The sequence below is a fragment of the Rhodococcus sp. 21391 genome, from assembly GCF_016772255.1.
Lineage (GTDB): Bacteria > Actinomycetota > Actinomycetes > Mycobacteriales > Mycobacteriaceae > Rhodococcus_F > Rhodococcus_F opacus.
Map to the genome: position 1 here is coordinate 4647621 of NZ_CP063781.1, position 113477 is coordinate 4761097.

Annotated in this window: 112 protein-coding genes (2 of these 112 cut by a window edge); 52 read left to right on the forward strand and 60 right to left on the reverse strand. The window is 68.2% G+C overall.

What is annotated here, in order from left to right:
* Positions 1-385 carry the 5' portion of a molybdotransferase-like divisome protein Glp gene (gene glp / locus GO592_RS21580; RefSeq protein WP_005238688.1) on the reverse strand. 875 nt of this gene lie to the left of the window's left edge, so only the first 385 of its 1260 coding nucleotides appear in the window; its start codon is at positions 383-385; its stop codon lies beyond the left edge, outside the window.
* A 21-nt stretch (positions 386-406) separates the two neighbouring features.
* Entirely contained in the window at positions 407-1327 is a 921-nt protein-coding gene (locus tag GO592_RS21585; RefSeq protein WP_005255376.1) for a UTP--glucose-1-phosphate uridylyltransferase, read from the reverse strand.
* A 105-nt stretch (positions 1328-1432) separates the two neighbouring features.
* On the opposite strand from GO592_RS21585, the gene GO592_RS21590 reads away from it, so the two are divergent.
* The 4 genes from GO592_RS21590 to mscL all read left to right on the forward strand — a co-directional run bounded on the left by GO592_RS21590 (position 1433) and on the right by mscL (position 3784).
* Positions 1433-2011 (forward strand): 5-formyltetrahydrofolate cyclo-ligase, encoded by a 579-nt coding sequence (locus GO592_RS21590; protein WP_172650219.1) that lies wholly within the window; start codon positions 1433-1435, stop codon positions 2009-2011.
* Positions 2012-2114: 103 nt separating this feature from the next.
* Positions 2115-2423: an FmdB family zinc ribbon protein gene (locus GO592_RS21595; RefSeq protein WP_005238679.1), complete on the forward strand. Its 309-nt coding sequence runs from the start codon at positions 2115-2117 to the stop codon at positions 2421-2423.
* Positions 2424-2520: 97 nt separating this feature from the next.
* Positions 2521-3234, forward strand: a complete 714-nt coding sequence (locus GO592_RS21600; protein ID WP_202714956.1) for an SAF domain-containing protein — start codon at positions 2521-2523, stop codon at positions 3232-3234.
* Between the two features lie 82 nt (positions 3235-3316).
* On the forward strand, positions 3317-3784 hold the full coding sequence (mscL, locus tag GO592_RS21605; protein ID WP_009478887.1) for a large conductance mechanosensitive channel protein MscL: 468 nt from the start codon (positions 3317-3319) through the stop codon (positions 3782-3784).
* Between the two features lie 68 nt (positions 3785-3852).
* Here mscL and GO592_RS21610 read toward each other — a convergent pair whose 3' ends face one another.
* From GO592_RS21610 to mrf, 12 genes are all read right to left on the reverse strand, one after another.
* A complete protein-coding gene (locus tag GO592_RS21610; RefSeq protein ID WP_202714957.1) occupies positions 3853-4530 on the reverse strand; it encodes an MspA family porin in 678 nt (225 codons plus the stop codon).
* Between the two features lie 72 nt (positions 4531-4602).
* Positions 4603-5286 (reverse strand): MspA family porin, encoded by a 684-nt coding sequence (locus tag GO592_RS21615; RefSeq protein ID WP_202714958.1) that lies wholly within the window; start codon positions 5284-5286, stop codon positions 4603-4605.
* 244 nt (positions 5287-5530) lie between these two features.
* On the reverse strand, positions 5531-6196 hold the full coding sequence (locus GO592_RS21620) for an MspA family porin (RefSeq protein WP_202714959.1): 666 nt from the start codon (positions 6194-6196) through the stop codon (positions 5531-5533).
* 72 nt (positions 6197-6268) lie between these two features.
* Positions 6269-6952 (reverse strand): MspA family porin, encoded by a 684-nt coding sequence (locus tag GO592_RS21625; RefSeq protein WP_202714958.1) that lies wholly within the window; start codon positions 6950-6952, stop codon positions 6269-6271.
* A gap of 664 nt (positions 6953-7616) precedes the next feature.
* On the reverse strand, positions 7617-8177 hold the full coding sequence (locus tag GO592_RS21630) for a MogA/MoaB family molybdenum cofactor biosynthesis protein (protein ID WP_005259905.1): 561 nt from the start codon (positions 8175-8177) through the stop codon (positions 7617-7619).
* Positions 8177-9661, reverse strand: a complete 1485-nt coding sequence (locus GO592_RS21635) for a trypsin-like peptidase domain-containing protein (RefSeq protein ID WP_007301196.1) — start codon at positions 9659-9661, stop codon at positions 8177-8179. Before GO592_RS21635 ends, GO592_RS21630 begins: the two co-directional genes overlap by 1 nt.
* Before the next feature lie 122 nt (positions 9662-9783).
* Positions 9784-11262 (reverse strand): sensor histidine kinase, encoded by a 1479-nt coding sequence (locus tag GO592_RS21640; protein ID WP_007301195.1) that lies wholly within the window; start codon positions 11260-11262, stop codon positions 9784-9786.
* The gene (locus GO592_RS21645) at positions 11262-11948 is read right to left on the reverse strand and encodes a response regulator transcription factor (RefSeq protein ID WP_005238656.1); all 687 of its coding nucleotides are present in this window, start codon (positions 11946-11948) and stop codon (positions 11262-11264) included. The genes GO592_RS21640 and GO592_RS21645 overlap by 1 nt, the downstream gene beginning before the upstream one ends.
* Positions 11949-12016: 68 nt before the next feature.
* Complete coding sequence (locus GO592_RS21650) at positions 12017-12625, reverse strand: trimeric intracellular cation channel family protein (protein WP_005238652.1); 609 nt, start codon at positions 12623-12625, stop codon at positions 12017-12019.
* 24 nt (positions 12626-12649) lie between these two features.
* On the reverse strand, positions 12650-12823 hold the full coding sequence (rpmF, locus tag GO592_RS21655; RefSeq protein WP_007301194.1) for a 50S ribosomal protein L32: 174 nt from the start codon (positions 12821-12823) through the stop codon (positions 12650-12652).
* A gap of 64 nt (positions 12824-12887) precedes the next feature.
* Positions 12888-13142, reverse strand: coding sequence for a type B 50S ribosomal protein L31 (locus GO592_RS21660; protein ID WP_007301193.1), 255 nt, complete (start codon positions 13140-13142; stop codon positions 12888-12890).
* The gene (gene mrf, locus GO592_RS21665; protein ID WP_050998713.1) at positions 13139-14404 is read right to left on the reverse strand and encodes a ribosome hibernation factor-recruiting GTPase MRF; all 1266 of its coding nucleotides are present in this window, start codon (positions 14402-14404) and stop codon (positions 13139-13141) included. The genes GO592_RS21660 and mrf overlap by 4 nt, the downstream gene beginning before the upstream one ends.
* Before the next feature lie 87 nt (positions 14405-14491).
* On the opposite strand from mrf, the gene rpmB reads away from it, so the two are divergent.
* From rpmB to rpsR, 4 genes are read left to right on the forward strand one after another with little or no spacing between them, the layout of a single operon-like run.
* Positions 14492-14728 (forward strand): 50S ribosomal protein L28, encoded by a 237-nt coding sequence (gene rpmB, locus GO592_RS21670; protein WP_007301191.1) that lies wholly within the window; start codon positions 14492-14494, stop codon positions 14726-14728.
* Positions 14728-14895: a 50S ribosomal protein L33 gene (gene rpmG / locus GO592_RS21675; RefSeq protein WP_005238642.1), complete on the forward strand. Its 168-nt coding sequence runs from the start codon at positions 14728-14730 to the stop codon at positions 14893-14895. The genes rpmB and rpmG overlap by 1 nt, the downstream gene beginning before the upstream one ends.
* Before the next feature lie 12 nt (positions 14896-14907).
* On the forward strand, positions 14908-15213 hold the full coding sequence (gene rpsN / locus GO592_RS21680) for a 30S ribosomal protein S14 (RefSeq protein ID WP_007301190.1): 306 nt from the start codon (positions 14908-14910) through the stop codon (positions 15211-15213).
* A gap of 9 nt (positions 15214-15222) precedes the next feature.
* Positions 15223-15477: a 30S ribosomal protein S18 gene (rpsR, locus tag GO592_RS21685; RefSeq protein WP_005238639.1), complete on the forward strand. Its 255-nt coding sequence runs from the start codon at positions 15223-15225 to the stop codon at positions 15475-15477.
* Positions 15478-15539: 62 nt separating this feature from the next.
* Here rpsR and GO592_RS21690 read toward each other — a convergent pair whose 3' ends face one another.
* The 3 genes from GO592_RS21690 to GO592_RS21700 all read right to left on the reverse strand — a co-directional run bounded on the left by GO592_RS21690 (position 15540) and on the right by GO592_RS21700 (position 17726).
* Positions 15540-16133, reverse strand: a complete 594-nt coding sequence (locus tag GO592_RS21690) for a DUF305 domain-containing protein (RefSeq protein ID WP_007301189.1) — start codon at positions 16131-16133, stop codon at positions 15540-15542.
* 70 nt (positions 16134-16203) lie between these two features.
* Positions 16204-16593 (reverse strand): DUF6153 family protein, encoded by a 390-nt coding sequence (locus GO592_RS21695; protein WP_237720637.1) that lies wholly within the window; start codon positions 16591-16593, stop codon positions 16204-16206.
* Between the two features lie 80 nt (positions 16594-16673).
* Complete coding sequence (locus GO592_RS21700) at positions 16674-17726, reverse strand: serine hydrolase domain-containing protein (RefSeq protein WP_007301187.1); 1053 nt, start codon at positions 17724-17726, stop codon at positions 16674-16676.
* A 141-nt stretch (positions 17727-17867) separates the two neighbouring features.
* Between GO592_RS21700 and GO592_RS21705 the strand changes: the two genes are divergently transcribed.
* The 4 genes from GO592_RS21705 to GO592_RS21720 all read left to right on the forward strand — a co-directional run bounded on the left by GO592_RS21705 (position 17868) and on the right by GO592_RS21720 (position 24123).
* Positions 17868-18797, forward strand: a complete 930-nt coding sequence (locus GO592_RS21705; RefSeq protein WP_039952986.1) for an AEC family transporter — start codon at positions 17868-17870, stop codon at positions 18795-18797.
* 14 nt (positions 18798-18811) lie between these two features.
* On the forward strand, positions 18812-19276 hold the full coding sequence (locus GO592_RS21710; protein ID WP_007301185.1) for a hypothetical protein: 465 nt from the start codon (positions 18812-18814) through the stop codon (positions 19274-19276).
* Positions 19277-19527: 251 nt separating this feature from the next.
* Positions 19528-22710: an NAD-glutamate dehydrogenase domain-containing protein gene (locus GO592_RS21715; RefSeq protein WP_007301184.1), complete on the forward strand. Its 3183-nt coding sequence runs from the start codon at positions 19528-19530 to the stop codon at positions 22708-22710.
* A gap of 51 nt (positions 22711-22761) precedes the next feature.
* On the forward strand, positions 22762-24123 hold the full coding sequence (locus GO592_RS21720) for a flavin monoamine oxidase family protein (RefSeq protein WP_005563635.1): 1362 nt from the start codon (positions 22762-22764) through the stop codon (positions 24121-24123).
* A 24-nt stretch (positions 24124-24147) separates the two neighbouring features.
* Here the strand turns inward: GO592_RS21720 and GO592_RS21725 are convergent, their stop codons facing one another.
* A complete protein-coding gene (locus tag GO592_RS21725; protein ID WP_007301183.1) occupies positions 24148-25674 on the reverse strand; it encodes a PucR family transcriptional regulator in 1527 nt (508 codons plus the stop codon).
* 287 nt (positions 25675-25961) lie between these two features.
* Here GO592_RS21725 and GO592_RS21730 point away from each other — a divergent pair, with 287 nt between their 5' ends.
* Both GO592_RS21730 and GO592_RS21735 read left to right on the forward strand, forming a co-directional pair.
* Positions 25962-27200: an MFS transporter gene (locus tag GO592_RS21730; protein WP_007301182.1), complete on the forward strand. Its 1239-nt coding sequence runs from the start codon at positions 25962-25964 to the stop codon at positions 27198-27200.
* 17 nt (positions 27201-27217) lie between these two features.
* Positions 27218-28867 carry an amidohydrolase gene (locus GO592_RS21735; protein WP_007301181.1) on the forward strand — a complete coding sequence of 550 codons (1650 nt, stop codon included), beginning with the start codon at positions 27218-27220 and terminating at the stop codon, positions 28865-28867.
* An 18-nt stretch (positions 28868-28885) separates the two neighbouring features.
* Here GO592_RS21735 and GO592_RS21740 read toward each other — a convergent pair whose 3' ends face one another.
* The gene (locus GO592_RS21740; RefSeq protein ID WP_172650201.1) at positions 28886-29509 is read right to left on the reverse strand and encodes a TetR/AcrR family transcriptional regulator; all 624 of its coding nucleotides are present in this window, start codon (positions 29507-29509) and stop codon (positions 28886-28888) included.
* A 102-nt stretch (positions 29510-29611) separates the two neighbouring features.
* Between GO592_RS21740 and GO592_RS21745 the strand changes: the two genes are divergently transcribed.
* From GO592_RS21745 to GO592_RS21780, 8 genes are all read left to right on the forward strand, one after another.
* The gene (locus tag GO592_RS21745; protein WP_007301179.1) at positions 29612-31042 is read left to right on the forward strand and encodes an APC family permease; all 1431 of its coding nucleotides are present in this window, start codon (positions 29612-29614) and stop codon (positions 31040-31042) included.
* Complete coding sequence (locus GO592_RS21750) at positions 31042-32712, forward strand: amidohydrolase (protein ID WP_007301178.1); 1671 nt, start codon at positions 31042-31044, stop codon at positions 32710-32712. Before GO592_RS21745 ends, GO592_RS21750 begins: the two co-directional genes overlap by 1 nt.
* 185 nt (positions 32713-32897) lie before the next feature.
* Positions 32898-34328 (forward strand): gamma-aminobutyraldehyde dehydrogenase, encoded by a 1431-nt coding sequence (locus GO592_RS21755; protein WP_007301177.1) that lies wholly within the window; start codon positions 32898-32900, stop codon positions 34326-34328.
* A 51-nt stretch (positions 34329-34379) separates the two neighbouring features.
* Positions 34380-35720, forward strand: a complete 1341-nt coding sequence (gene gabT / locus GO592_RS21760) for a 4-aminobutyrate--2-oxoglutarate transaminase (protein WP_005238605.1) — start codon at positions 34380-34382, stop codon at positions 35718-35720.
* A gap of 81 nt (positions 35721-35801) precedes the next feature.
* A complete protein-coding gene (locus tag GO592_RS21765; RefSeq protein WP_007301176.1) occupies positions 35802-37763 on the forward strand; it encodes a primary-amine oxidase in 1962 nt (653 codons plus the stop codon).
* Positions 37756-39210, forward strand: coding sequence for an NAD-dependent succinate-semialdehyde dehydrogenase (locus GO592_RS21770; RefSeq protein WP_005259940.1), 1455 nt, complete (start codon positions 37756-37758; stop codon positions 39208-39210). Before GO592_RS21765 ends, GO592_RS21770 begins: the two co-directional genes overlap by 8 nt.
* Positions 39211-39244: 34 nt before the next feature.
* A complete protein-coding gene (locus GO592_RS21775; RefSeq protein WP_007301175.1) occupies positions 39245-40135 on the forward strand; it encodes a universal stress protein in 891 nt (296 codons plus the stop codon).
* Between the two features lie 55 nt (positions 40136-40190).
* On the forward strand, positions 40191-41771 hold the full coding sequence (locus GO592_RS21780; RefSeq protein WP_007301174.1) for an APC family permease: 1581 nt from the start codon (positions 40191-40193) through the stop codon (positions 41769-41771).
* Here GO592_RS21780 and GO592_RS21785 read toward each other — a convergent pair.
* On the reverse strand, positions 41731-42342 hold the full coding sequence (locus GO592_RS21785; RefSeq protein WP_007301173.1) for a TetR/AcrR family transcriptional regulator: 612 nt from the start codon (positions 42340-42342) through the stop codon (positions 41731-41733). The genes GO592_RS21780 and GO592_RS21785 overlap by 41 nt on opposite strands.
* A gap of 162 nt (positions 42343-42504) precedes the next feature.
* Here GO592_RS21785 and GO592_RS21790 point away from each other — a divergent pair, with 162 nt between their 5' ends.
* Both GO592_RS21790 and GO592_RS21795 read left to right on the forward strand, forming a co-directional pair.
* The gene (locus tag GO592_RS21790) at positions 42505-43485 is read left to right on the forward strand and encodes a nitrilase-related carbon-nitrogen hydrolase (RefSeq protein ID WP_007301172.1); all 981 of its coding nucleotides are present in this window, start codon (positions 42505-42507) and stop codon (positions 43483-43485) included.
* On the forward strand, positions 43485-44507 hold the full coding sequence (locus GO592_RS21795) for an agmatine deiminase family protein (RefSeq protein WP_007301171.1): 1023 nt from the start codon (positions 43485-43487) through the stop codon (positions 44505-44507). The genes GO592_RS21790 and GO592_RS21795 overlap by 1 nt, the downstream gene beginning before the upstream one ends.
* A gap of 64 nt (positions 44508-44571) precedes the next feature.
* On the opposite strand, the gene GO592_RS21800 is transcribed toward GO592_RS21795, so the two are convergent.
* The 4 genes from GO592_RS21800 to GO592_RS21815 form a co-directional block, all read right to left on the reverse strand.
* Positions 44572-46545, reverse strand: a complete 1974-nt coding sequence (locus tag GO592_RS21800; protein ID WP_007301170.1) for a vWA domain-containing protein — start codon at positions 46543-46545, stop codon at positions 44572-44574.
* On the reverse strand, positions 46545-47930 hold the full coding sequence (locus GO592_RS21805) for a sigma 54-interacting transcriptional regulator (RefSeq protein WP_005238585.1): 1386 nt from the start codon (positions 47928-47930) through the stop codon (positions 46545-46547). The genes GO592_RS21800 and GO592_RS21805 overlap by 1 nt, the downstream gene beginning before the upstream one ends.
* Before the next feature lie 63 nt (positions 47931-47993).
* Positions 47994-48410, reverse strand: a complete 417-nt coding sequence (locus tag GO592_RS21810) for a DoxX family protein (RefSeq protein WP_007301169.1) — start codon at positions 48408-48410, stop codon at positions 47994-47996.
* Positions 48407-48820 carry a VOC family protein gene (locus tag GO592_RS21815; RefSeq protein WP_007301168.1) on the reverse strand — a complete coding sequence of 138 codons (414 nt, stop codon included), beginning with the start codon at positions 48818-48820 and terminating at the stop codon, positions 48407-48409. Before GO592_RS21815 ends, GO592_RS21810 begins: the two co-directional genes overlap by 4 nt.
* Positions 48821-48956: 136 nt before the next feature.
* Here GO592_RS21815 and GO592_RS21820 point away from each other — a divergent pair, with 136 nt between their 5' ends.
* The gene (locus GO592_RS21820; RefSeq protein WP_007301167.1) at positions 48957-49601 is read left to right on the forward strand and encodes a winged helix-turn-helix transcriptional regulator; all 645 of its coding nucleotides are present in this window, start codon (positions 48957-48959) and stop codon (positions 49599-49601) included.
* An 8-nt stretch (positions 49602-49609) separates the two neighbouring features.
* Here GO592_RS21820 and GO592_RS21825 read toward each other — a convergent pair whose 3' ends face one another.
* Positions 49610-49921, reverse strand: coding sequence for a hypothetical protein (locus tag GO592_RS21825; protein WP_007301166.1), 312 nt, complete (start codon positions 49919-49921; stop codon positions 49610-49612).
* 164 nt (positions 49922-50085) lie between these two features.
* On the opposite strand from GO592_RS21825, the gene GO592_RS21835 reads away from it, so the two are divergent.
* Positions 50086-50658, forward strand: a complete 573-nt coding sequence (locus GO592_RS21835) for a DUF4126 domain-containing protein (RefSeq protein WP_007301165.1) — start codon at positions 50086-50088, stop codon at positions 50656-50658.
* 17 nt (positions 50659-50675) lie between these two features.
* Positions 50676-51641 carry an alpha/beta hydrolase family protein gene (locus GO592_RS21840; protein WP_007301164.1) on the forward strand — a complete coding sequence of 322 codons (966 nt, stop codon included), beginning with the start codon at positions 50676-50678 and terminating at the stop codon, positions 51639-51641.
* Here GO592_RS21840 and GO592_RS21845 read toward each other — a convergent pair whose 3' ends face one another.
* Complete coding sequence (locus GO592_RS21845; protein ID WP_007301163.1) at positions 51642-52736, reverse strand: N-acetylmuramoyl-L-alanine amidase; 1095 nt, start codon at positions 52734-52736, stop codon at positions 51642-51644.
* Positions 52737-53282: 546 nt separating this feature from the next.
* Here GO592_RS21845 and GO592_RS21850 point away from each other — a divergent pair.
* The gene (locus GO592_RS21850; RefSeq protein ID WP_005259967.1) at positions 53283-53516 is read left to right on the forward strand and encodes a hypothetical protein; all 234 of its coding nucleotides are present in this window, start codon (positions 53283-53285) and stop codon (positions 53514-53516) included.
* A gap of 55 nt (positions 53517-53571) precedes the next feature.
* On the opposite strand, the gene purH is transcribed toward GO592_RS21850, so the two are convergent.
* The 4 genes from purH to GO592_RS21870 form a co-directional block, all read right to left on the reverse strand.
* Positions 53572-55128 (reverse strand): bifunctional phosphoribosylaminoimidazolecarboxamide formyltransferase/IMP cyclohydrolase, encoded by a 1557-nt coding sequence (purH, locus tag GO592_RS21855; protein WP_007301162.1) that lies wholly within the window; start codon positions 55126-55128, stop codon positions 53572-53574.
* On the reverse strand, positions 55121-55786 hold the full coding sequence (gene purN, locus GO592_RS21860) for a phosphoribosylglycinamide formyltransferase (RefSeq protein ID WP_007301161.1): 666 nt from the start codon (positions 55784-55786) through the stop codon (positions 55121-55123). The genes purH and purN overlap by 8 nt, the downstream gene beginning before the upstream one ends.
* Positions 55787-55855: 69 nt before the next feature.
* Positions 55856-57379: a cell division protein PerM gene (locus tag GO592_RS21865; RefSeq protein WP_039952981.1), complete on the reverse strand. Its 1524-nt coding sequence runs from the start codon at positions 57377-57379 to the stop codon at positions 55856-55858.
* Positions 57380-57490: 111 nt separating this feature from the next.
* Complete coding sequence (locus GO592_RS21870) at positions 57491-58567, reverse strand: DUF5336 domain-containing protein (RefSeq protein WP_007301159.1); 1077 nt, start codon at positions 58565-58567, stop codon at positions 57491-57493.
* A gap of 126 nt (positions 58568-58693) precedes the next feature.
* On the opposite strand from GO592_RS21870, the gene GO592_RS21875 reads away from it, so the two are divergent.
* Entirely contained in the window at positions 58694-59320 is a 627-nt protein-coding gene (locus GO592_RS21875; protein WP_005259975.1) for an IMPACT family protein, read from the forward strand.
* A gap of 60 nt (positions 59321-59380) precedes the next feature.
* On the opposite strand, the gene sucD is transcribed toward GO592_RS21875, so the two are convergent.
* The 3 genes from sucD to GO592_RS21890 form a co-directional block, all read right to left on the reverse strand.
* The gene (gene sucD, locus GO592_RS21880; RefSeq protein WP_005238543.1) at positions 59381-60283 is read right to left on the reverse strand and encodes a succinate--CoA ligase subunit alpha; all 903 of its coding nucleotides are present in this window, start codon (positions 60281-60283) and stop codon (positions 59381-59383) included.
* 15 nt (positions 60284-60298) lie between these two features.
* Positions 60299-61468 (reverse strand): ADP-forming succinate--CoA ligase subunit beta, encoded by a 1170-nt coding sequence (gene sucC / locus GO592_RS21885; RefSeq protein ID WP_005238541.1) that lies wholly within the window; start codon positions 61466-61468, stop codon positions 60299-60301.
* 265 nt (positions 61469-61733) lie between these two features.
* Complete coding sequence (locus tag GO592_RS21890; protein ID WP_039952979.1) at positions 61734-63686, reverse strand: hypothetical protein; 1953 nt, start codon at positions 63684-63686, stop codon at positions 61734-61736.
* Positions 63687-63917: 231 nt separating this feature from the next.
* Here GO592_RS21890 and GO592_RS21895 point away from each other — a divergent pair, with 231 nt between their 5' ends.
* On the forward strand, positions 63918-64979 hold the full coding sequence (locus GO592_RS21895) for a M23 family metallopeptidase (RefSeq protein ID WP_007301157.1): 1062 nt from the start codon (positions 63918-63920) through the stop codon (positions 64977-64979).
* A gap of 75 nt (positions 64980-65054) precedes the next feature.
* On the opposite strand, the gene pcrA is transcribed toward GO592_RS21895, so the two are convergent.
* The gene (gene pcrA, locus GO592_RS21900; protein ID WP_039952977.1) at positions 65055-67541 is read right to left on the reverse strand and encodes a DNA helicase PcrA; all 2487 of its coding nucleotides are present in this window, start codon (positions 67539-67541) and stop codon (positions 65055-65057) included.
* 273 nt (positions 67542-67814) lie between these two features.
* On the opposite strand from pcrA, the gene GO592_RS21905 reads away from it, so the two are divergent.
* A complete protein-coding gene (locus tag GO592_RS21905) occupies positions 67815-68111 on the forward strand; it encodes a chorismate mutase (RefSeq protein ID WP_005238528.1) in 297 nt (98 codons plus the stop codon).
* A gap of 38 nt (positions 68112-68149) precedes the next feature.
* Here GO592_RS21905 and GO592_RS21910 read toward each other — a convergent pair whose 3' ends face one another.
* Positions 68150-69604 carry an NAD-dependent succinate-semialdehyde dehydrogenase gene (locus tag GO592_RS21910; RefSeq protein WP_005259983.1) on the reverse strand — a complete coding sequence of 485 codons (1455 nt, stop codon included), beginning with the start codon at positions 69602-69604 and terminating at the stop codon, positions 68150-68152.
* Positions 69605-69673: 69 nt separating this feature from the next.
* Between GO592_RS21910 and pgi the strand changes: the two genes are divergently transcribed.
* A complete protein-coding gene (pgi, locus tag GO592_RS21915; RefSeq protein WP_007301155.1) occupies positions 69674-71326 on the forward strand; it encodes a glucose-6-phosphate isomerase in 1653 nt (550 codons plus the stop codon).
* Position 71327: 1 nt separating this feature from the next.
* Here pgi and GO592_RS21920 read toward each other — a convergent pair whose 3' ends face one another.
* Complete coding sequence (locus tag GO592_RS21920; RefSeq protein ID WP_039952975.1) at positions 71328-72107, reverse strand: FAD:protein FMN transferase; 780 nt, start codon at positions 72105-72107, stop codon at positions 71328-71330.
* 104 nt (positions 72108-72211) lie between these two features.
* On the opposite strand from GO592_RS21920, the gene GO592_RS21925 reads away from it, so the two are divergent.
* Positions 72212-73471 carry a hypothetical protein gene (locus tag GO592_RS21925; RefSeq protein ID WP_007301153.1) on the forward strand — a complete coding sequence of 420 codons (1260 nt, stop codon included), beginning with the start codon at positions 72212-72214 and terminating at the stop codon, positions 73469-73471.
* A gap of 2 nt (positions 73472-73473) precedes the next feature.
* On the opposite strand, the gene GO592_RS21930 is transcribed toward GO592_RS21925, so the two are convergent.
* Together GO592_RS21930 and GO592_RS21935 are read right to left on the reverse strand one after the other, a co-directional pair.
* Positions 73474-74838, reverse strand: a complete 1365-nt coding sequence (locus tag GO592_RS21930) for an NAD(P)/FAD-dependent oxidoreductase (protein WP_007301152.1) — start codon at positions 74836-74838, stop codon at positions 73474-73476.
* A 9-nt stretch (positions 74839-74847) separates the two neighbouring features.
* Complete coding sequence (locus tag GO592_RS21935) at positions 74848-75600, reverse strand: SDR family oxidoreductase (protein WP_007301151.1); 753 nt, start codon at positions 75598-75600, stop codon at positions 74848-74850.
* Between the two features lie 88 nt (positions 75601-75688).
* On the opposite strand from GO592_RS21935, the gene GO592_RS21940 reads away from it, so the two are divergent.
* The 5 genes from GO592_RS21940 to GO592_RS21960 all read left to right on the forward strand — a co-directional run bounded on the left by GO592_RS21940 (position 75689) and on the right by GO592_RS21960 (position 82815).
* On the forward strand, positions 75689-77122 hold the full coding sequence (locus GO592_RS21940) for a dihydrolipoyl dehydrogenase family protein (RefSeq protein WP_007301150.1): 1434 nt from the start codon (positions 75689-75691) through the stop codon (positions 77120-77122).
* 181 nt (positions 77123-77303) lie between these two features.
* On the forward strand, positions 77304-78755 hold the full coding sequence (locus GO592_RS21945; RefSeq protein ID WP_237737149.1) for an NF041680 family putative transposase: 1452 nt from the start codon (positions 77304-77306) through the stop codon (positions 78753-78755).
* A 36-nt stretch (positions 78756-78791) separates the two neighbouring features.
* Entirely contained in the window at positions 78792-80321 is a 1530-nt protein-coding gene (locus GO592_RS21950) for a carboxylesterase/lipase family protein (protein ID WP_202714961.1), read from the forward strand.
* The gene (locus tag GO592_RS21955) at positions 80318-81787 is read left to right on the forward strand and encodes a carboxylesterase/lipase family protein (RefSeq protein WP_202714962.1); all 1470 of its coding nucleotides are present in this window, start codon (positions 80318-80320) and stop codon (positions 81785-81787) included. Before GO592_RS21950 ends, GO592_RS21955 begins: the two co-directional genes overlap by 4 nt.
* Before the next feature lie 122 nt (positions 81788-81909).
* Positions 81910-82815: an SDR family NAD(P)-dependent oxidoreductase gene (locus GO592_RS21960; RefSeq protein WP_172650186.1), complete on the forward strand. Its 906-nt coding sequence runs from the start codon at positions 81910-81912 to the stop codon at positions 82813-82815.
* A 6-nt stretch (positions 82816-82821) separates the two neighbouring features.
* Here the strand turns inward: GO592_RS21960 and GO592_RS21965 are convergent, their stop codons facing one another.
* On the reverse strand, positions 82822-83199 hold the full coding sequence (locus GO592_RS21965; RefSeq protein WP_005260002.1) for a VOC family protein: 378 nt from the start codon (positions 83197-83199) through the stop codon (positions 82822-82824).
* 145 nt (positions 83200-83344) lie between these two features.
* On the opposite strand from GO592_RS21965, the gene GO592_RS21970 reads away from it, so the two are divergent.
* Positions 83345-84442 (forward strand): CaiB/BaiF CoA transferase family protein, encoded by a 1098-nt coding sequence (locus tag GO592_RS21970; protein WP_172650185.1) that lies wholly within the window; start codon positions 83345-83347, stop codon positions 84440-84442.
* A 51-nt stretch (positions 84443-84493) separates the two neighbouring features.
* On the opposite strand, the gene yczR is transcribed toward GO592_RS21970, so the two are convergent.
* A complete protein-coding gene (yczR, locus tag GO592_RS21975; RefSeq protein WP_172650184.1) occupies positions 84494-85978 on the reverse strand; it encodes a MocR-like transcription factor YczR in 1485 nt (494 codons plus the stop codon).
* A gap of 62 nt (positions 85979-86040) precedes the next feature.
* Here yczR and GO592_RS21980 point away from each other — a divergent pair, with 62 nt between their 5' ends.
* Positions 86041-86253: a hypothetical protein gene (locus tag GO592_RS21980; RefSeq protein ID WP_237737150.1), complete on the forward strand. Its 213-nt coding sequence runs from the start codon at positions 86041-86043 to the stop codon at positions 86251-86253.
* Here GO592_RS21980 and GO592_RS21985 read toward each other — a convergent pair.
* Complete coding sequence (locus tag GO592_RS21985; protein ID WP_202714963.1) at positions 86226-87764, reverse strand: alkaline phosphatase D family protein; 1539 nt, start codon at positions 87762-87764, stop codon at positions 86226-86228. The genes GO592_RS21980 and GO592_RS21985 overlap by 28 nt on opposite strands.
* Positions 87765-87796: 32 nt before the next feature.
* Here GO592_RS21985 and GO592_RS21990 point away from each other — a divergent pair, with 32 nt between their 5' ends.
* Positions 87797-88390 carry a methylated-DNA--[protein]-cysteine S-methyltransferase gene (locus GO592_RS21990; protein WP_443218433.1) on the forward strand — a complete coding sequence of 198 codons (594 nt, stop codon included), beginning with the start codon at positions 87797-87799 and terminating at the stop codon, positions 88388-88390.
* Here the strand turns inward: GO592_RS21990 and GO592_RS21995 are convergent.
* Together GO592_RS21995 and GO592_RS22000 are read right to left on the reverse strand one after the other, a co-directional pair.
* Entirely contained in the window at positions 88326-88757 is a 432-nt protein-coding gene (locus GO592_RS21995; protein WP_237737151.1) for a racemase, read from the reverse strand. The two genes, GO592_RS21990 and GO592_RS21995, sit on opposite strands and share 65 nt — an antisense overlap.
* Positions 88758-88842: 85 nt before the next feature.
* Complete coding sequence (locus GO592_RS22000; protein ID WP_202714966.1) at positions 88843-90132, reverse strand: adenylosuccinate synthase; 1290 nt, start codon at positions 90130-90132, stop codon at positions 88843-88845.
* 218 nt (positions 90133-90350) lie between these two features.
* Here GO592_RS22000 and GO592_RS22005 point away from each other — a divergent pair, with 218 nt between their 5' ends.
* On the forward strand, positions 90351-91004 hold the full coding sequence (locus tag GO592_RS22005; RefSeq protein WP_005574912.1) for a hypothetical protein: 654 nt from the start codon (positions 90351-90353) through the stop codon (positions 91002-91004).
* Positions 91001-91774: a site-2 protease family protein gene (locus GO592_RS22010; RefSeq protein ID WP_172650179.1), complete on the forward strand. Its 774-nt coding sequence runs from the start codon at positions 91001-91003 to the stop codon at positions 91772-91774. Before GO592_RS22005 ends, GO592_RS22010 begins: the two co-directional genes overlap by 4 nt.
* A 39-nt stretch (positions 91775-91813) precedes the next feature.
* Here GO592_RS22010 and GO592_RS22015 read toward each other — a convergent pair whose 3' ends face one another.
* Genes GO592_RS22015 through GO592_RS22030 form a run of 4 tightly spaced genes read right to left on the reverse strand, consistent with a single transcriptional unit; the run spans position 91814 to position 94001 of the window.
* Positions 91814-92311, reverse strand: coding sequence for a winged helix-turn-helix transcriptional regulator (locus tag GO592_RS22015; RefSeq protein ID WP_005238462.1), 498 nt, complete (start codon positions 92309-92311; stop codon positions 91814-91816).
* Positions 92312-92352: 41 nt separating this feature from the next.
* Complete coding sequence (locus tag GO592_RS22020) at positions 92353-92625, reverse strand: DUF6510 family protein (RefSeq protein ID WP_005260018.1); 273 nt, start codon at positions 92623-92625, stop codon at positions 92353-92355.
* Positions 92626-92644: 19 nt separating this feature from the next.
* Positions 92645-93412, reverse strand: a complete 768-nt coding sequence (locus tag GO592_RS22025; RefSeq protein ID WP_172650178.1) for a ferredoxin reductase — start codon at positions 93410-93412, stop codon at positions 92645-92647.
* On the reverse strand, positions 93402-94001 hold the full coding sequence (locus GO592_RS22030) for a sulfite oxidase-like oxidoreductase (RefSeq protein ID WP_202714967.1): 600 nt from the start codon (positions 93999-94001) through the stop codon (positions 93402-93404). Before GO592_RS22030 ends, GO592_RS22025 begins: the two co-directional genes overlap by 11 nt.
* 106 nt (positions 94002-94107) lie before the next feature.
* On the opposite strand from GO592_RS22030, the gene GO592_RS22035 reads away from it, so the two are divergent.
* Both GO592_RS22035 and GO592_RS22040 read left to right on the forward strand, forming a co-directional pair.
* Positions 94108-95514 carry an MFS transporter gene (locus tag GO592_RS22035; protein ID WP_202715216.1) on the forward strand — a complete coding sequence of 469 codons (1407 nt, stop codon included), beginning with the start codon at positions 94108-94110 and terminating at the stop codon, positions 95512-95514.
* A 30-nt stretch (positions 95515-95544) separates the two neighbouring features.
* A complete protein-coding gene (locus GO592_RS22040) occupies positions 95545-96714 on the forward strand; it encodes a thiolase family protein (RefSeq protein WP_172650175.1) in 1170 nt (389 codons plus the stop codon).
* A gap of 17 nt (positions 96715-96731) precedes the next feature.
* On the opposite strand, the gene GO592_RS22045 is transcribed toward GO592_RS22040, so the two are convergent.
* Positions 96732-97688 (reverse strand): helix-turn-helix transcriptional regulator, encoded by a 957-nt coding sequence (locus GO592_RS22045; protein WP_172650174.1) that lies wholly within the window; start codon positions 97686-97688, stop codon positions 96732-96734.
* A 63-nt stretch (positions 97689-97751) separates the two neighbouring features.
* On the opposite strand from GO592_RS22045, the gene GO592_RS22050 reads away from it, so the two are divergent.
* Positions 97752-98213 (forward strand): pyridoxamine 5'-phosphate oxidase family protein, encoded by a 462-nt coding sequence (locus GO592_RS22050; RefSeq protein ID WP_202714968.1) that lies wholly within the window; start codon positions 97752-97754, stop codon positions 98211-98213.
* Positions 98214-98216: 3 nt separating this feature from the next.
* On the opposite strand, the gene GO592_RS22055 is transcribed toward GO592_RS22050, so the two are convergent.
* From GO592_RS22055 to GO592_RS22070, 4 genes are all read right to left on the reverse strand, one after another.
* Positions 98217-98621, reverse strand: coding sequence for a hypothetical protein (locus GO592_RS22055; protein ID WP_172650172.1), 405 nt, complete (start codon positions 98619-98621; stop codon positions 98217-98219).
* Positions 98622-98690: 69 nt separating this feature from the next.
* Positions 98691-99617 carry a cation diffusion facilitator family transporter gene (locus GO592_RS22060; protein WP_037204807.1) on the reverse strand — a complete coding sequence of 309 codons (927 nt, stop codon included), beginning with the start codon at positions 99615-99617 and terminating at the stop codon, positions 98691-98693.
* Between the two features lie 72 nt (positions 99618-99689).
* Positions 99690-100757 (reverse strand): FUSC family protein, encoded by a 1068-nt coding sequence (locus tag GO592_RS22065; protein ID WP_172650171.1) that lies wholly within the window; start codon positions 100755-100757, stop codon positions 99690-99692.
* A gap of 64 nt (positions 100758-100821) precedes the next feature.
* Positions 100822-101238, reverse strand: a complete 417-nt coding sequence (locus GO592_RS22070) for a DUF3151 domain-containing protein (RefSeq protein WP_005260038.1) — start codon at positions 101236-101238, stop codon at positions 100822-100824.
* Between the two features lie 138 nt (positions 101239-101376).
* On the opposite strand from GO592_RS22070, the gene GO592_RS22075 reads away from it, so the two are divergent.
* Complete coding sequence (locus GO592_RS22075) at positions 101377-102537, forward strand: Rv0361 family membrane protein (RefSeq protein ID WP_202714969.1); 1161 nt, start codon at positions 101377-101379, stop codon at positions 102535-102537.
* Between the two features lie 59 nt (positions 102538-102596).
* On the opposite strand, the gene fbaA is transcribed toward GO592_RS22075, so the two are convergent.
* Entirely contained in the window at positions 102597-103631 is a 1035-nt protein-coding gene (gene fbaA / locus GO592_RS22080; RefSeq protein WP_005260044.1) for a class II fructose-bisphosphate aldolase, read from the reverse strand.
* A 204-nt stretch (positions 103632-103835) separates the two neighbouring features.
* On the opposite strand from fbaA, the gene GO592_RS22085 reads away from it, so the two are divergent.
* Positions 103836-104567 (forward strand): VTT domain-containing protein, encoded by a 732-nt coding sequence (locus GO592_RS22085; protein WP_337952677.1) that lies wholly within the window; start codon positions 103836-103838, stop codon positions 104565-104567.
* Between the two features lie 24 nt (positions 104568-104591).
* The gene (locus GO592_RS22090) at positions 104592-105257 is read left to right on the forward strand and encodes a DedA family protein (RefSeq protein WP_005260048.1); all 666 of its coding nucleotides are present in this window, start codon (positions 104592-104594) and stop codon (positions 105255-105257) included.
* Here the strand turns inward: GO592_RS22090 and GO592_RS22095 are convergent.
* The 5 genes from GO592_RS22095 to GO592_RS22115 all read right to left on the reverse strand — a co-directional run bounded on the left by GO592_RS22095 (position 105254) and on the right by GO592_RS22115 (position 110335).
* A complete protein-coding gene (locus GO592_RS22095; protein WP_202714971.1) occupies positions 105254-106390 on the reverse strand; it encodes a GTP-binding protein in 1137 nt (378 codons plus the stop codon). The genes GO592_RS22090 and GO592_RS22095 overlap by 4 nt on opposite strands.
* Before the next feature lie 69 nt (positions 106391-106459).
* On the reverse strand, positions 106460-107815 hold the full coding sequence (locus GO592_RS22100) for an LLM class flavin-dependent oxidoreductase (protein WP_202714972.1): 1356 nt from the start codon (positions 107813-107815) through the stop codon (positions 106460-106462).
* Between the two features lie 67 nt (positions 107816-107882).
* Complete coding sequence (locus GO592_RS22105; RefSeq protein WP_005238422.1) at positions 107883-109001, reverse strand: glycoside hydrolase family 76 protein; 1119 nt, start codon at positions 108999-109001, stop codon at positions 107883-107885.
* A gap of 34 nt (positions 109002-109035) precedes the next feature.
* The gene (locus GO592_RS22110; protein WP_202714973.1) at positions 109036-109725 is read right to left on the reverse strand and encodes a TrmH family RNA methyltransferase; all 690 of its coding nucleotides are present in this window, start codon (positions 109723-109725) and stop codon (positions 109036-109038) included.
* Position 109726: 1 nt separating this feature from the next.
* Positions 109727-110335 carry a hypothetical protein gene (locus tag GO592_RS22115; RefSeq protein WP_202714974.1) on the reverse strand — a complete coding sequence of 203 codons (609 nt, stop codon included), beginning with the start codon at positions 110333-110335 and terminating at the stop codon, positions 109727-109729.
* A gap of 114 nt (positions 110336-110449) precedes the next feature.
* Here GO592_RS22115 and GO592_RS22120 point away from each other — a divergent pair, with 114 nt between their 5' ends.
* Positions 110450-110896 carry a hypothetical protein gene (locus GO592_RS22120; protein WP_005238418.1) on the forward strand — a complete coding sequence of 149 codons (447 nt, stop codon included), beginning with the start codon at positions 110450-110452 and terminating at the stop codon, positions 110894-110896.
* On the opposite strand, the gene GO592_RS22125 is transcribed toward GO592_RS22120, so the two are convergent.
* The gene (locus tag GO592_RS22125) at positions 110880-111608 is read right to left on the reverse strand and encodes a lysoplasmalogenase family protein (RefSeq protein ID WP_172650166.1); all 729 of its coding nucleotides are present in this window, start codon (positions 111606-111608) and stop codon (positions 110880-110882) included. The two genes, GO592_RS22120 and GO592_RS22125, sit on opposite strands and share 17 nt — an antisense overlap.
* 102 nt (positions 111609-111710) lie before the next feature.
* Between GO592_RS22125 and GO592_RS22130 the strand changes: the two genes are divergently transcribed.
* Positions 111711-112352 (forward strand): ScbR family autoregulator-binding transcription factor, encoded by a 642-nt coding sequence (locus tag GO592_RS22130; protein WP_037204817.1) that lies wholly within the window; start codon positions 111711-111713, stop codon positions 112350-112352.
* Positions 112353-112356: 4 nt separating this feature from the next.
* Here GO592_RS22130 and GO592_RS22135 read toward each other — a convergent pair whose 3' ends face one another.
* Positions 112357-112650: a hypothetical protein gene (locus tag GO592_RS22135; protein WP_172650165.1), complete on the reverse strand. Its 294-nt coding sequence runs from the start codon at positions 112648-112650 to the stop codon at positions 112357-112359.
* A 246-nt stretch (positions 112651-112896) separates the two neighbouring features.
* Between GO592_RS22135 and GO592_RS22140 the strand changes: the two genes are divergently transcribed.
* Positions 112897-113477, forward strand: the start of a protein-coding gene (locus GO592_RS22140) for a benzoate/H(+) symporter BenE family transporter (protein ID WP_172650164.1). 688 nt of this gene lie beyond the right edge of the window; only the first 581 of its 1269 coding nucleotides appear in the window; it begins with the start codon at positions 112897-112899; its stop codon lies off the right edge, out of view.

Genomic DNA, 113477 nt, shown 5'->3' on the forward strand with positions numbered 1-113477 from the left:
GGGCCCGGCCGCCATCCGTGCGGTCGAGCGGAAGAACGGCGTCGGCGAGCGTCGGGAGCGGAGCGCCCGTGTCGACCTTGACGGCCTGACGCGGTTGCAGCCGGATCGGCTGCCGCGAACCTGCCGTGACCTCACCGACCACGGGGAGCGACAGTTCGACGGGCGCACCGTCGTCGTCCCGGATGTCGGTTCCGGCGGCCTGGACGTCGACGCTACGGACGGCGTAGCCGTCGATCGCAGCCTGGTCGAAACCGGGAAGCGGACGCTCGGTGACCACCTCTTCGGCACACAGCAGCCCCTGGGCTTCGGAGATCGCCACACGGACCGGCCGCGGCGCCACCGCGGCCGCGGTCACGATCGTCTGTTGCTCCTCGACCGACCGCAAGTTCTTGCCTCCCGAGCTTCTCTAGGAATCCGTCCGCTTCAATCGGTCGATCAGCCATTCGCGCAACGACGGGCCGTACTCCTCCATGTCCAACGCAAAGTCAACCGCAGCACGGAGGTAGCCGCCGGGATTTCCGAGATCGTGTCTCGTGCCTCGGTGCACGACGACGTGAACGGGGTGGCCTTCCTTGATGAGGAGGGCGATGGCGTCGGTGAGCTGGAGCTCGCCGCCGGCGCCGGGTTCGATTCGCCGCAGCGCATCGAAGATCGCCCGGTCGAGGAGGTAGCGACCTGCGGCGGCGAACGTGGACGGCGCATCCTCGATGGCCGGTTTCTCGACCATGCCGATGACCTTGAGGACGTCCGGGTTGGTGGCGTCGGGAACCGTCTCGACCTCGAAGACGCCGTACGCGCTCACCTGGTCCTTGGGTACGTCGATGGCGCAGAGGACGGTGCCACCACGCTTGCGGCGGACCCGCGACATCGTCTCGAGCACTCCGCGCGGCATCACCAGGTCGTCCGGGAGGAGCACGGCGATAGCGTCCTCGTCGTCGTCGAGGACCGATTCCGCGCAGCCGACCGCGTGGCCCAGGCCGAGAGGCTCGTCCTGGACTACGGATTCCACCTCGAGCAGGCCGGGAGCCTTGCGCACCTTCTCGAGCAGGTGATACTTGCCGCTGGCCTCGAGCTTGCTCTCGAGCACGAGATCCTCGACGAAGTGGGCGACCACCCCGTCCTTACCCGGCGATGTCACGATCACGAGTCGGCCGGCGCCCGAATCCGCGGCCTCTCCGGCCACCAGTTCGATACCCGGGGTATCCACGACCGGGAGCAGCTCTTTCGGCACGGTCTTGGTCGCGGGGAGGAATCGCGTACCCATTCCCGCTGCGGGCACTACAGCCGTGCGAAAGGCGCTGGCGGTGTGCGGTGCGGCGTCTGTCATGACCACACCATAACCGTGCGGACCTACTCGACAGTCACCAAGTTCCTGTCAGTAACCTCCCTGAACCCGTCGGGGACGCTCACCGGCCGGCTCTAAGGTTGGGGCATGCACGCACGAACGAAGGACGAGTGGCGGCAACTGGTGCTCTCCGGGCGGCGCGCGCTGACCCCCGAACTCCGCATCGCCGAGGACCGGGCGCTTGTCGCGCTCGCCACACAGGGAATCGCCGGTGGATCAACCGTGTGCGCCTACGTTCCCACTGCGCTGGAGCCCGGGTCGCTGGACTTTCTCGACGCCCTCCGACGGGTCGCCGGACGCGTCCTCGTGCCCGTCACCCGCGATCCGGGTCCGCTCCACTGGTCCGAGTTCACGGGCGCGGATGGTCTCGCCGACGCGAGTTACGGCCTCCGCGAGCCGACCGGGCCGGTGTGGGAACCCGACGAGATCCGTTCGGCCGGGACCATTTTCGTTCCCGCCCTGGCCGTCGACCGGCGGGGGGTGCGACTCGGCCGCGGCGCGGGCTTCTACGACCGGACTCTCGGCCTCGCCGCCTCCGACGCGCGGCTGATCACGGTGGTCCGCGACGAGGAACTAGTGTCCGAGCTGCCCGAGGACCCCCATGACGTACGTATGGGATGGGCGCTCACCCCAGGCTCGGGCCTCGTCCCGCTCGGCGACCGCTGAGGACGTTTCCCGCCCGGAATAGTTCTCTGATTAGCGTTGTTGGCACTGTCGACTGTAGAGTGCTAACACCTGCGGTTTGACTACACAGTGCGGAGGAACCCCGGTGCCCACTTATTCATATGCGTGCACGGCATGCGACAACCGTTTCGACATCGTCCAGTCGTTCAGTGATGACTCCCTGACCGTCTGCCCCGCGTGCTCGGGCAAGCTTCGCAAACTGTTCAACTCCGTCGGCATCGTCTTCAAGGGCAGTGGTTTCTACCGCACCGACAGCCGCGGCACGTCCGGCGCAGCAAGCGAGCCGGCCAAGACCGATTCTGCTCCCGCCGCGAAGTCGGAAAGTTCGTCGACGGCCTCGTCCAGCTCGTCGAGCACCGCGACCGCCGCACCGGCCAAGGCTGCTGCCAGCTAGTTCTCGCGTCTCCGCGAGTTATCCACAACTTCTCGTCCATCCACAGGCGGGCCCTTTCGGCGTACCCACGGGCCGGCCGGTCTCCTAGCGTCGAACCATGTCGTTCGATCCTGTCCAGACCGGTCGCCGCCGGTCGAACCGAGCACACCGAAGCCTGAGCCCGTCGTGGGCCGACCGGCTGTCGGATCTCGCCCATCCCGGATGGGCCCGCACCCTCGTCGCCAGACGCGTCCTGGCCGCCGCGCTGGTCTGCCTCGCACTGGCGCTCCTCGCCCGCGGAGACCCCGACTCTGCCCGCTCCACAGTCGTGGTGGCCGCCCGGGATCTGCAACCGGGCGTCGTTCTCACGGACGCCGACGTGGAACTGGTGGAACTCGAGGCAGGGACCCTCCCCGACGGGGCCGTCACCGCATTGGCGGACGTCGCCGGGCGCACCCTCGCCGGACCGACCCGCGCCGGAGAAGCCCTCACCGACGTCCGGGTACTGGGACCCCGTCTGGCCGCGGCAGCAGCGGGCATGGACGACGCCCGGATCGTCCCCGTCCGGCTCGCCGACCCCGCTGTCACGGAACTTCTACGTGAGGGCGATCGCGTCGATGTACTCACGGTCGATCCCGACACACCAGCGAATCCGGACCGGCGGTCCGGCGCCACCGTGCTGGCGTCCCGCGCCGTCGTGGTGTTGGTGACACCGTCCGAGAACGGACGCGACCAGCGCGAACGCGTGGTGATGCTGGCTCTTCCGGCATCCGAGGCCATGACGGTGGCCGCGGCATCCCTCACGAGCGCGATCACCGTGACCTTCCAGTGACCCGTCACGCGGAGCCGCGCTGATCTAGGCTTTTCTGCGAACAGTGCTGGATGACATGCCACCCACTCGAGGAGACGTCGACATGCTCAAGGGATTCAAGGACTTCCTGCTCCGGGGGAACGTCCTCGACCTCGCCGTCGCGGTCGTAGTCGGAGCCGCGTTCACCGCCATCGTCACAGCGTTCACCAATAACGTGATCAATCCGTTGATCGCCGTTGCGGGCGGCGCCAACGATCTGGGCTGGGGTTACCAGATTCTCTCCGACAACCCGGCCACCTTCATCAACATCGGCGCCGTCATCACGGCCGTGATCAACTTCGTGATCATCGCCGCAGTCGTGTACTTCATTCTCATCGTCCCGGCCAATGCCGCGAAGAAGCGGTTCATCACCGAGCCCGCAGACAAGAAGGCCAGTGAGGCCGATCTACTGATCCAGATCCGGGACATCCTCGAATCGAGCCTCGAAACCAACGGCGCGACAGCGAGTCCCGACGGAGCGCACGCGATGACCGCGGACAAGGCCGCGAACCTCGAGCAGACCCGCGAATAGCTTCAGACGACTCCGGGCCCGTGCAGCAGCTGCATGCACGGGCCCGGAGCCATGGGTGGAACGAATTATCAGCCGAGGCTGAAGGGCTGTCCCCACAGGGTGACGGTGCTGCTCACGTTGTCCGTCTCGACAGACACGTTCACGTACGACCGCGCTTGGGCGTAGCCGGCGCAACCGCTCACGCCGAGGGTCGAGTCGGCCCAGGTAATGGAACCGTCGGTGCCCTCGAAGCTGTTGTATGCCGAGTGTGACTCTCCGCCGTAGGCGTCGGCCGATTCGAGGTCGAGGATGTCGACGCTGACAGCCTCACCTGGACCGAGGGTGATGCCGGCGCTCGTGCCGCCGTCGACAGGAACCGAGACGGTACCGTCAGCATTCATCACCGGAGTTGAGCCTGCTTCACCGCCTGCCTCCGCACCGAAGTCGACCTGGCAGGCCACGACGTAGCCGGGCTGGATGTCTGCGCCGGTCGCTCCGGCGCCTTCCAGATGGACGGCGGCCTTGCCGGACACCCAGACGTTGCGGTGCAACGGAGTCGCACCCATCGACGGCGAGATGTTCGCACTCTCATCCGTCAGGTTCACCGTCACCACGGTGCCGTCAGCCAGCGTCTGCGTGATCGAACCACCGGGCAGCGGAACGAACGTATCGGCGTTCGCCGCACCGACGGAGAAGAAGCCCATGGTCGCGGCAGCAGCGGCACCGACCGCCGCCAGACGCACACCGTTCTTACGGTTGATGATCATTGTTCCCTCTCAGGGATAGAAACCTCGCACACGCGAGAAGGTGGGTGGGAAGAACTGCGAAAGAGACCGAAATCAGCCGATGCTGAACGGCGCACCGTACAGAACGGTCTTCGAGTAGTCGTTACCCACGATCTCCACGACCGAGTACGACCGAGCCTGCGCGAAACCACCGCACTTCTGCACCTGCAACTCCGCATCCTGGTACTGCAGCGCGTACACGCCGTCCTTCTTGATGTCCTTCGAAGCAACCGGCACGTACTTGATCTCACCCGAGTTCAACGGCACCGTCAGGCCCAGACCAGTGGCCGTCGTGCTCATGTCCATGCTGAACGACGGCTTCGCCGACAGACCGGTGATGTCCACCTGGCAACCCACGATGTACCCGGTCGTCACACGCGAAACACCATGCGTCGTCGACGCATTCGTACCGTTGTAGGTACCCGCATTGTTCGTCGTGCTGTTCGCCTCCGGAACCTCGGTGACCTCCTTGATGCCCTTGACATCAGCAGTCACAGTTCCCGACACCCACGCCACACGACCGGCGCCATTGGCAGCCAACGACGGCGACGACAGAGCGCTCTCCGCAGTACGCGTCAACGTCGCATTCGGACCGGCCTTCGAACCATCAGGCAGCGGGATGAAAGTATCCGCGCTCGCCGCACCAGTGGACATCAAACCGAGTGCAACAGCCGCAGCAGCACCCAGGCCTGCAATACGGGCGCCACGGCGCAGGCCGGACTTGCGGTTCTCGCTCATTCGTTCCCCTCATCAGGCGTGGTTGCTCCGACCTTCGGAGAAAGCCCTACCACCTAGCGAGGTCCAAAGTTAGAGCATTCGAGTCTGAAACGTAATATCCGGAAAGGCACATTTACGTAAGCGTTACCCGCCATAAAGGCGCGTTATTTGCGCGTAATAGTCAATTTCAAACGCCAGAAATCGGGGCGCGGGATATTCCCACGCCCCGATTCCGGGTAATTTCTGCCTATTTATGGAGAGAGCATCAGCCGATGCTGAAGGGCTGTCCCCACAGGGTGACGTTGCTGCTCACGTTGTCGGTGCTGACAGCAACCTTGACGTAGCTGCGTGCCTGGGCGTACCCGGCGCAGCCGCTGACGCCGAGGGTCGAGTCGGCCCAGGTGACCGAACCGGTCTTGCCCGTGAACTTGTTGCCGCCGGTGTGCGACTCGGCTCCGTAGGCGTCCTTCTTCTCGAGGTCGAGAATGGTGACGTTCTTGGCCTGGCCGGGGCCAAGGGTCACGTTGCCACTGACGCTCGGGGTAATCGTTCCCGTACCGTCAGCCTTGGTCGAGCTCTTCATGTCGCCGCCTGTACCAGCGCCGAAGTCGATCTGGCATGCCAGAACGTAGCCGGGGGTGATGGTGGCACCCTTCGCCCCGGCGCCCTCCAAGTCCACCTGGGCCCGGCCGTTGACCCAGACGTTGCGGTGCAACGGAGTCGCACCCATCGACGGCGAGATGTTCGCACTCTCATCCGTCAGGTTCACCGTCACCACGGTGCCGTCAGCCAGCGTCTGCGTGATCGAACCACCGGGCAGCGGAACGAACGTATCGGCGTTCGCCGCACCGACGGAGAAGAAGCCCATGGTCGCGGCAGCAGCGGCACCGACCGCCGCCAGACGCACACCGTTCTTACGGTTGATGATCATTGTTCCCTCTCAGGGATAGAAACCTCGCACACGCGAGAAGGTGGGTGGGAAGAACTGCGAAAGAGACCGAAATCAGCCGATGCTGAACGGCGCACCGTACAGAACGGTCTTCGAGTAGTCGTTACCCACGATCTCCACGACCGAGTACGACCGAGCCTGCGCGAAACCACCGCACTTCTGCACCTGCAACTCCGCATCCTGGTACTGCAGCGCGTACACGCCGTCCTTCTTGATGTCCTTCGAAGCAACCGGCACGTACTTGATCTCACCCGAGTTCAACGGCACCGTCAGGCCCAGACCAGTGGCCGTCGTGCTCATGTCCATGCTGAACGACGGCTTCGCCGACAGACCGGTGATGTCCACCTGGCAACCCACGATGTACCCGGTCGTCACACGCGAAACACCATGCGTCGTCGACGCATTCGTACCGTTGTAGGTACCCGCATTGTTCGTCGTGCTGTTCGCCTCCGGAACCTCGGTGACCTCCTTGATGCCCTTGACATCAGCAGTCACAGTTCCCGACACCCACGCCACACGACCGGCGCCATTGGCAGCCAACGACGGCGACGACAGAGCGCTCTCCGCAGTACGCGTCAACGTCGCATTCGGACCGGCCTTCGAACCATCAGGCAGCGGGATGAAAGTATCCGCGCTCGCCGCACCAGTGGACATCAAACCGAGTGCAACAGCCGCAGCAGCACCCAGGCCTGCAATACGGGCGCCACGGCGCAGGCCGGACTTGCGGTTCTCGCTCATTCGTTCCCCTCATCAGGATTCGTGCAGGTTCCCAGCCCCGACGATCGAAGCTGAGGAGTGGTCCATTTCGGGCCCAGCGCAGTATTCGCAGCAAAGGTGTCCGCAGCGTGAACTGCGGACGACCAGTTGCCGGAATTTCGACACTAGAGACAAACCTCACAAGGAGGCTCGTCCGGGCGACGACGTGGCACCACGCCCCGCCCTCCATCTTCGTACTGACTCGTCAGGGACATTAACCCGAGCTAAGAACCTGGGCAACGTGATCAGCTCGTGACGCAATTGTGATGTGCCTCACAAAGTTGAAAACGAAACGTTACCTACGGGTAGCCCCGCTTTTGGGTCGCGTGAACGAAAGCGGCCGTACCAGTGGTTTTCCGGGCGCGATTTTTTCCGTTACTTTCGACAACACTTAGATTCATCCAGATTTCAATCACGCGTCTACCCGTGATGAGGGGGAACCTGACGCCGAATCCACTCCTCGGACTCGTTGCGTTTGTCCACATACTGAGACGCCTCGTCCTGTCCGCGTTCGTCCGCGGTGGTGTCGGGGAAGACGTCCCCGAAGATGCGTTCGAGCCGGGCCTTGTCGATCGGGGCCCGGCTCGGAACTGCCTGCTCGTCGGTCTCGCTTGGCGAGTCCGGCTCGTCGGAACGAGAAATCGTCTCAGCCTTCCAGACCGGACAATTCGGAAATCACGTGCGCCGCGAGCGGCGTCAGGGTGGCCATGCCGTCCCGGACCGCGGCGCGGGAGGAAGCGAGGTTTACCACGAGCGTGCTGCCGGACACTCCGGCGAGCCCGCGGGAAAGGCCCGCGTCCAGCGAACCGGCGGCGAGACCCGAAGACCGGAGGGCCTCCGAGATTCCCGGAATCTCGCGGTCGAGGACCTCGGCCGTGACGTCGGGGGCGACGTCGCGCGGCGACACGCCGGTACCGCCGACCGAGACGACGAGGTCGACGCCGCCGATGACGGCGGTGTTGAGCGCGTTGCGGATCTCCACCTCGTCGGCCGCCACCGCCACGATGGCGTCGACGATGAAGCCGGCCTCGTTCAGCAGTTCTGTCACCAGGGGCCCGATGGAGTCCTTGCCGTCACCGTGAGCGGTGCGGTCGTCGACGATTACCACCAGCGCGCGGCCGGCCAGCGAGGCTTCGATATCCATGGTCCCTACCGTAGTGGCCCCGTTCAGAACGGACTCGACCTGCCCGAGAATGCCCGCGTTCATCAGCGGCCACCCTGTTCGGCGGTTCCGAGCGTGACGTCGACGGTCTTGGAATTGGATCCGTTCCCGTCGGTGTAGGTGATGGACACATTGTCTCCCGGTGCGTGTGAGCGGATGGCGGCGATGAGCGCGTCGCCACTGGTGATGACGCGGTCGTCGACCTTGGTGATCACCGACCCCTTCGGAATTCCCGCCTTCTCCGCCGGGCTGCCCGACGTGACCTCGACGACGGTGGCACCGTTGGCGGCGTCTTGCGACGGGACCTGGATCCCGATGACGGCCTGGGTGGCCTTGCCTGTCTTGACCAGCTCGTCCGCGATGCGCCGGGCCTGGTCGACCGGGATCGCGAAGCCGAGTCCGATGGATCCGCTCTGCTCGCCCGCACCCGAACCGCCGATACTCGCGATGGCGGTGTTGATGCCGATCAGCTGGCCGTCCATGTTGACGAGGGCGCCGCCCGAGTTGCCCGGGTTGATCGCCGCATCCGTCTGGAGGGCGTCGATGACGGTGTTCTGGTTGCCGGACTCACCACTGGTGGACACCGGGCGATTGAGCGCCGAGATGATGCCCTCGGTGACGGTCCCGGCCAGGCCGAGGGGCGACCCGATCGCAACGACCTGTTGCCCGACCTGGACGTTGCCGGACGTTCCCAGCTCGATCGGAGTGAGATCGGTCTTGCCGTCCACCTTGATGACCGCGAGATCGGACACCGGGTCGGCGCCGACCAGCTTGGCGTCCGCCGTGCTGCCGTCCGAGAAGGCGACGGTCAGCTTGCCGCCCTTCGCGGCCGCGCCTGCCACGTGATTGTTGGTGAGGATCATGCCGTCGGACGAGATGACGATGCCGGATCCTTCTCCACCCGAACCGCCTGCCGTCGCCACCTCGATCTGGACGACGCTCGGGACCACCTTGTTCGCGACCGCCTGCACCGAACCTGCCGGTGCGTTCGCGGCCGGGGTCGCGGTGTTGTTCTTGGGGGCGTCGAGGGAGTTGGTCACCGCGGCGCCGCTGCCGTTCCGTTCGGTTGCCAGGGAGCCCACGACGCCACCGATACCGCCGCTCACGAGAGCGAGCGCCACAGCGCCCACCACGATGGCGGTGCGGGCGGGACGCTTGGTCGCGGTCGCCGTCGACCCCTCCCCGGCCTGCCCGGGGCCCTGAAGGCCGGGGAACGGGCCCTGAGGCGCCCCGTGCTGCCCGGCCGCGTGCTGGGCACCCGGGTGTCCCGGAGCGCCGTGCTGAGGCTGCCCGAACTGCTGTGTGGGCTGGTGCGGCACACCGTACGGGTTGCCCTGGGGGTACCCGGCGCCGTAAGCCTGCTGACCCATCGGACCGCCCGTGGGGTGCTGCGGTACGGCCGGAAACTGCTCGGTCGGGTGGTGACCCGGCGCCGCCTGCGGGTGGGCAGGCTGATCGGGGCGCGCGCCCTGGTCACCACCCGCATTGTCGCGGCTGTTGCCGTCGTGGCTGTTTCGATCTTCGGTCATCGCATCACTTCCATCTCCCGCGACCGCCCGCAGGGGCAGTCGCACCGTCTCTGTCTACGAGAGTGCCCGGTGGGACTGAGAAGGTCCTGAGACCGGCCTTTGAGTAAGCCGAGACCCTGAGACTATTCCGCTCCGGGTTCACCCGGAAGGACGATCCGGATGAGCGCACCGCCCCGTTCGGAAACGTCGACGGCGATCGTGCCGCCGTGCTTGACCACCACCTGCCTGACGATCGCCAGACCCAGCCCGGAGCCGGGCATCGAGCGCGACGCCGTCGACCGGTAGAAGCGGTCGAACACCAGCTCCCGATCCTCCTCCGGAATGCCCGGGCCCGCGTCGTCGACCGTCAGCTCGAGAAGTCCTTCGCCTGCCGGCTTCATCGCCACACGCACCTGCTCACCGGTGGGACTCCACTTGGCCGCGTTGTCGAGCACGTTGAGCACCGCCCGCGACAGTCCCGCGTGGTCGCCGTAGACGAACCAGGGAACGGTGACGGCGGTGAAGTCGATCTCGTTGCGCCGGCGGCGTGCCCGCTCGAGACTGCGATCCACCACTTCGCTGAGATCGACTCTCTCGAAAACGGTCTCCGGTGCGTCCTCGCGGGCGAGATCGACGAGGTCGCCCACCAGCTGCGAGAGTTCCTCGATCTGCGCCACCACGTCGGTGCGCAGTTCGGCCATGTCCTCGTCCGGAATGTGCGGTGCGCCAGGACGACTCGACGCGATCAGCAACTCCATGTTGGTGCGCAACGACGTGAGCGGCGTCCGCAGTTCGTGTCCGGCGTCGGCGACGAGCCGACTCTGCCGCTCCCGCGATTCCGCGAGCGCCCTCAGCATCGTGTTGAAACTCTCGGTGAGCCGGGCGAGTTCGTCGTTGCCCGTCACCGGCATGGGCGTCAGGTCGTCGGTCCGAGCCACCCGTTCCGTGGCGGCAGTGAGCCGGGCGATCGGACGCAGACCGGTGCGCCCCACCGTCGTTCCGGCGGCGGCCGCGAGGACCACTCCGCACCCGCCGACGATGAACAGCACCCAGGCGAGCCGGTCGAGCACGGCGCCCGTCGGCGCCAGGCGCTGCGCGATCACCAGGGTGCTGCCGTCCTGGGTGCGCTCGGCCAGCACCCGCTGATTGTCCGCCGTACGCAACGACGTGTCGCGCTCGCCGCGGGCCACGGACAGTTCGGGTTCACCGATGGGGACACTCGACCCCGGCGGAGTGTACGTGTCGAGGTCCGGGAAGATCAGCGCCACACTGATGTCCGTCGTGTACAGCGTCGCGCCCGCGATGTAGCGCGGATCGAACGTCACGAGATTGCTGTCGATGAGCGCCGACGCGCGGGTGCGCAACTGGTTGTCGACATCCGCGTACAGCGCCCGCGAGACCACGGCGTACGCCGCGATCGCCATGACGGCCACCGCGATGGCCACCACGGACGCGGCGAGCAACGTCACCCGCCACCGCAACGACACCGACCGCGTCAACGGCATCGGAGGTCGCATCTCGGGCGGTAACGGGATCGGGCCAGTGGGGTGCCGGGAAACGTGGTGCGAGTCGTGCTTCGCCGACCCCGACTTGTCGGCGGTCTTGTGGAACGGAACTGCCATCACGGAGGAGTCTCCCGCAGCACGTAGCCGACTCCGCGGACAGTGTGCAGCAGGCGGGTCTCGCCGTCCGCCTCCGTCTTGCGGCGCAGATACCCGACGTAGACCTCCAGCGCGTTGCCGGACGTCGGGAAGTCGTAACCCCACACCTCCTCGAGGATGCGGCCGCGGGTCAGCACCCGGCGCGGGTTGGCCATCAGCATCTCGAGGAGCGAGAACTCGGTGCGGGTGAGGCTGATGGACCGCTCGCCACGCGTCACCTCGCGGGTGACCGGGTCGAGCGTGAGGTCCTCGAACGTCATCTTCTCCGAGTCGATGCCCGGCTCCGGCGCGGCGCGGCGCAGCAGTGCGCGCAGCCGGGCCAGCAACTCCTCCAGGGCGAAGGGTTTCGGCAGGTAGTCGTCGGCTCCGGCGTCCAGTCCCGACACCCGCTCCGACACGGAGTCGCGCGCCGTGAGGACGAGAATCGGCAGGTCGTCGCCGGTACTCCGCAGCCGTCGGCACACCTCGAGACCGTCCAGGCGCGGCATCATCACATCGAGCACGAGCGCGTCGGGGCGCGCGTTCGCCACTTTCTCGAGAGCATCGATACCGTCGACGGCCAGTTCCACCGAGTACCCGTTGAAGCTGAGGGACCGCCGTAAGGACTCCCTCACGGCGCGATCGTCGTCGACCACCAAAATGCGCATACTCGACAGTTTGGCCCGATCAACTGAGATATGTCTGAGAAGGGATCATCGAAGTGCCCTGGCGGCGGTCACTCGAGGACCCGTGGACCCGGCAGACCCCAGTTCCGCCACAGCGCCAGCACCCGGAGCGCCGACGCGAACACGGTTCCCACCACCAGCGCCACGTCGGTGCCCGAACCCCACTCGCTCACCACGACCACCAGCGCCGAACCGAGCAGCGCCGGAACCGCGTAGAAGTCCCGCTGCAGCAGCAACGGGACCTCGTTCACCAGCACGTCGCGCAGGATCCCGCCGCCGATCGCCGCCGTCCCGCCGATGAGACACGACGCGAGTGGGCTCGCCCCGTGGTCGAGCGCGATCACCGCGCCCGTGCTCGCGAACAGGCCCATGCCCAGAGCGTCGAGCACCAGGATCTCCCGGCGGAGTCGCCCGACAGTCGAGTGCAGGAAGAACACCAGCAACGACATGCCGAACGACGTGCCGAGGTTCGGCCAGCTACCCAGCGACGTCGGCGGATGGATGCCCAGCAGGACGTCGCGGACGATGCCGCCACCGAGAGCGGTGAAGACACCGACCACGCACACACCGAAGATGTCGAGGCGCTTCGTCACCCCCACCAGGGCGCCCGAGGCCGCGAACACCGCGATGCCCACCAGTTCCAGGATGTACAGCAGCACCCGCCAAGGTTCGCACGGGGAGCGTCACTTCCCGGCCGGGTCCACCAATCCCAGCCTCACGGCCTTCACCAGCCGGCGCGGCACGCGATGCGTCGCGCTGCCCACTGTCACCTCGACGAGGTCGGGTGCCTGGGCCTTCCACTGCGATCTGCGGCTGCGCGTATTGGACCGCGACATTCTGCGTTTCGGTACTGCCATGGTGTGTCTCCTCCTTCGTCGTCGACCCGTGAGTACTTGTTAACCGCCCGCGGTTAACAAGTACTCACGGGCGGTTGCGCACTCCGTAGCGGCGTTCGAACTTCTCGACGCGGCCCGCGGTGTCCATCACGCGCTGCGCGCCGGTCCAGAACGGGTGCGACTTGCTGGTCACGTCCACGACCACCAGCGGATAGGTGTTGCCGTCCGCCCACAGGGCGGTGCGGTCGCTGGTCACCGTCGACCGCGTGAGAAACGTGGTTCCGGTGCTCGCGTCCTGGAACACCACGGGGTGGTAGTCGGGGTGGATGTTCGCCTTCATTCGTGTCCCTTTCTCGATTCGGGTTCTGCGTAGGGTGATTCGCTGCTCTCGCAGGGGTCTTCGTGGAACTGCCCGAACGGGTCGGGCCACGACTGCCAGGCGGCTTCGTCCGCGAGTTCGTCGTCGGTGACGAGCGCCCACTGCAGCGTGCGGTCGATCTGGGTGGGGTCGGCCGCATGCACCAGCACCACCATCGACGTGTGCCGGTCGCCGAAGTGCTCGTCCCAGCACAGCGCGGCCATCGCGCGGCGCGCGACCCCGACCTGTTCCTGTTCCTCCGGGGTCATCGCGGCCAGCCAGCGGTCGGCACTGGCCACCCGCAGTCCCCCACCGGCCGACTCGAGCCACAGTGCCTCGTCCGGTTGCGTCGCGACCCAGACGCGGCCTCGAGACGTGACGACCCCGTCGAGGAGCACGTCGACGGCCTCGTGCAGTCGTTCCGGATGGAACGGCCGGGTGGCGGTGAACTCGACGAGCATGACGCCGCAGTCGTGGGACAGCGGCGGCTGCCCGCGCAGCAGCGGTGAGTGGGCGTGGGACGGCTCACCGCGCCGGGCGCCGGCCGGGATGTCGCGGAGCAGGCGTTCGACGTCGGGCGCGTCCCCGTCCCAGATGATCGGCGCGCCGGGTGCCAGCCGGGCCAGGACGGCGTGGAGCCGGGCCTGCTGCCAGCCGTCGCCGGCACTGCCCGACACCACCAGGGCGTCGGCGAAGTCCACCTGCCCGACCGCGACCTGCGCGACGGTGCGGTCGTCGTCCAGTGCTTCGTCGCCGGTGGCGTCGGCCAGCCACGATTCCGCGTCGACGCAGGTGACGACGCCGTCGACGCGCACGTCCCGCGATGCCGGGCCGTCGATCTGGCCCACCACACCGGACACCGCCACGTGCTCGACCGCCCAGCACACCGCCTCGGGTTCGAGCCGGCGGTCGAGGTGCAGCACGATGCGCTGCGCCGAACTGCGGGTGTGCAGGCGGCGGAGCAGCGGGAGAAGGTCCTCGCGCAGCGTGCAGGAGATGCAGCCGTGCGCCAGTTCGAGGATGCCGAGGCGCTCGCGCGGCGCCCCCGACTCCAGCGTGGTGACGGTGCGGCGCACGACGCCTTCGTGCACGAGGTCGAGGTCGTGATGCACGACGACGGTGCCGTCGCGGAGCAGCGACCGCGCCGCGTCCTCGGTGGGGCCGTTCCAGCCGGAAACCAGGATCAGCGGCGTCCGGCCGTCGAGTATCTCACTCACGAGCACCCTTTCGATAACGATTGTCATTACGTGGACAGAACGCTACATTGGAATCTCGCCATTGTCGAAAATGATTGTCATAACCTCTTGCGAGGGGTACAGGGAGGAACGCCCATGTCGGCCAACTGCCAGGTGACCGGACGCCAGCCAGGATTCGGCAAGTCCGTGTCGCACTCCCACAAGCGCACCAACCGGCGCTGGGATCCGAACATCCAGAAGAAGACGTATCTCCTGCCCAGTGAGGGCAGGCGGGTGACCCTCACGCTCTCCACCAAGGGCATCAAGACCATCGACCGCGACGGTATCGAGGCCGTCGTCGCCCGGATCCGCGCCCGTGGGGAGAAGATCTGATGGCCGCCCGCAACGAGATCCGCCCGATCGTGAAGCTGAAGTCGACGGCAGGTACCGGATACACGTACGTGACACGCAAGAACCGCCGCAACGACCCCGATCGTCTGGTGATGAAGAAGTACGACCCGGTCGTGCGGAAGCACGTCGATTTCCGAGAAGAGAAGTAGAAGACACCGCACATGGCCAAGACGTCGAAGATCGCGAAGAACGAGCAGCGCAAGATCGTCGTGGCACGCTGGGCGGAGCGCCGCGCGGAGCTGAAGGAGACCATCCGCCGTCCGTCGAGCAGCGAAGACGAGCGCGCGGAGGCCCGGGCGGCACTGCAGCGTCTACCCCGCGACGCGAGTCCGGTACGATTGCGCAATCGAGACGCTGCGGATGGACGTCCGCGCGGCCACCTGAGGAAGTTCGGGCTCTCTCGCGTGCGTGTTCGCGAGATGGCGCACCGCGGGGAGCTGCCAGGCGTCCACAAGTCGAGCTGGTAAAGGAAACAGATGGCAGTCAAGAGAGCACCGTCGAAGAAGCCGCGTCCCGTCGAGGGCCGCAAGCCCAAGAAGAACCCGTTGTTCGCGGCCAAGATCGAGTACGTCGATTACAAGGACATCAACCTCCTCCGCACGTTCATCTCGGACCGCGGCAAGATCCGTAGCCGCCGCGTCACGGGCCTGACCCCGCAGCAGCAGCGTCAGGTTGCCGTCGCCGTCAAGAACGCTCGCGAGATGGCTCTGCTGCCCTTCACGAGCCGGTAACTCACGTAGGCACCGAAAAGGCCGCGTAATCCTCGGATTACGCGGCCTTTTCGTCATTCCGGTCAGCCGAGCGCGGCCTGCATGTCGGCGATCTCCTTCTGCTGGGCGGTCACGATGTCGGTGGCCATCTGCCTGGCCTCCGGGTTCTCACCGTCGGCCAGTTCGGTGTTCGCCATGTCGATCGCGCCCTCGTGGTGCTCGATCATCCTGGTCAGCCATTGCCGGTCGAACTCCGTGCCCGACAGTGCCGTCAGGGCGTCCATCTGATCGGCCGACATCATGCCGGCACCGTGGTTCATGCCATGCATGCCGGACATGTCGGGCGTCGGAACCGGTTGCCCCCACTGCTGGAGCCAGGTGGTCATCCGGTCCATCTCGGGTTGCTGCGCCGCCTTGATCGCGGCGGCGAGAGCGACCACGTCGGCGTTGTCGGTGTGGCCGGCGACCATGTCGGCCATCTGCACCGCCAGCGCGTGATGCGGGTACATCCCTTCCAGGAACACGACATCGGCGTCGTTGAACTGCGCCTGCGATTCGACCGCGGACGTCGAGGCGCCGGACGTCGACGAGGTGCCTGCCGAGTCGGTGCCGCAGCCGGTCAGGACGAGAGCCGCGCCTGCCGCGGCGGCGATCAGGGCAGTGATGGTGGTACGCATGAGGAACTCCTCGAGGTCGATTCGGGAAATGACAGTCGGATCCGCCGGGGCACACGCCCCGGGCTCCCTGTCACACCCGCAGAATCGAGAGTTCCGCCAACGACAGCACCGTCCACGGTGGTGGTCCGCGTCCCGACCGCACACGGTCGGCGCTCACCCGCGACCGTCGCGCGGCGGGATCCACGGAATGCCACCACAGCAACATCACCGACGTCAGCGCGGCGATCACCACGATCACACCGGCACACTGATGTCCGGTCACATGGGGTTGCTCGCAGCCGTCCCCGCCGCAACCGTGGGGGTCTTCGGAGTGGGACGCGGCGACCGAGGGCTGCTCGTGTGCCGCGGCGATCGCGGTCGGCGCGATCAGGCTGTGCATGAGGAGCACCCCGGCGGCGACGGCGACCAGCAGCGCGGCACGCGCCACGACTGTGCGCCTCCGCCCGGATGCCGTCTCCACACGACCACTGTAACCGGACATACCCAGCGGGGGTACCTGGACACGTGAGTGACAATGTGTGCCCCGGGACGCGAAAACACTCACATGGGAGTGTGGGCGAGGATCTCCAGACCCTGCTGCTCGAGTCCGCCGATGGTGTCGGTGAGGATGACGAGTCCGCGGTCGTTCTCCCGGTCGAGCACGACCGTGCACTGGAAACCACCGGTCGCGCCGCCGTGCAGCGTGTAGTCGCGACCTTCGAACGGGACGATCGACCACGTCAGCGCGCGGTAGTTGTCGCCGATCCACCGCGGGTCCATCGCCGCGGCGCCGGGGACAGTCCCGTCGAGGAGCGCCCGGACGTACGTCGACATGTCGTTCGCGGTGGACCGCAACCCGCCGGCCGGGGCGTAGGCGTCCAGCGGCCACGGGTCCTGCGACCGGTGCAGGACGTCGAATCCGCGGGTGATGTTCGGCGGCAGGTCGGCGGCGGTGAGCGGCATCCACGACTGCGACAGTCCGAGGGGGACGAGCATGCGCTCGCGGAGCAGCGACGGGTAGTCCGTGTGCGCTGCCGCGGCCAGCGCCTGGCCGAGCAGCGCGAAGCCGACGGTCGAGTACGAGTACGTGCCGCGGGTCGTGAGGGGCGCCGACTGCAGTTGCTGCAGCAGGGTGTCCCGGTCGTACGCGAACGGGTTGGACGCGACCACCCAGTGCCCGACGGCCACCACGGTATCGGTGCTCATCGGGAACTGCGCCAGCCCGGACGTGTGGGACGCCAGCTCGAGCAGCGTCACGTCGCCGACCGGTGCGCCCTGCAACGGCAGCACATCTCCGACCTTCGTGTCCTCGCGCACCTCACCCCGGGCGACGGCGTCGACGAACAGTTCCGCGGTGAACGTCTTGGTGACGGAACCGATCTCGAAGTCGGTACCCTCGGTGGCCCCGAAATTCGCGAACCGGGTACCGGACGCGTCGATGTACGCGACGCTCGCGTTCTCGCGGTAGCTGCGCCCGAGGACCTGCCCGGTGAGCGCGATCAGTTGCGGATCGCCACTCGACGGCGGGGCCAGCGCCGACGCCACGGGAGCGGCACCCCAGGCGAGGGTCCACGCGCAGAACAGCGCACAGAGGACGGTCGTTCGATGCAGCATTGCGGCTCCTCGCGCGCGGCGGAACGCGCGTGCAGATGGTCTCCCCGACCGGACGCTATTGTCACCCACCCGAACGCCGAGCACTAGACTTCGGAAGGTTTGCCGACAGGAGGCTTACCTGTCGAGGAGGTGCCCCGCAGCGTGTCGGGAGTGGTTGCGGGATTCACCGTCATATTCGTCATCATCGCCATCGGCTACCTGCTCGGCCGTCGCGGGACGCTGGGAGCGGAGGGCGAAACCGTCCTGGGCAGGCTGGTGTTCTTCGTCGCCACACCGGCGCTGCTGTTCGTTTCGCTCGCATCGTCCGACCTCTCGGTGATCTTCTCGCCCACTCTGGCCGTCGCGGCTGTCACGGCATTGACGGTCGGCGCACTGTACATGGTCGTCGCGAGAGTGTGGCTACGCAGGTCCCTTCCGGAACTGACGATCGGCGCACTGTCGGCGTCGTACGTGAACTCCGCGAATCTCGGCATTCCCATCGCGGTGTTCGTGCTGGGGGACGCGTCGTTCGTGGCGCCGCTACTGCTGTTCCAGATCATCGCGTACTCCCCCATCGCCCTCACCATCCTGGACGTCACCACGCTCCGGCGCGGCGCGTCGCGGCTCGACACGATCACCGCGCCGTTCAAGAACCCGATCGTCGTGGCGGGTGCCGCGGGACTGCTGATCGCACTCCTCGGCTGGACACCCCCGGAAGCTCTGATGCAGCCGTTCCGGCTCATGGGTGGCGCGTCGGTGCCGGGTGCGCTGCTCGCGTTCGGCATCTCGCTGTACGGGGTGCGGGTGCTCGAGAAGGGGACGAGCCCGCGACGCGACGTCGCGCTGGCGTCGGTGCTCAAGATCGTGGTGCAACCGGTGCTGGCCTACCTGATGGCGCGCTATCTGCTCGGGCTCGACGGCCACGAACTGTTCGCCATCGTGGTGGTGGCGACGCTGCCCACGGCCCAGAACGTCTTCGTCTACGCCAGCCGGTACGGGGTGGGAACGGTGCTGGCGCGAGACACGGCTTTCGTCACCACGTTGGCTGCGATTCCGGGGATTGCGCTGGTCTCCGGCCTGCTCGCGGGATGAGGTTACCGTGGCATATGCGCGTAATCGCCCTCGCAGTGCTGGCCTGCCTCGCCCTCGCCGGATGCGGGTCCGGTTCGAGCACCGACGAACCGACGATTCCCCCGGAGATCGCGTCCGCAGTGGATCCCAGCCCGACCAATCCGTCGTCGGGTATGCCGATTCCCTCCGAGGTGCCCGGCGACGAGTTCGGCACCGTCTTCGAGTCGCGTCCTGACATCGTCCGGGCGAATCCGACACCGTTCGAGTCGTGGTCCCGCGCGGAAGGCAACAAGGTGGCGATCCACTTCGTCACCGGGACCCCGGAGTGCTACGGCGCCGACGCGACCGTCACCGAGACCGACACCACCGTCACGATCTCGCTGCGCACCGGCACCCTCCCGGAGGCCGCCGACAAGATGTGCATTCTCGTCGCCGTGTTCGGCACCCTCGAAGTCCCGTTGCAGGCGCCGCTCGGCGATCGTCGGGTGATCAACGGATGACCTGGTGAAGCACTGGTTCCTCAACGTCTGCGTTGCCACTGCTCTCCTCCAGGCCGTCTGTCACGCTGTCCGCGTTCTCGTCTGGCCGTGAGTACTTGTTAACCGCCCGCGGTTAACAAGTACTCACGGCTCCGAAACGTCGCGTCCGTCGCCGCACGACGCTCCACTTCGTCGGATGTGGCGTGCGTCTCTTCTCGACACACTGGTTCCCAAGTCACGCGTTTGCCAGATCAGGGGTCAGGAGCCACACGATGAGCTATACCGGTGTCATTCCGAGCACGACCGACACACCCCGTCCACGCCAGGACGAGGCCGCCGTGTCGAGCGCGGTCCTGGCGTCCGGAGGGACCACTCCGCGGCTGCGATTCGTCGACACCGCGGATGCACTGCCCGAGCCGGCCGCCGTCATGGTCTGGCCGCAGGGCACCCCGTTGCTCGCCGAGTTGGTCGCACTGTTCGCGGACCTCGGGTTGCGGGTCGCGTCCCACGAACAGCTGCTCGCGGGCGAGCCCGGCAGCCCGCTGGTCCACCGGTTCGACTTCAGCACCGGGGACTTCGCCTGGGACGCCGAAACTCCGGGCCTGCTGTCCGACGCGTTCGAGGCCGCGGCCGCCGGACATCTGGAGGTCGACGGATTCACCCGCCTCGTCGCCGCGGCGAACCTGACGTGGACGGACGCCGTCCTGGTCCGGGCGGCTTGCCGCTACCTCCGTCAGGTGGGGCTGGGACTGTCGGAACCCAACATTGTGGCGATCCTGTTGCGGCACAGTGATTTCGTGCGCGGATTCCGCGACCTGTTCATCGCCCGTTTCGATCCCGCCGTCACCGGCCCCGACCGGGACGGCGCCGTCGCGGACGCGGAGCGCGTGCTGCTCGACGCGATCGACCGCACCGCGACGCTGGACGAGGACCGTCTGCTCCGCGGCCTGCTGTCGTTCACGTCGGCGGTGCTGCGCACCAACTGGTTCCAGCACGACCGCACGATCAGCGCCGCCCCCGCCGCGTTCAAGATCGACCCGTCGCTGCTGTCGCTGTCCGCGGCCGTGACCCCGTACCGCGAGATCTTCGTGCACTCGCCGATCGTCGAGGGCAGCCACGTCCGCAGCGGTCCGGTCTCGCGCGGCGGCCTGCGGTGGTCGGACCGCAAGGACGATTTCCGCACCGAGGTTCTGGGTCTGATGAAGACACAGCACGTGAAGAACTCGCTGATCGTTCCGATGGGCGCGAAGGGCGCGTTCGTGGTGCGCACCCAGACGACGCCCGACGCGGTCCGCGCGGCATACACGAGTTTCATCGACGGACTGCTCGACGTCACCGACGACATCGTCGACGGCGAGGTGGTCCACCCCCGCGACACGGTGATCTACGACGACGCCGACCCCTATCTGGTGGTGGCCGCCGACAAGGGCACGGCCCGATTCTCCGACCTGGCCAACAGCATCGCGACCCGTCGCGGCTTCTGGCTCGGCGACGCGTTCGCGTCCGGCGGCTCCGCCGGCTACGACCACAAGGCGATGGGCATCACGGCGCGCGGCGGATGGGTCTCCGTCCGCAGGCATTTCGCCGAGATGGGCAAGAACGTCGACACCGACGCGTTCACGGTGGTCGGCATCGGCGACATGTCCGGCGACGTGTTCGGCAACGGGATGCTGCTCAGCCGCGCCATCCGGTTGGTCGGCGCGTTCGACCACCGGCACATCTTCCTCGATCCCGAACCGGATTCCGAGGCGTCCTACCGGGAGCGCGAGCGCCTCGCGTCCGTGCCCGGCAGCAGCTGGGACGACTACGACCAGAGCCTCGTGTCGGCGGGCGGCGGCGTGTGGCCGCGGACGGCGAAGAAGATCCCGCTGTCGCCGCAGGTGCGTGAACGCCTCGGCGTCACCGCCACCGAACTCCCGCCGCACGAGGTGGTGAAGGCGCTGCTGACCGCGGATGTGGATCTGCTGTGGAACGGCGGAATCGGAACGTACGTCAAGGCTTCCGCCGAGGGGCACGCCGACGCCGCCGACCCGGCCAACGACGCCGTCCGGGTGGAGGCGAGCGATGTGCGCGCCGCGGTGATCGGTGAGGGCGGCAACCTCGGCCTCACGCAGCGCGCCCGCATCGAGTACGCGCTGAACGGCGGCCGGATCAATGCCGACTTCATCGACAACGCCACCGGGGTCGCCACGTCGGATCGGGAAGTGAACCTGAAGGTCGCGCTGGACGCGGCCGTGGCGGCCGGCGAACTCCCCGCCGAGGAACGGAACACGCTGCTCGCCCGCGTCCAGGACGAGATCGGCGAATCGGTGCTCGCCGACGCCGCCTCCCAGACCCTCGCCATCAGCCTCGCCGAGGTCCACGCACCGTTCCTGCTCGGACGCCACGAGAGGCTGATCGAGAACCTCGAGCGGGACGCCGGGATCAGCCGGGCCGCGGAGGTCCTGCCGTCGGCGGCGGAACTGTCGGCGCGGCACCGCGCGGGCCAGGGACTGGTCCGGCCGGAGATCGCGATTCTGCTCGCACAGTCGAAGAACCTCGTCGTCACCGAACTGCTCGCCTCCCCCGTGCTCGACGACGCCGTGTTCGACGGTGTTCTCGCCGACTACTTCCCGGCGTCCATTCGCGAACGCGTCCCCCAGCAGATCAGCGGTCACCGGCTGGCCCGGGAGATCGTGGCCGTGATCGTGGCCGGCGACATGATCGACCGTGTCGGTCCCGGCCTGATCCACCGCCTCGAGGAGCGGCTCGGCGTCGGCACCCCCGAGATCACCGTCGCGTACGCGGTGGTGCGGCAGGTGTTCGACATCGACCGCCTGTGGAACGAGGTCCTCACCCTGCCCGGCGCATCCCACCGAACCCGGCTGAACCTGCACTTCGGTATCCAGGACCTGATCGAGCGCACCACGTCGTGGCTGCTGCGGCATCGCAGCGCCGGCACGGATGCGCAGCAGCTGATCGAGCGCTTCGCGAAGCCGGTCCAGGAACTCGCCGCCGCACTGCCCCGCCTCACCGGTGCGCCCGCCCAGGACCTGGGCACGCTGCGGATCCTGGCGCAGGGCTTCGCCCTGGAGACCACCGCGCAGTCGCTCGACCTGCCGATCACCCAGGTCGCCGAGACGTACCGCGAATTCGGCCGCGTGGTGGGCCTCGACTGGCTGTCGGAACGGTTCTCCGTCGGCGAGACCGGGACCGCCTACTGGGAGGCGATGGCGGGAGCCGTCCTCGTGGACAACCTGCAGGAGCACTGGCACGGCCTGATCGGACTGGTGTTGCGCGACGCCTCGCCCGCGACGTCCGCCGCCGACGCCGTCGCCGACTGGCTGACCGAACACACCACCGCCGCGGACCGCCTGGCACAGATGCTCGGCGAGCTGCGGAGCCACGACCGCGTGGACAACTCGAGCATCTGCGTCATCGACGCCGAACTGTCGCTCGCGCTCACCCGCTGCTAACCGAACCACATTTCACGAACCCTTCAGCACTTCAACCAAAGGAGCTCGAAAGTGCCTACTCTCCAACGTGATGTCGCCATCGTCGGCGCCGGCCCGTCCGGCCTGGCCGCAGCCACCGCGCTGCGCAAGGCGGGGCTGTCCGTCGCGGTCCTGGAGGCGCGCGACCGCGTGGGTGGCCGGACCTGGACCGACACCATCGACGGCGCGATGCTGGAGATCGGCGGCCAGTGGGTCTCCCCCGACCAGACGACGCTCATCTCCCTGCTCGACGAACTCGGACTCGAGACGTTCGACCGGTACCGCGAGGGTGAGTCCGTCTACATCTCCGCCGCCGGCGAACGCACCCGCTACACCGGCGAATCCTTCCCCGTCGACGAGACGACCCGTAAGGAGATGGACCGGCTGATCCAGATCCTCGACGACCTCGCCGCACAGGTCGGCGCCGAGGAGCCCTGGGCGCACCCCCTGGCCCGCGAACTGGACACGATCTCGTTCAAGCACTGGCTGATCGAGCAGTCCGACGACGCTGAGGCCCGCGACAACATCGGCCTGTTCATCGCAGGCGGCATGCTGACCAAGCCCGCACACTCGTTCTCCGCGCTGCAGGCCGTGCTCATGGCCGCGTCCGCCGGATCGTTCTCGCACCTGGTGGACGAGGACTTCATCCTCGACAAGCGCGTCATCGGCGGCATGCAGCAGGTGTCGATCCGGATGGCGGCCGCCCTCGGCGACGACGTCTTCCTGAACGCGCCGGTGCGCACCGTCCAGTGGAGCGAGGACGGTGCAGTCGTGCTGGCGGACGGGGACATTCGCGTGGAGGCGTCCCGCGTCGTGCTCGCCGTCCCGCCGAACCTGTACTCCCGCATCTCCTACGACCCGCCGCTGCCGCGCCGCCAGCACCAGATGCACCAGCACCAGTCGCTGGGACTCGTCATCAAGGTGCACGCCGTGTACGAGACCCCGTTCTGGCGTGAAGACGGTCTCGCCGGCACCGGATTCGGCGCGTCCGAGGTCGTCCAGGAGGTGTACGACAACACCAACTACGAGGACAGCCGGGGAACCCTCGTCGCGTTCGTGTCGGACGAGAAGGCCGACGCCATGTTCGAACTGAGTGAAGAGGAGCGTCGGGCCACCATCCTCGGTTCGCTCGCCCGCTACCTCGGACCGAAGGCCGCCGAACCGGTCGTCTACTACGAGTCCGACTGGGGCTCCGAGGAATGGACCCGGGGCGCGTACGCCGCGAGCTTCGACCTCGGCGGCCTGCACCGGTACGGCAAGGACACGCGGACGCCGGTCGGACCGTTCCACTTCTCCTGCTCGGACATCGCCGCCGAGGGCTACCAGCACGTGGACGGCGCCGTGCGGATGGGTCAGCGCACCGCCGCGGACATCGTCGCCCGCCTCGGGAAGTAGTCCCGTCCGATCATCGCCCGGCAGTCACGACTGCCGGGCGATGATCGCGAGCAGCAGTTCGGCGCGCACCCGCGCCACGTCCAGCCTGCAGTCGATCAACGACTCGATCCGCGCCATGCGACTGCGCAGGGTGTGCCGGTGCACGCCCATCGTCGCGGCCGCCGACTCCCAGTGCCCGTTCGCCTCGAGGAACGCCCGCAGCGATCCCAGCAGTTCCGTGCCGTTGGTGCGGTCGTAGTCGTCGATCGGCGCGATCATCGTGTCCGCCAGGGAGTTCAGCACCTCCCGCGTCGAGCTGAAGGCGAGCAGCGCGCTACCGGTCAGCGCCGCGAACTCCAACGGCTCGGCCCCGGCCTCGGCGGCCGACGCGGCGAGCTGGGACTGTTCGATGGCCGCCACCAGACCGGCGACCTCCCGCTTCCCGCTCAGCCCCGCACGGATCGCCTTCCGCGCCGGCCCGGACAGTCCGCGTAGCATCGCCCGCGCGAAGTCCACGTCGTCGGTTCCCCGCAGCAGAACGGTGACCCGCGTGTCGTGACGGCGCGAGAAGAGTTGCCGCCCGGCCTTGTTCATGGCGACCGCGACCGCCGACTCCACCCGTTCCGCGAGTGCCGGTGTCTCGGCCACGACCGTGAGTCCACGGACCATCCCGTCCGCGTCTGCGGCGTGCCGGATCTGCGACCAGGCGGGCGCGAGGTCGCGGTCCTCGGTGAGCAGCAGGCCGAGGGCGTGCGAGTTGAGCCGGTTCTGTGCGGTCCGGAGCCGCACCGGCTTCTCGAAATCCAGCGCGAGCAACGAGTTCGCGTGACCGAGCAGGATCTGGTCGACGTGGCTGAGCGCGGTGGGGCTGATCACGGCGAGGTGCCCGTGCGGTGTGCTGCCGACGCTGATCTGCTGCACGGTGATCGACGCACCCGACCGTGCCAGCGACACGCTGCTCGACGCCCCGCCGGTGCCCGCCTCCAGCACTTCCCGCAGTTCCCCGATCACATCCTCCGCCGGCTGCGTCGGATGGGACTCCAGCACCCGGCCGGACAGGTCGAGGAGCAGGACGGTGGCCGACGTGGCGACGGCCAGCTCGCGCACGGTGGCGCCGGTGCCGCCCTGGATGACGGCGCGGGTCATCCGCGGTTGGGCCCGGGACGCGCGCAGCACCGCCTCGTACTCCTGCTCCGCGAGTCGGTTCATGACCCGCTTGACCACGGCCGCGAAGGGTGTCGGCAACGGCACCTCGAGCAGCGGCAGCCCGATCTCGTCGGCGACGGCCACCAGGTCCTCGGGGACCTCCGGATGCGAGAGACCGGTGCCGAACCCGACCGCCGCCACCCCGGCTTCACCGAGGCCGCGCAGGTATCGGGCCCGGTCGGCGGCGGTCAGCGGAAGCCGGATGCCGGTGGTGAGGAGCAATTCTCCGCCGGAGAGCCATCGGAAGGGGTCCTGCAGTTCGGTGGTGTGGGCGAATGTGATCTCGTTGCCGAGACCGGCGGCGCCACCCTTCAGCTCGAGAGCCAGGTCCGGCTGGGACAACATCCAGCGAACGGGAACGGTCATGTCGGCTCCTGCGCATTGCGGTCGGGTCCGTGCCACCCTGACCGGTCGCGATCGGGATAGGGCTGGACAAATTGGCCAGCGGAGCACGGACGACTACTCCATTGTGTCAGACGTCGACCGTCGGGCAACGCCGAAACCCAACATTAACGAATTGAGTTCGTTTGACCCCTTGCGTAGGGTACGCGCCCTCCGCATACTTAACGAATCCCATTCGCTAAGTGACCCACGTCTCACGCGGGCGCCACCCGAGACACGGAGTTGTCGTTGACCCACCCCAGGAATCCCACGTGACCACCGCCGTCCGCGTCCCACTGACACTCGGCCGCGGTATCGCCACGTTCAGCGTCTTCGTCGTCGGCTACATCACGGCCAATCTGATCCCGCTCATGATCATCGCGATGGTGGACGATCTCGGCATCACCCAGACCGTCGCCGGCGCCGTCCTCACCGGCTCTTTGCTGGCCACCGCACTCGTCTGCCTCGCGACCACCCGGTGGGCGGCGGGGCGCTCGCGCCACCTGCTCGGCCGCGTCAGCCTCGTCGTGATGGCCGCGGGATTCGCCGTCGCCGCCACCGTCCACTCGGCCCCGATCGCGTGCGTCGCGATCATCGTCGGCGGGATCGGTGCCGGTGGCGCGGTCGCGGTCGGCGGGGCAGCTCTGGCCGCGCTGAACAATCCGAACCGGGTGTCCGGGATCAACGGGCTCGTCAACCGCACCGCGGTCACCGGAATACTGGCACTGATCCCGATCCTCGGCCTGCACATGACCAACGCCTTCGGGATCGTCGCGGTACTGGCGCTGGCGACGGTCTTCACGATCAGCTGGTTGCCGTCCGCCCCCGCCGTCGAGGACGACTCGGCGAGCACCGCGCACACACCAACCCCGTTGCCCGAGGGCGTCACCGAGAAGAAACTGGCCGTTGCCGGCTTCACCCTGCTCGTGCTCTTCGCGATCTGGGCGATCGGCGAGGACTCGCTGTGGGCGGTGTCCGGCATCATGGGCGCCGAACACGCCGCCCTGACGGAACAGCAGATGGGTCTGGCCCTCAGCCTCTCCACCGCGGGCGGCATCGGCGCCGCCCTCGTCCTGACCGCGCTCGGGTCACGCCTCGGACGCACCGTCCCCACCGCCGTCCTCCTCGTGCTCGGCGCCGCCCTCAAACTGGGCTCGTGCCTGGCCACCGATTCGACGACGTATCTGGTGCTCATCATCGCCTGGAACACGGTGTACGCCGCGGCCTTCATCTACGTGGTGGCCATCGCGGCCGCGCTGGACCCATCCGGCCGCTGGTCCGCCCCGCTCCTCGGGACGTATCTGGTGGGGTCCGCATTCGCCCCGCTCTTCGGCACCCTCGTGACCGGCGCAGTCGGCTACGTCGCGTTCGGCTTCGTCCTGGCGGGCATCAGCCTCGTCCTGCTCGTCCCGATCGTGTCGATCGCCCGCCTGTCGACGCGCACCGAGCGGGCCTCCGCGTCACCCGGACAGGATCCCACTGCCCGGTACACCATTTCGGTCGTCGTCTGACGGAAAGAGAGAACACCATGAACACCGACACGACGACCCACTACCGCGGCGGCCGGATCTTCACCGCCGCCGAACCCGCCTGGGCCGAGTCGATGATCGTCGAGGGCGATCGCCTCACCTACGTCGGCGACACCGCGACCGCCGACACGCTGTCCGGCGACGCCCGCGTCGTCGAACTCGGCGGGGCCTTCGTCCTGCCCGGCTTCATCGACGCCCACACCCACCTGCTGATGATGGGCCAGGCCCTCCAGAAGGTGGACCTGCAGAGCGCCGCCGATCTGAACGACATCCAGGACCGCATCCGCCGATTCGCCGCCGAGAACCCGGACGCACCCCGGCTCTTGGGACGCAGCTGGCTGTTTTCGGCACTCGACGGGCACCCGCCGACCCGGCAGATGATCGACGCGGCCGAGGCCGACCGTCCCGTGTACCTCGATTCCAACGATGTGCACTCGTCGTGGGTGAACACGGCCGCGCTCCGCGAACTCGGCATCGACGCGGACACTCCCGACCCGATCGGCGGCCGGATCGAGCGCGACCCCGTCACCGGCGAGGCCACCGGCATGCTCTACGAGACGGCGGTGACCCAGATCGTGTGGCCCGCCCTCGCGAAGCTGGTCAGCGACACCGAGCGGGATGTCGCCCTCGCGGCGGCGTTCGAGCAGTATCTCGCGGACGGCGTCACCGGGGCGGTCGACATGGCGCTCGGCGCGGACGAACTCGAGGCGCTCGAACGCGCACAGGCCGCCGGCGGGGACACGCTGCCGCTCCGGGTGGCCGGGCACTGGCTGATCGAACGAACCGATTCGGACGAGGAGAACGTCCGCCAGGTGCACGAGGCGGTGGAGCACCACCGGCGATTGCAGGGTCCGTGGCTGCGGATGGCCGGGATCAAGATCATCATCGACGGCGTCATCGACAGCTGCACCGCGGCGATGAAGGAGCCGTACTCGGACGGGACGAACGCCGAACCGATCTGGGATCTCGCCTCGCTGGCACCGGTGGTCGTCGCAGCGGATGCCGCCGGCCTGCAGGTGGCGCTGCACGCGATCGGCGACGAGGCGTCGGAGATCGCGCTCGCCGCGCTCGAAAAGGCGATCGCCGCCAACGGGATTCGACCGCGTCGGCACCGGATGGAGCACCTGGAGACGATCACGAAGGACAACGTGCAGCGGCTTGCGCGCCTCGGCGTCGTCGCGTCGATGCAGCCGGTCCATGCCGATCCGGCGATCCAGGACAACTGGCGGGCGATGCTGGGCGACCATCGGGTCGAGCGGGCGTTCCCGTGGCCCGAGATGACCGCCGCGGGCGCCGTCCTCGCGCTGGGGTCCGACGCCCCCACTGCGCCGCATCCCCCGCTGCCCAACATGTACATCGCGACGACGCGCAAGTCCGCGATCGATCCGGCGCTCGCACCCAACCTGCCCGAGTACGCACTGCCGATGGCCGACGCGCTCGCGCACGCCACCCGCGACGCCGCCTACTCGTGCCGCTGGGACGACCTCACCGGTCAACTCGTCGCGGGCAAGGCCGCCGACTTCGTGGTCCTCGACGGTGATCCGTTCACCGCCGGCGCCGATTCCCTGCTCACCGCGCGGGTGCAGCTGACCGTGGTGGCCGGCTCGGTGCGCCACGAGGCGGAGGTGGCCGGCAGTCACCCGGCGTAGCCGACGCAGCGGGCCCGGTCAGTCCCGTTCGGCTGCGGCGTCTTCCGTGACGCCGCAGCCGATCTGCTCACAGAACCCCAGCATCGCCGTGCGCGCGGCATCGACGGTGATGAGACTGTTTCCCCCGACGATGTGCAGCCCGTACGCGTCTTCGAGGGCCACCAGATTCATTGCCGCCTGGTCGATGTCGCCGCGCACGGTGAACTCCCCCGCCGCGTGCCCGTCGCCGAGGATGGCGCGGTATGTCGCGAGCTGACGCAGATACATCTTCTGGACAAGTTCGTCGTGCAGCGCCGAAGTGCCTGTCATGAAGTCGAATTCGTACAACAGCCGCATCAGGGTGTCGTCGGGACCGCTCGGCAGCCCGGCGTCGATGGCCGTCCGCAGTTTGGCGGCGTACGACGACTGCGCGGCCACCGCCTCGTCGCGCAGGTCGCAATAGCGCTCGGTGCCCGCCCGGTGTGCCTCGACGAGAAGCGAATCCAGATCGTCGAAGTAGTAGAGCAGCGCGCCGCGCGTCAGGCCCGCGCGCTTCGCGACATCGGTCAGGGACAGCGACCTGAGCCCGTGCGCGGATCCCGCCTGGAGTGTCGCCTCGATGAGCTCGGAACGCCGCTGCTTCTGAGTGTTCGGTCGCGCCATGCCGTTGACACTAGCCGACGTGATCTGTGACACTCGGCCCAGTTGTTTGACGGAACTGTCAAAAAACTATTTTCGCCCCTCCCCCTCCCGAACGGACAGCTCATGGACCAGACCGCCCGGCCACCCACCGCCACTCCCCCCGCCGCACCCGGCACCTACGAGGCCTCGCTCTCCCGGAGCATCGGCGTCGGCGGAAACATCCTGATCACCCTGTCGTCGATCTCGCCGGCGTCGAGCGTCTTCATCCTCGGCGGTTCGGCGCTCGCCCTGTTCGGCACCGGCGTGTTCTGGGCGTTCCTCGTCGCCGGCATCGTGAGCATCCTCATCGCCTTCTGCTACGCCGAACTCGCGTCCGCGTATCCCGTTGCCGGCGGCGACTACTCACTCGTGTCGCGGGCACTCGGACCGGCCTTCGGCGTCGCCACGTTCTTCATCAGCCTCATCTCCCTGCCGCTGATCATCGCCGTCTTCGCCCTCGGGGTCGCCGACTACCTGGGCGTCGCGATCCACGGCCTGTCGCCGCAGCAGACCGCGCTCGTCGTGGTCGTGATCACCACCGTGACCGCATGTTTCGACATCCGCACCAACGCATGGCTCACCGGGGTCTTCCTGGGCGTCGAGATGGCGGCGCTGGCTCTGCTCACCGTCCTCGGTTTCGTCCACATGGAACGGCCACTGACCAGCCTCCTCAGCCCGGAGGTTCTCGATCCGAGCACCGGCAACCTCGCACCACTGGCGATCTCCGGACTGATGCTGGCCGTCACCCAGGGAATCTTCGCGTACAACGGCTACGGCGGCGCCGTCTACTTCGCCGAGGAGACCAAGAACGCCGCCCGCTCGATCGCGAAGGCAGTGATCTGGAGCGCCGTCATCACCGTCGCCACCGAACTCGTCCCGCTCATCGCGATCCTGGTGGGCGCCCGCTCGCAGACCGAACTCTTCGGTTCCAGCCTTCCCGTCGAGGCATTCCTCACCGAACGCGCCGGTCACGCCGTCGCCATGGTGGTCCTGCTCTCGATCGCCCTCGCCGTGATCAACGCGATCATCGCGATCACGCTGCAGGCGGGCCGGCTTCTCTACGCCGCCGCCCGCGATCGCGCCCTCCCCGAGACCGTCGCCGCGCCGCTGCAGACCGTCAGCACCAAGGGCCGCGTCCCCGTCCTCGCCACCGTCGTGATGGGCGCCATCGCGTTCGCCGCGTGCTTCGTCCCGCTGGACGTCCTGCTCACCGCCACCGGGTCGACCCTGACGTTCACGTACCTGTTCATCGCGCTGGCCGCGATCAACCACCGTCGCGGCGGTACCATCCGAACCGGCTACCGCATGCCGTTGTGGCCGCTGGCCCCGGGAATCTGCATCGCCGCGCTCGGCCTCGTCTTCGTCGTCACGCTGCTCGACCCGGAGCAGTGGCTCAGCCTCGGCATCTCCCTCGGACTCGTCACCGCCGGCTTCGTCTACTTCGCCCTGTACCTGCGACCGCGCAAGAACACCCACCTGCTGTTGCTGAACGCCGCCCCCGAGGAGAACTGCTGATGCTCGACCTGCTTCTGACGAACGGCGTCGTGCGGACGTTCGACACCACCGGCCGGGCCGAGGCCGTCGGCATCGCGGACGGCGTCATCCGGTACGTCGGGACCACCGAGGACGCCCCCGCCGCCCGGCGCACCATCGACCTGCGAGGGCGACTGCTCACCCCCGGGATCATCGACAGCCACAACCACCTCCTCCTCGGATTCGATCCCGACGCCGTGAGCCTCGAAGGCGCACCCGACCTCAGCGAGGTCCGGCGACGGATCGGCGCGCACGCGGACACCCGCCCCGACCTCGACTGGATCTGCGCCGAGAACGCCGTCTACTCCGTGGTGACCGGGCGCCGCCCGAACGCCGCCGACCTGCGCGGCGTCACGGACCGTCCGGTCTTCATCACCACCTACGACCAGCACTCGGTGTGGCTGAACGACGCCGCACTGCGTGTGCTCGGAATCGACCGCGGCACCCAGATCCCCTGGGGACGGCCGGAATTCGACGACGACGGCGTCCCCACCGGCTGGGTCACGGACTTCTACACCAGCGCGATGACGCGGGCCGGTCTGGCCGGTCTTCAACGCGACATCCCGATGTACTCCCCCGACCGCCGCTATCGGCGCATCACGTCCAGCCTGGAGATGGCGACCGCGAGCGGTATCACTACCGTCGTCGAACCCCAGGTCCCGCTGGCCGAACTCGATCTGATGTACCGGGCGCGCGCCGAGGGGCGGATGCACTCGCGGGTGATCACCGCCCTGTTCCACCCGGTCGGCGCCGCCGCGTTCCGCCGGGACCTGCGGGAGGCCGTGGACAGCGCACCCGTCGACGACATGCTCCGGCTCGGGCCGGTCAAGCTGTACGCCGACGACGTGATCGAACCGCACACCGCGGCCATGCTGTCCGACTACGCGAACCGGCCGGGGCACGGCGGCGCGCCCAGCCTGCCGCCGCAGGAGTTCACCGCGATGCTCACCGAACTCGACCGCCTCGGCTTCCAGACGCACACCCACGCCACCGGCGACTGGGGAATCCGGCTGGCGCTCGACTCGATCGAGCACGCCGGCCGCGCGAACGGGACGGTCGACCGACGGCACGGCATCGTCCACGTCGAATGCCTCCATCCCGAGGACCTTCCCCGGTTCCGGGAGCTCGGCGTGGTCGCGGCGATGCAGCCGCGGCACTGCTCTCCCGACCTCGTCGCGGGAACGTGGATGGAGAACGTCGGCGAGGACCGGTGGGACCGGGCGTGGCGATTCCGTTCGCTCGCCGAGTCGGGGGCGGCGCTGGCGTTCTCGAGCGACTGGCAGGTCGGGGAGATGGATCCGCTCGTCGGCCTGTACTCCGCCCTCACCCGCTCGGGTCTGGACGGCGGGACCGACTGGACTCCGCGCGAACGGATGGACCTGGATTCGGCGTTGCGGGCGTACACCCGCGGCGGCGCGTGGGCGTGGCACGCCGAGGACGAGCTCGGAGTGATCCGTCCTGGTGCCCGCGCCGACCTGGTCGTCTGGTCGGCGGACCTCTACACGCTCGAGCCCGGACAACTGCTGGACCAGCGGGCCGACCTCACCCTCGTCGGCGGCACGATCGTGCACGACGCCGCCTCGGCGAGCGCCGTTGCGGACGTGCCCTTCGCCGGCTCCGGCGCGGCCGGCCACACCTGCTCGCACGGGTGACTCCGGATTGGACAACTCGGCGCGGCGGGGGGCGCGCCTTTCACCATTTTGTCAGCTGCCCCTGGCTTGTGAGGCAGCGCACACTTGTTTTCAGATGCTCTGCAACTCCGGACTCCGGTCGGACTGTTCGACCGACGGTCCGTTCCGACACACGAGTTTCGACCCCACGAGAGGAACCGGTACGAATGTCGATCGACGTACTCGAGAACTACATCAACGGTGAGTTCGTCGCCTCATCCGCGACGGAGACGCTGGACTTGATCAACCCCGTGGACGAGAGCGTCGTCGGGCGTGCGCCCGTCTCCACCAAGGCCGACGTGGACGCCGCCGTCGAGGCAGCCGAGCGGGCTTTCGTCTCGTGGGGCAAGACCACCCCGAGCGTGCGGCAGACCGCGTTGCTGAAGCTCGCCGACGCGATCGAGGCGCACAGCGACGAACTCGTCGAGGCGGAGTGCCGCAACACCGGGCAGCCCAAGCAGGTCATCGCCGACGAAGAGATCAAGGTGGGCGCCGACCAGCTCCGCTTCTTCGCGGGCGCGGCCCGGATGCTCGAAGGCAAGGCCGCCGGCGAGTACATGGACGGCTTCACGTCCTACGTGCGCCGCGAGCCGATCGGTGTCGTCGGTCAGGTCACCCCCTGGAACTACCCGTTCATGATGGCGCTGTGGAAGATCGGCCCCGCGCTCGCGGCAGGCAACACGATCGTCCTCAAGCCCAGCGACACCACCCCGAACAGCACGCTCGTCCTGGCCCGGCTGACCAAGGGGATCCTGCCGGACGGCGTCTTCAACGTCGTCCTCGGCAACGGCGAGACCGGCGCGACCCTCGTCGAGAACCCGGCCCTCGGACTGGTGTCGATCACCGGATCTGTGCGCGCCGGTATCGCTGTCGCCGTCTCCGCCGCACGTCAGCTCAAGCGCGCGCACCTCGAATTGGGCGGCAAAGCCCCCGCCATCGTCTTCGGTGACGTCGACATCGAGAAGACCGCGAGCGGCATCGCCGAGGCAGCCTTCTTCAACGGTGGCCAGGACTGCACCGCCGCCACCCGCGTCCTCGTCCACGAGTCCATCCACGACCAGCTCGTCGACGCCCTCGTCCGCAAGGCCGAGACGCTCGAGCCCGGTCTGCCGGACGACCCGGACGTGTTCTACGGCCCGCTCAACAACATCAACCACTTCAACGCGGTCAGTTCCAAGATCGCCTCGCTCCCCACCTCGGCCAAGATCGTCACCGGCGGAAAGCGTTCGGGAGAGCAAGGATTCTTCTTCGAACCCACCGTGATCACCGGCGTCGACCAGCGCGACGACATCGTGCAGGAGGAGACGTTCGGCCCCATCCTCACCGTGCAGAGCTTCTCCGACGAGAAGGAGGCCGTCACCCTCGCCAACGACGTCCGGTACGGTCTGGCGTCGAGTGTGTGGACCAACGATCACGGCGTCACGCAACGCCTCTCGGCCGCACTCGATTTCGGCGCCGTATGGATCAACTGCCACATCCCGCTCGTCGCCGAGATGCCGCACGGCGGATTCAAGTACTCCGGCTACGGCAAGGACCTCTCCGGCTACGGCGTCGAGGACTACACCCGCATCAAGCACGTCATGAGTTCCCACGACTGACGTCGCCCACCCCATACCCATCCACGTCACGACCCTGAGGACTGCACCAACATGAACGACATCCAGTACCGGCTGCCGCAGAAGCGCGCCCTGGTCACCGAGCTCCCCGGCCCGAAGTCGGCGGCCCTCACCGCACGTCGCCGCGCCACCGTGGCCGCGGGCGTCGGCTCCAGCGTCCCCGTGTACGCCGCGGATGCCGACGGTGGTGTGGTCGTCGACGTCGACGGCAACTCCCTGATCGACCTCGGCTCGGGCATCGCGGTCACCAGCGTGGGCGCATCCGATCCGGCCGTCGCCGAGGCGGTTCGGGAGCAGGTCGGGCACTTCACCCACACCTGTTTCATGGTCACCCCGTACGAGGGCTACGTCCGCGTGGCGGAGGAGCTCGCCGCCCTCACCCCCGGCGACCACGAGAAGCGCACCGTCCTGTTCAACTCGGGCGCGGAGGCCGTGGAGAACGCGATCAAGGTTGCTCGCCTCGCCACCGGCCGCGACGCCGTCGTCGCGTTCGACCACGCCTACCACGGTCGTACGAACCTGACGATGGCCCTCACCGCCAAGTCGATGCCCTACAAGGCCCACTTCGGTCCGTTCGCGCCCGAGGTGTACCGGCTCCCCATGTCCTACCCCTACCGGGACCAGGACGGACTGACCGGTGAGCAGGCCGCCCAGCGCGCCATCAGCCAGATGGAGAAGCAGATCGGCGCCGATTCACTCGCGGCGATCATCATCGAGCCGATCCAGGGCGAGGGCGGATTCATCGTTCCCGCCGAGGGATTCCTCCCCACCCTGGTGAACTGGGCCCGCGCCAACGGCGTCGTGTTCATCGCCGACGAGGTGCAGACCGGGTTCTCCCGCACCGGCGCCTGGTTCGCGTGCGAGCACGAGGAGATCGTCCCGGACATCATCACGATGGCCAAGGGCATGGCGGGCGGCATGCCGCTGTCCGCGATCACGGGCCGCGCCGAACTCCTCGACAAGGTGCACCCCGGCGGTCTGGGTGGCACGTACGGCGGCAACCCCGTCGCGTGTGCCGCCGCACTCGCCGCGATCGACAGCATGCGGAAGTTCGACCTGCCCGCTCGCGCACAGCACATCGGCGACCTGGCCCTGCCGCGGCTGAAGGCACTGGCCGCCGACGTCGGCGTCATCGGTGACGTGCGTGGACGGGGCGCGATGCTCGCGATGGAGTTCGTCAAGCCCGGCACCGACGAGCCGGACGCCGAACTGACGAAGGCGATTGCCGCACATGCGCTCGAACAAGGTGTCATTCTGCTGACGTGCGGTACCTACGGAAACGTCATCCGACTGCTTCCGCCGCTGGTGATCAGCGACGACCTGCTCGACGACGCCCTGACCGTCATCGAGCAGATCGTGCGCTCGCTCGTCTGACCCGTGCGCCTTTTCGGTAGTCACCGCAACCGAAAAGGCGCACGAGCACGACTGCCCACCCCAACGACCAGAGGAGACACCATGACCCGGACGACCACCGGCACGTTCCATCCTCTGGATCCGTTGGGGGCGGACGAATTCGCGCAGGCCGCGGCCGTCCTCGCCCGGGAACACGGGGTCGGGGACGGCTGGCGGTTCGCGTCGATCGAACTGGCCGAGCCCGGCAAGGCCGAGGTGTCGGAGTTCGACGCGTCGGGCACCGTCCCGGACCGCCGGGCCGTCGTCGTGTGCTTCGACCGCAACAGCGGAGACACCTACAAGGCGCTCGTCTCGCTCACGGGAGACAACGTGGTCTCCTGGGAGCACATCCCGGACGTCCAGGCGAATTTCACGGTGGACGAATGGGAGGAGGCGGACGCCTTCCTCCGCGGGCACCCGGACGTGATCGCGGCGCTCGCGAAGCGCGGGATCACGGACATGAGCCTGGTGTTCATGGACGTGTGGACGTACGGCGACGCGGTGACCCCGGAGAAGTACAAGGGACGCCGGCTCGGCTGGTCGGACACCTGGGTCCGGGCGGCCGAGGGCGCCAACCCGTACGCGGGCCCCGTCAACGGTTTCCACTGCGTGATCGACGTCAACAAGATGGAACTGCTCGAGATCGAGGACACGTTCAGCGTCGAACGTCCCGAGATCATGGGCGAGTACGTGCCCCGGCACATCCCGGAACGGATCCGCGACGCGAGCACCCGGCCGCCGCTCAAGCCGTTGGACATCGTCCAGCCGGACGGACCGTCGTTCACGCTCGAGGGCAACAAGCTCGAGTGGCAGAACTGGTCACTGCGGGTGGGGTTCAACTACCGCGAGGGCATGACCCTGCACGCGGTGACCTACAACGACAACGGCCGGGTGCGCTCGATCGCGAACCGGATGTCGTTCGCGGAAATGGCGGTGCCGTATCGCGACACCAGCACCGATCACTACCGCCGCACCGCCTTCGACATCGGCGAGTGGGGCATCGGGTTCATGACCACCTCACTCACCCTGGGCTGCGACTGCCTGGGCGAGATCCGGTATCTCGACGCCGTACTCCACGACAGCCACGGTGTGCCGTTCACGATCGAGAACGCGATCTGTATCCACGAGGAGGACAACGCCGTCCTCTGGAAGCACGTCGACCACGATGCGGGCGCCGAGGTGCGCCGCATGCGGCGGCTGACGGTGTCGACACACGTGACGGTCGCGAACTACGAATATCTCGTCTACTGGCGGTTCTACCAGGACGGCAACATCGAATGCGAGGTCCGCGCCACCGGGATCATGGTGGTCAGCCACTTCCCGGAAGGCGGGGAGCACCCCAGCGGGACGCTCGTCGACAACCGCACGTACGCGCCGTTCCACCAGCACTTCCTGGTCGCCCGCCTCGATCTCGACGTGGACGGCACCGAGAACACGGTGTACGCCACCGAGACCGAAGTGGTGCCGATGGGCCCGGACAACCCTCTGGGTCTCGCGCTGCGCCAGAAGAACACCCCGCTGCGCACCGAACTCGAGGGCCGACAGGATTTCGACTGGCAGAGCCAGCGGGCGTGGAAGGTGGTCAACGACAACACGACCACCGGGCTCGGCACCGCCCCCGCCTACAAGCTCGTTCCCGGCGGCGCGATCCCGTCGATGTTCGACCCGGCGTCGCCGATCTTCCAGCGCACCGGTGCGATCGGCCACACCGTCTGGGTGACGCCCAACTCACCCGACGAGCGCTGGCCTGCCGGGGAATTCGTGAACCAGAGCAAGGTCGATCACGGACTTCCCGCCTGGACCGCGGCCGACCGCCCGATCGAGAACACCGACGTGGTGCTCTGGTACACGTTCGGTATCCACCACATTCCCCGGCCGGAGGACTGGCCGATCATGCCTGCGGACACCGTGTCCTTCTGGCTGAAGCCGGTCGGATTCTTCGACCGCAACCCCGCCCTCGACGTCGCCCCCACCCCGGAGGCGTGCGATCACCACCCTTCCCACCACGAGGACTCCGATGACTGATTTCGAACGGCTCCGCGCCACCCTGCCCACCGGTCTGTGGATCGACGGCGCCCAGACCGACCCGATCGACGGCGGCACGTTCCCGGTCTACGACCCGGCCACCGGAACCCTCATCGCCGATGTCGCCGATGCCGGCGGCAAGGACGCGATGCGCGCACTGGACTCCGCCGCGGCGGTCCAGGAGGAATGGGCGGCGACCGCGCCGCGGCAGCGGTCGATCATCCTGCGCTCGGCGTGGGAGAAGGTCATCGAGCGCACCGACGACCTCGCGCTGCTGATGACGATGGAGATGGGCAAGGCCCTGCCGGAAAGCCGCGGCGAGGTGAACTACGGCGCCGAGTTCCTGCGCTGGTTCAGCGAGGAAGCCGTCCGCATCCAGGGCCGCTACACCACGTCACCGTCCGGCAGCGGACGGATCATGGTCACCAAGGTTCCGGTCGGACCCACCCTGGCCGTCACGCCGTGGAACTTCCCGCTCGCGATGGGCACCCGCAAGATCGGCCCCGCGCTCGCCGCCGGCTGCACGATCATCGTCAAGCCCGCCGAGGACACCCCGCTCACCATGCTGCTGCTCGCCGAGATCTTCGCCGAGGCAGGCCTGCCCGCCGGTGTGCTGTCGGTGCTGCCCGCGTCGAACGCCGCCGCCGTCACCGAACCGCTGCTCGCGGATCCGCGGCTGCGGAAGGTGACGTTCACCGGATCCACCCGGGTCGGCAAGATCCTCATCGAGCAGTCCGCCCAGCAGGTGCTGCGCACCTCGATGGAACTCGGCGGCAACGCCCCGTTCGTGGTGTTCGACGACGCCGACATCGACGCCGCGGTCGAGGGCGCGATGGCCGCGAAGATGCGCAACGGCGGTGAGGCCTGCACCGCCGCCAACCGCCTGATCGTGGCCAACTCGGTGCGCGAGGAATTCACCACCAAGCTCACCGACCGGATCGCCGCACTCACCGTCGGACCGGGCAGCGAGGACGGCACCAACGTCGGCCCCCTCGTCAACGAGAAGCAGCGCCGCAACGTGGCGTCCCTCGTCGACGACGCCGTCGCCGCGGGCGCCCGGGTCCGCACCGGCGGCAAGTCCGTCGACGGCCCCGGCTACTTCTTCCAGCCCACCGTCCTCGACGAGGTGCCCGCGAACGCGCGCATCGTCCGCGAGGAGATCTTCGGACCCGTCGCCGCGATCACCGGTTTCGACACCGAGGCCGAGGGCGTCGCCGCCGCCAACGACACCGAATACGGTCTCGCCGCATACATCTACACACAGAACGTCGACCGGGCGTTCCGCGTCGCCGACAAGCTCGAGAGCGGCATGGTCGGCGTCAACCGCGGAGTGATCTCCGACGTCGCCGCGCCGTTCGGTGGAGTCAAGCAGTCCGGACTCGGCAGCGAAGGCGGCACCGAAGGCATCGAGGAGTACCTCGAGACCAAGTACGTCGGCTTCGCGTAAACCACCCGCCCCGAGACAGATCGGAACCGTCACCATGCGTTTGGTCGTTGGATATCTCGCCACCCCCAGCGGGGAGGACGGTCTTGCCCTCGGGGCGCAGCTCGCCCGCAGTCTCGGCGCACAGCTCGACATCTGCATGGTGCTCCCGCCGGACCGGACGGTCCCGGCGAGAGTTCCGGCAGAGACCGGCTACGACGACATCCTCGCCTCCCGTGCCCAGCGCTGGCTGGACGAGGCGAAGTCGTCGGTGCCGAGCGACATCGACGTGGACGTCCACCTGAGCTTCCACGAATCGTTCGCGCAGGGCATCCTCGACGAGGTCACCCGCCTCGACGCGCACGCGATCGTCGTCGGCGCCGCGGGTGACGGCCTGCTCGGCAGGCACTCGGTCGGTTCCGTGTCGACGGAGTTACTGCACTCCGCGCACGTGCCGCTCTGCCTCGCGCCCCGCGGCTATCGGCATTCCTCCGCGAAGAAGATCCGCGAGGTCACCTGCGCGCTCGGGACCCGGACCGGGGCCGATGTGCTGCTGCGGACGGCGGTGCGGACGTGCGAGCGGATGCAGACCCCGCTCCGCCTCGTCTCCCTCGTCGCACTCGACCCGCAGAACGACCTCCGCGATCACCGGGACACCCCCGACGACATCCGCGACCGGGCCGTCGCCCACGCGCAGAGCACCCTCGAAGCAGCGAAATCCGCTCTTCCCGAAGACTTTCCCGTGTCCGTCACGATCGCCGACGGATCCTCCGTGGAATCGGCGGTCCGCACACTCGACTGGCAGGACGGCGACCTCGTGATGGTCGGCTCCAGCCGGCTCGCCCAACCACATCGACTGTTCCTGGGATCCACCGCGGCCAAGATGCTCCGCGTCCTGCCGGTGCCCATGGTGGTCGTCCCCAAGCAGGAGTTCGAAAACAGTGAGTAAATCGTCCGCGACACCCGCCCCGGATCCACGCTCGTTCCCGACCGGAGGTTCAGACATGACGAACAGCGAAGGCGCACCGCCGTCGGCCGACGGCGCCGTGAGCGCCAAGGGGCTGGCCACCGGTGCGGTCGGGACCTTCTCCGGGGCGATCCTCGGAATCTCCTCCGTAGCACCGGGTTACACGCTGACGGCCAGCATCGGACTGATCGTCGCGGCCGTCGGGTTGAAGATGCCCGCCATCTTCATCGCCGGGTTCGTTCCCATGTTCCTCACGGCGTACGCCTACCGCGAACTCAATTCCGAATCCCCAGACTGCGGTGCGTCCTTCACCTGGTCGACGAAGGCGTTCGGACCGTACGTCGGGTGGATGTGTGGCTGGGGCATGGTGATCGCCACGATCATCGTGCTCTCGAACCTCGCGGCGATCGCCGTGCAGTTCTTCTATCTGTTCATCGCGAAACTCTTCGACGCCCCGAGCATCGCGGATCTGCCGGGCAACAAATTCGTGAATGTGGGCACCACACTGCTCTTCATCGCGCTCGCCACGTGGATCGCCAGTCGCGGCATCACCACCAGTGAGAAGCTGCAGTTCGCGCTGGTCGGCTTCCAGATGGTCCTGCTCATCGCCTTCGCGGTGGTGGCACTGGTTCACGTCGGCAACGGGTCCGCCCCCGCCGGGCTCTCGTTCGACCTGAGCTGGTTCAACCCGTTCACGGGACTGGCCCTCGGTGCGTTCGTGATCGGCCTGACGGGTTCGATCTTCGCGTTCTGGGGCTGGGACACCTGCCTGACACTGGGCGAGGAGTCGAAGAACCCGAAGAAGACCCCCGGTCGCGCTGGACTGCTGTGCGTCGCGACGATTCTGCTGACCTACCTGCTCGTGTCCGTCGCGGCGATGATGTACGCCGGCGTCGGCGAGGACGGTCTCGGCCTCGGCAACCCGGACAACTCCGAGAACGTCTTCGGCGCCCTCGCCGATCCGGTTCTCGGCAACTGGGGCGGCATGCTGCTGTTCCTCGCCGTGTTCGTCTCTTCGGTCGCGAGCCTGCAGACCACGTTCCTGCCTGCCGCGCGCACGATGCTGGCCATGGGCGCCTACGGCGCGTTCCCGAAGAAGCTCGCCGAGGTGTCGCCGCGATTCCTGGTGCCGTCCTACGCGACCGTCGTCGCCGGTGTCGTGACCGCGGTCTTCTACACCGTCGTCACGTTCCTGTCGGAGCGCACACTGCTCGACACGATCGCCGCGCTGGGCATCATGATCTGCTGGTACTACGGCATCACCGCGTTCGCCTGCGTCTGGTATTTCCGGGGCCGGTTGTTCACGAGCGTGCGCAACGCCGTCTTCCGGTTCGCGTTTCCGCTGCTCGGCGGGCTGATGCTGTTCGCCGTGTTCATCATCTCGATCGACGAGAGCATGGACCCGGAGAACGCGAGCGGTGCGTCCATCGGCGGAATCGGCCTCGTCTTCTTCCTCGGCTTCGGCATCCTCCTGCTCGGCGCCGTGCTGATGATGGTCATGCGCTTCCGCAATCCCGCCTTCTTCCGTGGCGAGACCCTCAACCGCGGCACGTCCGCGTTGCGGGACGAGGGCGATCTCACGGCTCGATCGGAGCCTGCGCCACCAAGCCCGCGATAAGCGTCCGCAGCCCGAACTCGAATGCTGCATCCGCACGTCCGGGGTTCGGCCCGGACGTGGCGAGGGCTGCCAGCATGGCCTCGTTTGCCTCCGGGGCGGTCGCCCAGACCACTTCGGGTGCGGCGAGGTCCAGCGCCGACCCCAGCACGAAGCTGTCGACCATCGTGATGGCGTGCAGAATCTCCTCGGGCGTGAAGCCGCCGTCCGAGAATGCCTGCGCCAGCGCGTTGTACAGCCCGAACGCCACACCGGACTGCACTGTGTGCGCAGTGAACAGAGGAATCAGACGAGGATGCTCGGCGTAGTTGCGCCGATACTCGCGCGCCAGGCCGGCCACCGTTTCGCTCCACTTGCCGTCGGGGTCCGCCACCACGATGCCCGCCATCATCCGGGCACGCATCAGTTCGATGATCTCCGCTCTCCCGGACACGTGGTTGTACAGCGAGGAGGGCCGCACCTTCAGCCGTTCGGCGAGACCCGGCATCGTGAAATCACCGGTGAGGTCCACCATGCGCATGGCAGCTTCGGTGATGATTTCCGGCGACAGCAGTCGCTGTGATGGCCGTGGCATGGGTGCCCTCCTGGTCGGTGTGTGTCACCGGCGACCAGGGTGGATACCGAAGGAATCGAATTCGTCACGCCCCACCCCTTGATCGCCGAGCATTCACCCACCATACTTAACGAATCCAATTCGTTTTAGGCGCTCGCTGAACCGAACATCCGAGGAAACACAATGTTGACGATTACCGCCCTCACCCCTCCCGAGTCCCTGTCGAGGACGCGCGAGACGGGACGCACCCCGCTCCGTGTCGGCCTCGTCCAGCACCGCTGGCACGAGAACGATCAGGATCTGCGGGCCGAACTCGACGAGGGCATCGCCGCGGCAGCGAAACTCGGGGCGCGCGTGGTGTTCCTCCCCGAGCTCACACTGAGCCGCTACCCCGCGTCGACTCCGGGTGGCGACAACCCGGGACGTACCGCCGAGGACCTCCTCACCGGCCCCACGTTCACGTTCGCCGCCAAGGCCGCCGCCGAACACGGCGTCCTCGTCCACGCCTCGCTGTACGAGCGGAACGACTCCGAGGACGGCGTGCAGTACGAGGACGGGCTCGGTTTCAACACGGCCATCCTCGTCGCCCCCTCCGGCGAACTGCTCGCCCGCACCCGCAAGCTGCACATCCCCGTCACCGCCGGCTACTACGAGGACACCTACTTCCGCGGCGGTCCCGCAACCGATCCCTACCCCGTCCACACCGCCGAGGCACTCGGCGGGGCGAAGCTCGGACTGCCGACGTGCTGGGACGAGTGGTTCCCCGAGGTCGCCCGCGCGTATTCTCTCGGCGGCGCCGAGATCCTGGTGTACCCCACCGCGATCGGCTCGGAGCCAGACCACCCGCAATTCGACACCCAGCCGCTGTGGCAGCAGGTGATCGTCGGCAACGGCATCGCGAACGGCACGTTCATGGTGGTGCCCAACCGCCACGGCAGCGAAGGCCTCATCACGTTCTACGGCTCGTCGTTCATCTCCGACCCCTACGGCCGGGTCCTCGCGCAGGCCCCGCGCGACGAATCCGCGGTCCTGGTCGCCGACCTCGACCTCCAGCAGCGCGAGGACTGGCTGGCCCTGTTCCCGTTCCTGGCCACCCGGCGCCCCGACACGTACAGCGTCCTCACCGAGCCGGTCGATCACGCCTCCCCGTTCGGGAGGGCCTGATGACCTGGCGCATGCCCGCGGAAGGCGAACTGCACGAACGCACCTGGATGGCCTACCCCAGTGAGGGCTACTCCCTGGGCGACACCCCCGAGGAGCATCACGAGGCCCGCACCACGTGGGCCGAGGTGGCGCACGCGGTGGCCCGGTTCGAGCCCGTTACCGTCGTCGTCGATCCCGGTCAGGTGTCGGCGGCCGAGGAGTACCTCTCCGCGGACATCGACATCGTCGCGGCGCCGCTGAACGACGCCTGGATGCGCGACATCGGACCCACGTTCGTGCTGTCCGAGGACGGACACCTCGGCGGTGTCGACTGGATCTTCAACGGCTGGGGCGGCCAGGACTGGGCCCAGTGGGACAAGGACTCGAAGATCGGCGCACTGGTGGTCGAGCGGTCGGGGGCCGAACTCGTCGACTCACCGATCGTCAACGAGGGCGGCGGCATCCATGTCGACGGCCTCGGCACCGTGCTGGTGACCGAGACCGTGCAACTCGACCCCGGCCGCAACCCGGAACTGTCGAAAGCCGACATCGAGGCCGAGCTCGCCCGGACGATCGGTGCCACGAAGGTCATCTGGCTGCCGCGCGGACTGACCCGGGACCAGGACACGTACGGCACGCGCGGGCACGTCGACATCGTCGCCGCCATCCCGTCACCGGGCGTGATCCTGGTGCACGATCAGCGCAACCCCGAACACCCCGACTTCGAGGTCAGCAAGGCCGTCATCGACGTGCTGAAGCAGACCACGGACGCCCGCGGTGAGTCGTGGGAGATCATCACCGTCCCCGCGCCGACGGTCCTGCGCGACGAGGAGGGCTTCGTCGACTACAGCTACATCAACCATTTCGTCGTCAACGGCGGCGTCATCGCGTGCAGCTTCGACGATCCCGCGGACGAGGAAGCGGTCGCGATCCTGTCGGCCGCCTACCCCGGCCGCACGGTCGTGTCGGTCGACGCCCGCCCGCTCTTCGCGCGCGGCGGCGGAATTCACTGCATCACCCAGCACCAGCCCGCCGTGCGCTGACGCGCCCGTGAGTACTTCTTAACCGCGGGCGGTTAAGAAGTACTCACGGGTGGCGGAGCCGCACCTAGCGGCGGCGACGCATGTAGTCGCTGACGACGGCGGCGCCGAGACCGTCCAGACCGGGCGCCACGACGCGTCCGCCGACCCGCTCGGCCATCCGGTCCACCACCCGCGCGAGACCGGGATCCTCACCGAGCCGGAAGAACGTGACGTGGGCGCCGAGGCGGGCGAGAGTGTCGAGTTCCCGGACCGTCAGACCGAGGGTCCGGGCGCTCGGCGGGTAGTCGAAGTACGCGAAGCCGTCCGGCTCGAGGTGGGCGGTCGGCTCGCCGTCGGTGACGATCAGGACCACCGGCTGGGCGTTGGGGTGCCGGCGCAGATGCCGGGCGGCCAGCAGCAGTGCGTGGTGCAGATTGGTGCCCTGGTCCCACGCGCCGTCCAGGCCGGCCAGCTCCGTCGGCGTCAGCACCTGCGCGTGCCTGCCGAACGAGATGAGTTGCAGTTCGTCACTGCGGAACCGGGTGCTCACCAAGTGGTTCAGGGCGAGGGCGGTGCGTTTCATCGGCACCCACCGGCCCTCCATCACCATCGAGAACGACGTGTCGACCAGCAACGCGACCGCCGCCTGCGACCGCTGCTCGGTCTCCATCACCTCCACGTCCGTCACGGACAACCGGACCGGGACGCGACCGCGTTCGGCCCGATCGGATGCCGCCCGCAGCACCGCGTTGGTGATCGTGCGCGTGACGTCCCACGGCTCGGTGTCGCCGAACGCCCACTCGCGGGACGCGCCCGTCGGCTCCCCCATCGCCCCGGCCCGGCGCGTCTCCCGTTGCCCGCCACGCGACGACAGCTGCTGCGCCACGTCCCGCAGAGCCGTCTGACCGAGTTGGCGCATCGCCTTGGGCGACAGGCGCCACTGGCCGTCCGCCCCGCGGTCGAAGAAGCCTTGATCGCGCAGTGCCTTCTCGAGTTCGGCGAGGGTCTGCGCATCGGCGGCCGCCTCGTCGCCCAGTTGCCGGGCCAGAGTCTCCGCGTCGATGTCGTCGAGTTGTGCGCCCGCGTACTGCTGCGACAGCTGCTCGGCGAGCGACTCGAGTTCCGCGATGTCCTGCAACGCCCCGGTGCCCTCGCCCAGGCCCATGCCGTCGTCGCCGCGGAACCGCTGTGCGCCCTGCCAGTCCTCGCCCGGGCGCGCGGCCTGTAGATGCTGGTCGAGGCGGTCCAGCTGTCCGATCAGCGACGGATCGCCGAACGCCTGCTGCGCCAGCGCATCCAGTTCGTCGCGCTGCTCCTGCGACAGCGAGTTCCGCAGGCGCTGCGCCGCCGCCGCCCGCTGCGCCAGCGAATCGAGCAGTTCCTCGACGTTCTGCGGGTTCTCGGGGAAGTACTCCCCGTGCTTGTCCATGAACTCGTCGAACTGTTCCTGCGTGTCCTCGCCGCGCGAATGCTTGTCGAGCAGGTCGTTGAGGTCGGCGAGCATCTCGCGGATGCGTTCGCGGTCTTCTTCCGTGGCACCCTCGAGGGCCTGTTTCATGCCGGCGAACCGCTGGTCCAGCATTTCGCGGCCCAGGAGGTCCCGGATCTTCTCGTAGTCCTCGCGGGCTTCCGAACTGCGCCAGTCGTAGTCGGCGAGTTCTTGCACGGCCTGCGCGGTGGACGACGACAGTTCCTCGAGACGCATCTCCGAGAAGCGGGCGTCGTCGTCGAGCGCGCGGGCCAGTGTCTTGCGTTCCTCGAGCACCGCGCGGTCGAGGAGTTCCCGGACCTCTTCGAGTGTGCCGTTCAGGTTGTTCCGCTTCAGCAGTTCACGGCGACGCCGATTGGCCTCGGCCGCAAGTTCGTCCAGGCCGCGCATGTCCCGGTTGCCGCGCCGGAGCATCTCGCGCAGCGCCTGCCGCGGCGACGTGCCGGCGAACACGTCGTCGCCGATCGCGGCCAGGGCCTCACGCAGGTCCACCGGCGGCGCCAGCGGATCACCGCCCTCGTACGGCCCGTACCGCGCGTTGTGCGGTCCGCGCTCCGCCTTGCGGGACATTACGAATACACCGTCTGCCCGTTGATGTCCGGGTTCTTCGAGATGCGTCGCGCCAGGTACAGGCCTTCGAGGGCGAACTCCGCGGCCGCGGCCCGCTCGCCGTCGGACTCCGCGCCCAGACGCTCGGCCAGCTCGTCGAGGACCTCGAGTTCGGGCAGCTCGTTCAGCAGTGCCTTCGCCGTGATCCGTTCACCGGTCACCACCGGGTCGCCCTGTTCGACCGCGTCCACGAGCTCCGCCAGGTCGATGCCGCCGAGCCGGGTGCGGACGGTGTCGGCCGTCGCCCGCCGGAGCAGGTGCTCGAGGACCTCGATCTCGCGCCCTTCCTCACCGGATTCGAATTCCACCTTGCCCCGCAGGACGTCGACGACGGTCTCCAGGTCGACCGGCCGCGCGACCGGATCGGCTTCACCGAGCACAGCGCCGCGATGCACCGCAGCGGCACTGACGGTTTCGGCGCCTGCCACCGCGAAGCGGGCGGACACACCCGACCTCTGATCGACCGACGTCGACTCGCGGAGCAGACGGGTGAACCGGGCCAGGATCTCGAGGAGATACTCGGGCACCTCCGCGGTGAGGTGCGCTTCCTGAAGGATGACCGCGACTTCGTCGTCGAGCCGGGTCGGGTAGTGCGTCCGGATCTCGGCGCCGAACCGGTCCTTCAGCGGGGTGATGATGCGACCGCGGTTCGTGTAGTCCTCCGGGTTCGCGCTGGCCACCATCAGGACGTCCAGCGGGAGCCGGAGGGTGTATCCGCGGACCTGGATGTCGCGTTCCTCCATGACGTTGAGCAGCGACACCTGGATGCGTTCGGCGAGGTCGGGCAGTTCGTTGATGGCGACAATGCCCCGGTGCGCGCGGGGGACGAGCCCGAAGTGAATGGTTTCCGGGTCGCCGAGACTCCGGCCCTCCGCGACCTTGACCGGATCCACGTCACCGACGAGGTCCGCCACCGACGTGTCGGGGGTCGCGAGTTTCTCCGAATACCGCTCGCTGCGGTGCCGCCATGCGACGGGGAGGCTGTCGCCCAGTTCCTGCGCCCGGCGGATGGACGCCGGGGTGATGGGCTCATAGGGATGCTCCCCGAGTTCGGAACCGGCGATCACCGGGGTCCATTCGTCGAGGAGCAGATTGAGGGTGCGGAGGAGGCGGGTCTTGCCCTGACCACGTTCGCCGAGCAACACCACGTCGTGACCCGCGATGAGAGCCCGTTCGAGCTGTGGTTCCACCGTCTCCTCGAAACCGACGATGCCGGGCCACGGATCACGGCCGTCGCGTAGGGCCGCGAGCAGATTCTCGCGGATCTCTTCCTTGACGGTGCGTTGAATGTGGCCCGACTCGCGGAGCTCGCCGACGGTGGAAGGTCTGTGTTCCGATGACGTCACCACTCCACGCTACGAGGGTTCGAGCGAATCGGCACGCGGTTAACGCGCGCCGACCCGCCCGGGTCAGTCCTCGCGGCGCAGCGGGAGCAGTTCGCGGACCTTGCGGTCGCGCAGGTACAGACCCGCCCAGACCGCGATTCCGACGTACACCGCGAACAGCACCGTGCTGAACAACGGCTTCTCGACGCGCCAGTTGGTGAGCACCGCCCCACCGAGGTAGCCGGTCAGCAGCACCGCACCCAGCGGGGCCGTTCGTGGCACCAGGTAGAGCACCGTGCAGAGGAGCAGCACCACGCCGATCGGCACGATGATGTGCATCGGCAGTCCCAATTCGGCGGCCGAGTCCTCCACGGGTCCGATCTTCAGGAGCTTGCCGACCGCGTCGAACAGGAGGAAGGCGCCGACGAGGCCGCTGAGGACCCAGCCCGCCTTGCGCGCGGTTCCCGACTCCGCCGTCACGGGTGTGGTCGCGGTGCTCACGACTCGTTCCCCTGCGCCGCATCGACATCCATCCACATGACCTCCCAGAGGTGACCGTCCGGGTCCTGGAAGCTGCGGCCGTACATGAATCCCTCGTCCATCGGATCGTTGGAGAAGGATCCGCCCGACGCGAGCGCCTTGTCGGCCAGCGCGTCGACGGCCTCACGGCTGTCCGCGGAGATGCAGATGATGGATTCGGTGGTCGTGGTGGCGTCCGCGACGGCCTTCTTGGTGAAGGTGGAGAAGAACTTCTCCGTCAGCAGCATGACGTGGATCTGCTCGCTGACGACGATCGACGACGCGTTCTCGTCCGAGAACTGGGGGTTCTTCCGGTAGCCGAGCGCCTCGTAGAAGGCCGTCGATTTGCCGAGGTCCTTCACGGGGAGGTTCACGAAGATCATGGTCGACATCGAATTCTCTTTCCGTCGGTGGAGCTGAGTGTTTTCGGGTGACGAGCCGTGCGACCTTGTGGAGCAGATCACCTACCAATGTTGCAAAAAGAAACCTCTTGATGTCAATAGGCAACTTCGGTCTATAGTTGAAACCATGGCACGGCAGACTTACGGGCAGTACTGCGGACTCGCGCACGCCCTGGACATCGTGGGACAACGCTGGGCACTGCTCATCGTCCGAGATCTCCTGGTCGGACCGCGGCGATATACGGATCTCAAGCAGGGTTTGCCGGGCATCCCGTCCAACATCCTCTCGGCGCGCCTGAAGGAACTCGAGGACGCCGACGTGATCGCGCGCCGCGCGCTGCCCCGGCCGTCGAACGCGGTGGTCTACGAACTGACCGACTACGGCAACGCCCTGGAGGACGCCGTGAAGTCGCTGGGCCGGTGGGGCGCCCGCACCCTCGGCGAACCCGACCCGGACGATGCCGTGACCGTCGACTCGATGGTGATGGCGCTGCGATCGACGTTCCACCCCGACGCCGCACGGGACGTCACACTCACCTACGAATTGCGGCTCGGGCCGATCGTGCTGTCCGCCCGCATCGACCGCGGCGCACTCGAGGTCGTGGAGGGCGCAGCCGACCGGCCCGACCTCGTGATCGAGACCGGGCCGGCGGTGAAGGCACTGATGGCACGCGAGCTCACCCCGGAGGACGCCATCGCCCTCGGCAGCGTGTCCGTCACCGGCGATCCGGCGCTACTCGCCACGTTCGCCGACGTCTTCAGCATTCCCTGAGATTGCGCCTACGCGGCTGCACCATACGAGGCCAGGGCGTCCAACTCGTACCACGCGGAGCGGTAGCGATCGAGTGTCACCGGATCAGCCTCCGCCACAAGGGAATCGAGCAGGACTCGTGGATCGTCGCGCCATGCCCGGACCACGTCCGCGACCGCGCGGTTCGAGAACAGACCCGACCCGGTGAGCGCAGACACCCACTCGTCGATCGCTCCCCGGTGAATCCGCTCGACGGCCTCCCGGCGGAATCCACCGTCGACGAAGTCGAGGGAGAACATGGCGGCGACGACATCACCGGTGGTCAGCTGTACGACGTTCATGGTGCGGCACCTTCCTGGAGTCGGGGGCTGTTCTCGGACGTAATCCGTTGGAACAACTGGTGATGCAGACGCTAATCGCCGATTGTGTGAGTTCTGTGATGCTTCTCTGAGATCTCGGCCGCGATGCCCGCCTGCCGTGATAGCCGAGCTTCTACACTCCGTGCATGGAGACGTGGGTTCTGCCCGGACTGCTCGGCCTCGGCCTCGCCGCCGCGTCGGGACTGCGCACGTTCCTGCCGTTGCTGATGCTCAGCGCCGCGGTGCACTTCGAGGTGCTCGGGATCACCCTGAACGAGTCGATGCGGTGGCTCGGTTCGACCGGGGCGCTGGTCGCGCTGTCGATCGCGACAGTGGTGGAACTGACCGCCGATCTCATCCCGTTCGTCGACAACGCGCTGTCCGTGATCGGCAACGTCACCGGTCCCGCGGCGGGTGTCATCGCGACCTGGGCGGCCTTCGCGGACGTGGACCCGTCGACCGCCGCGATCGCCGGAATCGTCATCGGCGCGCCCACCGCTCTGGCGTTCAGCACCGCGCAGACCGGGACCCGGGCGGTGAGCACGGCCTCCACCGGCGGACTGGCCAATCCCGTGGTGTCGGTGATCGAAGACGTGGTCTCGTTCGTCACATCCCTGATCGCCCTGCTGCTTCCGCTGCTCGTCATCCCGCTACTCGCATTCCTGCTGTGGTTCGCGTGGCGAGGGGTGCAACGGGTGCGGCGACTGCGCGCGACGTGAACTGGTAGACAGTCCCCATGCCTGACACCGAGATCACGTTCGACAGCGGTGCCGTCACGTACTACGGCAGCCTGCGCACCCCCGACCACGCGAACGGGTCGGCGCCCGCCGCGCTGCTGCTCGCCGGCAGTGGTCCCACCGACCGCAACGGCGACAGCGCCCTGCTCCCCGGTGACATCGGAACGCTCCGCCATCTCGCCGACGTGCTCGAACAGCACGGCATCTCCAGCCTGCGCTACGACAAGATCGGCAGCGGCGAGACCGCCCTCGGCCCCTACGAGGTGGAAGAAGTCGGGGGTCTCGGATTCACCACCTTCGTCGACGCCGCGTCCGCGGGCCTCGACTTCCTGGCCGCCCAACCCGGGGTCGACCCGTCGAAGCTGATCGTCATCGGTCACAGCGACGGCGGACTCGTCGCCCTCGCGCTCGCCACCGCGGAAGACGAGTCGCGGGTGCGCGCCGTCGGACTGCTCGAACCGCTGAGTGTCCGGCTCCTCGACCTGCTCACCACACAGATCCACGGTCAGCTCGACGCCGTCGTCGGCACCGGCCAGCTGCCGGTGGAACTGGCCGACGAACTCCGGCTCGCGCTCGCGGACACCGTCGAATCGCTCCGCACGTCGGGCACGATCCCCGACGACCTTCCGGAACCGTTGCAGAACGCCGGGCTGGTCCATGCCAACGCGAAGGCCCTAGCGGAGGAGGACGCTCTCGACCCGCGCGCACTGGCCGGCCGGCTGCCCGCCGGGTTCCCCGTCCTCACCAGCTGCTCCGCCAAGGACATCCAGGTGCAGCTCGCGGACGTCGACGGCCTGAACGACGCCCTCGCGCACACCGCGCTGACGCCGGTGCGGATGACGAACGCCAATCACGTCCTCAAGGACGTCGGCGACCGTCCGTCCACCGGACCGGATTATGTGGAACCGCTCCCCTACTCGGCGGAGTTCACCGAACCGTTCAGCAGGTGGATCGCCGCTCTGTGATCAGTTCCCGCCGGCTCCGGTGATCACGGCCATCAGTGTGCTCGCCAGTTCGGACACGAGCCCCAGGTTCTTGTCGTTGACGAGATCCTCGAGCCCGTCGAGGCCCTCGACCTCGAGCAGTGGCGCGAGCATCTCCATCAACTCGGAGAACTCCGCCGACTCCGGGGCCGTCGACTGCGGGGTGGCCTTCGGGGTGGTCGCCTTCGGCGTCGTGGTGGTGGTCGACGACGCGCTGTCCTCGCTCGCCTCGGGCGTCGTCGTGGTGGCCGCCGGTGCTGCCGCGAGTTCCTCGGCCGGCGCCGACTGGGACCCCGTCAGCAGGTAGGTGACGATGCCCGTCGTGATGGTGATCGCGTGCTTCAACTGGCCGTCGGTGCTCTCCAGCTGGGCGGAGTCTTCCTTGTTGGAACCGTTGCCCATCTCGACGAACACCAGCGGCACCTGAGTCAGCGCGGGTCCGGCTACATCGGCGCGGGTCTGGAGGCCGTCGTTCACGCCGGCGTAGTTGGCGGGAACGAATCCGTCCGACTTGTAGGCGTCGCGCATCATCTTCGACGCCTCGAGGCCGCCACCGGACTGCGCCGCGTCCGCCTTCTCGTCGGGAATGGGCAGCGACGGGATGATCATGTGGAACCCGTGCTTGCTCGCGTCCTCGCCCTGCGCCGTCGAGTCCGCGTGAATGCTCACCGCGAGATCGGCATTCGATTCGCTTGCCGCACGCGCTCTTTCGTCGACGCATCCGCCCCAGCCGGTGTCGTCCTGACGGCTCAGGACGACCTTCGCGCCGAGACTCTCGAGGCTGCTCTTCACCAGCTGGGAAACGTTCCAGTTGATCGTGTGCTCGGGCACCCCGCCCAGCGACGTCATGCCACTGGTCTGGCAGTCCTTCGTGTTGCCCCGGCCGTCGTTCACCTGCTGCGCGAGGTCGTGGCCCTCGCTCGAACCCTGATGTCCGGGGTCGAGGAACACCGTCATCCCGGACAGTTCGGTGCCGGTCGCCGTCGCCGCGGGTTCTGCCGAAGCCTGAGCAGGGATGAGCACGGACGCACCCAGGACGCAGGCGCCGAGGCCGGCCTTGATCGCAAATCGGTTCATAACGGGAATGGGCGCACCGTCGCAGTCCGGGCGCCACTCTCCTTCCACAGGTGCCACTCGAGTCACATCAGCCCCGAGTGAATCAGCTGCACCGTGCGTGCGGGCAGCTCGAGGCCGGATCGAAAGCAACCTGTGACCAAAGTGTGGGATTCGACAGATGCGTACCGATCAGCCACACGCCGACGCAATCGCCGGTGCTTCATACGAATCCGTGCGCGGAGGTGAACGGGACGGCAACTCTGGGCCAAGAGCCGCTGCTCAACCCTGCATTTCGGCGCAGTGGCCGGATAATGGAAGTGCAAACCCTCAACCGGTGCTGTACGGTCATCTACCAACCAGCAACGACACGCAGAAAGGTACGGACATGATGCAGCTTCACGCGCTCTTCGCATCCGTACCCGCATGGCGTCGCTGCTCCGCCGACAAGCACATCACCAAGTTCGGCGCACCCCGAGAATGTTGAGACTCACACCACGTCATTCTCGGGCACCCAGGGCAAACCCCTCGGGTGCCTTTTCTTTTACCTTTCACTTTCAGGAGCACCCCATGAAACTTCGCATCAACCAGCTGTCCACCTCTCCCCCGTATCTCGACCTGCCAGACGACCTCACCGGGTACGCCGTCACCCTCGACCTGTCGCACTGCGATGCCGCCCACGAGGCCGGCCTGGGTGAGCTGATCAGCGAGGTCCGCAGCCGCGGCGCCGCCCGCGTGGTCATCACCGGTTCGCCGCGCGAACTCCAGGGCACGGCCCGAGCACACGGGGCCGCAGCCGCCTGACGACGCAGAACGGGCCCCGGCATGATGCCAAGGCCCGTTCGAGAGTTGCCGAACGCTAGTGCGCGAAGTGCCGCGCGCCCGTCAGGTACATGGTGACGCCGGCTTCCTTGGCCGCATCGATCACCTCGTTGTCGCGGACGGAACCACCCGGCTGCACGACTGCCTTGACGCCGGCGTTCGCGAGCACCTGCAGTCCGTCGGGGAACGGGAAGAACGCGTCCGACGCGCCCACCGACCCGACCACCCGGTCACCGGCCCGCTGCACCGCGAGGTGCGCGGAGTCGACGCGGTTGACCTGGCCCATGCCGACGCCGACCGACGCGCCGTCGGAAGCGAGCAGGATCGCGTTGGACTTCACCGATCGGCACGCGCGCCACGCGAACTCGAGATCCTTCAAGGTCTGTTCGTCGGCGGCGTCGCCGACGGCCAGCGTCCAGTTGGCCGGGTCGTCGCCCTCGGCGTCGAGCACGTCGCGCTCCTGCAGGAGCGCTCCACCGGACACGGGACGCAGTTCGATTCCCGTCGCGGTCGGTGCCTCGGCGAGGAGGACGCGGATGTTCTTCTTGCGTTGCAGCACTCCGAGCGCACCGTCCGCGTAGGACGGGGCGATGATCACCTCGGTGAAGATCTCGGCGACCTGCTCGGCCATCTCGACGGTGATCTCGCGGTTCGCGGCGATGACTCCGCCGTATGCGCTGACCGGGTCGCAGGCGTGCGCCTTGCGGTGTGCCTCGGCGATGTCGGCTCCGACCGCGATGCCACACGGGTTCGCGTGCTTGATGATCGCGACAGCCGGCTCGCTGAAGTCGAACGCCGCACGCCAGGCTGCGTCGCCGTCGGTGTAGTTGTTGTACGACATTTCCTTGCCGTGCAACTGTTCCGCCTGAGCCAGACCGGCCGGGGCGGCGGGGTTCACGTAGAGGGCCGCGGCCTGGTGGGGGTTCTCGCCGTACCGCAGGACAGCCGAGCGGTCCCAGGTGGCGCCTGCCCACTCGGGGAACTGGGAGTCACCCGGTTCGACCAGCGTGGACGTCATCCAGCTGGCGACCGCGACGTCGTACGACGCGGTGTGCTGGAACGCCTGCGCAGCGAGGGTGGTGCGCTCGGGCAGCGTGAAGCCGCCGTCGGCGACGGCGGTGAGCACGTCGTCGTAGCGGGCGGGATCCACCACGACCGCGACCGACGGGTGGTTCTTCGCGGCGGCACGCACCATGGACGGTCCGCCGATGTCGATCTGCTCGACGCACTCGTCGGGGGTCGCACCCGATGCGACGGTCTGCGTGAACGGGTACAGGTTCACGACCACCAGCTGGAACGCCTCGATGCCGAGTTCCTCGAGCTGCGCGAGGTGCTCCGGCTTCCGGGTGTCGGCGAGGACGCCGGCGTGCACCCGCGGGTGCAACGTCTTGACCCGGCCCTCGAGGCATTCAGGGAAACCCGTCAGCGCCTCGACGGGGGTGACCGGGATGCCGGCGTCGGCGATCTTCGCTGCAGTCGACCCTGTCGACACCAGCTCGACGCCTGCCTTGTGCAGGCCCGTAGCCAGTTCGACCAGACCGGTCTTGTCGTAGACGCTGACGAGCGCTCGGCGTACTGCCTTGCGTTCACTCACTGGGGATCACGGCCTTTCGTCCATCGGAAACAACTCCACGGGTGGCGACAGCGGCGATGACGTCCGCCAACAACCGTCGCTCCACAGTCTTGATGCGCTCGTGCAGGGTCGACTCGTCGTCGCCGTCGAGCACAGGCACGGGTTCCTGCGCCAGGATCGGGCCGGTGTCGACACCGGCGTCCACGAGGTGGACGGTCGATCCCGACACCTTCACGCCGTAGGCCAAGGCATCCGGGACCGCGTGCGCGCCGGGGAATGCGGGCAGCAACGCGGGATGCGTGTTGATGATGCGACCGCCGAAGCGCTCCAGGAAGGCGGGACCGAGGATCTTCATGAAACCCGCCGACACGACGAGCGACGGCTGGTGGGACGCGACGGCCTCGGTCAGCGCGACGTCCCAGGCGGCACGGTCGGCGTGGTCGCGCAGGCTCACCCGGAAGTGGGGAATGTCCGCCACGTTCGCGTGGGAGGTCGCATCACAGTCGCGGTCGACGCCGACGGCGACGATCTCGGCGGGATATCCGTCCGTGTGTGTTGCTTCGATCAGCGACCTCAGGAGGGTTCCCGCACCGGAGGCGAGTACGACGATCCGCGCCGGCGAACCGGTCGTGGGCCTCAGGTGGTCACGCGAGGAAGTCAGCGCACTACTCCTGAACAATCGAAAGGCCGGGTGAATCGAAAGACGGGCAAAAAATGGGGGCGGTCGCATCGTCGACCGACCAAGAGCCTAGTCGCTGGGGGTTGCGGGCCCTCGGGGCAGGTCGGCTTCCGGGCTCTCGGCGGCGTCTGCGGACCCCTCGGGTTCGTCCGTCGGCGTGTCTTCCTCGACCTCTGCGTCCACCACGACCTCGGCCTCGGCGCCGGTGTCCTGCGGTGCAACCGGCGCTGCCGGCGCTTCGGTCTCGTCGACGAGTTCGGCTTCGATCACCCGACTCGGCGCGACGTCTTCGGCGACCACCGGTTCCTCGGTGATCGGGGCGGCGATCGCCGGAACCTCCTCCTCGCCGGGCAGATGCGGCTCCTCGTCCTCGGTGTCGGCGTCGTCCTCGTCCACGGCGCCCCGGCTCCGATGCCAGGCCACGACCACCGCTGTCACCGCGCCCGCGAGTCCGAGCCACGCGAACGTGAGCAGTCCGAACGCCCACCAGTGCAGCTCGACCGTTCCGAATGCGCCGAGCCTGCCGCCGGACACGAGGCCGAGCACCGCCGTCACCACGCCCACCCCCGCGGCGGCGGTCAGCACGGTGAACAGCGCTTCCTGCCCGGCGACGCGACGCCCGCAGTCGCGTCCGAGCATCACACCGATCAGCAACGGAATCACCAGCAGCGCGGGCCAGGCACCACCCGACACCCCGTCGGGAACGGCGCCGAGCAGCGGCAACGGCGGCAGCGAACCACCGACGTTCCCGAACACGCTGACCGAGACGTCCCCGATCTGCGCGGTCCCTCCGATGACCGCGGCCGCGGCACCCACCACGACGTTCGGCAGGTACAGCACCGACAGGATCGTCAGTCCGAGCATTCCGACGACGCCGTCGCCGCGCTCGAGCAGCGAGCCGACCGTCGACCACTCCATCAGCAGCGAGATCGTGACCATGACCGCGCCGGCACCGAGAATCGCCGTCAACGCGCGCAGTCCCGGCTGCACCGCGTCCCGGACCCACGACGGAACCTGCGCACCGAGCGTCGGCCACATCGCGACCGTCACACCGATCGCCGATGCAAGCAGGTGCACGAACAGCACCCACCCGAACGCGGCGAGCGCGTTCGGGGAGGACAACGGGATGACCGCCGACGCGTCCGCGATGACGGCGAGGCTGATGGCCGTCACGACCAGCGGTCCGGCCACCGCAGCGCCGATCACCTGCAGAGCGTGCCGCCGCGAGGACGCCGGGTGCACCACGGCGGCGCATCCGCGGGCGACGACCCACATCATCCCGGCTGTCGGGATCAGCGGGAGGACACCGAGTGACGTGCCGTCGATCGTCAACGGCACCTGGTGAATCGCCAGCCACGACGCCGCGATGGCACCGAACGTTCCGGTGAGGTCGCTGTTCGCCGCCACCAGCGTGACGACGATGAGTGCGGACAGCAGGACGACGGTGACGCCCGCGGGCCGGAACGCGACCGCGAGCAGCGCCCGCATCTCGTCGGCGTCGGGCACGGGTCGCTGTCGCGGGACTTGCCGCTCGTCATTACCGACGGCTCGCCGTCGTGCACCCTGTGCGACGCGCTGCGCACGATCAACCAAAGGACTCATCCCCTCGAGAGTGGCACTCCGACGCCGCGGCGGCGGTCAGGCGCGCCGCACAGAAGTGGCCTCCGACCACGTTGGGTCAGAGGCCACCTGCTGGTTGGGCCGCTACTTGTCGTCCCTGTCGGCGCGCGTGTCGAACGCCTGGGTCGGCGCGCTGTAGCCCTCCGATTCGGACTTCTCGGCCGAGTCTGCCGACTTCGCCTCGGTGGAAGGCTGCTCGCCGTACTCGAGCGTGCGCTCCACGGGGGACGACTCGGACTGCGAGCCGTACGCGGGCGCCGCGTGCTGCGCGGAACCGTAACTGGTGCCGGCCGGGTACTGCGAGCTGGGCGTTCCGGTGGACTGCGACGGGCTCGACGGCTGCGAGTACCCCTGGTACTGCGGCTGCTGGTAGGCGGTGGTCGGGGCGTCGTACGACGCGGACCCGGCACCCGCCGCGGCTCCGTAACCCGGCTGCTGGGGCTGCCCGTAGCCCTGACCGTAGCCGGTCTGGCTCTGCGAGGGCTGACCCTGCTGGCCGTAACCCTGCTGGCCGTAGCCGGGCTGGTTCTGCTGGCCGTAGCCGGGCTGCGACTGACTCTGCCCGTAGCCCTGCGGGGCGCTCTGACCGTAGCCCTGGGGCGGCTGTCCGTACGACTGCTGCGGGCCCTGCCCGTAGCCCTGCGGGGCGCCCTGGCCGTAACCCTGCGGCGCCTGACCGGGCTGCTGACCGGGCTGACCGAAGCCCGCGGCTGCGGCCGGCTTGGGCGCCGGCTGCTTCAGGAGTCCGATGTCGAACAGCGTGGCCGCGACGGCCACGGCCGACTGGATGAATCCGAGAACGAGGATCAGGATTGCGCCCCAACCCGAATCCGCGTCGACGTTGAGGAAAACGAACAACGCGACAACCCAGCCCGCGACGGACGCCGCCGCTGCCGCGCCCGCGTAGGACTGCTTCGGAAGGAGCGAGACTGCCGCGAGGAGACCACCGAGGAACAGGAGGCCGAGCCCGTCCGTGTTGGCTTCGAACGAGTTCACGGACTCTCGCGCCAACGTGGCGTACGGGGCGAACCCGAGCAGTAGGTTGAGGACACCGAGAACTGCGACACCGATCAGAAGGAAGAAGCCCAGGCCTTTCGGTTCTCCCCCTGCAGTCGGTTGCGCGGGCGGACCGTAACTCGGTCCTCCGGGCGTGAACGTCATGACTTCTCCTAGTCGACAAGTGGTCGTCTGCGTGCGCTCTTCCGACGCTAGCCTACGTATACCCGTCGGTCACTGCCGTCACTCGCGGCCCGCGGCGCCGGGAACAGCGCAGGAGACAATGGTTCGGTGCCGTACACCCTCGCTCCCCACACCGCCGATCTCACCCTGGAGACGGAGGTGAAGCACTCACGTTTCATCGCCGCGCTGCGGCGCGTCGAGGACGCCGAGGCGGCGCAGGCCTTCGTCCAGGATCGGCGGCGGGCGTATCCCGATGCGCGACATCACTGTTCGGCGTACATCATCGGAAACGGCCCCAGCGACCGGGTCGAGCGTGCGAGCGACGACGGCGAACCCGGTGGCACCGCGGGCATTCCGATGCTGCAGGTACTCAAGGCCCGTGATCTCGTCGACGTCACGGTGGTCGTGACACGGTACTTCGGGGGAATCAAGCTGGGCGCGGGCGGACTGGTGCGCGCCTACTCCGGCGCGGTGGCCACAGCGGTCGATGCCGCACCCCTCGTGCGGAGGGAACTTCGCCACCTGCACACCCTCGCCGTCGGCCACGCCGAGGCGGGACGCGTCGAGTCGGAGTTGCGTGGGCGGGGCGTCGTCGTGGTGGACACGACATACGGGGAATCCGCGGTCCTCACCCTCGCGGCGAGGGACTCGGCGGAGTTGGCCGATCTGGTCGCTGCCGTCACGTCGGGGACGGGGACACTCGATCCGGCCGGGGAGATGTGGGTCGATGCCTGAACGGCCCGTGCGCCTTTCCGGTAGCGGGAGCTACCAAAAAGGCGCACGGGCGCGGAGCGCCTAGGCCTGGACGGTCAGGCTCTGCAGGATCTCGCGAGCGAGCGCAGCGGTCTCGGACGGCGTCTTGCCGACCTTCACGCCGGCAGCCTCGAGGGCGTCCTTCTTGGCCTGCGCGGTGCCCGAGGAACCGGAGACGATGGCGCCTGCGTGGCCCATGGTCTTGCCCTCGGGGGCGGTGAAGCCCGCGACGTAGCCGACGACCGGCTTCGTGACGTTCGCCTTGATGTAGTCGGCGGCACGCTCCTCGGCGTCGCCACCGATCTCACCGATCATCACGATGACCTTGGTCTCGGGGTCCTTCTCGAACGCCTCGATGGCATCGATGTGGGTGGTGCCGATGACCGGGTCGCCGCCGATGCCGATGGCGGTGGAGAAGCCGAAGTCACGCAGCTCGAACATCATCTGGTAGGTCAGCGTGCCGGACTTGGACACGAGACCGATCGGGCCGGTGCCCGCGATGTTGGCCGGGGTGATGCCGACCAGCGACTCGCCTGGGGTGATGATGCCGGGGCAGTTGGGTCCGATGATGCGGGTCTTGTTGCCCTTGGAGACGTTGTACGCCCAGGCGTACGCCGAGTCCTGCACCGGGATGCCCTCGGTGATGACCACGAGCAGCGGGATCTCCGCGTCGATGGCCTCGACGATGGCGTCCTTGGCGAAGGCCGGGGGAACGAACGCGATGGAGACGTCCGCGCCGGTCTTCTCGATGGCCTCGGCGACGGTGCCGAAGACGGGCAGCTCGACGCCGCCGTCGTGGGTGACGGTGGTGCCGGCCTTACGGGCGTTGACACCGCCGACGACCTGGGTGCCGGCCTTGAGCATCAGCGCGGTGTGCTTCGTGCCCTCGCCGCCGGTGATGCCCTGGACGATGACCTTGGAGTCCTTGGTCAGGAAGATAGCCATGTTTTTTGAGTCCCTTTACTTTGCGGCGAAGGCCAGCTCGGCAGCCTTGTCGGCAGCCTCGTCCATGGTTCCGACGACCGTGACCAGCGGGTGGGCGGCCTCGGCGAGGATACGACGACCCTCTTCGACGTTGTTGCCGTCCAGGCGGACGACCAGCGGCTTGTTGGCCTCGTCACCGAGCGTCTTCAGGGCGCCGACGATGCCGTTGGCGACCGCGTCACACGCGGTGATGCCACCGAAAACGTTCACGAACACGCTCTTGACCTGCGCGTCGTTCAGGATGACGTCCAGGCCGTTCGCCATGACCTCTGCGGAGGCGCCGCCACCGATGTCGAGGAAGTTGGCCGGCTTCACGCCACCGTGCTTCTCACCGGCGTACGCGACGACGTCCAGGGTCGACATGACCAGGCCGGCGCCGTTACCGATGATGCCGACCTCACCGTCGAGCTTGACGTAGTTGAGGTCGTTTTCCTTGGCCTTGAGCTCGAGCGGGTCCGTGGCGTCCTTGTCCTCGAACGCCTCGTGGCCGGGCTGACGGAACGCAGCGTTCTCGTCGAGCGTGACCTTGCCGTCGAGTGCGAGGATCTGGTCGTCCGGCGTGCGGACGAGCGGGTTGACCTCGACGAGGAGAGCGTCTTCGTTGATGAAGACCTCCCACAGCTTCTGGATCGTCACGGCCGCTGCGTCGAGCACCTCGGCGGGCAGCTTTCCTGCCTCGGCGATGCTGCGCGCGAACGCGAGGTCGACACCCTTGACGGCGTCCACGGGGATCTTCGCGAGAGCGTCGGGGTTCTCCTCGGCGGTGACCTCGATCTCGACGCCACCCTCGACCGAACACATGGCCAGGTAGGTGCGGTTGGTGCGGTCGAGCAGGAAGGAGATGTAGTACTCCTCGGCGATGTCACTCGCCTCTGCGACCAGCAGCTTCTTGACGACATGACCCTTGATGTCGAGGCCCAGGATCGCCTCGGCGTTGGCCTGGGCGGCATCGGCGTCGGCGGAGTACTTGACGCCACCGGCCTTGCCGCGGCCTCCGACCTTGACCTGCGCCTTGACCATCACGGGCTTGCCGATTTCTTCGGCAATCTCGCGTGCGCCGGCGACCGTGTCGGTAACACGCCCAGCCGAAGTCGGCACCTCGTGCTTGGCGAAGAGTTCCTTCGCCTGGTATTCGAAGAGATCCATCTGCTCACCGTCTCGTCTGCGTTGACACCCGCTCGAGGGGTAGGAGCGGGTCTGTTTTGGACTTTAACCAGTTGCCGGGCCCGGTCTGCGGCCGCGTGTCTGCTATGTGGTCCACATCACGCGATAACACGCATTGAGGCGAGCCTCACCAGAGGTACTGAGGCGAGCCTCACCAGAGGTACTGAGGCGAGCCTCACCAGAGGTACTGAGGCGAGCCTCACCAGAGGTACTGAGGCGAGCCTCACCGCGGTCGACGGGGCGGACCTCACCGATTTCTGCTGCGTGTCGTGAGGGCCGCGGCAGCCGCAATCAACACTATGCCCACGGTTGTCGGGACGACACCGGCCCCCATTGAGGGATCGGTCACCCGGGCCGCGGTGAGCGGCCACGACAGGAGGTATACCCCCACCACAACGGCCGAACCGAGCAGGAGTGCCACCGCCCGGGCCGGGCGGGCACGTGAGGCGACGATCACTGCGAGGACCACCGCGACGCCCAGTAGGACGCGCCCCCACACGTCGAGGTTCCACGGGAACTCCGCGAACGACGCGGGCGCGTAGTCGTCGCCGCGTGCATCGGTCCCGTGGAAGAGCGGCAGTCCCAGTCCGACGAACGCGGCGACCGCCCCGAGACCCCCGACCGCGAGGACCGCGATCGAGGTGGACGGTTCCTCGGACGTGTCGATCTCCTCGCGTTCCGCCGAACCGGCGAACCACGTCAGCACGCCGGTGACGCCGGCGGTGACGGCCGCACACCACAGCAGCGCGGCACCGATTCCGGCGCCGATTCCGGGGACGTCGGTGGCGAGCACGACGGACTGCGACACCAAGGCGACGGAGAACGGGATCGTCACCCACAGCACTCCGACCGCGGGCCGGACGGTGGAGGCGAACTCCGACAGCAGCAGCCAGACGCAGCCGACGACGAGCACGAGGGCGGCCACGAGCACGACCCGGGTGGCGTAGATGTCGGGGCGCACGGCGTCGGCCGGGATGTCGAGGACGGGGAGCAGGGCACCGGCGGCGGCCAGCACGGCGGTGACGATTCCGGTGGTCCCGGCGGCGACGTGCCAGCGGGCGATCCGAGCGCGGGCCGCGGCGGCCTCGGCTCGCAGCGCCGCCTTGGCGACGCCCTTCGCGGACGGGGTGACGGCCCCCTTCTTCGCCTGGCCGCCCTGAGCAGGCGCGGACGACGAGGGTGTGGCGAGCGTCTTCAGGATCCTGGTGTCGCGAGCCCGGTCGACCATCGGGATGCAGACACCGACGAGTACGAGGACACCGGCGCCGACGGTCCCCCACACCGCGCCGGGCCCGGGCTGGATCCGTTCGCCCGCGGCGAGTCCGGCCACCAGGCGCGTCCCGACCACGCCGAGCGCGGCCAGACCTGCCCCGACGAGCGCACCGGACGCCACGGGCGGCGAGATGGACGCCAGTGCGGAGGCGACCACGATCAGAACGGCCGCCGCCAGGACCCCGGCGCCCGCGGACGCAGCCAGATCCGACTCGACGACCGTCGGGACGAGGATGACCGGATCCTCGGATACGAAGGCGGGCGCGAACAGCGCGCCGACGAGCACGACGGCGGCGACCACCGCGACGGCGGACGGCAGGAATCCGACGCGGGCGCCCGTCGCCCGTCCGACCTGTTCGGAGCTGCGGGCGTCGCCGTAACCGTCCATCAGCGATTCCCGGTGGACCGCGACCATGCCGAGGAGGCCGGCGAAGGCGATCAGCAGGTGTCCGGCGAGGGCGGCGTACGCGCCGGACCCGGCGGCGAGCTCGGCCGCCGTCTTGGGCCGGAACAGTTCGAGTCGATTGGCGTCGATGGCGTCCGTCCACAGCTGTGTGTCGAGCACGGCAGCGCCGAGGGACACCGCACCGGCACCGGCCAGCAGCGCACCCGCCACCGCAGTGCGCCGGGCAAGAACCGCGGGGACGGCGAGAACGGGTGCCGCGACGGCGAAGACCGCAGCCCACAGCGCGGCTGCGCCGATCGCCGCCGGCGCGGCCACCCCGTCGGCCGAACGGACGGCGTGCAGCACGGGCGCCGAGGCCACTCCCACACCCCCGACGAGACCCAGGACAACCGCGAGCACGCACCCCCGGCGCGCACGGGCGGGATCGGGCTCCTCGACGGCCGTCAGCCCGGTGCCGCCGGACGAGGGAATACGTTCGGGCTCGGCCCTACGCCCGTCCGGAGATCGAGTTGATGACGCCACAGGCCGACGCTAGCGCTAACCCACTGCCTCCCCCGCGTTGTGACACGCGCATTCAGGGACGAGATTGAACCGAGACGAAAAGTGGGTTCGACGTTTCCCCAGCTCAGTTTGTGATGCCCGTCACATGTAGCCGTTCCTCCGCGTTACAGGTTGCGCGCATCGCAACCGTTTCGTTACCGTCGCCAGGGTCTAAGTCACAGGCAGGTCACGAGCAGGAGGACGGACGGGCGTATGCACCATCGCAGCCAGTTCACGGCCAGCCGTTTTGTGAGTCACCACGATGACGAGTTGCGGGGTCACAACGACGAAGTCGCGCCCACGTACCCCCCGAGGTCGGTCGAGCGTTATCCCGAGACCGATAGTTCTGAGATTTCACGCATGCTCTTCCGCAATTCGCAGTCCACACGCTCCACCCCCGACAGCGTCGACGCCGGCAACGGCTTCGAGACCGTCGACACCGAGTCCGAGATTCCCGGCTTCACTCCCCGCAGCGGTTCCGAGTCCTTCGAGGGCGCACCCTCCCACTCCCGCCGCGGAGCCCACCGCATCCCGACTCCCCCCTCAGCTCTCAAAGGCCGCGCAGCAGTCCTCGCTGTCGCAGCGGGCGCCGTAGTCGCCGCAGGCCAGGCCGCCGTCACCAGCGGATCGTCCAGCTCCTCCGACCACTCCGAGGTCGCCCTCGCCAGTGACGAGTCGAGCACCATCGGAACCACCGCCGAGCCGCAGGCCGCGCAGTTCTCCACGGTCGCCGACACGGCCACGTCCGAGTCGAACGCCCCGCAGGTCCTCAACATCGCGAACCCGACCGACCTGTCGCAGTTCAGCAACCTGCTCGCCAAGGGACAGCGTTTCAGCGAAGAGCGCGCCGCCCGCGAAGCCGCTGCCCGCCGCCCCCTGTTCGTCCTCCCCGCCGTGGGAACCTTCACCTCCAACTTCGGAAGCCGCTGGGGCACCCTGCACGCGGGCGTCGACATCGCCGCCCCCATCGGCACCCCCATCGTGGCCGTCGCCGACGGCGAGGTCATCGACTCGGGTCCGGCTTCCGGGTTCGGCATGTGGGTCCGCCTCAAGCACGCCGACGGCACCATCACCGTCTACGGGCACATCAACACCTCCACCGTCACCGTCGGCCAGAAGGTCATGGCGGGCGACCAGATCGCGACCGTCGGCAACCGCGGCTTCTCCACCGGCCCGCACCTGCACTTCGAGGTCCACCTCGCCGGCGAGAACAAGATCGATCCCCTCCCCTGGCTGGCCTCCCGCGGCATCAGCCTCGGCCCCGAGATGGACTGACCGAAACCCTTCGGCTCCACCCGAACACACGACTGCGGCGCATGCATTGCATGCGCCGCAGTCGTTTCGCCGTCGCTACAGCTTGACCATCGGGACGCCACCGATCAGCATCAGCCGGACCTTGCCCGCGCTGCCGAAATCGATGGTGACCGTCGCGGTCGGGCCGGCGCCCTTGGTCTCGAGGACCGTGCCGAGGCCGTACTTGTCGTGACTGACACGGTCGCCGACCGTGAGCACCAGGTTGTTGTTGCGGGAACGGGCGGCGCCGAAGCTCGGCGTGCCTGCCGACCCGCCGCCGTAACCGGAACCGCCGCCGAAGCCCCCACCGCCGTATCCCGATCCACGCGCACGGCCACCGCCGATCGCACCACCGGAACCGATACCGGTGCCCGGGTCCTCACGGCGCCAGTGCACGAGATCCGACGGGATCTCCTGCAGGAACCGCGACTCCGGGTTCTGGATGGGCTGGCCCCACGCCGACCGCATGACGGCCCGTGTCAGATACAGCCGCTGCCGGGCACGGGTGATGCCGACGTACGCGAGCCGGCGCTCCTCCGACAGTTCCGTGGGGTCGCCGAGCGCCCGCATGTGCGGGAACTGACCGTCTTCCCACCCGGTGACGAAGACGACGGGGAACTCGAGCCCCTTCGCGGTGTGCAGGGTCATCAGCGTGACGACGCCCTCGTCGTTGTCGGGCAGCTGATCGGAGTCCGCGACCAGGGACACCCGTTCGAGGAACGCGGCGAGGGAACCGGGATCGGGTTCACCGTCCCGGGCGTCGACGTCGCCGTCCTCCGGCGGTTCCACGAGGCCCGCCGCGTTCCGCGCGTCGGAGCTGAACTCACGCGCCACGCTCACGAGTTCGTTGAGGTTGTCGAGACGCGCCCCGTCCTGAGGGTCACTGCTCGCCGCGAGCTCGGCGCGGTAGCCCGTCCGCTCCAGGACCGCCTCGACGACGTCGCCGATGTCGCCGAGCTGGTCGGGGACGACGTCATCCACAGTGGTCTCCGGCGGGAGCATCACCCGCAGTCCGTCCATGAGCTCGAGGAACGACGCGATGGCCTTCTGGGAACGGGTGTTCAGCAGCGGTACGCGGCCCTCACCGCCGTCCCGCAGCGCCTCCGCGAAGCTGATGCCCCGTTGCTCGGAGTGGACGGCCACACAGGCCTCGGCGCGGTCGCCGATGCCGCGGCGGGGCGTGTTGAGGATCCGGCGCAGGCTGACGGTGTCGTCCTCGTTCGCGAGGACACGGAGATACGCGACGATGTCGCGCACCTCCTTGCGCTCGTAGAACCGCACTCCGCCGACGACCTTGTACGGAACGCCGAGCCGGATGAAGATCTCTTCGAGGGCACGCGACGAGTTGTTGGTGCGGTAGAACACGGCGACGTCACCGAACTTGGCGTCGCCGGAATCGACGAGCTTGTCGATCTCGGACGCCACGAACGACGCCTCGTCGTGCTCGTTGTCGGCGACGTAGCCGGTGATGAGCTCACCCTCGCCCGAATCGGTCCACAGCCGCTTCTCACGCCGGCCGGTGTTCTTCGAGATCACCGAGTTGGCCGCCGACAGAATGTTCTGGGTGGAGCGGTAGTTCTGCTCCAGCAGGATGGTGCGGGCGTCCGGGTAGTCGCGCTCGAATTCCTCGATGTTGCGGATCGTCGCGCCGCGGAACGCGTAGATCGACTGATCCGCGTCGCCCACCACGCACAGCTCGGCCGGGGCGACCCGGTGGTCCGCGTCCTCGCCGTCGGCGGTTCCGCCGACCAGTTCACGCACCAGCATGTACTGGGCGTGGTTCGTGTCCTGGTACTCGTCGACCAGCACGTGGCGGAACCGCCGCCGGTAGTATTCGGCCACCTGGGGAAACGCCTGCAGCATCGCGACCGTCTCGCCGATCAGGTCGTCGAAGTCCAGCGCGTTCGCCGACCGCAACCGCTGCTGGTAGTGCCCGTACACCTTGGCGATCAGCCGCGGCAGTTCCGCCGGATCCTTGTCGGCGTCGGCGCTCGCCTGCTCCGGGTCGACGAGCTCGTTCTTGAGATTCGAGATGTGGGTGGCGAGCAGCCGCGCCGAATAGCGCTTGGTGTCGATGTTCAGATCCTTGGCAATCATCGTCAGGAGCCGCCGCGAATCGTCCGCGTCGTAGATGGAGAAGTTCGAGTTGAGGCCGGGGAGCAGCGCCGCCTGGGCTCGCAGGATCCGCACGCAGCTGGAGTGGAACGTGGACACCCACATGCTGTTGGCCCTGGGGCCGACGAGGTGGGCGACGCGTTCCCGCATCTCCGCGGCAGCCTTGTTGGTGAACGTGATGGCCAGGATCTGACCGGGCATCACCCCCCGCTCGGCCAGCAGATATGCGATGCGGCGGGTGAGCACAGCCGTCTTGCCCGAACCCGCACCCGCGACGATCAACAGCGGAGACCCGGCGTGCACGACCGCTTCCCGTTGCGGTGGGTTGAGGCCCTGGAGGAGCACGTCCGACCCTGCGCGCGCCGGTGCGGCGGCGTGTGAAGGCGACGTGGTGCTCAGGGGAGAAGCGGTGCCGGAGATAGTGTTCATCAACTATCAAACTTACCGGCGTGTACCGACAGCGTCACAGCCGCTTGGCCTGCGCGGTACCGCCATGGCAAACTGGTACACATGTTCAGTCCGCCGTCGCGCCCCCTGTGGCGATTTTTTTACGGGTACCGGCCTCCGGTGCCCGTGAACTGAACAGCTCACGAGCCCCGAGGTCCGCACCGGATCCGGGGCTTTTTTCGTCAAACGAGCCTGGATCGGTAACGACTCGAGCCAAAACAACGATCCAAGTTCTGACAAGAGGGAGACGAACCAATGAGCACTCAGACCGTCGCATCAGCCGCCAAGGAAACCGCTGTGCCCACCAGCGAGGCCGAGATCGAGGTTCTCCGCCAGGAGATCGACAAGCTCGACGCCGAGATTCTCGCCGCTATCAAGCGCCGTGCAGAGGTCTCGCAGCTCATCGGGCGCACGCGGATGGCGTCCGGCGGTCCCCGCCTCGTCCACAGCCGTGAGATGAAGGTGCTCGAGCGGTTCAACGAGCTCGGCCAGGAAGGCCACACACTCGCCATGCTGCTGCTGCGCCTCGGGCGCGGCCGCCTCGGTCACTGATTTCCCGAAGCGGCCTGCCCGTCCCCCGACGGCGGTCGTTACGGCTCGAGCGCCACGTACTTGGTCTCCAGGTACTCCTCGATGCCTTCACTGCCCCCTTCGCGCCCGAAGCCTGACGCTTTGACGCCGCCGAAGGGGGCAGCGGTGTCCGAGATGACCCCGCGATTGATGCCGACCATGCCCGATTCGAGGGCGTCGGCCACCCGGAGTGCACGATCCAGATCGCGGGTGAAGATGTACGACGCCAGGCCGAATTCCGTGTCGTTGGCCGCGGCGATCCCCTCCTCCTCAGTGTCGAACCCGGCGATCGCGACGACCGGTCCGAACACCTCTTCCTTCAGGATCCGGGCCTGCGCGGGGATCTCGTCCAGCACGGTCGCCGGGTAGAAGTAACCGGGACCTTCCGGGGCGACCCCGCCGAGCCGCACCCGGGCGCCGGCACCGACGGCGTCCTGCACCAGTTCCCCGACCTTCTCGAGTTGGTCCGCGTTGATCAGCGGGCCGAGCGTCGTGTCGGGATCCGTGCCGGGTCCGAGTGTGTACGAGGACAGCTTGTCGACGAGCTTCGCGGTGAACTCCTCCCGCACACTGTTCGCGACGTGGAAGCGATTGGCCGCGGTGCAGGCCTCGCCGCCGTTGCGCATCTTGGCGAGGACGGCGCCGGCCACCGCCTTGTCCACGTCGGCGTCGTCGAAGACCACGAAGGGCGCGTTCCCGCCGAGTTCCATGGACGTGCGCAGCAGTCCCTTCGCCGACTTCTCGACGAGCATCCGCCCCACCCCGGTCGAGCCGGTGAACGTGAGCTTCCGCAGCCGGGGGTCGTCGAGCAGCGGACCGGTCACCTCCCCCGACTTCGACGTCGGCAGCACAGACAGCACGCCCTTCGGGAGCCCCGCGTCGGCCATCACCTCGGCGAGCAGGAGCATCGTCAACGGCGTCTCGGAGGCGGGTTTGACGATCATCGTGCAGCCGGCGGCCAGTGCGGGTCCGATCTTGCGGGTGCCCATCGCGAGCGGGAAGTTCCACGGTGTGATCGCCAGACACGGTCCGACGGGCTGCTTGGTCACCAGGATGCGTCCGTTCCCCGCGGGCGCCGGTGTGTAGCGGCCGGCGATACGCACGGCCTCCTCGCTGAACCACCGGAAGAACTCGGCGCCGTACTTGACCTCCGCCGCGCTCTCCGGCAGCGCCTTGCCCATCTCCAGCGTCATCAAGAGCGCGAAGTCGTCGGCCCGGGCCGTGATCTTCTCGAACACCGCGCGGAGCAGTTCCCCCCGCTCACGTGCCGGGGTCGCCGCCCACTCCCGCTGCACCGCCACCGCGGCGTCGAGCGCTTTCATCGCATCGGCAGGGCTGGCGTCCGCCACCTCGGTCAGGGCGTCACCGGTGGCCGGGTCGAAAACGGTGAACGTGGCACCGTTCTCGGCGTCACGCTTCTCGCCGCCGAGGAAGAGGGTTGTGGGAACGGTTCGCATGAGTTCGACAGCATCCATGACGTCCATCATGCGCCGCACCGAAGTTCGCACGGAAGTTTCGACGCGCGGGCATTAAGCTCAAATCTCGTGAGCTCAGACATCACCGGAACCGCTGCCTGGCAGAAATTGCGTGATCATCACGCTCAAATTCAGTCCGTCCATCTTCGAGAACTCTTCGAGAAGGACCCGGCACGCGGGCAGGAACTCACCGTCTCGGCGGGCGACCTGTACATCGACTACAGCAAGCACCGCATCGACCGCGACACCATCGGGTTGCTCCTCGAACTGGCGCGCAGCGCCGACCTGGAGGCACGCCGGGACGCGATGTTCGCGGGCGAGCACATCAACACTTCCGAGGACCGCGCCGTCCTCCACACCGCGCTGAGGCTGCCCGCCGACGCGTCTCTCGTCGTCGACGGGCAGGACGTCGTGGCCGACGTCCACGACGTCCTCGACCGCATGGGCGACTTCACGGATCGTGTGCGCTCCGGTGAATGGCGCGGCGCGACGGGCGAGAGAATCAAGACCGTCGTCAACATCGGCATCGGCGGATCGGATCTGGGTCCGGTGATGGTGTACCGCGCGCTGCGGCACTACGCCGACGCCGGCATCAGCGTCCGGTTCATCTCCAACGTCGACCCCGCCGACCTGGTGCGCAGCCTGCAGGGCCTCGACCCGGCTACCACGCTGTTCATCGTGGCGTCCAAGACGTTCTCGACGCTCGAGACGCTCACCAACGCCACCGCCGCGCGACGCTGGCTGCTCGGCGGTCTCGGCCTCGGAAACGAAGCGGTCGCAAAGCATTTCGTCGCCGTCTCGACGCACGCGGATCGGGTGGCGGAGTTCGGTATCGACACGGCCAACATGTTCGGATTCTGGGATTGGGTGGGTGGCCGGTACTCGGTCGATTCCGCCATCGGGCTGTCGGTGATGGCGGCGATCGGCAAGGAGCGGTTCGCGGAGTTCCTCGCCGGCTTCCACGCCGTGGACGAACACTTCCGCACGGCGCCGCTCGAGGAGAACGCACCGGTCCTACTCGGCCTGATCGGACTCTGGTACTCGAACTTCTTCGGCGCCGAATCCCGTGCCGTGCTGCCCTATTCCAACGACCTCGTACGGTTCGCGGCCTATCTTCAGCAGTTGACGATGGAATCGAACGGCAAGTCGGTGCGCGCCGACGGCTCCCCCGTCCCCACGTCCACCGGTGAGATCTTCTGGGGCGAACCCGGCACCAACGGGCAGCACGCCTTCTACCAGCTCCTGCACCAGGGCACCCGGCTCGTCCCCTCCGATTTCATCGGTTTCGGCGAACCGACGGACGACCTGCCCACCGCGGACGGCACCGGCAGCATGCACGACCTGCTGATGAGCAACTTCTTCGCCCAGACGAAGGTCCTGGCGTTCGGCAAGACGGCCGAGGAGATCGCGGCCGAGGGAACGCCCGAACATCTGGTGCCGCACAAGGTCATGCCCGGCAACCGCCCGTCCACCACGATCCTCGCGCCCAAGCTCACCCCGTCGGTGATCGGACAGCTGATCGCACTGTACGAGCACCAGGTGTTCGTCGAGGGCGTCGTCTGGGGCATCGACTCGTTCGACCAGTGGGGTGTCGAGCTCGGCAAGACGCAGGCCGTCGAGTTGCAACCGGTGCTCACCGCGGCGGAAGAACCGGCCGCGCAAAGCGATTCGTCGACGGACAGCCTGGTGCGCTGGTACCGCCGTCAGCGCGGACGGGCCTGATTTACCAGCTCTCGGTGGTGTAGACCCGGCCCGACCGGTCCACCAGCCGGGCGCGCAATTCGTGCTGTTCGATCCAGCGGATCGCACCGATACCGCGGGCGAGGGCAGCGACGCTGGCCGCGTACGCCCAGAGTGCGTCGTCGGCGATCACCGTCACCGTCTCCCACTCGGTGGCGGTGGGCGGTTCGGCAGCCGGGGGCGCGAACGCCGTCGCCATCGCAGTCCCGTTCACCAGTTCGACCTCGCCGTCGCCGGGCACCGGAATCTGCCAGCCGCCGGCGGGACAGTGCCCGGCCGTCGCGATGACGTCGCCGATACGCACGGCGGCCCCGCACTCGAGTTGGCGGGCGACCAGTTCCGCCGCCCGGTCCACCGTGTCGGCCTTGGCGGTGTCGGTGATGTCGAACGAGGCGCCCCACGGCGCGAACACGACGTCGTCGTCGATCTGGACGTCGAGGAAGCTCGGTTCCGGGTGCACGGTGGGGATCAGGTCCTCGTCGGGCGATTCGGTGGCGAGCGGGTTCACGACCCCGTCGGTCATCCGGGCGGCCCAGAGCGCCGAACGCAGCAGTGCGGACATCCGCCGGCTGACCTTCACCGGCGCGCCCTGCGAGAGGTTGACGGCGTGGATCTCGGCGTCGCCGCGGTGGATGTCGCAGACCGATTCGGCCTCGTCGATGACGGCCGCGATCAGCGCTGCGGCCTCGGGAAGGGCGGCACCTTCGGTGACGTCGACTTCCACGACGGAACCCCACACCCTCCATTTCTCGACGCTAACCATGGTGTTCTCCGTGTGCGGTCTGTGCAGCGCTGCACTTCCAGTATGCGCCGGCTGTCCAGAGGTCGGCGTCCGCGGTTCACCACGACCGGTCGTACACTTCGCTGGTGAGCGCCCGATTGAGCGTCGTCGACGAGATGTTCCTGCGCACCCATCGGGGGTGGGGAACGCCGATCGTGATGCAGGGACTATGGCGTACCGACGGGCACGTGAATGCCTCGACCCTCGATTCCCTGAGCGCAGACTTCGCCCGCGGACCGCTCGGCCGGCGCGTGGTGCGTCCGCGAATTCCCGGCGCGCGGCCCCGGTTCGAGCCGAGTACCGGCGCCGTCCCCGTCGAATACGCGGAGATCGAGGCCGGGACGGTCCTTGCGTGGGCGGACGAGCAGGGCTCGTTGTCGGTCGACCCCGAGCGGGGTCCCGGCTGGCGTCTGGCGTGCGCACGACCCGCTGACGGGGGCACGGTGCTGTCGCTGGTGTGTTCGCACGTGCTCGCGGATGCGCGCGGACTGGCGGCAGCCATCGCCGCGGCGCTGCAGGGCCTGCCCCCGTCGACTCCGGACGGTGCGGACGGCGCTGTCGCCGACCTGTGGGACGCCACCCGGCTCGCCCGCCGCGTGACGGAGGGAACCGCGCGTGCGGTCGCCGGCCTCGTGGTGAGCGGGACCCGGCGCGCGGAACTCCGCCGCTTCTTGCACGTGAGTGGCAAAGCGTCGCCCGGCACACATTGCCACTCACCTGTGTCGGCGGTGCTGGACGTGGGCGCCGAACGGTGGGACGCCGCCGCGGAGCGGGCGGGCGGAACCCCGAACAGCCTGTTCCTGGCCGTGGTGGCCGAGTTGGCGCGGCGGGACGGCGAATCCCGGCCGCTCACGATCAGTGTGCCGATGGACCTGCGGGACGCGGCCACCTCGTGGGGTACCGCGAACTCCGTCGCCATGGTCGAGGTGGACGTCGGCCCGCAGGACACCGTCGCGGACGTGCGGGCGGCGAGCCGCGCGGCGTTCTCCGCGCCCGCGATGACGAGTCCGGCCGGGTTCCCGGAGGAGATGCTGCAACTGGTCCCCGACCGGGTGGCGCATGCCCTCACGGGCAACCCCGGCGAACGGGACGTGCTGTGTTCCAACATCGGACCGCTACCCGAGGCGCTCGTCTCGATCGGCGGTCACCGCGCCACCGGTATCGCCACCCGAGCCGTGCATCCGGGTGTCGTGACCAGCCGCACCCGGCTCTCCGCCTATCTCAGCCGATTCGGCGGCAGCTACACCCTCGCGCTCGAGTCGCTGGACAGTCCGGACCACGCCGCGCTCCGGGAGCGAGCGGCGAACGTCCTCGCCCGCCACGATCTCGACGCACGGAGCTGGTGACGTCAGGACTCGGAAGCGGGTTCGGCGTAGGGCTGACGCGCCGACTGCGGATCGCCGTAGGTGATCGCCCGCTCCCGGCGCGTCCGCGACGCCAGCGTGACGCCCCAGTTGAGCAGGGTGCCGCACCGGTTCCGGTACCCGGCGAGGAACGCGATGTGGATGACACCCCACGACACCCAGCCCATGAACCCGGACATCCGGATCGGGCCGGCCTGGAGCAGCGCGTGCCTGCGGGCGATGTAGGCTGCGCTCCCCAGGTCGCGGTATTTGAAGGGTTTGCGGTCGGGCGTTCCCCCCGCGACCGTGCGGGCGATGCATCCACCGACGTGCCTGCCACCCTGCATCGCGACCTCGGCGACACCGGGAAGCTCGTTCAGCGACATCAAGTCGCCGATCACCCAGACGTTCGGGTGTCCGGGCACGGTGAGATCGGGTTCGACGGCGATGCGTCCGCCCTGAATCTGCTTCACGCCCAGCGCATTCGCGAGAGCTCCCGCGAACGGCACGGCCTCGACGCCCGCGGTCCAGAGGATCGTGCGAGCCCCGTAGCGCTTCTTGGTGCGGGCCGCGTTCTTGGCCGTCGTCTCGATGCTGGTCTCGCAGACGTCGGTGACGTGGACACCGAGATGCGTTTCGACGCCGACCTTGTCGAGGGTCCTCTGCGCCGCCGCGGACAGTTTCCGGTTGAACGACTGCAGAACACGGTCGCCGCCGTGGAACAGCAGCACCCGGGCTTCGCAGGGGTCGATCGACTGGAACTCGTGGGCGAGGGCGTGCACGGCGAGTTCCCGGATCTGGCCTGCCAGTTCGACTCCGGTGGGTCCGCCGCCTGCGACGGCGAAGGTCAGCCACGGCCTGCGCTCCTCCGCGGTGGGCAGCGATTCGGCCATCTCGAAGGCGGAGATCAGCTTTCGGCGAATGGCGAGCGCGTCGTCGAGGGTCTTCATCCCCGGCGCCCACTGGATGTACTCGTCGTGCCCGTGGTATGCCTGACGCATTCCCGCCGCGACGATCAGGTAGTCGTAGGGAAGGTCGAACGTGGATCCGTCGAAGCGACTGGCGGTCAGGACCCTGCTGACGGCATCGACCGCGTGCGCCTCCCCGAGGGCGACGTGCACGTTGCGGTTGCCGCGCAGCAGGTGCCGCAGCGGGCTGCTGATCTCCCCTTCGGAGAGCAACCCCGTCGCGCATTGGTAGAGCAGCGGCTGGAAGAGGTGGCTGGTTCCCCGGTCCAGCAGGGTGACGTCCACGTCGACGTCGCGGAGCCGCCGGGCAGCGTGGATCCCGCCGAACCCTCCCCCGACGATGACGACACGGGGCCTCGAACGCTGCAGGCCGAGGGACGAGGATTCCTGGGCGGTCGTCATAGGTCAGTCCTACACGAACCGAGATGTCCACGCATGAGGAAGGAACCTCAACGCGAGGTCGATTCCTCGCCATTTGATTCCCGGCAGCGCAGCGCGGTTCGTCTCCTTCTCGATGGCCGCGACCATCGCATCGACGCCGTCGTCGAGGCTGGCCGTCATCTTGGCACTGTCCCCGGCCCTGCCCGACATGTCGGTGGCGATATACCCGGGGAGCAGCGTGGTCACCATGATCGGACTCTTCGCCAGTTCCGCGGTCAGCGCCTCGCCGAGGGCCGACACTCCCGCCTTGCTCGCCGAGTACGCCGCCTTCGGGCCGGGCAGACCCCGATCGGCACTGATCGAGGACACGAGCACCAGGTGTCCGGAGTTCTGTTCGCGGAAGATCCCGAGCGCCGCCTCGCACTGCGACAGGGCGCCGACGAAGTTGGTGCGGGCGGTGGCGAGATTGGCGTCGGCCCGGCCGGTTCCGATCCGGGCCCCCTTGCCGAGTCCCGCGTTGACGACGACGCGGTCGAGTCCGCCCAGCTCGTCGCGCAGTTCGCCGAAGACCCGGACCACCGCGTCGTGGTCGGTGACGTCGAGTTCCCGGACGGCGACGGTGATCCCGGGATGCGCCGCCTGCAACTCGTCGCGCACGGACTCGAGCCGGTCGACGCGTCGTGCGCACAGCGCGAGGTCTCGTCCCTGGGCCGCGAACCGACGAGCCATCTCCTCGCCGAGTCCCGAGCTGGCCCCGGTGATCAGAATCTTCTGCCGTCTCATTCCGCCACACTATCTACCCGCGGGTAACAACGCGAGAGGCCCGTCGGAACCTCTGACATCCAGCACCGACCGGCTTACCGTTACAGGTATGACTGACTCTGGGAGCGGCGCGGAAGAGTTCGATGTCATCGTGATCGGAGGCGGTCCCGCGGGTGAGAACGCGGCGAGTTACGCCATCGCGGGCAGCGACCGCACCGCGGCGCTGATCGAACACGAACTCGTCGGTGGGGAATGCTCCTACTGGGCGTGCATGCCCAGCAAGGCGTTGCTGCGTCCGGGTGAGGTCCTCGGGGCCGCGCGCAACATGCCCGGGGTGTCGGCCGGTCCGCTCGACGTGGACGCCGTGCTGGCGCGACGCGACTCGTTCACCAGCAACCACGACGACTCGTCGCAGGTGATGTGGGCCGACTCGCAGGGGATCGACGTCATCCGCGGATCAGCACGCATCACCGGGGACCGCACGGTGAGGGTCGGCGATTCCCGCGAGCTGCGCGCCCGGCACGCCGTCGTGGTCGCCACCGGGACCACCGCCGCGGTCCCCGACACCCCCGGCCTTCGGGCAGCGTTGCCGTGGATCTCGCGGGACGCCACCAACCTGAGAGAAGTTCCGCGCCGGGTCGCCGTGATCGGCGGCGGCGTCGTGGCATGTGAGAGCGCGACGTGGCTGCTGGACCTCGGTGTCGAGGAACTGACGATGGTGGTGCGCGGCCGGGCACTGCTCCCGAAGAACGAGCCGTTCGCCGGTGAGCGGGTGGCCCGCTCGCTGGAGAAGAAGGGTGCGCAAATCCTGTTCGGCGCGGACCTTCGCGGCGTCGAGCGGCCCGACGCCCGGGACACGGGGATCGGCCGAATGCACGGCGGTCCGGTGACTCTGGACGTGGCGGGACAGGATCCGCTCGTCGTCGACGAGGTCGTCGTCGCGACCGGGCGCACTCCGGCGACGTCGGCGCTCGGCCTCGACACGCGACTGCTGAACTCGCACGGATACCTCACCACCGACGACCATCTGACGACGGCGGACGAATGGTTGTACGCCGTCGGCGACGCCAACGGCCGCGCGTTGCTCACCCACATGGGCAAGTACCAGGGCCGTGTCTGCGGCGACGTGATCGCCGCCCGCGCCGAGGGCAGGGCTCTGGAGGGGGCCCGATTCCGGGCGACCGCCGACCACGGCCAGGTTCCCCAGGTGGTGTTCGCCGATCCCGAGGTCTCGGCCGTCGGGATCACCGAGCAGCAGGCGCGTGACGCCGGGGTGGACGTCGAGACCGTCGAGGTCGACATCGCCGTCGCCGGCTCGTCACTGGCCCGCGACGATTTCAGCGGTCACGCCAAGCTCGTGGTCGACCGGGCTACCGACACCCTGATCGGAGCGACGTTCGCGGGCACGGACGTCGGCGAACTCATCCATGCCGCCACCATCGCGCTGGTCGGGAAGGTGCCGCTCGACACGCTGTGGCATGCGGTCCCGTCGTACCCGACCGTGAGCGAGGTGTGGCTGCGGCTGCTGGAGGCGCGGCGCTGAGCCGAACGGAACACCGTCGGCGGAGGTGAACGCCCCCTCAGCTTGTCGTTTAACCTCGGCCATCGCGTGGGGCAGTTGGTGATGATGTTGTTCGGCGTGTCGCCGCGGCATGGGGCGACCACCGCCTGATCATCTTGAGGTTCCTCTCACAGAACTTTCGAGACAAAGGCAAGCGGTGGCCGTGAGTGTCAGTGTGCCCTACACGCAGGTGGTCGGGGAAGGGTCGTGCGCGGATGACGGGGTCGAGCTGGTGTCGTTCCGCGAAGAGTTCTACCGGTGTTTGTCGGCGCGCAGCGATGCGGTGTTCGAGCTGACCGATGCGCTGCTGTGTTCCGGGGACCCGGTCACCACACTGGTCGACTTGTCGCTGACCCCTGAGCATAGGCGCGGTCACGGCGCCTTGTACGACGGATTAAACTGCGGCCGAGTAGATATCGGTCGACTGCGACGCGCAGTCGGAGCACTTCCCCTGCCGCGAAGCAGCGATGGCCGGATCGTCCTGGCCATCGATATCAGCCCGTGGCTGCGCCCGGATGCGCCAACCAGCTCCCAGCGAGCGTTCTGTCACGTCTACGGTCGCGGTAAGAATCAAGCACAGTTGATCCCCGGGTGGCCGTATTCCTTCGTCGCCGCGTTGGAGGTGGGCCGCACGTCGTGGACGGCGGTACTCGATGCGGTGCGCCTGCGGCCCGACGACGACGAAACTACGGTCACCACGGCACAAGTCCGTGAAGTAGTCGGGCGATTGCAATCGGCCGGGCACTGGAGAGACGGCGACCCGGACATCGTGCTCGTCTTCGATGCCGGGTACGAACTGGCACGGATGGCGTTCCTACTCGCCGATCTACCGGTTCAGGTGTTGGGTCGGATGCGTTCGGATCGGGTGCTGCACTTCCCCGCGCCGCCGCCGGGTCGAACCGGGCGCCCACCCCGGCACGGTGCCGAATTCAAATTCGCCGACCCCCAGACCTGGCCCGAACCCGACAGCAACACCGATACCGACACCGACCGCTACGGAACAGCCGTCACTGCGGCTTGGAATCGGTTGCACCCGAGGATCACTCACCGTGGATCGTGGGCCGACCACCCGGGACCGCCGCCGATCGTCGAAGGCACGGTGATCCGGCTGACGGTCGATCACCTGCCCGGCGACCGGCATCCCAAACCGGTGTGGCTCTGGTGCTCACATCCGGGTGCGGGCACCGCCGATATCGACCGATTGTGGCAGATGTTTCTGCGGCGCTTCGATATCGAGCACACGTTCCGGTTGTTCAAGCAGACGTTGGGCTGGACCGCCCCGAAGATCCGCAACCCCGAGGCGGCCGACCGATGGACCTGGATCGTCCTGGTTGCGCACACCCAACTCCGGCTCGCCCGGCCGCTCGCCGAAGACCTACGCCGTCCGTGGGAACGACCCGCCCCACCGCGACGGTTGACGCCGGCCCGCGTCCGTCGAGGGTTTCCGCGCATCCGCGCGACCATGCCCAATCCTGCCAGTGCACCGAAACCCAGTCGACCCGGTCCCGGACGCCCACCCGGCTCGAGGAACCGTCGCCCCGCCCAGCACCATCACGTCGGGAAACGCACGAAAATCGACATCACGGAGCCAAAAAGTGAAACCCAACCAGGTTAAATAACAAGCTCAGGCGGTCTCCGTATAGTTTCCGACATGGCGTCTGACACTCTCACGACCGACACGCTGGTGAGGACGACCGCAGGGGTGGTCCGTGGCCGGCGCGTCGGCGACCTGGTCGCGTGGCGGGGAATTCCCTACGCGGCTCCCCCGGTCGGGCCGCTGCGGTTGCGCGCACCCCAGCCCGTCACGCCGTGGTCCGGTGAACTCGACGCCACCGAATTCGGCGACGCCGCCGTGCAGCACAAGAAATTCACCGCACTCCGGCCGGGCAAGTATCAGCCGAGTAGCGAGAACTGCCTGACGCTCAACGTGCTGGCCACGCCCGGCACGTCCGGGACGCGTCCGGTGATGGTGTTCATCCACGGCGGCGCGTACACGCTGGGCATGTCGGCCACCGCGCTCTACGGCGGCCAGTCGCTGGTCCGCCGCGGCGACATCGTGTATGTGTCGATCAACTACCGCCTCGGCTCGCTCGGATACCTCGACTTAACCCAATTCTCCACCCCCGAACGGCCTTTCGATTCCAACCTCGGACTCCGCGACCAGGTGGCCGCACTCGAATGGGTGCAACGCAACATCGCCGAATTCGGCGGCGACCCCGACAATGTCACCGTCTTCGGCGAATCCGCGGGCGCCAACGCCGTCACCACACTGATGACCACACCCGCTGCGAAAGGCCTTTTCGCACGGGCGATCTCGGAGAGTTCCGCCCCCGGCCTCGTCACCACCGCCGACCGCGCCGCCCGGTGGGCATCCGACTACGTGACGCTGCTCGGGGCCGAACCCGACACCGCCGCGGAGGCGCTCACCTCGTCACCGGTCGGCGCATTGGGCCGGGCCGGAAATCGTCTCGGCGCGAGGGTGCTGTCGGAGACGCCGGGACTGCACCCATTCGGCCCCGTGATCGACGGCGACTTCCTGCCGAAGCCGCCGCTCGACGCGTTCGCCGACGGCTCGGCGCACCGGGTTCCGCTGATCATCGGCACCAACGCCCGTGAGGGCACCCTGTTCCCGAAACTCCTGGATGCGCTGCCGACCGACCCCGACCGGATCGGGCGGATGTTCGCCCTCACCGACCCGGGCGCCGAGGCCCGCGTCACCGCCGCGTATCCCGGCTACCCGGCGCCGGACGCGGCCGTCGACCTGGGCGGCGATCTGACGTTCTGGAGGCCGTCGATCGAATTGGCCGAGGCCCACTCCGCGTTCGCCCCCACCTTCAGCTACCGTTTCGACTTCGCTCCGCGCGCCATGAAATGGCTCGGACTGGACGCCACACACGGATTCGAGCTGTTCGCGGTGTTCGACATCGCCGACACCCTGATCGGCCGCGGCCTCACCCTACCGGGCGGTCGTCGCGGACTGAAGGACGTGACGGACACCGTGCAGCGGCACTGGCTGCGCTTCGCCTCGCAGGGAACACCGTTGGCGTCATGGCCGAAGTACGACACCGACAGGAGGGCAACACTCGTGTTCGACACCGTCACCACCGTCCAGGACGATCCGCGCCGGGAGCGCAGGCTGGCCTGGGAGGGGTACCGGGGCTACTACGGGCAGGGCCTGTGAACGCTCTCGAGGTCCACACCGATGCCGGCGCCGTCGGAGGGCGCCGGATCGACGACGACCTGACTGCCTGGCGGGGTATCCCCTACGCCGCTCCCCCGGTCGGGCCTCTGCGGTTACGGGCCCCGCAACCGGTCGAGCCCTGGTCGGGGGTCCGGCGGGCCTTCCACTTCGGGTCCCCGGCACCGCAGGGTGGTGGGACCGACGAGGACTGTCTCACCCTGAACGTGCTCGCACTCGGGTCCGCATCCGGATCGCTACGACCCGTGATGGTCTTCATCCACGGCGGCGCCTACTCCGGCGGGTCCTCGTCCTCGTCGCTCTACAGCGGTGAGTCGCTGGTCCGCCGCGGCGACATCGTGTATGTGTCGATCAACTACCGCCTCGGCTCGCTCGGATACCTCGATTTCACCCAATTCTCCACCCCCGAACGGCCTTTCGATTCCAACCTCGGACTCCGCGACCAGGTGGCCGCACTCGAATGGGTGCAACGCAACATCGCCGAGTTCGGCGGCGACCCCGACAACGTCACCGTCTTCGGCGAATCCGCGGGCGCCAACGCCGTCACCACACTGATGACCACCCCCGCCGCGAAAGGACTGTTCGCACGCGCCATCGCGGAAAGCCCTCCGGTGGCGTCCGCGTATCACCCCGAGCGGGCCGCGCGGTGGTCGCGCGAATTCCTCGAGATCGCCGGGGTCCCGCTCGCCGACGCCGCGACGTGGCTCGAGACCGCCGACCCGGCCGACTTCGTCGAGGCGGGGACGACACTGGCGCACCGGGGCGCCGACGAGGAACCGGGAACCCGCGCGTTCGCGCCCGTCGTCGACGGCTTCTTCCTTCCCACGCATCCGCTCGACTGTTTCGCTTCCGGTTCCGGACACCCGGTGCCGCTGATCATCGGCACGAACCGCCACGAGGGCAGGGTCTTTCCCCGGTTCCTGAACATCCTGCCCACCGATCCCACCCGGATCGACAAGATGTTCTCGCACGTGGACGCGTCGGTGAAGGAACGGGCCATCGCCGCCTACCCCGGCTATCCCGGTCGGCGTGCGGCAGCGGACCTCGGCGGCGACGTGACGTTCTGGGAACCGTCCGTCCTGTGCGCACAGGGCCACACGACCATCGCACCGACCTACAGCTACCGGTACGACTTCGCACCCCGGCTACTCCGTGTCCTCGGGCTGGGCGCCACCCACGCCACGGAGATGTACGCGGTGTTCGGATTGACCGGGCCGTGGGCGCGGCTGCTCACCGCGCTCGGGGGCCGCCGCGGGCTGCGGGCCGTCACCGACACCGTCCAGTCGCACTGGCTGCACTTCGCCCGGCACGGGACCCCGGCACCCGGATGGCCCCGGTACTCGCCGGAGCGCCGGGAGACGCTCATCATCGACGACACGAGCCGGGTGGAGAACGATCCGCTCGGCGAGCGTCGACGCGCCTGGCTGGGGTACGAACACCGACGCTAGGCCGAACCCGCGGCGAGCCGCATACGTAACGGCCTCACCCGTGGCCGCGCCGTCGGTTCGTTCCACGGTGCGTCCCTCCCGGTTGCCCTACTCTCGTAAAGACCTGCATTCGGGAGGCGAGAATGACCGAGTCGAACGATCTCGCAGGCCGCACCATGGTGGTCACCGGTGCCACCTCGGGGCTCGGCCTGGAGACCTGCCGCCAAATCGCACGCCGCGGGGCCACCGTCGTCCTGGTCGACCGGGACCAGGACAGGATCGACGCGGTGATCGCCGAACTGTCCGAGAGCGCCGATCGCGACCGGCTGAATTCGGCGCTCGCCGACCTGTCCTCGCTCGATCGGGCCCGCAAGCTGTCCGAGGAACTGCTGCACCGGTTCCCGCGGATCGACGTGCTGGTGAACAACGCCGGCATCGCCGTGGGGCGTCGTCAGCTGACGGTCGACGGCATCGAAGAGATGTTCGCCGTGAACTACCTCGCGCCGTTCGTGCTGGCGACGTCGCTGGCTCCGGCGATGGCTGCGGCGTCGACTGCCGACGCCGCCGGGTACCGGCATCCGGCACGCATCGTGGACGTCAGCTCGTCGGGACATCGGGGCGGGCACCTCGACTTCGACGACCTCGACGGCACGAAGGACACGTTCCACGGCCAGCGTGCGTACAACAACTCCACACTCGCCCTGACCCTGTTCACGCGGGAGTTGGCGCGCCGGTCCGATCCCGCGAGGCTGGTCGTCAATTGCGCCGACCCCGGCTTCGTCCGCGGCACCTCCCTCGGGCGGGGTCTGCTTTTCGGCCACCAGGTGGTGGGGACGCTCCTGACCCCGTTCAGGGCCGACGTCGCGAAGGCTGCGGAAACGGTGGTCTGGACCGCCACCGCGACGGAGAGCGGCAAGTTCACCGGCGAATACGTCAAGGGTTGCAAGGTTGTTCACCCGAGCAAGGACGCACGTGACGCCGAACTCGCCGCGCGCTTGTGGGACGCTACCGAGGCACTACTCGCCGGCCGCGGTGCGGCCCGCCCCTGACGCCGGTCAGTTCGGATCCTCGAAGAGCGACAGCACGTTGTCGTGCGGATCCCGGAACCACGCTACGCGGATGCCGTCCGGGGCACGCCAGGCCGCATGCTCGTCCTGATCCATCCCCGGGTACTCGGTGAACTCGATGCCCTTGCTGCGCAGTGATTCGACGACCTTGTTCAGGTCGGCGACCTTCCACCCCAGCACGGTGTACCCGGTGTCGGCCTTCGCCTGCACCAGCGTGACCCGGAGCAGGGAGCCGTTGCAATCGAGGGCCAACGCGAACTCGTCCCGTGAGACGAGAGTCAGCCCCAGGGTCTCCACGTAGAACATCTCCGAGACGTCCAGATCGGTGCTGGCCACGAAACTCACGAGCTCACCCTGAAGACTCATGAATCAACTGTGCCCCGCGGACCCGCAGGCAGGCAAGAGCGCGGGGTCACCCGGGGGCGGCTCCGGTGACCCGGGGCACACGGCCGGGCACCCGCAAGTTAACGTCGATTCGACAGGTTGTCTCGCACCGGAATGAGGAACTCGCGTGTCTGCTCCAGTTACAGAGAAGAAGGGCCCCCTCGCGGGCATTCGCGTCGTCGAATTCGCAGGCCTCGGACCGGGCCCGCACGCCGCCGCCCTCCTGGCCGATCTCGGCGCCGACGTGGTGTGCGTCCAGCGTCCCGGAGTGATTCCGCCGGACGGCCCGTACGACCAGATCCAGCGCGGTCGTCGCGTCGTCGAGGCCAACCTGAAGGACCCTGAGCAGGTCGAGAAGGTCCTCGGCCTGATCGAGCGCGCGGACGTCGTGATCGAGGGCTTCCGCCCCGGGGTCACCGAGCGCATGGGCCTGGGCCCCGACGTCTGCCTCAGGCGCAACGAGCGGCTCGTGTACGGACGGATGACGGGCTGGGGGCAGGAGGGTCCGCTGGCCAGCGCCGCCGGGCACGACATCAACTACATCTCGCTGACCGGTGTCCTGCACGCCATCGGCCGCAAGGGTGAACGTCCCGTGCCCCCGCTGAACATGGTCGGCGACTTCGGCGGCGGTTCGATGTTCCTGATCTTCGGGATCCTGTCGGCGCTGGTCGAACGCCAGTCGTCCGGCAAGGGCCAGGTCGTGGATGCGGCGATGGTCGACGGCGCACTCGCCCTGTCGCACATGATGTGGGCGTTCCGCGGTCGCGGCGTCTGGTCCGACGAGCGCGGCGTCAACCTGCTCGACACCGGCGCGCCGTTCTACGACACCTACGAGACGTCCGACGGCAAGTACATGGCCGTCGGCTCGATCGAGCCGCAGTTCTACGCCCTGCTGTTGCAGGGCCTCGAACTCGACCCCGCCGAACTGCCGCAGCAGATGGACGTCTCGGCGTGGCCGCAGATGAAGAAGGTCTTCGCCGAGAAGTTCCTGTCGAAGACCCGCGACGAATGGGCGGCCATCTTCCTCGGCACCGACGCCTGCGTGTCTCCCGTGCTGACGTTCGCGGAGGCGCCGTCCAACGAGCACATCGCCGCCCGCGGGTCGTTGATCGACCTCGACGGCGTCACCCAGCACGCCCCGGCGCCGCGGTTCTCCCGCACCCCTGCCGGCGCACCCACCCCGCCTGCCCGCGAAGGCGTCGACATCGACACCGTCTGGACCTGATCCCCACGTGAGTGGCGACGCGTGTTCCGGCACGCTTCGCCACTCACGTGCTCAGACGACGAGGGACGGTTCCGCGAGCTCACGGTCGACGGCCAGCGTCTCGTACGCTGCCGCGATGCAGTCGACGCCGCGGCGCAGCTCGTCGGACGTCCGCGCGTAGGGGAGCCTGACGAATCGCTCGAATGCGCCCTCCACACCGAACCGCGGTCCCGCCGCCAGCAGCACCCCGAAGTTGGGGGCCGTCGCGGCCAGCGCCGTCGACACCGGCGCGGGCATGCGCAGCCACAGCGACATCCCTCCCGAACCGATGGTCGGGATCCAGTCCGGCAGGCGGTCTGCGAGAGCGTCGAGCATCGCGCTCCGCTGTTCCCGCAGTTCCGCCCGGCGTCGGGCGAGGACGAGTTCGTCGTCGGAGAGCAGATGCGCCGCCGCGAGCTGGTCCATCACCGGCGTGCCCAGATCGACCGCGGCCCGCGCCCCGGCGAGCCGGGTGATCAGGGCCGGATCGGCGCGAATCCAGCCGACGCGCAGCCCGCCCCAGAACGACTTCGCCGCCGACCCGATCGTCACGACCTCCGACTTCGCGGCTCCCCTGCCGTGCGCCGCGACCGGCCCCGGTGACGGCTCGTCCAGCCACAGGTCGACCATCGTCTCGTCCACCACCAGGGTCATGCGGGTGTCGCGCGCGATCCGCGCCAATTCGGCCCGCCCGGGCGCGTCGAGGCACAGTCCGGTGGGGTTGTGGAAGTCCGGGATCAGGTACGCCATCCGGGCCGCGGTCTGCCGGGCGGCGCTGCGGATTCCGTCGAGGTCCCACGCCCCGGACGCCCCGCCCTCCGGACGGACCGGGACCGGGACCGGACGCGCACCGACCCTGCGGATCGCCTCCAGCGCGTTGGGGTACGTGGGGTGATCGACCAGGACCCGCTCCCCCGGCGCCGTGAGCACGTTGAGGAGCAGCCGCAGCGCGTGCTGGGCACCGGAGGTGACCATGATCTGCTCGGGCGAGGTCTCCAGCCCTCGTGCCCGGTAGCGGGCGGCGATCACGTCCCGCAACGCGCCGATCCCCACCGGCTCCATTCCGTGCGTCGGCAGGAACTGCGGAAGCGATTGCAAGGCATAGGCGTAGGCCTGCTCGACCGCCTCCGCGGGCGCGGCCATCGCCGCATAGCTGAGATCGACCACCGAACTGTCGGAACCGGGCTGGTGCGCCCGGAACATCAGCCCGTTCTGCCGTGCCCCGAGCGGCAGCGCGACAGTGCTGCGCGACCCCTGACGGCTGATGAGATACCCCTCGTCCCGGAGCACCGAATACGATGACGTGATCGTGGTCCGGCTCAACTCCAGCATCGACGCCAGTTCGCGCTCGCTCGGCAACGCGACCCCCAACGGGATGCGGCCGTCGTGCACGAGCAGCCGGATCCCGTCGGCCAGCGCCCGGTAGGCGGGCCGCGCGGCCGACCGCCGGCTGCTGTCGTCCTGCCAGTTGCCGAGGTCCCTGGCCAGGGAGCGTGCACCGAGTACGCGAGTCATCATGCAGTCCAGTATCAACCTCTTGGCTATTCAACTCAAAGCCAGTTCTGGCGAAGCTCGAATCCATGACCACACTGATCACCCTCGCTTGCATGCTTCTCCTGGCCGCAGCGGTCGCGCACTACGGCCCCAAAGAGGGAGGTACGGGCGTGTTTCGCCTGGAGCAGTTCCGGATCGGCGCCCCTCTCGGCGGAATCTTTATCGACCAGCCGACCAGTCCAGAAGATCCGGACTGGCCTGGTTCAGACGATCAGCGCGCCGGCGGCGGCAGCAGCTGACTGAAGAGCACCGTCCCGGCCGCGTCGAGGAGGTCCACCCGCAACTCCGACGTCTGCCCGTCGATGAACACCTCACCGAAGTGCTGGTATCCGTCGAGCGGCGACGAGTTGGGTGCGGGCGGCGCGTGCACGAACACGGCCTCGGGGCCGAACGTGGCGTCGAGGTCGTTCGGACCGAAGCCGCCCGAGTTGAGTGGACCGGAGACGAACTCCCAGAACTCGTCGAAATCCTTGTACGCGGCGCGGTCGGGAGAGTACCGGTGCGCGGCGGTGTAGTGCACGTCCGCAGTGAGCCATACCGTCCCGGTGATCCGCCCCGCCTTGATCGCCGACAGCACCTGGGCGATCTCGGATTCCCGGCCCGACGGCTGACCGGGCTCCCCGTTCGCGACGCCCTCGAACGCGGTGTCGCCGTCCGGGACCACCACCCCGAGAGGGAGGTCGTTGGCGATGATCTTCCACGTCGCCGTGGACGCACCGAGTTCCCGGATCAGCCAGTCCTTCTGGGCCGCACCGAGAATCTGCCCGGCCGCACCGGTGTTGACCCCGTTCGCGTCCTTGTAGGTGCGCATGTCGAGGACGAACACGTCGAGCAGTGGGCCGTACCCGATCTTGCGGTAGACGCGGCCGTCGACCGCGTCGGCCGGCTCCACCGGCAGCCACTCGTGGTACGCCTGGAATGCCCTCTGCGCCAGCACGTCCACGTTCTTCTCCGTGTACGCGTCGAGATCGAGGACCTCACCGGGGTACCAGTTGTTGACGGTCTCGTGATCGTCCCATTGAACGATCTGCGCCACAGAGGAATTGAACCTGCGGTAGTTGTCGTCGGTGAGGTTGTACGCGTACTGGCCGCGGTACTGGTCCAGCGTCTGCGCGACCGCGCTCTTCGCCTCACTGACCGTGTTCCGCCACACGCGTCCGTCCGGCAGCGTGACGGACTCCTTCAGCGGACCGTCGGCGTACACGACGTCGCCCGAGTGCAGGAACAGGTGCGGGTCGCGCGCGGCCATCGTGTCGAAGATTCGCATTCCGCCGATGTCCGGATTGATTCCGTACCCCTGACCAGCCGTGTCCCCGGACCACTGCAACCGGATGTCCCCTGCGGCGCTCGGAGCGGTGCGGAAGACACCCGTCACCGCCTCCGAGGTGGCGCCGTCGTCGCCTTCGAGAGTCACCCGGTAGTGCACCTGCTGCCCTGCGGGTAGTCCGGTCAGCCGCAGCCGTCCGGTGCCGTCCGTGTCCGGAGTGAGCAGTCCACCCTCGAACCGCATCGGGTCGGTGAAGGACTCGGTGGCCGAGGTCTCCACGATCATCGTGGAGGGACGGTCGGACCTCGCCCAGACGAGCGCACCGTCGGCTCGCACGTCCCCCGCCGCGACACCGTGCGTCAGGGTGGGTCGGTCACGGACCAGCGCCGGACCCGCACTACCGGAATCGGAGCACGCGGCGGCGGGCACGGCCAGCAACCCGAGTGCGGTGGAGCGGAGCAGGGCACGGCGGGACAGGTACACGGAAACATCTCCTCGGTCGGCGAGCTTCGAGGATGTCCAATCGCGGTCAACGGAAGGTGAACGTCAGATGTGGGAGGCATACTGGATTGGTGACCACAGGAATCGCCCTGTTCGACACGGCCCTCGGCGCCTGCGCCATCGCGTGGCGGGCCGCCGGGATCGTGGGTGTGCAATTGCCCGAAGGTTCACCCGAATCCACCCGGCAGCGTCTCGAACATTGCTTCCCGGATGCGGTGGAGCACCAGCCGCCGGCACCGGTCCAGCGGGCCATCGACGGAATACGCGAACATCTGGGCGGCGCACTCGACGATCTGCGGTGGATCGACCTCGACTTCGAGGGAGTCCCCGAATTCGACTGCACCGTATACGACCTCACCCGCGCAATCGACCCGGGCACCACGCTCACCTACGGCGACATCGCGGCGGAACTCGGCAAACCGGGTGCCGCGCAGGCCGTCGGTCAGGCCCTCGGCCGTAACCCGCTGCCGATCGTGATCCCGTGCCATCGCGTCCTCGCCGCCGGCGGGCAGGTGGGCGGCTTCTCCGCCGGCGGCGGCACCCTCACCAAGCGCGAACTGCTGGCCCTCGAGCACACTCCGGGTTTCGACGACCCGGTGCTGTTCTGATCAGCGCCTGCGGGTCGCCGACGAGTTCGCGCGCCAACGCCGCGGCCGCCGCCATCCTGTCGCCGTCCGGAACCCGGAGGGTCCGGACGGCCCGCTGATCCGCACCGGTCACCCTGGCGCATCCCAGCACGAACGCCTGCCCGCCGGCGAGTATCGCCCGCTCCACCGCGTGGACGAACGCGTCCACCGTCGACCTCGGGTCACCCTCGAACACCCAGACGCCCAGATCCGTCGACACCACCGCCACGCACCTGCAGGCGTCCGACGTGTCGTGCCCGAATGCCTCCAGGACGGCGGCCGCTGCGTGGAAGCTGTCGTACCACCGGCCGGCCGGCGTCCGGGTACTCGCTTCGACAGTCCTGATCATCGGCTCGAATGTATCGCGGATCGCCGAATGTCGCATCGGTTCAATTCAACTGAACCGATGTCACATTCGGCGACAGGCGCGCGGACTACCGCACCACGTCGCGGCGGACGATGGTCTCGTCGCGGCCGGGGCCGACACCGATGCAGGAGATGTACGCACCCGACAGCTCCTCGAGGCGCAGGACATAGTTCTGCGCGTTCTTGGGGAGCTCCTCGAACGTCCGGGCATGGGAGATGTCTTCCCACCAACCGGGCATTTCCTCGTAGATCGGCTTCGCGTGATGAACGTCGGTCTGCGACATGGGCATCTCGTCGTACCGCACGCCGTCGACGTCGTAGCCGACGCAGATCGGGATGGTGTCGAGGCTGCTGAGCACGTCGAGCTTGGTGAGGAAGTAGTCGGTGATGCCGTTGACACGCGTTGCGTAGCGGGCGATCACGGCGTCGAACCATCCGGTGCGACGAGCGCGGCCGGTGGTGACACCCACCTCGCCGCCGGTCTTGGCGAGATACTCGCCGTTCTGGTCGAAGAGTTCGGTCGGGAACGGGCCCGAGCCGACGCGGGTGGTGTACGCCTTGAGGATGCCCAGCACCGTGGTGATCTTGGTGGGTCCGATGCCCGAACCGACCGCTGCGCCACCGGACGTCGGGTTGGACGACGTCACGTAGGGGTAGGTGCCGTGGTCGACGTCGAGGAGCGTGCCCTGCGAACCCTCCAGCAGCACCGTCTCGCCGCGCGCGAGTGCCTCGTTGAGCTGCAGGCGCGTGTCCGCGATCCGGTGCTTGAACCCGTCTGCCTGCTCGAGCACCTCGTCGACGACCTGCTGCGGGTCAAGGGCCTTGCGGTTGTAGATCTTGACGAGCACCTGGTTCTTGAACTCGAGTGCCGCCTCGACCTTCTGGGTGAGGATCTTCTCGTCCAGCACATCCTGCACGCGGACACCGACACGCGCGAGTTTGTCCTGGTAGCAGGGCCCGATGCCGCGGCCGGTGGTGCCGATCTTCTTGGCCCCGAGGAAGCGTTCGGTGACCTTGTCGATGGCAACGTGGTACGGCATGATCAGGTGCGCATCGGCCGAGAGCAGCAGGCGGCTGGTGTCCACGCCCCGCTCGTCGAGTCCGGCGAGTTCGGTGAGCAGCACTCCCGGGTCCACCACGACACCGTTGCCGATGACGTTCGTGACGCCCGGAGTGAGGATTCCGGACGGGATCAGATGCAGTGCGAACTTGTCGCCGTTCGGAAGAACCACAGTGTGTCCGGCGTTGTTACCGCCCTGGTAGCGCACCACCCACTGCAGGCGTCCGCCCAGTAGATCGGTAGCTTTGCCCTTGCCCTCGTCGCCCCACTGGGCGCCGATCAGGACGATTGCCGGCATGACGTTGTCTCCTACGGTCGACGTACAGTCGTATCCGACTGCGTGGTCCTGCCGTTCGTAGGCAGTGGCCGGGGGAACAGTCTAGCCGAGGGCACGGAGAACAGACCCCACAGTACGGCTGGGGAGGCCATCTCGGGCGTGCCACTAGGATGATCCGAAAGGGAAGCTGCGGAAATCGCGGCGGGACATCCGGGCGAGGAGTGGCGTTGACCCCCGTAGTGCTCATTTGCGGCGACGTGCCGCTTCCCCTACCTCTGGGCTCCATCTCGACCTCGAGCGCACCTGCCGTCCCGGACAAGGACGACTTCGACGAGGTCTTCTCCAAACTTCAGGTCGTCGTGGATCCGCGACTGATCGTGGTGGGCAGCGACGCCGCCTTCGCGGCCACCCTGACCCGGTTGATGCGCACCGAACGCCTGCACATCGAACTCGCGTACGTCGCGGAGCATCGTTCGGAGGCGACGGACGCCTACCACCTGTCCTCCGGCGCCCGCGGCGCCCGCACCGCGCTGAAGGGGACGGCCAAGCCGGTCCCCCTCATCCGCGACGACGCGGGCATCGCGCTCGTCGGGTGCGCCACCGTCACGGGTCCGGACGGGGGGCCGCTCGTCGGCGAGGCCTACGTCGACGACACCCGGTTGTTCTCGGGGACGACGACGAGCATGAACGTCACCCCGACCCCACGGATGCCCGGTCTGCGGGCGTCGGTCGAACCTCGCAGGCGCTGGCTGCCCCGCCGCTGGGTGGAGGGCCGCGCCGTGCAGCTCGGGTCGCCCGCAGCGGCGCTGACCCGCGACGGCGTGCCGAACCCGCGCGAAGTCAAGCGTTCGACGTTCTACCGTCACGACCAAGAGTGGTTGCTGGTCCGATGAGCCTGCCCCGGGCGCGGACCACCGCGGTACGCCCCAGTCCGGTGTTCCTTCTGGTCGTCGCCGTGGCGGTCGCCGGCGGTGTTCTCGCGTGGCGCGCCGAACTGGAGTCCGTCCTCGGCCACGTCGGGGTGTTCCTGCTCGTGGTCGCGGGATGGGTGGTGACGCTCTGCCTGCACGAGTTCGCGCACGCGTACACGGCGTGGCGGCACGGCGACACCGACGTCGAGGTGCGCGGCTATCTCACGCTCAACCCGGTGAAGTACAGCCACCCGCTGCTGTCGATCGGTCTGCCGGTGCTGTTCATCGCACTCGGCGGGATCGGGTTGCCCGGCGGCGCCGTGTACCTGCGCACCGGACTGTTCTCGCCGAAGGTGCAGGCGCGGGTGTCGCTCGCCGGACCCGCCGTGAATCTGGTGTCCGCGATCGTCCTCCTCGCGGTGATCCGCTGGCTCGGGCTGGGCGGCGACCACCAGGTATTCTGGACGGGACTGAGTTTCCTCGCGTTCCTGCAGGTGATGGCCACCGTGCTCAATCTCCTGCCGGTACCCGGACTCGACGGGTACGCCGCGCTCGAGCCGTTCCTGCCGCCCCGCACCCGAAGGTCCGTCGACCAGTTCAAGCCGTACGGACTGCTGATCCTCGTGGCGCTGCTGTTCGTGCCGTCGATCAACGTGGTGTTCTTCGACGTCATCTACCGGCTGTTCGAACTGTCCGGGGTTCCGGAGATCTACGCGCAGTACGGCAACTACCTGATGCGCTTCTGGCTCTGACCCGTGAGTACTTGTCAACCGCCCGCGGTTGATAAGTACTCACGGGCGGGACGCATCCTCTTCGGTGAAGTTGGGGGTCAGCCGCAGTTCCGCCAGCGGCACCTCGCGGTCGGGGCTGCGGACCTCGACGCGCACGGGTTCGCCGGTCGCGTCGTCCCGCATCCCGATGGGCGCACCGTGCTTGCCCTGGAGGTACTTGTCGCCCCACTGCATCAGCGCGAGCACGGCGGGCAGGAGGTCGCGCCCCTTCTCGGTGAGCACGTATTCGTAGCGGGTGCGCTGCCCGGGCTCCTTGTAGGGTTGCCGCTCGAACAGCCCCTCGGCCGTCAGTTCACGCAGTCGGGACGCCGCCACGGCCTCGGTGATGCCGACCCGTTTCGCGAAGTCGTCGAATCGCGTGGTGCCGTAGTAGGCCTCGCGCAGGATCAGGACGGCCGAACGCGTGCCGATCACGTCCATCGCCTTGCCGATGGAGCAGTGCGTCGCCCGCCAGGTGTCGCGATCTGCGAGAAAGCCGTCCAACCGTGCCGCGTCCATGCACCTCAGCATAGCTGACTTGCAGATTCCATAGTCAGCGCTCACAGTGTCCAGGACAGGTGCGACAGCCCGCTGGCGTCGAGTTCGAGCCCGCGCGGAGTCGCCACCAGCCGCAGCAGCACCTCCTGACATCCCGGGCACCGCACGACGACACCGGGCGCACGCGTATAGACGTGCACCGCCGCCATCGGTCCGTCGAGACCGCAGAACCGGCACTGTCCGGTCGCCGCGGTGAGGTCGTGAACGAAGATCTCCGCGAACGGCCCGCCTAGAACGTTCCCGTCCTCGAAGTCGTTGCCCTGCAACGTACTCATCGACAATTCCTTCCTCCGGTCACGGCCCCGAAGGACCGAACCTCTCGGTCTTGATGTCGTCCGGCGAGTGCCCGAGCGAGAGCAGCAGGCGAGCCGCCTCCTCGACGAATCCGGTGGGCCCGCACACGAAGCAGCGCGGCGCGAAGTCCGCCGGCCATCCCCACGCCGCGAGATCGGCGGCAGTGATCCGCCCCGCCGGACGCCGCGGCGAGTCCTCACGGGTGCAGAAAACGAACGTCTCGACTCCCCCGTCGCCGGTCCCGGGCCTGTTCAGTTCGTCCGCGAACAATTCGTCGGCCTGCGTCCGGAGGGAGTACACGAGCCGGAACGGCGTGCGGTCGTGCCGGAACCGGCGCTCGCGAATCATCGACATCAGCGGCACGATGCCCGACCCACCCGCGACGAGAAGCGCCGGCGCGCCACCACCCTCGCGCGGCGACCACACGAACCAGCCACCGATCGGTCCGCGCACCTCGATCAGATTGCCCGCGGCGAACACATCGGTCAGGTAGGGAGAGACCTCGCCGTCCGCCACCCGCTGGACGACCAACTGCAATCGCCACCCGCCCGGTGAACGCTCGGCCGGCGACGCCAGCGAGTAGCTCCGTTCGGTGGTGTATCCGTCGGGACCGGTCAGGCGGAGATCGACGTGCTGCCCGGCGCGATGCCCCGGCCAGTCCGGGACCTCGAGGACCAGTGCCCGCGCACTCGCCGTCTCGGGCCACGACTCGACGAGTTCCGCCACTCGCCAGCTGAGCACGGCGCGGCCCAACAGCTCACTGGTCACCCTGGTACCTCTGCTCCCGCCACGGGTCGCCGCGATCGTGGTAGCCGAGTTGCTCCCAGAAGCCCGGGACGTCCTGGGTGACGAGCTGAATCGACCGAACCCACTTCGCGGACTTCCACAGGTAGAGATGTGGCACGAGCAGACGGGCCGGACCCCCGTGCACCGGCGCGAGGGGCGCGCCCTCGTACGTGTGCACGATCCATGCCTTGCCACCGAGGATGTCGGCGACGGGGAGGTTCGTGGTGTAACCGCCGTCGCATCCGACGAGGACGAATCCCGCGGACGTCTCGACGTCCGCGAACAGGGTGTCGAGCGAGACCCCCTTCCACGACGTTCCGAACTTCGACCAACGTGTGACGCAGTGGAGGTCGACCGTCGGCCGCTCCTGCGGGAGCTTCGTGAATTCGGCCCACGACCACTCGTGGCGCCGGCCGGTCTCGTCGGTCACGGTCAGCGTCCACGTGTCGGTCGGGACGCGGGGCGTCGGTCCCGCCGAGAGGACCGGGAAATCCCCGACCTCGTACTGCCCGGGCGGAAGAGAGTGCTCGCTGCGAGGCCTGCCGTGGAAGCCGGGGGTGAGAACAGCCATGCCTCACGTTAGGACCGCCAGGGGATCTCTGCAGCGCAAACCATCGATCCGAGGCGTCCGTCACACCTGACTTGCCATAGCCATAGTCAGGTGTACATTGCTGGCTATTGCTCTCAATAGTCAGGTGCGGGAGAAGGTCCGGCTCGGCCCGCTCCTCACCGTCCTCGCCGGCGCGTCGTTCGTCGCCAGCCTCGATCTGTTCGTCGTCAACGTGGCCTTCGGCGACATCGCGGCGAGCTACCCCGGCTACAGCCTCGGCGACCTCAGCTGGGTGCTGGGCGGCTATGCGATCGTGTTCGCCGTACTCCTGGTTCCGCTCGGACGCTGGGCCGACCGCGTCGGCCGCCGGCGCGGATTCCTTCTCGTGCTGGCGCTGTTCACCGCGGCCAGCGCGGCATGCGCGCTGAGCCCCTCGCTGTGGCTGCTCGTGGCCTTCCGACTGCTCCAGGCCGTCGGTGCTGCCGCCCTGACCCCCGCCAGCCTGGGACTGCTGATCAGCACGGTCCCCGAAGCCACACATGCGGGCGCGGTCCGGATCTGGGCCGCGTCGGGCGCCGCTGCCGCGGCCTTCGGACCCGTGGTCGGTGGGCTGCTCGTCGAGGCGTCGTGGCGCTGGGCCTTCCTGATCAACGTCCCCATCGGTATCGCCTTCCTGATCGCCACCGTCCGGTGGGTCACCGACTTCCGCCCGACCGCCCGCGACACAAACCTCGACCTGCTCGGAGCCGCCCTGTCGACCGTCGGCATCGGCGCCCTCGCACTCGGGCTGGTCCAGGGACCCGACTGGGGTTGGGGCGGCCCCCGAATCGCGCTCGCGTTCACCGTCGCTGCCGCGTCCGTCGCACTGTTCTGGTGGAGAAACAGCAGGCAGCGCGAGCCGCTCATCGAACCCGCCATGCTGAAGGTGCGGACGTTCGCCTGGTCGAACGTGACGGCGCTCGCGTTCAGTGCCGCCTTCGCGGCCGGTCTGCTCGCGAACATCCTGTGGCTGCAGCAGGTGTGGGGGTATTCCGCACTGTTGACGGGTCTCGCGATCGCGCCGGGCCCGTTGATGGTGCCGGTGTTCGCGGTGGTCGGCCAGTTCCTGTCCCGCAGATTCTCGGCAGGAGCGCTCACCGCGGCGGGCAGCGCCCTGTGGGCCGCCGGCGCCGTGCTCGTGCTCTCGTCCGTCGGGATGGAACCGCAGTACGCGTCGGAACTGCTGCCCGGCTGGATGATCGCCGGTGTCGGGGTCGGCCTGGCCTTGCCGACGATCCTGTCGTCCGCCACCGCCGGACTACCGCAGTCGCGCTCGGCCACCGGTAGCGCCGTCGTCACCATGAGCCGTCAGGTCGGAACCGTGCTGGGTGTGAGCATGCTCGTCGCCCTCCTCGGTACGACCGCCGGTGACGAAGACACCCACTCCGCGTTCCAACTCGCTTGGTCGGCGGTGGCCGCGGTGGCCGTCGTCGCCGCTCTCGCCGCCACACGGATGAATCCACCCCGTGAGTACTTGTCAACCGCCCGCGGTTGATAAGTACTCACAGCACCGAAAGGAACGATCATGAGAGACGCCGTCATCGTCGAGGCCGTCCGCACGCCGATCGGCAAGGGCAAGCCCTCCGGCGCCCTGCACGGAGTGCACCCCGTCGACCTTCTCGCCCACAGCCTGTCGACGCTCGTCGAGCGCACGGGAATCGATCCCGCACTGATCGACGACGTCATCGGCGGCACCGTCACCCAGGTCGGTGACCAGAGCCAGAACATCACCCGCAGTGCGCTTCTCGCCGCCGGATTCCCCGAATCCGTGCCCGGCACGACCGTCGACCGGCAGTGCGGCAGCAGCCAGCAGGCCGTCCACTTCGCCGCGCAGGGCGTGATGTCGGGCGCCTACGACATCGTCGTCGCCGCCGGAGTCGAATCGATGGGCCGAGTTCCCATGGGGTCCAGCAGCATCGGACGCGAATCGATGGGTGTCGGCTTCGAGCGCCGCTACCCCGACGGCCTCGTCCCGCAGGGCATCAGTGCCGAACTCATCGCCGCCCGGTGGGGACTCTCGCGCACCCAGCTGGACGAGTTCGCCCTGCGCAGCCATCAGAAGGCCGCGGCGGCAACGAGTGCCGGGAACTTCGCGAAGGAACTCGCCGTCCTGCCGGAGCTGAGCGTCGACGAGGCCATCCGGCCGGACACGACGCTGGACGCTCTCACCGGCCTGCGACCGGCCTTCCGCAGTGACTTCTACGAGGAGAGGTTCCCGCAGATCGACTGGTCGATCACCGCGGGCAACAGCAGTCCCCTGTCGGACGGAAGTGCGGCGCTCATGATCACCACGAGTGAGATCGCGGGACGCCTGGGACTGCGGCCGCTGGCCCGGCTCCACAGCTTCTCCGTCGTCGGCGACGATCCGCTGATGATGCTCACCGCGGTCATCCCCGCGACACGCAAGGTGCTGCAGCGCAGCGGCCTCGACATCTCCGACATCGACCTGTTCGAAGTCAACGAGGCCTTCGCGCCGGTGGTCCTGGCCTGGGCCGCGGACACCGGAGCCGACCTGGACCGCGTCAACGTGCACGGCGGCGCGATCGCGCTCGGACATCCGCTGGGGGCCAGCGGCGCCCGGCTCATGACCACGCTGGTGAACGCGATGGACCAGCGCGGGGCCCGGTTCGGCCTGCAGACCATGTGCGAGGCCGGCGGACTCGCCAACGCCACGGTGCTCGAACGACTCGGGTGACGCGGAGGTAGTCCATCTCAGCCGTTCCGGCGGGCGATCGCGTCTCCCACCGCACGCAGCGATTCGCGTAGCGAAGGCGGCTGGAGCACTTCGACTCCCCCGCCGAGAACGGTCAACTGGTCGAGTGCCACGTCTTCGGCCTCGAGCGACAGGTCGACGGTCACCCAGCCGGCGTCATCCGGCGGGCCGGGTTCGACGCGTGCGGCTTCCACACCCACCACCCGCGGCAGCCGTCGCCACGACGCGGGCGAGAGCCGCACGCGGCACCGGAATCGCAGAAGGGCACGATCGAATTCGGCCACCGACGCCGTCCACCACGCACCCAGATCGAAATTCTCGGGACGTACCGCCGGTTGATTCAGCACGGTCGCGTCACTGATCCGCGACACCCGGTACGACAGCGTCCGTCCGCGATGCTGCGCAACGAGATACCAGACACCGGCCTTCGCCACAAGACCCAGGGGATCGAGAGTTCTTGCCGCGGAACGGCTCCCCTTCCGGTAGCGGATACCGAGACGCCGACCCGCGAGCACCGCGGACGCCACCACCGGGAGATCGCCGTTGTCGCGTGGCCCGTCGAACCAGCCGGGGGCGTCGACGTAGAGCCGATCCCGCCACAGCTGAGCCCCGGCGCGCAGCGGGACAGGCAACGCCCCCAACAGCTTCGACTGCGCGGCAGCGGTGACGTCGCGAAGACCGAGATCGGCGGCGATCGACGGGACACCGAGCAACATCAACGCGGACGTCTCCTCGCCCGTCATCCCGCCGAGTTTCGACTGCCAGCCGTCGAGCAACCGGATTCCGCCACCGGGTCCGCTCTCCGTCCACAACGGCACACCGGCCGCCGACAACGCCGTGACGTCGCGATACACGGTGCGCACCGAGACCCCGAGTTCGTCCGCGAGTTGCTGCGCGGTGGCCCTGCGACTGCCCTCCAGACGGAGCATCACCTCGACGAGCCGACTCGAACGCATGCCCCGATTCTAGTGAAAATGCCTGACAGTGGATGTCAGGGATAGGAGAGCACACTGGCCGGCATGACCAACTGGACGCAGTTCGAGACAGAAGCACCCGACCTCGCCAAGGCTGTCGCCGCACGCTTCGAGGCGCACAAGCACCACGTGCTGGCGGCCCTCCGCAAGGACGGTTCCCCGAGAGTGAGCGGCACCGAGGTCGAGTTCTACGAGGGCGCGTTACTGCTCGGCTCGATGGTCGGTGCACGCAAAGTGAAGGACCTGCAACGCGATCCGCGATTCTCTCTCCACAGCAATCCCGGTCACCACACGATGGACGGAGGCGACGCCAAGATCAGCGGCCGCGCAGACGAGATCCTCGGAGAGCGGAAACAGCAGATCCTCGAGCACTACCCCGACGAAATCCCCGAGGCGGACGTCATCGAACTCGGCCTCGACGAGGTGGTGCTCACCACCGTCGACGGCGACCACCTGTACGTCGAGCTGTGGCGGCCGGGTGCGGGTGTCACCCGGTTCACCAAGTGACGGTCACTGCGTGACGGCGAATCCGAAGCCGAGAGTGCAGGCCTCCAGCGGCCCCTTCGGCCCGTCGGGGTCGTAGGTTCCGCCGGGAATCAAATGTCCGGTGAAGCCGGGCAGTTCGCGTTCGACACCCTCACCGTTCGTCAACGGTCCGGACGTGCCGAGCGTCGGCGCCTGGCCGCCGATGTTGAGGTACGTCACCTGGGCGTCGGTCGTGGCCTTTTCCGGTCCCTCGAACTCCCACTCGACCTGGTTGCCTTCCTTCTCGACTCCGAGCGTCGCGGCGGGCTTACAGTTCGCCAGCGGATCGGGCATGAACGGCGCGGCGGAGGCGGCGGGTGCTGCGAAGAGGGCGGCCGCACCGAGTGCGGCGACGGCGACGGGTCGCGCGAACGCTGCGAGAGTGGACATGGGGTTCCCTTCCGTGAGTCGTCCCACAACGGTTTCCCGCCGCGTAACCGGACGAAACAGACAGGGCCCCTACCAGGTGACGTTCTCGGCGCAGTGGCGTCCGTTGGCGGTGGATTCCACCTGCACCGTGGCGTGGGAGAGCAGGTGGCTCTCGAGGACGGTCCGCGCCGATTCGAGGACGGCGGACGAGTCGGCGTCCGTGGTCAGGTGGACGGTGGCCACGTCCATTCCCGTCGTGAGCGTCCACACGTGGAGGTCGTGGACACCGGTGACCCCGGGCAGCGCTTCGAGGTCGGCCTGCACCGATTCGACGTCGACGTCCTCGGGAGACGCCTGCGTGAGGATGCGCAGCGACGCGGCGGCCAGTTTCATCGCCCGCGGCACCACCCACAGCGAGATGAGGACACCGACGATGATGTCGGCGTAGGTCCAGTCGAACGCCAGCACGACGCCGCCGGCGATGAGCACGCCGACGCTGCCGACGGCGTCCGCGAGCACTTCGAGGTATGCGCCGCGGACTGCCAGGCTGTCCTTGGAATCGGCGCGCAGCATCAGCATCACCACGAGGTTCGCGGCCAGTCCGACGGATGCGGTGAGGATCAGCGCCATGCCAGGAAGGTCGGGGGCGTCGCCGATGCGGGAGATCGCCTCGTAGAACACCCAGACCGCGACGGCGAGCAGCATCGCGGCATTGGCCATGGCCGTGAGCACTTCGGCGCGGTGCCAGCCGAAGGTCCGGGCCGCGGTGGCACTGCCTTTGCGTGCCAGGAGCAGTGCGACGAGACCCATCGACATTCCGACGACGTCGGTCAGCATGTGCCCGGCGTCGGCGAGCAGCGACAGCGAGTTGACGGTCAGACCGACGACGACCTCGAGAACGAGGAACGCGAGGAGGATGACGAGAGCGATCACCATGCGGCGGATCCGCCCCCGCGACGGGCCTACCTCACCGCTGCCTTGCGTGTTGCCGTGCGAATGGCCGTGACCGACTCCCATGGGTGAGCCTCCTCCCGAGTTGTGCCGATCATATGCGTACATGCGCATATGTTCAACAGCCTGCTCGGGCGGTCAGAGCTCGGGACGATAGGCCGGCTTCTCCACGGTCGGCGGCAGGGTGGCGATGGCCGAAATGCGCTTCAGCCCTGCGACCTGCAGAAGGTCGACGGTCAGCGACCGGATCTGCGCGAAGACCACCGTGGCCGACAGGCCCGCGTTCTCCACCAGTTCCGGTTTCAATCCCGACGCCACCGAACGGAGCACCCGCGCCGCCTCGGCCTGATCGGGTTGCTGACCGGGGTCCGCGAGCGCCATCTGCCGGAGGGTTTCCAAGGCGTGGGCGAGTTTCTCCACCTGGTCGACGAGCCGTGGGTTGAGAATCTCGTCGTCACGCACCAGCGTGAGCGAACGCCGCGCGAGAACCCGGATGTTGCGCAAGGCATTGTCGAGTGGGTCCGCGGCCGCGGTGAGTCGTTCGAGCCGGCCGCGGGTGTTCCAGTACAGCGGCGAGATGCGGCTGATCTCGCGGCCGCCCGCGAGGTGGGTTCGCAGCGTGTCGATGGACGCCTGCGTTGCCCGCGCCTTTTGGAGGGCCTTCTCGAGGGGCTTGTCGTCGTTGGCCACCAGACCGTCGGCCACCAGCTGCATCACTTCGGACGCCGTCCCGAGCACGTTCGCGGCGTACTTCCGCGCCCGCCCCACGGGATGCGTGGGAATCAGCGCGACGACGGCGATCCCCACCAGGCCACCGGTCAGAGCGTCCACCATGCGGTCGATACCTGCGGTGCCGCCGGGTGGCAGCAAAGTCGCCACGAGCACCGCGGAGTTACCCGCCTGCATCGAGAAGATCGGTCCGCTGTTCAGCAATACGGCCGCGGACATCGCCAGAATCACGACAAGGGTGATCTGCCAGGTACCGCTCCCGATCACGGAGACGATGAGGTCGCCGACCCCGATCCCGATCGTGACACCGGCCACCAACTCGACGGAACGGCGCAGGCGGGCGCCGAGAGACAGCCCCAGCGACACCACCGCGGCGATCGGTGCGAAGAACGGCGTCGGGTGACCGATCACCACCGTCGCCACCCACCAGGCAGCGCCGGCAGCGATCGCGCACTGCAGGATGGGCAGTGCCGACACCCGCAGTCGCTGGGCCGAAGTCCTCAGCCCGTCCCGGCCACGGACTTTCGCCGAGCTGAGGGCGTTAACCGACGCCAAGCGCTTCGGCAGCTCGGGGATCGCAGTCCTCGAGCAGATCGAGGCACCGCGCGTACTCGTCCGTTTCGCCGATGGCCTTCGCCGCCTTCGCCAGCACGGCGACGCACCGGAGGAAGCCGCGGTTGGGTTCGTGGCTGTAGGGAACCGGGCCGAATCCCTTCCAGCCGTTGCGACGCAACTGGTCCAGTCCACGGTGGTACCCGGTGCGCGCGTAGGCGTACGCCGCGATGGTCTCGTCGGCCTGGAGAGCCGCCTCGGCCAGGTAGGCCCATGCGATGGAGGCGGTGGGATGGGCGGCTGCGACGGAAGCCGGATCCTCGTGGTTCAACAGGGCCGATTCGGCCTCGTCGTCCCCGGGGAGCAGCGTGGGCTGTGGTCCGAGAAGGTCACCGAAAGACGTCATGCGCCTATTGTGCCCCCGCCGCAGTGCCGTCGCTGCGTCGGCCCGCGTCCACGACGCGCCCTGTCGTGGTCTCCGATGACGCACGATGTCGTTAGGCTGCCCCCAACGTTCATTTCTCTGCAGACCGAGGGGCAGCGCGTGCAGGACCCGAAGAAAGACGAATCGACTCAGAAGCCGGCCGCGGACACACCGTCCGGACCGGCAGCGGCAGGCACCACCGCCGGCAAGGGCACCGGCGGCGCCGACGCGACCGCGAAGCCTGCGAAGACCGCGCAGCCCGCGCAGCCCGCGCAGCCCGCGGCGGATGCAGAGCCCGCCGCACCGAAGTCGCCCGAGCCGAAGCCCCCGCAGAAGAAGGCCCCCGAGAAGGCGGCAGAGAAGAAGGCCGACGAGCCGCAGCCCGAACTGCCCACGCCTCCGGCACCGCGCCCACGAGCCGAGACACCTCAGGCCGGCCCGGACTCTGCCGCGAAACCCGCGGACAAGGCATCCGAGGCGGCCACCACCGCGATCCCGACGCAGAAGAGCGTGCCGACATCGGGCGACGCCGCGACCGTGAAGATGCACCGCGCACCGACCACGCAGACCCCGACGGTGCAGGGGCAGACGACACCGCCGTCGGACGACGAGACGGTCGCGATCCCCGTGACGAAACCCGCAGTCCCGGCGACGCCGCCGCCACCCCGACCTGCCGCCGCCCAGCCTCAGAACGCGCGGCCCGTGCCTCCGCCGCCCGCTCCCCCGAGGCCGGCGCCCGCTCCCCCGAGGCCGGCGCCCGCCCCGCCGAAGGCCGCACCGCAGCGGGTGCTGCCGCCCCAGCAGAGCGCGCCGCAGCGCGTCCCCGCGGCGCAGCAGCCCACGAAGAAGCACGGCAAGGCGTGGCTGTTCGCCGCGATCGCCGCCGGCGTCATCGTCGTCGCCGCCATCGCGGTCGCCGGTGTCATCGTCTACAACAACCAGGCCGAGAACTCCCCCGAGGCCCAGGTGCAGGGAACGATCGACACGTTCGTCGCGGCACTCACCCAGGGCGACCTGGCGACGCTGCGCACCAGCACCTGCGGCAGCCTCGCCGAGTACTACCAGGGCCTCTCGGATCAGGATTTCGCCGAGGTCCACCAGGTCGCCGTCGCGCAGCAGAACATTCCCGTGGTCGGCGGCGTCGACGCCGTGCAGATCACCGGCGACACCGCCATCGCCCAGGTGAAGGCCCACACGGCCGCCAATCCCAGCGAGCAGTCGTGGCGCACGTTCAACCTCGAGAAGGTCGACGGCACCTGGAAGATCTGCGACCCCCGATAAACGACTGTGCGCCTTTCCGGTAGCGGTGGCTACCGGAAAGGCGCACGAGCGCGAAGCGCCTATCCCGAGACGGAACGTCCCGCGGACTTGAGGTCGTTGCAGGCCTCGACGACGCGGGCAGCCATGCCGGCCTCGGCCTTCTTCAGGTAGCTGCGCGGGTCGTAGACCTTCTTGTTGCCGACCTCGCCGTCGACCTTCAGCACGCCGTCGTAGTTGCTGAACATGTGGCCCACGATCGGACGGGTGAACGCGTACTGGGTGTCGGTGTCGACGTTCATCTTGACGACGCCGTAGTTCAGCGCAGCCTCGATCTCCGACTTCAGCGAGCCCGATCCACCGTGGAAGACGAAGTCGAACGGCTGCGAGCTCTCGGGCAGCCCCAGCTTGGCGGCGGCAACCTTCTGGCCGGTCTCGAGCACCTCGGGACGCAGCTTGACGTTGCCCGGCTTGTAGACGCCGTGCACGTTGCCGAACGTCGCGGCCAGCAGGTACTTGCCGTTCTCGCCGGTGCCGAGGGCGTCGACGGTCTTCTCGAAGTCCTCGGGCGAGGTGTACAGCTTGTCGTTGATCTCGGCTTCCACGCCGTCCTCTTCGCCACCGACGACGCCGATCTCGACCTCGAGGATGATGTTGGCGGCCTTCGCCTTCGCGAGGAGTTCCTTGGCGATCTCCAGGTTCTCGTCGATCGGGACAGCCGAACCGTCCCACATGTGGGACTGGAACAGCGGGTTGCGGCCCGCCTCGACGCGCTGCCGCGAGATCTCCAGCAGCGGGCGGACGAACGTGTCGAGCTTGTCCTTGGGGCAGTGGTCGGTGTGCAGGGCGATCGTGACGTCGTACTTGGCAGCGATCACGTGCGCGAACTCGGCGAGCGCGACCGCGCCGGTCACCATGTCCTTGACGCCCAGGCCCGAACCGAACTCGGCGCCACCGGTCGAGAACTGGATGATGCCGTCACTGCCGGCGTCCGCGAAGCCCTTGATGGCGGCGTTGATGGTTTCGGAAGAAGTGCAGTTGATGGCGGGGAAGGCAAAGGAGTGCTCCTTGGCCCGACCAAGCATCTCGGCGTAGACCTCGGGAGTCGCGATTGGCACGGCGGCAGTCCTCCATTAAGAGTCGATTTCGGCGCGCGCGATCAGCGCAGCGCGCGATGTGGTCCTAGCAGTATGGCAATACCGGTAGCGTACGTCTCCCGGTGGCTGTCGCGGCACCCCGTTTCGGCAGGCCCACGACCCGGCCGAAACTCCATGACCTGCAGTATTCCGTCAGTCGGGGAATACGCCGGTACGCTGAGGGCCGTGATTGTGCAGGCAGCATCGGATTCCGTGACCAACCTCGCGTTGTTGCCGGGATTCCTCGACCCGGTGAACCTCCTCAACTCCTTCGGCACGTGGGTGCTCGTCGGACTTCTCCTGGTCGTCTTCATCGAGTCGGGATTGCTGTTCCCCCTGCTCCCCGGCGACTCGCTTCTCTTCACCGCGGGACTCATCGCGGCGTCGAAGTCGACGGAGATCGAACCGTTCGCCCCCATCTGGGCGCTACTGGTTCTGATCCCCATCGCCGCGATCCTCGGCGACCAGGTGGGCTTCTTCATCGGCAGCAAGGGCGGTACCGCCCTGTTCAAGCACGACGACGCGCGGTTCTTCAAGAAGAAGTACATCGACGAGTCGCACGCCTTCTTCGAGAAGCACGGTCCGATCACCATCATCCTGGCCCGCTTCGTTCCGATCGTGCGCACGTTCGCGCCGGTCGTCGCGGGTGCGTCGCGGATGAAGTACTCGCTGTTCCTGACGTACAACATCGTGGGCGGCATCCTGTGGGGCGTCGGCGTCACGCTGCTCGGCTACCTGCTCGGTCAGATCGAGTTCATCCGCGACAACGTCGACATCATCTTCCTGCTGATCGTCTTCGTGTCCGTCCTTCCGATCATCCTCGAGGTGGGCAAGCGCGTCGTGAAGTCGCGGCAGAGCGCGGGCGCCACGACCGAGGACGCGCAGCCGGTCACCACACCCACCGATCCGACCTCCTGAAGCCGATCGAGTAGCGCACTGACGATGGTCACCACGGCAGCAGGCACCTTCGGGCCTCTCGTCTCGGCGGGCCCAGCGCTGGTCTGGATCGTCGTCCTCGCGTTCGTGTTCATCGAGTGCGCGGTGATCCTGGGCCTGTTCCTGCCCGGCGACTCGATGCTGATCACCGCCGGAATCGTGCTGGCCAACCATGCATCGGGCGCCGGCCACGTGTGGGCGTTGTCGGTCGGCGCGATGATCGCCGCCATCTGCGGAAACCAGGTGGGGTACGTCATCGGTCACCGCACCGGCAACCGCATCCTCGCCCGCAAGGGCGGGAAGTATCTCAACTACACCAACCTGCACAAGGTCAACGTCCTGCTGGAGAAGCACGGCTTCTGGGCGGTCCTCATCGCCCGCTGGATTCCGTGGGTCCGCACCCTGTGCCCGCTGGTCGCCGGTGCGGCCAAGATGAACCACACCAAGTACACGATCGCCAGCACCATCGGCGCCATCTTCTGGGCACCCGTACTGCTGCTCATCGGCTTCTACTTCGGCTCGTTCCTGGACCGGGTGTCGTGGCTGATGCCGGCCGTGCTCGCCGGGATGGTCGCGCTGCTGGTGATCGGCACCGTGCTCGGGGTGTGGCACTACCGGCAGGAGATGGCGCGGCCGCCCGAAGAAGTGGCCGTCGAAGAAGTTCTGGACTAATGCCGATGCACCGCGTCCCACGCGGGCAGCGGGTCGTCGAACCGAACCCAAGCCGCCGGCCCTGACGCCAGCTCGTCGTCGGTGAGAAGCGCCGGATCCAGGATGCGCCGCGGACCGTCGGGGTCGAGGCGGACACCGATGAACACGATCTCCTGCCCCGGTGTCTCGTCCGCGGACGCCCACAGCTGGGCCGGCTCGATCACCAGGTTCGGACCGGCCTGCGACCAGACGGCGGCGAGGTCGGGGCGGCTCGCGATCCAGCAGAAGCCCTTGCTCCGGAGCAGGCCGGTGAACCGTCCCAGCGCCCGCTCGAGCCGGGCCGGGTGGAACGGCCGCGACGCCCGGTAGGTGACGCTGCGGATGCCGTATTCCTCGGTCTCCGGGGTGTGGCCCCCGGCCAGTTCCTCGGCCCAGCCGGGCAGCTCGGCCGCGACGTCCGGGTTGTACAGGCCGGTCCCGAGAACCTCGCCGAGATCCACGACGCCGCGCGTGGTGCGCAGCAGTGTCGCGGTGGGGTTGAGCCTGCGCACGGTCGCCTCGACGGCACCGGCGGCGCCCTCGCTCACCAGATCCGCCTTGTTCAGCAGGATGACGTCGGCGAACTCCACCTGGTCGACGAGCAGGTCGGAGATGCTGCGCTCGTCGCCCTCCCCGGCTTCGAGGTTCCGGTCGTCGAGCCGCTCGCCCTTGGCCAGCTCACCGAGGAACGTCGATGCATCCACGACCGTCACCATCGTGTCGAGTGCGGCCACCGAACCGAGACTGAACCCGTCCTCGAACTCCCAGTCGAACGTGGCGGCGACGGGCATCGGCTCGGAGATGCCGGTGGATTCGATGACGAGGTGGTCGAACCGGCCCTCCTGCGCCAGCCGCGCAACGGCCTCTACGAGGTCTTCCCGCAGGGTGCAGCAGATGCAGCCGTTGGTGAGCTCGACGAGTTTCTCCTGCGTCCGGTCCAGGTGCCCCTGCCCGGCGACGAGGGCTGCGTCAATATTCACATCGCTCATGTCGTTGACGATGACGGCGACGCGCCTGCCGTCCCGGTTCGCGAGGAGGTGGTTGAGCAGGGTGGTCTTGCCCGCGCCGAGGAAGCCGGACAGGACGGTGACGGGGAGCGGCCGGGTGACAGTCATCCCGAAATGATAACTGTTTTCATTAAGGTCGATTGTCGCGGGCTCCCGAGCGGACGCCGGCGGCCGCGCCTACAGCGCGACGGCGCCGGACGTGTCCGCGTACTGACTCTCGGGGCGGGGCAGACCGAAGTGGTCGCGCAGTGTGGCGCCCGAGTACTCGGTGCGGAACAGCCCGCGTTCCTGCAGGATCGGGACCACCTTCTCTGCGAACACCTCGAGACCGCCCGGGTAGTACGGCGGCATGACGTTGAAACCGTCCGCCGCGCCCTGCGTGAACCATTCCTCGATGGTGTCGGCCACCTGCACCGGCGTCCCGACGACGACCCGGTGCCCGCGCGCACCGGCGAGACGGTGCAGCAATCCGCGCAGGGTCGGGTTCTCCCGCTCCGCGATCCCGGCGATCACCTGCAGTCGACTCTGCTGGTTGTCCGTGACGTCGCCGGCGTCCCCGAACAGTCCGGCAGGCACGGGGGCGTCGAGATCGAGGTGGCGCACGCTCGAACCCGTGAGGCTCTCGAGCTGGGCGAGCCCGTACTCGGGCGACGTGAGTTCGTTGAACTCCCGCTCCAGGTCGCGGGCCTCGGCCTCGGTGTCGCCGAGGAACGGGCTGATGCCGGGCAGGATCTTCACGTGATCGGGGTTGCGACCGTACTGCGTCGCGCGCTGCTTGACGTCCGCGTAGAACGCCTGCCCGTCGGATAGCCGCTGGTGCGCGGTGAAGATGGCCTCGGCGTACTGGCCCGCGAACGCGCGACCCTCGTTGGACGCACCCGCCTGCACCAGCACCGGGTGTCCCTGCGGGGAGCGTGGCGCGTTGAACGGTCCCCGCACCCGGAGGTGGCGCCCCACGTAGTTGATCTCGTGAATCTTCGACGGGTCCGCGTAGATGCCTTCGGTTCTGTCGATCAGGATGGCGTCGTCTTCCCAGCTGTCCCACAGCTTGACCGTCGCGTCGACGAACTCCCGCGCCCGCGCGTAGCGGGCGGCGTGATCGGGGTGGCCGGCCAGCCCGAAGTTGGCGGCCGCCAGGTCGGTTCCGGTGGTCACGATGTTCCAGCCGGCCCGGCCACGGGAGATGTGGTCGAGGGACGCGAACAGCCGCGCCAGATTGTAGGGCTCGAAGTACGTCGTGGACGCGGTCGCGATCAGGCCGATCCGTTCGGTGGCGGTCGCGATAGCGGTCAGCAGTGTGATGGGTTCGAGTGCTCCGGCGGCGCCGTGCTCGACGTCGCTGCGCAGGGCCGGACCGTCGGCGAAGAAGATCGCGTCCAGCTTCGCCGCCTCTGCGGTCCGCGCGATGTCCTGGAAGTAGGAGACGTCGTACAGCCGCTCTGGCGTCGTGAGCGGGTGGCGCCACGCCGACTCGTGGTGCCCGGCCGGGTAGATGAACGCATTGAGACTCAGCTGCCGCTGTTGATCTGACATAACGAACTGTCTAACAGCGCCGAATCGAGGGCGATACGGTTAAGTTTCGCGTGATTCGAACCGCACCCTATCGCCGCGGATACCCCGCCGCGGATACCATGTGCGCGGCCTCCATCAGCATCCAGCCGCCGAGTTGGACGGACATGTCGCGTTCCGGGATCCCGGACGACCGCACGGTGCCCCCGGTGAACGTGGCGATTCCCCCGCCCATCCCCGGCAGCTGCGCCTGCTTGGTCCAGTCGTGGCCGAACAGCGGCTGCCCCTCGATCTGCAGGCGGTTCTCCCAGGCCGATTCCGCGGAGGTCAGCACGAGCTGGGCGGCGATCTCCCGGGCCCGGATGTCGGCGGGCGACTCCCAGGGCAGCATCACCGCGGTCAACGCCAGATACCGCGCGAGGATCCCGTTGAACAGGCCGCCGTCTCCCCCACCGCCGCCATCGATGACGCCGTGGGGTGCGAGATGCTCGTCGATGGCGTCGACCAGCCGATGGGTCCGGTTGCGGTGCCGCGGCGAACCGAGGCGCACGGCGAGTTCGGTTTCGAGGCCGAGCACGACGCCCTGACAGTACGAGTAGACGTTCCTTTCGATTTCACCGCCCGGGTGGATGCCGTCGACGATCAGGTTGGTGTGCACGTCCCGCAGCGTGTCGTCGATCCAGTCGGCCGTGGCCTGGGCGCGCCACAGCTTTCCGGTGCGGGCCAGCATGATCCCGGCGGGTCCGTTGGCGGGCGCGTTGTAGAAGTTCGAGCCCTTCCGCCAGGGGATGCCGCCTCCGGCTTCGGGCGCCCAGGCGTCGAACAACTGGGATTCGAGCGCCTGCACCGCACTTCTGTTGTCTATGAAGTGCATTCGCTGGGCGCGCTCGAGGGCGATCCCCAGCCAGGCCATGTCGTCGTAATAGTTGTTGGTCCAGCCCGACAGGTTCCGCAGACGGTGGCTGCGCGCCAGTTTCACGATGCGACGGCGACGGCGCGGCGTGGGGTCGCGTTCGAGCGCGTCCACGGCGCAGTCGAGCAGGTGTGCCTGCCACCAGTAGTGCCAGCTGAGGAACAGTCGCTCGCGCCGGACCGGCGGCCAGGCGACGACGCCCAGGGCGGTGCCCGGTAGCGCCCACAGCCGGCGAAGGTGCCTGCTCACCACCGCTTCTTCAGCGGCGTCCGCGCGCGCCGACCACGAGTCCTGCATAAGAGTTGATCTTGCCTATTCGCCGGGGGTTCCGCTACCAGGCGCGGTCGAGGTCGGCGTGCTGACGCACCCACGCGTGCATGGCGATTCCCGCGGCGACGCCCGCGTTGATGCTGCGGGTGGAACCGAACTGGGCGATCGACACCGTCATCGCCGCAACCTCTTTCGCCTGGTCCGTGACTCCCGGCCCCTCCTGGCCGAACAGGAGCACGCAGTCGCGGGGCAGACTCGCCGTCTCGAGCGGGACGGATCCGGGCGTGTTGTCGACGGCCACGATGGTGAGACCCCGCTCACGTGCGAACTCGACGAGGCCGTCGACGTCCGAATGGTGCAGGACGTGCTGGTACCGATCGGTGACCATGGCCCCGCGGCGGTTCCAGCGTCGACGTCCCACGATGTGGACCGCGGCGGCGGCGAACGCGTTGGCGGTGCGCACCACCGTCCCGATGTTGGCGTCGTGCCCGAAGTTCTCGATGGCCACGTGCAGCGGGTGGCGACGGCTGTCGATGTCCGCGACGATCGCTTCCCGCGTCCAGTACCGGTAGGCGTCGACCACGTTGCGGCGATCGCCGCCGGCCAGCAGTTCGGGGTCGTACCGCGGGTCGGCAGGGACCGGGGTGTCGTGTTCCTCGGTCCACGGACCGACGCCGTTCGGGTTGTCCCCCCATTCGGTGGGACCCGCCTCGGCGATTTCGACCTGGCCGGTCTCGACTCCGCTCACCATGTCAGAACGTCTTGTTCGAATCGGGAGCGACGGTGAAGCCGTGCGACGTCTCGTCGTTGGTGCACGTGACGGCCGTGGCCGTGGTGCTGCACGTGTAACCGAGCTTGGACAGCTTCGCCCCGGCGGGCAGGGCCGCGTCCGGTTCGTCGCCGCCCGACGTGTAGACGAGGCCCCCGGCGCACATGAACGACGCCTCGCCGTTTTTCTCGACGCGAATGCCGTGTCCCCAGTCGACCATGCAGTCGGCCGGCCGCGGCGGCACCGGGCTGGTCGACCCTTGGCATCCGGCCTCGGTGCGGTTCGGCAGCTTGATGATGCCGCATTGGAACCCGCCGTCCGGGGACGTGAAGAAGTACGACTCGTTGTGCTCGTAGGGGACGTCGACGAGCGTCGTGGTCGGCGCTTCCGTCGTCGTGGGCGGCGGCGCAATCGTCGTGGTGGTGGTGGTGGTGGTCGTCGGCGGAACCGTGGTCGTGGTGGTGGTCACAGGAGCCGCGACAGTCGTCGTGGACGTCGGCGGAGCCACCGCGTCCGAGGACCCACCACACCCTGCGAGCATCATGGCCGAGCCAATGCTCAGACACACCAACGACACCCGACGCCACGCCATACGGCCACCTCCACACATGCTTTCCTGCTGCCGACACTGCACTCTAACGGCAGTGCGGCGGCGGGGTCGCTTCGGCGAGGCCGGGACGGGCTAATCTGGAGGTGGAGGCAATCGATGAATCATCAGCGCATCGTGCGGACGGTCTGCTTCGTCACGGTCGGCTACGTCATCGTCCTCGCCGTCTGGCTGGGATGGTTGATCGAGCACACGCCGCCGGCCACCATCCCGTACCAGATCATGGGATTGGTCGCCGCCTTCGGCTCGGCGCTGGGATTCGGGATGATGGCGGCCGAACGGCCCAGCCGCGCCGACCGCCAACTCGAACGGCACGGACTCGAAGGCTGGGCCCGCATCGAGCACGTCACTCCGTTGCGCCGCACTCCCGACAACGGGGAGCTCACCGAACTGGACCTCCGGCTGACCGTGCCCGGATCGGAGAGCTACGCCGGACGCGTCGTCTACGAGGTGCGGCGGGAGAACGCGACACGCTTCCTGCCCGGCGAGACGATCACCATCCTCGTGGACCCGAAGGACCGGGACCACATCATGCTCTGCCCGTGATCCGGCGACGACCGAGCGCGAGCATCCCCTCGACGAGCAGCAACTGGGCCGCCGCGTAGCTGGCGAGGATCACGCCTTCCGCCACAGCCCTCCCCCGCTCGCCTCGGATGAACAAGCGCCGCAACACGATCAGACCGTCGGAGGCGGTGAACAGCATCCCGCCCGCGCCGAGCCAGCTGCGACGGTCGGTTCCCGGCACGGCCACATTCGCGACGACGTCCGCGCCGGGCGCGAGGGACGGATCGGCCGACAGGGTCGACGTGGTGCCGAGCAACGACCCGTACGCGGTCAACGGCGCTGCGACCTCCTTCGCCCGCCCCCGCAGCAGTGCCGCCGCGCCCGCCCAACCGGCGAGCCGGGGAAGCAATGCGGGCGCGGTGGGCCGGGCGCCCCGGCGCAGCAACAGCGCGGAATAGCCCACTTGCATGACGGCGAACGAGGACGCACCGCGCACGAGACGGGCGTCGTCGTCGGGATCGATCATGAAGACGTCACCCACGGTCGCGGCCGTGAGACCGGCGAGGAGGAGTGCGATGTCGGCCGGGTCCGTGTCTGCACGCCGCCGCAGGACACGGGCGGCGAGCGCGGGTGCGATCAGCGGTTTCGCGGCCTGCTGCAACCGTTCACGCCCGGTGACGGCCCCGACGACGGTGGCCAGCGTCGCACCGGCGAACACCGCATGCTCGACACCCCAGCTGTTCTTCGACTTCACGTCTTCCTCCCACACTTGCGGACGTGCCGAGGTTACCGGCCCGAAAAGTGGTTGACTCGAGAGTGGACGCGACGGACAATCCGCGATTGTGAGGCACAGGTGATGGCAAAACAGGCGCGCGCGGCAGCCACCCGCCATCAGGTACTCGAGGGTGCGGCACTGAGCTTCGAGAAGCTCGGGTACGGCGGCGCGAGCCTGAGCGGAATCCTCTCCTATGCCGATGTGACGAAGGGCGCCTTGTACTTTCATTTCGAGTCCAAGGAAGCGCTCGCCTGGGCGGTGATCAAGGAACAGCACGCCATGGCGATGCTGGCGGCGCAGCGAGTGCTCGCGACGGCGCAGTCACCGATGGAATCGATCCTGTTGTGCGCCAAGGAGATGGCGCGCCAGTTGCTGACCGAGCCCATCGTGCGGGCGGGTGTGCGACTCACCCTGGAACTCGGTACGTCCCGCGGCCCGGCCACCGACCCCTACATCGACTGGACCGACACCCTCGTCGCACTCGCGGGCAAGGCGCGGGAGGCAGGAGAACTGCGCGCGACCGTCGACCCCGCGGCACTCGCCCGGTTCCTGGTCAGTTCGTTCACCGGCATGCAGTTGGTGTCCGAGGCGCTGACCGGACGTTCCGACCTGTACGAGCGCCTGGCCGACATGTGGGCGTTGCTCCTGCCCTCGATCGCGTCGCCGGACATGTTGCCCCGGCTACTCGAACTCGCAGCACTGCGCGACGACGTCGCATCCTGACGAATCAGACGCCGCCGGGAGTCGGCTCGGGAGTGTCCGGCGCCGGATGCGGCAGATCGAGCGGCTGCGACTGCGTCGGCACCGTCTGGACGACGGCGATCCGCGCACCGTCCGGGATGGCATCGACCGTGCAGATCGTTCCGAAGATGCCGAGCCCGCCGAACAACGCGAGCAGACCGTAGGCCAGGAACGTCGACGTCCGTTCGACGGCGGATCGCGGTTCGCGTTCCGCTGCCACCGTGGGGCGCCGCGCGTAGACGGTGCCTCGCTCTCGGGGAATTCGGGTGAGTTCAGCCATGTGGCCCTTCTTCGCATGGTTCGTCGGTGCGGGGTGGTGGCGGGTCGACGCCTTCGAGTCTGTCGCGATGGCGCCCGAGTGTCGTTCACCCCAGGGATGGAAAGCACCCCACCCAGGGTTCGACGGCCCGCCGTGCAGCCCCGGGACGCGAGTGGTTACAATCCAGACCACACCCGGAATGTACGCATTGCGACGGCCATGACCGCTCTGCGTACAGTACGAGCATCGCCCGAGCAGGAAGGCCTCATGACGACCACCGAGGAACCGACCCGCAGCGAAGACGTGCGGACCCGCCCCCCTCGCTTCGAGAGCCCGCCGTGGCCGCCGGCGGGTCTGCGCCGTCTGATCGGCGACCTCGGCGGGACCTACGCCGCCAACGGTCTGATCGGGCTGATCTTCTCCGCGACGGGTCCCGTCGCCGTGATCCTGGCCGCCGGCTCCGCGGGCGGACTGTCGCCCCAGCAGATGGCGTCGTGGATCTTCGGTGTCTTCTTCCTCAACGGAATCCTGACCGCCCTCGCCAGCTGGCTGTACCGCCAGCCGCTCGCGTTCTTCTGGACGATCCCCGGCACGATCATCGTCGGCGGTTCGCTCACCCACCTGTCGTGGCCGGAAGTGCTCGGCGCGTTTCTGGTGACAGGGCTCCTGATCCTCGCCCTCGGCCTGACCGGGCGGGTGCGTCAGGTCATGGCGATGCTCCCGATGCCGATCGTCATGGCCATGGTGGCCGGCGTCTTCCTGAAGTTCGGCACCGACCTGGTCCACGCCGTGGGAACCGATGCGGCCGTCGCCGTTCCGATGGTCGTCGTCTTCGTCGTCCTCGCATC

Coding starts and splice junctions, on each gene's coding strand:
- GO592_RS21585 (WP_005255376.1), bottom strand. CDS start 1,327: ATGACAGACGCCGCACCGCACACCGCCAGCGCCTTTCGCACGGCTGTA.
- GO592_RS21590 (WP_172650219.1), top strand. CDS start 1,433: ATGCACGCACGAACGAAGGACGAGTGGCGGCAACTGGTGCTCTCCGGG.
- GO592_RS21600 (WP_202714956.1), top strand. CDS start 2,521: ATGTCGTTCGATCCTGTCCAGACCGGTCGCCGCCGGTCGAACCGAGCA.
- mscL (WP_009478887.1), top strand. CDS start 3,317: ATGCTCAAGGGATTCAAGGACTTCCTGCTCCGGGGGAACGTCCTCGAC.
- GO592_RS21610 (WP_202714957.1), bottom strand. CDS start 4,530: ATGATCATCAACCGTAAGAACGGTGTGCGTCTGGCGGCGGTCGGTGCC.
- GO592_RS21615 (WP_202714958.1), bottom strand. CDS start 5,286: ATGAGCGAGAACCGCAAGTCCGGCCTGCGCCGTGGCGCCCGTATTGCA.
- GO592_RS21620 (WP_202714959.1), bottom strand. CDS start 6,196: ATGATCATCAACCGTAAGAACGGTGTGCGTCTGGCGGCGGTCGGTGCC.
- GO592_RS21625 (WP_202714958.1), bottom strand. CDS start 6,952: ATGAGCGAGAACCGCAAGTCCGGCCTGCGCCGTGGCGCCCGTATTGCA.
- GO592_RS21630 (WP_005259905.1), bottom strand. CDS start 8,177: ATGAACGCGGGCATTCTCGGGCAGGTCGAGTCCGTTCTGAACGGGGCC.
- GO592_RS21635 (WP_007301196.1), bottom strand. CDS start 9,661: ATGACCGAAGATCGAAACAGCCACGACGGCAACAGCCGCGACAATGCG.
- GO592_RS21640 (WP_007301195.1), bottom strand. CDS start 11,262: ATGGCAGTTCCGTTCCACAAGACCGCCGACAAGTCGGGGTCGGCGAAG.
- GO592_RS21645 (WP_005238656.1), bottom strand. CDS start 11,948: ATGCGCATTTTGGTGGTCGACGACGATCGCGCCGTGAGGGAGTCCTTA.
- rpmF (WP_007301194.1), bottom strand. CDS start 12,823: ATGGCAGTACCGAAACGCAGAATGTCGCGGTCCAATACGCGCAGCCGC.
- GO592_RS21660 (WP_007301193.1), bottom strand. CDS start 13,142: ATGAAGGCGAACATCCACCCCGACTACCACCCCGTGGTGTTCCAGGAC.
- mrf (WP_050998713.1), bottom strand. CDS start 14,404: ATGACAATCGTTATCGAAAGGGTGCTCGTGAGTGAGATACTCGACGGC.
- rpmB (WP_007301191.1), top strand. CDS start 14,492: ATGTCGGCCAACTGCCAGGTGACCGGACGCCAGCCAGGATTCGGCAAG.
- rpmG (WP_005238642.1), top strand. CDS start 14,728: ATGGCCGCCCGCAACGAGATCCGCCCGATCGTGAAGCTGAAGTCGACG.
- rpsN (WP_007301190.1), top strand. CDS start 14,908: ATGGCCAAGACGTCGAAGATCGCGAAGAACGAGCAGCGCAAGATCGTC.
- rpsR (WP_005238639.1), top strand. CDS start 15,223: ATGGCAGTCAAGAGAGCACCGTCGAAGAAGCCGCGTCCCGTCGAGGGC.
- GO592_RS21690 (WP_007301189.1), bottom strand. CDS start 16,133: ATGCGTACCACCATCACTGCCCTGATCGCCGCCGCGGCAGGCGCGGCT.
- GO592_RS21700 (WP_007301187.1), bottom strand. CDS start 17,726: ATGCTGCATCGAACGACCGTCCTCTGTGCGCTGTTCTGCGCGTGGACC.
- GO592_RS21710 (WP_007301185.1), top strand. CDS start 18,812: ATGCGCGTAATCGCCCTCGCAGTGCTGGCCTGCCTCGCCCTCGCCGGA.
- GO592_RS21715 (WP_007301184.1), top strand. CDS start 19,528: ATGAGCTATACCGGTGTCATTCCGAGCACGACCGACACACCCCGTCCA.
- GO592_RS21725 (WP_007301183.1), bottom strand. CDS start 25,674: ATGACCGTTCCCGTTCGCTGGATGTTGTCCCAGCCGGACCTGGCTCTC.
- GO592_RS21735 (WP_007301181.1), top strand. CDS start 27,218: ATGAACACCGACACGACGACCCACTACCGCGGCGGCCGGATCTTCACC.
- GO592_RS21740 (WP_172650201.1), bottom strand. CDS start 29,509: ATGGCGCGACCGAACACTCAGAAGCAGCGGCGTTCCGAGCTCATCGAG.
- GO592_RS21745 (WP_007301179.1), top strand. CDS start 29,612: ATGGACCAGACCGCCCGGCCACCCACCGCCACTCCCCCCGCCGCACCC.
- GO592_RS21750 (WP_007301178.1), top strand. CDS start 31,042: ATGCTCGACCTGCTTCTGACGAACGGCGTCGTGCGGACGTTCGACACC.
- GO592_RS21755 (WP_007301177.1), top strand. CDS start 32,898: ATGTCGATCGACGTACTCGAGAACTACATCAACGGTGAGTTCGTCGCC.
- gabT (WP_005238605.1), top strand. CDS start 34,380: ATGAACGACATCCAGTACCGGCTGCCGCAGAAGCGCGCCCTGGTCACC.
- GO592_RS21765 (WP_007301176.1), top strand. CDS start 35,802: ATGACCCGGACGACCACCGGCACGTTCCATCCTCTGGATCCGTTGGGG.
- GO592_RS21770 (WP_005259940.1), top strand. CDS start 37,756: ATGACTGATTTCGAACGGCTCCGCGCCACCCTGCCCACCGGTCTGTGG.
- GO592_RS21775 (WP_007301175.1), top strand. CDS start 39,245: ATGCGTTTGGTCGTTGGATATCTCGCCACCCCCAGCGGGGAGGACGGT.
- GO592_RS21780 (WP_007301174.1), top strand. CDS start 40,191: ATGACGAACAGCGAAGGCGCACCGCCGTCGGCCGACGGCGCCGTGAGC.
- GO592_RS21785 (WP_007301173.1), bottom strand. CDS start 42,342: ATGCCACGGCCATCACAGCGACTGCTGTCGCCGGAAATCATCACCGAA.
- GO592_RS21790 (WP_007301172.1), top strand. CDS start 42,505: ATGTTGACGATTACCGCCCTCACCCCTCCCGAGTCCCTGTCGAGGACG.
- GO592_RS21795 (WP_007301171.1), top strand. CDS start 43,485: ATGACCTGGCGCATGCCCGCGGAAGGCGAACTGCACGAACGCACCTGG.
- GO592_RS21800 (WP_007301170.1), bottom strand. CDS start 46,545: ATGTCCCGCAAGGCGGAGCGCGGACCGCACAACGCGCGGTACGGGCCG.
- GO592_RS21815 (WP_007301168.1), bottom strand. CDS start 48,820: ATGTCGACCATGATCTTCGTGAACCTCCCCGTGAAGGACCTCGGCAAA.
- GO592_RS21820 (WP_007301167.1), top strand. CDS start 48,957: ATGGCACGGCAGACTTACGGGCAGTACTGCGGACTCGCGCACGCCCTG.
- GO592_RS21825 (WP_007301166.1), bottom strand. CDS start 49,921: ATGAACGTCGTACAGCTGACCACCGGTGATGTCGTCGCCGCCATGTTC.
- GO592_RS21835 (WP_007301165.1), top strand. CDS start 50,086: ATGGAGACGTGGGTTCTGCCCGGACTGCTCGGCCTCGGCCTCGCCGCC.
- GO592_RS21840 (WP_007301164.1), top strand. CDS start 50,676: ATGCCTGACACCGAGATCACGTTCGACAGCGGTGCCGTCACGTACTAC.
- GO592_RS21845 (WP_007301163.1), bottom strand. CDS start 52,736: ATGAACCGATTTGCGATCAAGGCCGGCCTCGGCGCCTGCGTCCTGGGT.
- GO592_RS21850 (WP_005259967.1), top strand. CDS start 53,283: ATGAAACTTCGCATCAACCAGCTGTCCACCTCTCCCCCGTATCTCGAC.
- GO592_RS21870 (WP_007301159.1), bottom strand. CDS start 58,567: ATGACGTTCACGCCCGGAGGACCGAGTTACGGTCCGCCCGCGCAACCG.
- sucD (WP_005238543.1), bottom strand. CDS start 60,283: ATGGCTATCTTCCTGACCAAGGACTCCAAGGTCATCGTCCAGGGCATC.
- sucC (WP_005238541.1), bottom strand. CDS start 61,468: ATGGATCTCTTCGAATACCAGGCGAAGGAACTCTTCGCCAAGCACGAG.
- GO592_RS21895 (WP_007301157.1), top strand. CDS start 63,918: ATGCACCATCGCAGCCAGTTCACGGCCAGCCGTTTTGTGAGTCACCAC.
- pcrA (WP_039952977.1), bottom strand. CDS start 67,541: ATGAACACTATCTCCGGCACCGCTTCTCCCCTGAGCACCACGTCGCCT.
- GO592_RS21905 (WP_005238528.1), top strand. CDS start 67,815: ATGAGCACTCAGACCGTCGCATCAGCCGCCAAGGAAACCGCTGTGCCC.
- GO592_RS21910 (WP_005259983.1), bottom strand. CDS start 69,604: ATGGATGCTGTCGAACTCATGCGAACCGTTCCCACAACCCTCTTCCTC.
- GO592_RS21920 (WP_039952975.1), bottom strand. CDS start 72,107: ATGGTTAGCGTCGAGAAATGGAGGGTGTGGGGTTCCGTCGTGGAAGTC.
- GO592_RS21930 (WP_007301152.1), bottom strand. CDS start 74,838: ATGACGACCGCCCAGGAATCCTCGTCCCTCGGCCTGCAGCGTTCGAGG.
- GO592_RS21935 (WP_007301151.1), bottom strand. CDS start 75,600: ATGAGACGGCAGAAGATTCTGATCACCGGGGCCAGCTCGGGACTCGGC.
- GO592_RS21940 (WP_007301150.1), top strand. CDS start 75,689: ATGACTGACTCTGGGAGCGGCGCGGAAGAGTTCGATGTCATCGTGATC.
- GO592_RS21950 (WP_202714961.1), top strand. CDS start 78,792: ATGGCGTCTGACACTCTCACGACCGACACGCTGGTGAGGACGACCGCA.
- GO592_RS21960 (WP_172650186.1), top strand. CDS start 81,910: ATGACCGAGTCGAACGATCTCGCAGGCCGCACCATGGTGGTCACCGGT.
- GO592_RS21965 (WP_005260002.1), bottom strand. CDS start 83,199: ATGAGTCTTCAGGGTGAGCTCGTGAGTTTCGTGGCCAGCACCGATCTG.
- yczR (WP_172650184.1), bottom strand. CDS start 85,978: ATGATGACTCGCGTACTCGGTGCACGCTCCCTGGCCAGGGACCTCGGC.
- GO592_RS21980 (WP_237737150.1), top strand. CDS start 86,041: ATGACCACACTGATCACCCTCGCTTGCATGCTTCTCCTGGCCGCAGCG.
- GO592_RS21990 (WP_443218433.1), top strand. CDS start 87,797: ATGTCCAATCGCGGTCAACGGAAGGTGAACGTCAGATGTGGGAGGCAT.
- GO592_RS21995 (WP_237737151.1), bottom strand. CDS start 88,757: ATGATCAGGACTGTCGAAGCGAGTACCCGGACGCCGGCCGGCCGGTGG.
- GO592_RS22000 (WP_202714966.1), bottom strand. CDS start 90,132: ATGCCGGCAATCGTCCTGATCGGCGCCCAGTGGGGCGACGAGGGCAAG.
- GO592_RS22010 (WP_172650179.1), top strand. CDS start 91,001: ATGAGCCTGCCCCGGGCGCGGACCACCGCGGTACGCCCCAGTCCGGTG.
- GO592_RS22015 (WP_005238462.1), bottom strand. CDS start 92,311: ATGGACGCGGCACGGTTGGACGGCTTTCTCGCAGATCGCGACACCTGG.
- GO592_RS22020 (WP_005260018.1), bottom strand. CDS start 92,625: ATGAGTACGTTGCAGGGCAACGACTTCGAGGACGGGAACGTTCTAGGC.
- GO592_RS22030 (WP_202714967.1), bottom strand. CDS start 94,001: ATGGCTGTTCTCACCCCCGGCTTCCACGGCAGGCCTCGCAGCGAGCAC.
- GO592_RS22040 (WP_172650175.1), top strand. CDS start 95,545: ATGAGAGACGCCGTCATCGTCGAGGCCGTCCGCACGCCGATCGGCAAG.
- GO592_RS22045 (WP_172650174.1), bottom strand. CDS start 97,688: ATGCGTTCGAGTCGGCTCGTCGAGGTGATGCTCCGTCTGGAGGGCAGT.
- GO592_RS22050 (WP_202714968.1), top strand. CDS start 97,752: ATGACCAACTGGACGCAGTTCGAGACAGAAGCACCCGACCTCGCCAAG.
- GO592_RS22055 (WP_172650172.1), bottom strand. CDS start 98,621: ATGTCCACTCTCGCAGCGTTCGCGCGACCCGTCGCCGTCGCCGCACTC.
- GO592_RS22060 (WP_037204807.1), bottom strand. CDS start 99,617: ATGGGAGTCGGTCACGGCCATTCGCACGGCAACACGCAAGGCAGCGGT.
- GO592_RS22070 (WP_005260038.1), bottom strand. CDS start 101,238: ATGACGTCTTTCGGTGACCTTCTCGGACCACAGCCCACGCTGCTCCCC.
- GO592_RS22090 (WP_005260048.1), top strand. CDS start 104,592: ATGGTCACCACGGCAGCAGGCACCTTCGGGCCTCTCGTCTCGGCGGGC.
- GO592_RS22095 (WP_202714971.1), bottom strand. CDS start 106,390: ATGACTGTCACCCGGCCGCTCCCCGTCACCGTCCTGTCCGGCTTCCTC.
- GO592_RS22100 (WP_202714972.1), bottom strand. CDS start 107,815: ATGTCAGATCAACAGCGGCAGCTGAGTCTCAATGCGTTCATCTACCCG.
- GO592_RS22105 (WP_005238422.1), bottom strand. CDS start 109,001: ATGCAGGACTCGTGGTCGGCGCGCGCGGACGCCGCTGAAGAAGCGGTG.
- GO592_RS22110 (WP_202714973.1), bottom strand. CDS start 109,725: ATGGTGAGCGGAGTCGAGACCGGCCAGGTCGAAATCGCCGAGGCGGGT.
- GO592_RS22115 (WP_202714974.1), bottom strand. CDS start 110,335: ATGGCGTGGCGTCGGGTGTCGTTGGTGTGTCTGAGCATTGGCTCGGCC.
- GO592_RS22120 (WP_005238418.1), top strand. CDS start 110,450: ATGAATCATCAGCGCATCGTGCGGACGGTCTGCTTCGTCACGGTCGGC.
- GO592_RS22130 (WP_037204817.1), top strand. CDS start 111,711: ATGGCAAAACAGGCGCGCGCGGCAGCCACCCGCCATCAGGTACTCGAG.
- GO592_RS22135 (WP_172650165.1), bottom strand. CDS start 112,650: ATGGCTGAACTCACCCGAATTCCCCGAGAGCGAGGCACCGTCTACGCG.